An 82352-nucleotide genomic window follows, 5' to 3' on the forward strand; every position below is an offset into this window, starting at 1 on the left:
GCCTGCCTGCCCAGCCCTTGGCGGCACGGTTGGCGTAGCGCGTTGGCCCACAGCGGCCTACGGCCGCTGTGGGCAGCCAGCCGACTTCCCGAAGTCCGTCAGGCCCCCGGGAACCCCGGCGGCATCATGCCCTTCATGCCGCCGAGCTTCTTCATCATCTTCATCAGGCCGCCGCCCTTCATCTTCTTCATCATCCCCTGCATCTGGTCGAACTGGTTGAGCAGGCGGTTGACCTCCTGGATCTGCACGCCGGCACCGGCGGCGATCCGGCGCTTGCGGCTGGCCTTGGACTTGCCGTCCATCAGCAGCGCGGGCTGGCGGCGCTCCTTGGCGGTCATCGCGTTGAGGATGCCTTCCATGCGCTTCATGTCGCGCTCGGCGCGGTCCAGGTCGGCCTGACCAGCCTTGGCGGCCATCTGGGTGGGCAGCTTGTCCATCAGGTTGCCCAGGCCGCCCATCTTCTTCATCTGGCTGATCTGGGCCAGGAAGTCGTTCAGGTCGAAGCCACTGCCGGACTTGACCTTCTCGGCCAGCTTCTGGGCGGCGGCGATGTCGACACCCTTGGTCACCTCCTCGACCAGCGCGACGATGTCGCCCATGCCCAGCACGCGGCCGGCGTGGCGTTCGGCGTCGAAGACCTCCAGACCGTCGATCTTCTCGGACACGCCGGCGAACTTGATCGGCGCGCCGGTGACCTGGCGCACCGACAGCGCCGCGCCGCCGCGTGAATCGCCGTCGAGCTTGGTCAGCACCACGCCGGTCAGCGGCAGCGCCTCCTTGAAGGCGCGGGCGGTGTTGACCGCATCCTGGCCCTGCATCGCATCGACCACGAAGAGCGTCTCGACCGGGTGGATCGTCGCGTGCAGCTCGCGGATCTCGGCCATCAGCGCCTCATCGATCGCCAGCCGGCCGGCGGTGTCGACCAGCAGCACATCGAAGTAGTGGCGCTTGGCGTGGTCCAGCGCGGCCAGCGCGATGTCACGCGGCTTCTGATCGGGGGCGGACGGGAACCACTCGGCGCCCGCCTGCTTGGTCACCGTCTTGAGCTGCTCGATGGCGGCGGGGCGGTAGACGTCGGCCGAGACGGTCAGCACCTTCTTCTTGCGCCGCTCGATCAGGTGCTTGGCCAGCTTGGCGGTGGTGGTGGTCTTGCCGGCGCCTTGCAGACCGGCCATCAGGATCACCGCAGGGGGCTGGGCGGCGAGGTTGATGTCCGAGATGCCCTCGCCCATCGTCGCGGCGAGTTCCTTCTGGACGATGGACACCAGCACCTGGCCGGGGTTGAGCGAGCCCACCACCTCCTGGCCGAGGGCCTTGTCCTTGACGCGGGCGATGAAGTCGCGCACCACCGGGAGCGCGACGTCGGCCTCGAGCAGGGCCATGCGCACCTCGCGCAGCATGTCCTGCACGTTGGATTCGGTGATGCGGGCCTGGCCGCGCATGGTCTTGACCAGGTGCGACAGGCGATCGGTGAGGGTGGAAGCCATGGGCAGCAAGCGCTCCGCGAAGGTGACAGACCGTGCGTCGGGCGTGCGGGGGCGCCGGTACACTCTGCCCATGATTTTATCCGCCGCCTCCGCGACCTGGCTGGCGCTGCCCGCCGTGCTGGCCTACGTGGTCGCCAGCCTGCCCGCGGCCGAGGGCCAGCGCTGGCCGGCCCAGGCCCTGATGGCGGCCTGGCTGCTGCACGGCCTGGTGCTGCTGGCCGGGGCGGACTTCCAGGGCAGCCATGGCGGCCTGCGGCTGGGCTTTGCGCCGGTGCTGTCGTTCACGCTGTGGCTGGTGCTGCTGGTGCATGGCATCGAGAGCCGTCTGATGCCGGTGGGTCAGTTGCGTCGCCTGCTGGCCTGGGGTGGTGTGGCCGCCGTGGCGCTGGCCTGGCTGTTTCCGGGCGAGGTGCGCGCCGTGGCCCACTCGCGCTGGGCCCCGCTGCACTGGGTGCTGGGCCTGACCTCCTATGGCCTGTTCGGCGCGGCGGTGCTGCATGCACTGATGCTGGACTCGGCCGACCAGCGCCTGCGCGGCAAGGGCCCGGGGCCGGCCACGGCGCTGGGGCTGCCGCTGCTGAAGCTGGAGCGCTTGACCTTCCGCTTCGTCGAGGCGGGCTTCGTCGTGCTGACGCTGGCTCTGGTGCTGGGCCTGGCCTCGCCGAACTGGAGCTGGCGCGACCACAAGACCGTGCTGTCGCTGCTGGGCTGGGCCACCTTCGCGGCCCTGATCGCCGGGCGCCTGTGGCGCGGCTGGCGCGGCCGCCAGGCCACGCGCTGGCTGTATGCCGGCACGCTGCTGCTGCTGCTGGCCTACGTGGGCTCGCGCTTCGTGCTGGAGGTGCTGCTGCACCGCCCGGTGACATGAAGTTCCTGCTGACACTGGCGGTCCTGGTGATCGCGCTGAAATGGTGGTTGTCGCGCCAGAAGCGCTCGGCGCGGCCGGTGCCGCCCCCCGCGCCCGCCGCGCCGACGCCGGCGCCAGCGCCCACGCCGATGTGCGCCTGCGCGCATTGCGGCCTGATGCTGCCGGTGGGCGAGGCCTGGCGCGACGAGCAGGGCCGCGCCTTCTGCGGTGCCGAGCACCGCCACCTGGGCCCGCGCCCATGACCGCTTGGCCGCCCGGCCGCCCCGGGAGCGCGTGGTGAGCCATTCGCGCAGCGCGCCGGTCAACCGCGACGACTCTCGCCTGGGCGCGCTGGGCCTGGGCCCGGACCTGGCCGAGGATGGGCTGACGGGCTTCGGCCCGGGTTTCGGCGACAGCAGCCAGCTCAGCGGACTGGCCCAGGCCGGCGATCCTGGCGCGGGCGCCGACCTGCAACAGGCCGGCACGCGCCTGCGGGTGCTGCGCAGCTACACCGCGGCCCGCGTGGTGATTGGCGTGGCGCTGCTGCTCACGCAGATCGCGGTGATCGACAACGGCTCCTTGCGCTACCTGCCGCTGGTGCTGGTGCTGGCCAACCTGCTGGAGGCGGCGCTGTGCTGGCAATGGCTGCGCTCGCGCGTGCGCAGCCTGACCCATGTGGTCAACAACCGCTGGCTGTGGTGGGCCACGGTGGCCTGGGACCTGGCGGCCTTCGGCGCGATGCACTGGCTGGCGCCGGTCGGCAGTCTCAGCCACGCGGCGCTGCTGGTGCTGCCCGCGCTGATGTCGGGCATTCTCAGCAGCCGCACCACGGCGCTGGCCACGGCCGCGCTGGCCGCGCTGGGTCTGCTGGCGGCCACGGCGCTGAAGGCGCCGGTCGGGGAACTGCCGGGGCTGCTGTCGCAGGCGGGCCTGGTGGGCATCGGCCTGTTCATGATCGTCATCCTGGCGGGCGAACTGGCCACCCGGCTGGCGCGCCAGGAACGTTCGGCGCGCCACAACCTGTCGCTGGCGCTGCAGCAGGCCGAGCTGAACCGCCTGGTGATCGACGAGATGGCCGATGGCGTGCTGGTGGTCGACGGCCGCGGCGGCGTGCGCGCGGCCAACCCGGCTGCGCGGGCCCTGCTGGCCGAGGGCGACCGCTGCCCGCGCGCGCCGTTCTCGCTGCACGGCCAGCGGGGCTGGCTGCCGCTGCTGGGGGCGATCGAATCGGCCTACGAGAACGGCCAGTGGCCGGCCGGCGGCATGGACCTGACGCTGGCCTTCGACCGCGAGTCGCCGCGCTCGGTGCGGGTGCGCGCGCGTTTCACCCGCCGCGCCGGCGACGGCCATGGGGGCTCCGAGGAAGTGCTGGCGGTGCTCTTCGTCGAGGAGCTGAAGAACGTGCTGGCGCGCCAGCGCCAGGAGCGCCTGGTGGCCATGGGCCGCATCTCGGCCGGCATTGCGCACGAGATCCGCAACCCGCTGGCGGCGATCTCGCAGGCCAATGCGCTGCTGCAGGAGGACAACCTGCCGCCCGACCAGCAGCGCCTGGCGCGCATCGTCAGCGACAACGTCGAGCGCCTCAAGCGCATCGTCGATGACGTCATGGAGGTGGCGCCGTCGGCGCCGGTGCCCTCGCGCGTGATCGACCTGTGCGCCGAGGTGGCCGCCATCTGTGGCGAATGGGCGCGCACCGCCGGCGTGGTGCTGGGCAGCGACAGCCGGCTGCAGGTGCGCCTGCCGGGTGAGCCGATGGGCGGCATGTTCGATTCCGACCACCTGCGCCGCGTGCTGATCAACCTGCTGGAGAACGCGCTGCGCCACGCCAGCCGCGAGCCCGGCGCGGTGCGCCTGAGCCTGGAGCCGCTGGGCGACGCGCTGGTGCGCATCAGCGTGGCCAGCGATGGCGAGCCGATCGCGCCCGAGGTCGAGGCGCACCTGTTCGAACCCTTCCACAGCACACGCAGCCGCGGCACCGGGCTGGGCCTGTATATTTGCCGCGAACTCTGCGAGCGCCACGGCGCCAGCATCGACTACCTGCGCCGCGCCGGTGACCGCCACGCCAATGTGTTCCAGGTGGTGATGCGCAGCGCGCCGATCGATGCCGGCGGCCGCCTCTACCTATGAACGATGCCGCTGCCGGGCGGGTGCTGGTGGTCGACGACGAGCCGGACCTGCTGACCCTCTACGAACTGACGCTGCTGCGCGAAGGCCACAGCGTCGAGACCGCGTCCACCGTGGCTGAGGCCCTGGAGGCGCTGACCCAGTCGACCTTCCGCCTGGTGATCACCGACATGCGCCTGCCCGACGGCAGCGGCATGGACCTGCTGCGCTGGCTGGACAAGCAACGGCGCAACGAGAAGGCGATCGTCGTCACCGCCTTCGGCTCGGCCGAGAACGCGGTCGAGGCCCTGAAGGTGGGCGCCTTCGACTACCTCACCAAGCCGGTGGACCTGCGGCAGTTCCGCACCGTCGTGGCCTCGGCCATGGGTCGCGTCGCGCCCACCGCCGCCGGGGCGGCGCCGTCGCGCGGCGGACCGCTGCATCGCCTGGCAGGCCGCTCCAGCGGCATGCAGCAGGTGCGCGAACTGGTCGAGAAGGTGGCGCGCAGCATGGCGCCGGTGCTGGTCCACGGCGAGTCGGGCACCGGCAAGGAGCTGGTGGCCCGCGGCATCCACGAGGTCAGCGCGCGCGCCGCCGGGCCCTTTGTCGCGGTCAACTGCGGCGCCATCCCCGAGGCCCTGCTGGAGGCCGAATTCTTCGGCTACCGCAAGGGCGCCTTCACCGGCGCCACCGAAGACCGCGAAGGCTTCTTCCAGGCGGCTGCAGGCGGCACGCTGTTCCTGGACGAGATCGGTGACCTGCCGCTGGCGATGCAGAGCAAGCTGCTGCGCGTGATCCAGGAGCGCGCGGTGCGGCCGGTGGGCGCCACCGCCGAGCAACCCACCAATGTGCGCCTGGTCAGCGCCACCCACAAGGACCTGGCGCAGGAGGTGGCGCAGGGCCGCTTCCGGCAGGACCTGTTCTACCGGCTGAACGTGATCCGCATCCCGGTGCCGCCGCTGCGCGAGCGCATGGAGGACCTGGTGCTGATCTGCGACGTGCTGCTCGAGCGCATCGCCAACGAGGCCGGCGTCAGCCCGCCTCCGGTGCTGGCGCTGGCGGCGCGTGAGCGCCTGGCCAGCTACGCCTTCCCGGGCAATGTGCGCGAGCTGGAGAACCTGCTGCACCGCGCGGTGGCGCTGTCGGCCGGTGACGAGATCACGCCGCAGGACCTGGGCCTGCCCGAGCAGCTGGTGGGCCGCTCGCTGCTGGACGACGAGGCCGAGGCCAGCCTGCCCCCGGGCGCCGCCGCGGCTGCAGCCACCCATGATGAGTCGCTGCCCAGCGATCTGGCGCGTCACCTGGACGAGGTCGAGCGGCGCATCCTCGAGCGCGCGCTGCACCAGCACGGCTTCAACCGCACCGCGGCCGGCGCGCGCCTGGGCCTGTCGCTGCGGCAGATGCGCTACCGCATGGCCCGGCTGGGCATCTCCGAAGGCGCCTCGGGCGACGAGGCCGGCGAGCGGTGAGCGCCGGCCGCTGGCGGGACGGCTGGTGGGGCGGGGCGCGCCGCGTCGACTCACCCAATTTCGGACCCCGGCCGGCCGAGGTCGCCCCGAGCCTGCTGGTGCTGCATTCGATCAGCCTGCCGCCGGGCCAGTACGGCGGCGACGCGATCGAGCGCCTGTTCACCAACCGCCTGGACTGCGACGCCCACCCGTATTTCGACGCGCTGCGCGGCCTGCAGGTGTCGGCGCACTTCCTGCTGCGGCGCGACGGTGAGTTGCTGCAGTTCGTGGCCACCACCGAGCGCGCCTGGCATGCCGGCCGATCGAGCTGGCGTGGGCGCGAGAACTGCAACGACTGGTCGATCGGCATCGAGCTCGAGGGCCTCGAGGGAGAGTGTTTCGAAACGTACCAGTACACGGTTCTGGCGACCTTGATCAGGACTTTGGCGCGGCATCACCCGATTGCCGACGTGGTCGGCCATGAACATGTGGCGCCGGGCCGCAAGGCGGACCCGGGTCCGGGCTTCGACTGGGTCCGCCTGAACGCAAGCCTGGCGGGCTGCCGCGCGCAGGTTGCGCCGGAGATCCTTGGCCAGGCTTGACGCGGCCGTCGCAGACCCGCGTGGCGCAAGGCTCGGCGCCGCATTTCGCGGTGCAGGCCGCGCCGGGACTGGCTGCGTGAGCGCTGCACCGCAGACGGTGCGCGCGAGACGCCGATGCGCGGTGTGAGCACCCGGATGCGGCGATCGCAAGGGCATTTCGCGCCCGTCGTCAAGGGCGAGGAAGCACGCTATCGGTAGTGCTTGAGGTGCTCTGGGGCCCCAGATATAGTGTCTGCTTGTGCTAACCTTCGGCCTCTAGCCAAACGTCGATGAGCCACCTCGCCCTGCCTGTCCACCCTGTCGCCGCGTGCCCCGCACGTCGCCCGGGGGTCCCACAGGACAGCGCGCCGCCCCCTGCGGGCGCCCGTGGCCTTCGACGACGATGAGACGCCGGCACCGACGCCTCGGGTCACCGACCTGAGCGATTGGCGGCCTCGCCGGCGGCCTCCCAACGGCTCCTTCCAAGCGCGACCTCGCGCCCTCCACACCGACACATCCAACTGAGGGGAATCCATGCAAGCTGTCCCGTCCAGCCTGACCGACACCGGCGCCGCCGCGCGCCTGGCCACGCCTGCCGCCACCAGCAGCCAGGCCGCCGCCAGCGCCTACCAGGGCTACCAGATCATCCGCCGCAACGGCGCGGTGGTCTCGTTCGAGCCCAACAAGATCGCGATCGCGCTGATGAAGGCCTTCCTGGCGGTGCATGGCACCCAGGGCGCCGCGTCGGCCAGCGTGCGCGAGACGGTGGACGGCCTGACCGAGCTGGTGGTGCGCGGCCTGCTGCGCTCGCGCCCGGGCGGCGGCACCTTCCACATCGAGGACGTGCAGGACCAGGTCGAGCTGGGCCTGATGCGCGGTGGCCACCACGAAGTGGCGCGCGCCTATGTGCTCTACCGTGAGCGCCGCTCGCAGGAGCGCCTGAAGCAGGGGCAGGTGGCCGAGGCCGCGATCTCGCACCAGCTCAGCGTCACCGACAAGGGCCAGCGCGTGCCGCTGGACGAGGCCGCACTGCAGTCGCTGGTCGAATCCGCCTGTGCCGGCCTGGGCGCCGATGTGCGCCCCGAGCCCATCCTGGCCGAGACCCGCCGCAACCTGTATGACGGCGTGCCGATCGACGAGGTCTACAAGGCCGCCATTCTGGCCGCCCGCACGCTGATCGAGCAGGAGCCCGCCTACACCCGGGCCACCGCGCGCCTGCTGATGCACACCATCCGCCGTGAGATCCTGGGCGAGGAAGTCACCCAGGCCGAGATGGCCACCCGCTACGCCGAGTACTTCCCCAAGTTCATCAAGCGCGGCGTGCAGGCCGAACTGCTGGACGACAAGCTGCTGCAGTACGACCTGGCCAAGCTGGGTGCGGCGCTGGACGCCAGCCGCGACCTGCAGTTCGACTACCTGGGCCTGCAGACCCTGTTCGACCGCTACTTCCTGCACATCGACGAGCAGCGCATCGAGATGCCGCAGGCCTTCTTCATGCGCGTGGCCATGGGCCTGGCGCTGGGCGAGATCGACCGCGAAGCCCGCGCCATCGAGTTCTACCAGGTGCTCTCCAGCTTCGACTTCATGTCGAGCACGCCCACGCTGTTCAACGCCGGCACCCGCCGCTCGCAGCTCAGCAGCTGCTACCTGACCACCGTGGCCGATGACCTGGACGGCATCTACGAGGCGCTGAAGGAAAACGCGCTGCTGTCCAAGTTCGCCGGCGGCCTGGGCAACGACTGGACCAATGTGCGTGCGCTGGGCTCCTACATCAAGGGCACCAACGGCAAGAGCCAGGGTGTCGTGCCCTTCCTGAAGGTGGTCAACGACACCGCGGTGGCGGTCAACCAGGGCGGCAAGCGCAAGGGCGCGGTCTGCGCCTACCTGGAGACCTGGCACCTGGACCTGGAAGAGTTCCTGGAGCTGCGCAAGAACACCGGCGACGACCGCCGCCGCACCCACGACATGAACACCGCGAACTGGATTCCGGACCTGTTCATGAAGCGCGTCATCGAGGGCGGCGACTGGACCCTGTTCAGCCCCAGCACCTGCCCCGACCTGCATGACCTGGTCGGTGCCGAGTTCGAACGCGCCTACACCGCCTACGAGGCCAAGGTCGACCGCGGCGAGATCAAGCTCTTCAAGCGCATGCCGGCCAAGGACCTGTGGCGCAAGATGCTCTCGATGCTGTTCGAGACCGGCCACCCCTGGATCACCTTCAAGGACGCCTGCAACGTGCGCTCGCCGCAGCAGCACGTGGGCGTGGTGCATTCGTCCAACCTGTGCACCGAGATCACGCTGAACACCGGCGACGACGAGATCGCGGTGTGCAACCTCGGCTCGGTCAACCTGGCGCAGCACCTGAAGGACGGCCAGATCGACCACGAGAAGCTGAAGAAGACGATCAGCGTGGCGATGCGCATGCTCGACAACGTCATCGACATCAACTACTACGCGGTCAAGAAGGCGCGTGACGCCAACCTGCGCCACCGCCCGGTGGGCCTGGGCATCATGGGCTTCCAGGACGCGCTCTACCAGCTGCGCACGCCCTATGCCAGCCAGGCGGCGGTCGAGTTCGCCGACCGCTCGATGGAAGCGGTCTGCTACTACGCCTACTGGGCCTCGACCGAGCTGGCCGCCGAGCGCGGCCGCTACAGCAGCTACCGCGGCTCGCTGTGGGACCGCGGCATCCTGCCGATCGACTCGCTGGACCTGCTGGCCGAGCAGCGCGGCGGCTACGTCGATGTCGACCGCAGCATGACGATGGACTGGGACGCACTGCGCCAGCGCATCGCCGCCCACGGCATGCGCAACAGCAACTGCGTGGCGATCGCGCCCACCGCCACCATCTCCAACATCATCGGTGTCGACGCCTCGATCGAGCCGGCCTTCGGCAACCTGTCAGTCAAGTCCAACCTGTCGGGCGAGTTCACCGTGGTCAACGAGTACCTGGTGCGCGACCTGAAGAAGCTGGGCCTGTGGGACTCGGTGATGGTGATGGACCTCAAGCACTATGACGGTTCGCTGCGCCGCATCGACCGCGTGCCCGAGGAGCTGAAGTCGCTCTATGCCACCGCCTTCGAGGTCGAGGCGCAGTGGCTGGTCGAGGCTGCGTCGCGCCGCCAGAAGTGGATCGACCAGGCCCAGTCGCTGAACATCTACATCGCTGGTGCGTCGGGCAAGAAGCTCGACGACACCTACAAGCTGGCCTGGGTGCGCGGTCTGAAGACCACCTACTACCTGCGCACGATGGCGGCCACGCACGCCGAGAAGTCGACCATCAGCGCCGGTGCGCTCAACGCCGTGCCCAGCAGTGGCGGCGTGGGCGGACTCTCCGCGCTCGAGGCGGCAGCGCAGCAGGCGCAGGCCATGCTCGCGGCCGATGCATCGCCGGCCACCGACATCAAGTTCTGCGGCGTCGACGATCCGACCTGCGAGGCCTGTCAGTGACCATGCGTGCGTGCATCGACCGGGTCGATGCACGCATCGCGATGCAGCGCATCGCGTGAACAGACACCGAGCACGATGCACATCGGCAACAACGATGTCGCGACGATGTCAATAAGTGCTTGGTGTTTGAACACAACACTCCGATAATTCGCACCCATAGGAAACACGCACATGCTGGTCTGGGAAGACGACTCTCGCACCGTCCCGACACCTGTCCCTCGCACCGCGCCCGAACAAGCTCTCGGCAGCGCGCGGGCCGCGGTCTCCTCTCCTTCTGTTCAAGCCCCCGCGGTCACGGCCACTGCGGCGCTGCACGGCGAACCCTCGGCGGCCTCGTCGGTGGTCGCGCGCAGCGAGCGCCGCGTCAACGTGGCCGAGAAGCGCATCATCAACGGCCAGACCGATGTCAATCAGCTGGTGCCGTTCAAGTACAAGTGGGCCTGGGAGAAGTACCTCGCCACCTGTGCCAACCACTGGATGCCGCAAGAGGTGAACATGTCGCGTGACATCGCGACCTGGAAGGACCCCAACGGCCTGACCGAAGACGAGCGCCGCATCATCAAGCGCAACCTCGGCTTCTTCGTCACCGCCGATTCGCTGGCCGCCAACAACATCGTGCTGGGCACCTACCGCCACATCACGGCCCCCGAGGCGCGCCAGTTCCTGCTGCGCCAGGCCTTCGAAGAGGCGATCCACACCCACGCCTACCAGTACATCGTCGAGTCGCTGGGTCTGGACGAGGGCGAGATCTTCAATGCGTACCACGAGGTCGCGTCCATCCGCGAGAAGGACGAGTTCCTGATCCCGTTCATCGACGCGATCATGGACCCGAACTTCAAGACCGGCACGCTCGAAGCCGATCAGACGCTGCTGCGCTCGATCATCGTCTTCGCCTGTCTGATGGAAGGCCTGTTCTTCTACGTCGGCTTCACGCAGATCCTGGCACTGGGTCGGCAGAACAAGATGACCGGCGCGGCCGAGCAGTACCAGTACATCCTGCGCGACGAGTCGATGCACTGCAACTTCGGCATCGACCTGATCAACCAGATCAAGCTCGAGAACCCGCAGCTGTGGACGCCCGAGTTCAAGGCCGAGATCCGCGCCCTGTTCGAGAAGGCCGTCGAGCTGGAGTACCGCTACGCCGAGGACACCATGCCGCGTGGCGTGCTGGGCCTGAACGCCTCGATGTTCAAGGGCTACCTGCGCTACATCGCCAACCGGCGGGCCACGCAGATCGGCCTGGAGCCGCTCTTCCCGAACGAGGAAAACCCGTTCCCCTGGATGAGCGAAATGATCGACCTGAAGAAGGAGCGCAATTTCTTTGAGACGCGCGTCATCGAATACCAATCCGGTGGCGCGCTGAGCTGGGACTGAGTGGCATGCGGCCTTCGGTGGCCGCAGTCCCGGGCTCCAGCAGGTGATGGATCGAGATTCCCGGCGCGGGATCAGGCTGCCAAGCGAAGCAGCTGTCCGTGCCAAACCCCATTCATCGGTACGGGGGACGGTCGGTGGTTCAGCCACCTCCCCACCTCCGGTCGGTGAATCGCCGGGCTGTATCGAGCGGTCCGGTGTTCTTGCAACTTGATCAAGGAGTTTGATATGGCAACTGCGAAGAAGGCCGCCCCGAAGAAGGCTGCCGCCCCGAAGAAGGCCGCCGCCCCGAAGAAGGCCGCTGCGAAGAAGGCTGCTCCGGCGAAGAAGGCCGCTGCCCCGAAGAAGGCGGCACCGGCCAAGAAGGCCGCTCCGGCGAAGAAGGCTGCCCCGAAGAAGGCGGCACCGGCCAAGAAGGCCGCTCCGGCGAAGAAGGCCGCTCCGGCCAAGAAGGCTGCTCCGGCGAAGAAGGCCGCTCCGGCGAAGAAGGCCGCGGCCCCGAAGAAGGCTGCTGCCCCGAAGAAGGCTGCCGCGCCGAAGAAGGCCGCTGCTGCCAAGAAGGCCGCGCCGAAGAAGGCCGCTGCCAAGCCTGCGGCGAAGAAGCCGGCGGCGAAGAAGGCGGCCAAGAAGGCCGCTGCGCCTGCCCCTGCTGCTGCGCCTGCGCCTGCGCCTGCGGCGAAAACCGCGCTGAGCCCGGCGGCCGCCTGGCCGTTCCCGACGGGCAACAAGCCCTGAGTCTGACGGCCGCGGATGACCGCGGCCCGACGATCGCAGCCCGGCCCCGGCCGGGCTTTTTTCTGCCTGCTGTCCGAGTGAACGCCTGCGCGCCATGAGCCCTGATCCCTGGCCCTGTGCCCGCGCCGATGGCGCGACGCGCTGCCTGCTTGATGCCTCGGTCGTGCCCAACGCGAAGAAGACCGAGGCGGTGGGTCTGCACGATGGCGCGCTGCGCGTGCGCCTGGCCGCGCCACCGGTGGATGGCAAGGCCAATGACACGCTGGTGGCCTGGGTGGCCGCCGAGCTGGGCCTGCCGCGGCGCGCGGTGCGCCTCAAGCGCGGGCCGGCCTCGCGCAGCAAGCAGCTCGAGATCGACCTGCCGCTGACCGACGTTCAGGCGTGGCTGGTGCGCTGCCTGGGCAGCGCCTGACTCACAGGCCCAGTGCGGCGCGGTCGATCTGGTGGTTCTGGCCGCCGCGCTGGGCGATCTTCAGCGCCCCCAGCTTGTTGCCCAGCGTGACGCAGCGCACCAGGTCCCAGCCGGCCTCCAGGCCGTAGAGCAGGCCGCCGCGGAAGGCGTCGCCGCAGCCGGTGGGGTCGACCACCGCGCTGGCCGGCACGCCGCTCACGCGGGTGCATTCGCCACCCACCCACACATCGCAGCCCTCGTGACCCAGCGTCACGACCACGCCCTTCAGGTGCGAGCGCGACAGCTCGGCCAGGCTCTGGCCGGTGCGGTCGCACAGCATGCGCCCTTCGTAGTCGTTGACCGCCACCCAGCTCGCCTGGGCGATGAAGGCGCGCAGCTCGGCGCCGTCGAACATCGGCAGGCCCTGGCCCGGGTCGAAGACGAAGGGAATGCCGGCCGCGGCCAGGTCGCGCGCGCGCTTGATCATCGCCTCGCGGCCGTCGGGGCCGATGATGGCCAGGCGCAGGTCGCTGCGCGCCGGCAGCTCGATCTGGTGCGCCTGCTGCATCGCGCCGGGGTGGAAGGCGGTGATCTGGTTGTTGTCGGCGTCGGTGATGATGATCGCCTGCGCGGTGTAGGTGTCTTCCACCTGCAGCACGCAGGAGGTGTCGATGCCCAGCTGCTGGAAGCGCGCCAGGTAGTCGGCGCCGTCGTTGCCCAGGGCGGCCATCACCACCGGCTCGCCGCCCAGGGCCTTGAGGGTGTAGGCGATGTTGCCGGCGCAGCCGCCCCATTCGCGGCGCAGCGTGGGCACCAGGAAGGACACGTTCAGGATGTGCACCTGCTCGGGCAGGATCTGTTCGGCGAAGCGGCCGCCGAAGGTGGTGATGGTGTCGAAGGCAAGAGAGCCGCAGACGAGACTGGCCATGGCGGTGCGGGCTCTCAGGCCCGTGTCAGGGGTAGAACAATTCGGCGCTGAAGCCGGTCACGGGCAGGTCGCGCACGCGCAGTTCGGCGCGCACCGACCAGTGCGCGTCGGCCGCGATGCCGGCGGCCGGTGCGTCCAGCGATGCGGCCGGCAGCACGCGCCGCGCCAGCAGGCGGCCCTGATTGTCGGTGAAGCTGAGCTCCAGATCCGGCGCGCGCACCGGGTGGGCGGCCTGGTTGCGCAGTTCGGCCTCGAAGCGCAGCACGTCGGGCGCGGCGGTGCGCTGCAGGGTGCTGCTGTCGATCGCCAGCTGGTCGATCGCGCGGATGGGTTCGAGCCGGCAGCGCGCCAGCTCGCACCAGGCCTGCAGCACGGGCACGCTGGCGGGCCAGTGGGCGGCCAGGCGGTCGCGTTCATGGTGGGCCACCTGCAGCAGCAGCACGCCGCCCAGCAGGGCAGCGGTGCCGCCCAGCACCGCCCGCATCGCGGGGGTGCGCCACTGGGCTTCACGCTCGGCCTGGCGCACAAAGCCGGGCTTGCGGCGCCGCCGCCGGCCCGAGGGCGGTGGGTCGACGCGCAGGTCCTTGGGTGGCCGGGTCACCGGCTGGCGCTGGGCGGTGGCGGCGGTGACCTCGCCAAAGGTGCTGATGCCGCTGTGACCGGGCGGCAGCGTGACGCCGCGCAGCACCGGATCGAAATCCGACGGGGGCAGCGAGGGCGCCGACAGGCTGTCACCGGCGGCCGTGCCGGTGGCACCGACCCCCACGCCGGGGCCGAACATCGACCACCCGGCGTCGGCCTCCCAGGCCTCGCCGGTGGGGATCACGCTGCGCATGGGCTCAGGGGCCGGCTCAGTGCGCGGTTGCGGCGCCGGTGCGGGGGCGATCGCAGGCGGGGCTGCCACTGCGGCGGGCGGCTGAGCCACAGGCGGCCGGGGGGGCGCCTGCGGTGGCGCGGATTCCGGCGGCTCGGCGATCAAGGCCTCCAGGCCGTTGAAGACCTGCTGGCACATGCCGCAACGAACCCACCCGCCGGACACCCGCAACTGGTCCTGCACCACGCGGAAGGCCGTGCCGCACGCGGGGCAACGGGTGGCGAGACTCATGTCGGACGATGATGCCACAGCCGCCGCAGCGGCGGACTCAGGCGCGGCGGCCGGTCATCAGGATCCAGCCGTCGTCCTCGTCGCTGACCTCCAGTGCCAGCCAGGGCGCGTAGGCCGCGCGCAGCTCGTCAGCCTGCCGGGCCAGGATGCCGGCCAGCACCAGATGGGCCCCCGGCGCCAGGTGGGCGCACAGCAGCGGCGCCAGCAGCTTCAGCGGCGTGGCCAGGATGTTGGCGAGCACCAGCGGGTAGCTGCCCTGGGCGGCCTCAGGCAGGCCGGCGTTCAGGCTCACCCCGTTGGCGGTGGCATTGGCGCGGGTGGACTCCACCGCGGCCGGGTCGATGTCGACCGCGTCGATCGCCTGGGCACCGTGCAGCGCAGCACCGATCGCCAGGATGCCCGAGCCGCAGCCATAGTCCAGCACGCGCGACCAGGGCGTGGCGTGCTGGGCGATCCAGCGCAGGCACATCCGGGTGGTCGGGTGGGTGCCGGTGCCGAAGGCCAGGCCCGGGTCCAGCCGCATCACGCGGGTGGCGCCGGCGGGCACCTCGTGCCAGGTGGGCACGATCCAGAACTGCTCGGTCACCGGCACCGGGGCGAACTGTGACTGCGTCAGCCGCACCCAGTCCTGATCTTCCATGGCGGTCAGGCCCTGCGGGTGCAGGCCGGTCGTCCAGTCCTGGGCCAGCAGCAGCGTCAGCGCCTGCTGGGCGGCGGGCTCATCGGCGAACAGGGCCTTGATCACCGAGCGGTCCCAGCCCGGCCGCGGCGCCGGCATGCCGGGCTCGCCGAACAGCGCGTGCTCGGCCTCGGTGTCAGCGTCGGCGTCCTCGACCGAGACCGACAGCGCGTCAAGCCCGTCCATCAGCGCCTCGGACACCGGCTCGACCAGCGCCTGCGGTGCGGTCAGCACCAGCTCGTACAGGGCCATCGGGGGATCCTCAGCGGCGGTGGTGTTCCAGCCAGCCTTCCAGGTAATGGATGCTGGTGCCGCCGCTGCAGAAACCCTTGTCCACCATCAGCTCGCGGTGCAGCGGGATGTTGGTCTGGATGCCCTCGACCACGGTCTCGGCCAGCGCGGTGCGCATGCGCGCCAGCGCCTGCTCGCGGGTGTCGCCGTGGACGATGATCTTGCCGATCATCGAGTCGTAGTTGGGCGGCACGAAGTAGTTGGTGTAGGCGTGGCTGTCCACGCGCACGCCCGGGCCGCCCGGCGGGTGCCACATGGTGATGCGGCCCGGCGAGGGGGTGAACTTCCAGGGGTCCTCAGCGTTGACGCGGCACTCGATCGCATGGCCGCGCATCGCGATCTGGCGCTGCGAGAAGGGCAGCTTCTCGCCGGCGGCGATGCGGATCTGCATCTGCACGATGTCGATGCCGGTGACCAGTTCGGTCACCGGATGCTCCACCTGCACCCGGGTGTTCATCTCGATGAAGTAGAACTCGCCGTTCTCATAGAGGAACTCGAAGGTGCCGGCACCGCGGTAGCCGATCTTCTTGCAGGCGGCGGCGCAGCGGTCGCCGATCTTCTCGATCACGCGGCGCGGGATGCCCGGCGCCGGCGCTTCCTCGATGATCTTCTGGTGGCGCCGCTGCATCGAGCAGTCGCGCTCGCCCAGCCAGACGGCATTGCGGTGCTCGTCGGCCAGGATCTGGATCTCCACATGGCGCGGGTTCTCGAGGAACTTCTCCATGTAGACGGCCGGGTTGCCGAAGGCCGCACCGGCCTCGGCCTTGGTCATCTGCACCGCGTTGATCAGGGCCGCCTCGGTGTGGACCACGCGCATGCCGCGGCCACCGCCGCCGCCAGCGGCCTTGATGATCACCGGGTAGCCGATGGCCCGGGCCTGGCGGATGATCTCCTTCGGGTCGTCCGGCAGCGCGCCTTCGGAGCCCGGCACGCAGGGCACGCCCGACTTGATCATGGCCTGCTTGGCCGAGACCTTGTCGCCCATGATGCGGATCGACTCGGGCGTCGGGCCGATGAAGGTGAAGCCGCTCTGCTCCACCCGCTCGGCGAAGTCGGCGTTCTCGCTGAGAAAGCCGTAGCCGGGGTGGATGGCCTCGGCATCGGTCACCTCCGCGGTGGAGATGATGGCCGGCATGCTGAGGTAGCTGTGGCTGGACTGGGCCGGGCCGATGCACACCGCCTCGTCGGCCAGCTTCACGTACTTGGCGTCGCGGTCGGCCTCGGAATAGACCACCACGGCCTTGATGCCCATCTCGCGACAGGCTCGCTGGATCCGCAGGGCGATTTCGCCTCGGTTGGCAATGAGAATTTTCTTGAACATGGGTGCCTCGGCTCAATCGCCCTGGCGGGCTGCGCCCGCGGGGCAAAGTGGCTGCGCCGCCAGGCCTGCGGCCTGGTCCTCCCGGTTCGCGATCAGGATTTTCTTGAACATCGCAAGCCGCCGATCACTCGATGACGTACAGCGGCTGGCCGAACTCGACCGGCTGGCCGTTCTCGACCAGCACCTTGGTGACCGTGCCGGACTTGTCGGCCTCGATCTCGTTCATGATCTTCATGGCCTCGATGATGCACAGGGCCTCGCCCTCCTTGACCACGCTGCCGACGTCGACGAAGGGCTTGCCGCCCGGGGTGGACGAGGCGTAGAAGGTACCGACCATCGGCGACTTGACGACATGACCCGTCGGCTCGGCGGCGGGCGCGGCGGCTGCTTCGGCGGCCGGGGCGGCGGCCGCGGCGGGCGCCGGGGCGGCCATCATCGTGGGGGCGGCCTGCATGGCCATCATCGGCGCGGTCATGGCCACGCCAGCCGATTTGACGATGCGCACCTTGCCCTCGTTCTCAGTGATCTCGAGCTCGGAAATGTTCGACTCCGACACCAGGTCGATCAGGGTCTTCAGCTTGCGCAGGTCCATGGCTTCTCCTCGTCTGGACAGTGGAAGCGCCTGGATCAGGCGCCTCCGCGCCAGTCGAACGACTGGCAGGGAACTCTCCTGCGGATGTGCGGCGTTTTGCCGGCATCGTGTCGTATCTAGCGACTATCCGCAGGAACCAACGACCGGGTGCCGTCCCTTCTGGCTGGGGAGCGGCTGCCCCGCCACACCCCAAGGCGAGGCTGGCTTCATCAGGTCAGGGGCGCACTTTACGACGAAATGCGTCAAGATCGAAACCTTTTCGCGACAACTTCGCGTAGGTCAAGTCGCCTTGACATCTTTCGGCCAGGCTGGCAAGCGTCCGGGCCTGGACGCCCCCCCTCAGGCCACCCAGCCGCGCAGTTCCTCCAGCGAGGTGGCGCCCAGGCGGCGCTGGCGGATGCGGCCGTCGGCGCCGGCCAGCAGGGTGAAGGGCAGGGCGCCGCCGCCGTTGCCCAGGCGGCTGAGCCAGGGCATGGCGGCAAAGCCCGGCACCACCATCGGGAACTCGACCGGCGTGCGGACCAGAAAGTCACGCACCGCGGCGTCGCGGTCCACCGCCACGCCCAGCACGCGTCCGCCCGCATTCGACCACTCCTTGGCGAATCGGTCCAGTTCGGGCAGTTCCCGCACGCACGGAGGGCACCAGGTGGCCCAGAAGTTCAGCAGCAGCGGCTGGCCGGCGAATGCCGCCAGCGATCGGGGCTGGCCGTCCGGCCCCGGCCACTGGCCTTGCAGGAACTCGGCCAGCGCCAGGTCGGCCGGGTCCTGCCGCTGGCGCCACCACCAGCCGGCGCCGGCCACGGCAGCCAGGCCCAGGCCACCCCCGGCCAGCCAGGCGGTGCGGCGGTTCATGCCGGCTCCTCCAGGCGGGCACGCAGCGCCCGCGCATCGCCGCGCCAGGACTGGCCGCGGCTGTCGGGTTTGAGCGCGCCACGCAGCGCGTCGTGGTCGTGCACCACCAGGTGCAGCGTGATCCAGTCGTCCGGTCGCGGGCCGGGCAGGGCCAGGCCGGGACAGCGGTCGGCCAGTGACAGCACCTGGGCATCCTCGTCGCCGGCGCTGTCGTAGTCGATGCCGCGGTTGAGCAGGCTGATCTCGGGCGCCTTGGGGTCGTCGGCGTAGAGGTCGATGACGATCGGCGACAGCCGCGTGGCGGTGCCGCGCCAGACCGCGCCGCCCAGGTGCGGGCGGAACTCGGCCAGGCGCTCCAGCCAGGTCAGCGCGTGGCGGCGCAGCGCGCGCAGCTCCTGCGGCTGGGTGTCGGCGTGGAACAGCGCCAGGTGCTCGCGCACCGCGTCCTCGACCAGCTCGTTGCTGGGCAGCTCGGCCCGGCCCACGCCGTGGCGCGCCAGGTCGGCGGCGGCACGGCGCTTGGCGCCGGGGTAGTCCAGGCCCTCGTCCACCACCAGCCGGGCGGCGGCCTGGGCGATCTCGTCGGTCAATGCGCTCACGGGGTGGCAGTGTGCCTGATCAGGGCAGTTCCACAGCGCCCATGCGGGCTTGGATGGTGGCCGAGCGCCCGGCCACATAGGCCGATCCCGGGTTCTTCTCGAAGCGCTTGGGCGCCGGCAGCATCACCGCCAGCCGGGCCGCCTGGGCCGGGCCCAGCTGCGCCGCATCGACGCGGAAATAGTGCCGTGCGGCCGCCTGGGCGCCGAACACGCCCTCGCCCCACTCCACGCTGTTGAGGTAGATCGCCAGGATGCGCTGCTTGCCCAGCAGGGCTTCGAGCATGAAGGTGATCAGGAACTCCTGCGCCTTGCGTGGCGCGGTGCGCTCGCCCGACAGGAACAGGTTCTTGGCCAGCTGCTGGCTGATGGTGGAGCCGCCCACCACCTTGGCCTCGACCTTGCGCGGCGGCGTGGCCACCTTGCCGTTGGCGGCGCGTTTCTCGGCCTGCTCATTGAGCTTCTCGGCGCGCGCCTCGGACTTCTGGTTGCGCTCCCAGGCCTTCTCGATCGCGTCCCATTCCACGCCGCCGTGCTCGGCAAAGCCGGCGTCCTCGCTGGCGATCACCGCCCGGCCCAGGTGGGGCGAGACCCGGTCCGACCACTCCTGGCTCCAGGCCAGCTCATGCTTCTCGACCAGCAGCCGCCAGGCTTCCGAGCGCTGGAAGGCGGTGGACTGCGGGTCGACCACCCCCATCAGCGCGATGCGCGCCAGGAAGAACAGCTGCAGCGACAGGGCCGACAGCAGCAGCAGCGCCAGCAGGCGCCCGACCAGGCGCTTCATGCCGCGCGCGCCAGGCTGGCGCGCAGCGCGGCCAGCACCGGCGCGGTCTCGGGACGGCGGCCGCGCCACAGCGCAAAGGCCTCGGCCGCCTGCTCGACCAGCATGCCCAGGCCGTCGCGGCCCTCGGCGCCGTGGGCCCTGGCCCAGTCCAGGAAGGGACGGGCGGCGGCGCCATACATCAGGTCCACCGCCAGTGCGCCTGGCCGCAGCGTGGCGGCCGGCACCGGTGCGGCCGCACCGCCCAGGCTGGAGGCGCTGGCGTTGATCACCAGGTCGAAGGCCTCGCCCGGGGCCTCCAGGCCGCTGGCCGACAGCGCCACCCCCTGGGCCTGCGCCAGCGCCGCATGGCGCTTCACCAGTTCCTCGGCCCGCTGCGGCGTGCGATTGGCCAGCACCACCTGGGCGGGCCGGGCCTCCAGCAGCGGGCCCAGCACGCCGGCGCCGGCGCCGCCGGCACCCACCAGCAGCACGCGCTGCCCGGCCAGTGGCCGGCCGGCGCCCTGCGCGATGTCGCGCATCAGGCCGATGCCGTCGGTGTTGTCGGCCAGCCAGCCGTCGGCATCGAAGCGCAGCGTGTTGGCCGCGCCGGCCAGCGTGGCCCGCGGCGTGGCCCGGGCGGCCAGCGCCAGCGCCTCGAATTTGAAGGGCACGGTGACATTGCAGCCGCGCGCGCCCTCGGCGGCAAAGCGGCGCACGGTGTCGGCAAAGCCGTCCAGCGGCGCCAGCAGGCGCTCGTAGGTCAGCACCTCGCCGGTCTGGGCCGCAAAGGCGGCGTGGATCGTTGGCGAGCGGCTGTGCTCGACGGGGTGGCCGACCACGGCATAACGGTCAGGGGAACTCATGCAAGGGCAGGTCAGGGAGCGTTGTTGCTGAGGCTGGTCTCCAGGCCATCGCTGCGCGTGAAGCGAAAGCGCGAGGTGACCACGATCTGGTCGGCCTGGCGCCGCATCGCCTCGTTGAACGCGCCGAACGGGCCGGCCGCATGGACGATGGCCAGCGCCCGCCGGTTGAGCACCGGCGACTTGGCGGGACGGACGATCTCGGCCTCGATCACCCGGCCGGTGGCGTCGATGGTGATGTTCATCGTCAGCTCGCCGTACAGCTTCTTGCCGGCGATCTCGGGGAAGTCGCGGGTGCCACGGTCCTCGATGCGGCGGCGCAGGTTGTCGTAGTAGATCGCGTAGACCTCTTCGCGCGTGGCCGGGCTGATGTAGCGCTTCTTGGGCCGCGCGTTCTCCTCGTTGATGCGCTTCTCGATCTCGGCAAGCATGCGCAGCATCTGGCGCCGGCGCTCCTCGCGCTGCTGCTCTTCGGGCGAGGTGGCGGCTTTGCTGGGGTCGGGCGGCGGCAGCAGGGCGATCTCGCGGCGGATCTGCGCCAGCAGTTGCTGCTGGATGTCCTGCATCGCATTGACCTGGCGCCGCGCCTCTTCCAGGTCGTCGCCCGGCTGCTGGAAGGCCGAGGGCGGCAGCGGCGTGGTGGCACGGCCCTCCTCGTTGTCGCCGCCGCCGGCCAGGTTGGCCTGGGCGATCGCCTGGGCCTTCTGCGGCTTCTCGTCGGAGCGCGCGTTGACCAGGATGACTTCCAGCGGCGTGTCCTCGAACAGGCGGTTGAAGCCCTCGGGGTCGACGAAGCGCACGGTCAGCAGCGCGCCGTGCACGGCCAGCGAGCACAGCAGCGCCCATTGCAGCGCGCTCAGGCGCCGTGTCCAGCCGGGCAGGGCGATCCGCCGCATCGTGTTCAGGCGGCGGCGGGCGGCGGTTCGGCGTCGGCCAGGTCGATCGCCAGTGACAGGCTGGCGGCGGGGGCCTCGTCCTCGTCGCTGTCGTCACTCTCCGCAGCCTGGTCGGCACCGGCGGTGGCGTCCAGGCGGGTCAGCAGGCTGGCGTGCACCTCCAGCGTCAGCAGGTCCAGCCCGGTGACGCGCACCCGCACGCGGGTGCCGCGCGGCAGGGGTTCGCAGCCCAGGGCCTTGAACACCAGCGGCAGCGTCTCGGCACGCACCAGGCCGTCCTTCATCACCGCCGCGTCCAGCTCGGTGACGCCGTTCTGGGTCAGCCAGCGCATCGTCCAGAAGCGCTCGATCGCCTGCTGGAAGCCGTTGTAGGCGGCGTAGGCACCGTCAAACGCCGAGATCACCGAGAACAGCGTGGCGTCCTTGGGCTTGAAGGGCGCGGCCAGCGCCGCGGTGCGGCCGTGGCGTGCGCAGGCAATGATCTGCCACTGGTTGACCAGATCGGTGTAGCGGCGCAGCGGCGAGGTGGCCCAGGTGTACTGCGCCACGCCCATGCCGGCGTGCGGCGCCGGCTTGGTGCCCATGCGCACCTTCACGCCGGGGGCCAGGCTGGCCTGGCTGCGGTAGATGCCGGGCACGCCCAGCTCGGCCAGCCAGCCGCCCCAGGTGCTGTTGGCCAGGATCATGGCTTCCGACACCACCAGGTCCAGCGGCGCGCCGCGGCGGCGCTCGGTGATGCGCACCGTCTCGTCGCCCTGCGGTTCACGGCCCGCACCGTCGAGCTTGAAGCTGTAGTCGGGGCGGTTGAACAGCTCGGGCTTGCCGCGCACCACCTCGCGCGCCGCCTTCAGGTGGCGCGCCAGCCGGAAGCAGAAGGCCAGCTCGGGGGCGAACGGGTACTCGGCCAGCGCCTCGCCGGTCAGGCTGGCCTCGGTGATGACCTCGTCGAGCTGGTCGTGGCGCAGGTTGGCGGCAATGGGCACGCGCTCCAGGCGCGTCTCGGTGGCGGTGACGGCCAGCGTGGCCTCGTCCAGCGTCACGTACAGGCTCACCGCCGGGCAGTCGCGGCCCTCGTCCAGCGTGTAGGCCTGCACCACCGCGTCGGGCAGCATGGTGATCTTCCAGCCCGGCATGTAGACGGTGGACAGGCGTTCGCGGGCTACCTTGTCGACCGCCGAATCGGGCGTGATCGCCAGGCCCGGCGCGGCGATGTGGATGCCCAGCACCACGCTGCCGCTGCCCAGGCCGGTGACCGACAGCGCGTCGTCGATCTCGGTGGTCTGCGAGTCATCGATCGAGAAGGCCTGCACCGCGGCCAGCGGCAGCTCGTCCTTGATCTGCGGCGCCTCCAGCGGCGGGAAGCCGTGGCCCTTGGGGAACTGCTCGAACAGGAAGCGGCGCCAGTGGAACTGGTAGGGGCTGGTGATCGCGCCGGCCTCCTTCAGCAGGTCCAGCGGGGCGCGCTGGCTGCGGCGCGCGGCCTCGACCACCGCCTTGTACTCGGGCGCGTTCTTGTCGGGGCGGAACAGGATCCGGTAGAGCTGCTCGGCGATCGGCGGCGGGCAGCTGCCGGCGGCCAGCTCGGTGGCCCAGGCCTCGATCTGCGCGGCCTGCTGGGCCTTGCGCTCGATCGCCAGCAGGGCGGCCTTGACCGTTTCTTCAGGGGCCTTCTTGAACTGGCCCTTGCCGGCGCGGCGGAAGTAGTGCGGCGCCTCGAAGAGCTTGAACAGCATCGCCGCCTGCAGTTCCGGGCCGGCGCTGGCCGAGAAATAGTCGCGCGCCAGGTCGGCGAAGCCGAACTCGCCCTCGGGGGCGAACTCCCAGGCCAGGTCCAGGTCGATGCCGGCGGCCTGCGCCTGGCCGGACGCGACCAGCTCGGCCGGCTGCGGCTTGTCGAAGCGCAGCAGCACATTGGCAGACTTGACCTTGACGCGCTTGCCCGAATCCAGCTCGATCTGCATCGAGCTGTCGGCCTCGGACATCACACGGCCGGCGAGGAACTTGCCGGCATCATCGAACAGGGCATACATCACCGGCGGATTGTCGCCGATGGCGGGCTCACTCCTCGGGCTGGTTCAGGCCCCGGGCGTGGTCGATCAGGCGGTCGAACAGGTCGCCCAGCAGCCGGCGCTCCTCCAGGCTCAGGCAGCCGAAGATCTCGTGGTTGCGCCGGTTGATCAGGTCCATGACCTGGGTCCAGCGCTGGCGGCCCGCCTCGGTCAGCTTGAGGTCGACGCTGCGGGCGTCGTTCTCGCTGGGACTCTTGCTGATCAGCCCCTGGTCGACCAGCGACTGCGCCGCCCGGCTGGCCTGGCCCTTGTCCAGGTTGGCCTCGAAGGCCAGGCGGTTCACCGACAGCGCGTCGAACGACCCCACCGCGGCCAGGCAGCGCGCCTCGCCCAGGCCCAGCCCGCTCTCGGCCAGGTAGAGCTCATGGCTGGCCCGGTCGCTGAGCTTGTGCAGCATGTGCAGCCGGTAGGTCAGGAACCGGTCCAGCGTGGGCAGGTTCCCGGCGGTCCGGTTGAAGCGGCCGCTGTTCATGCGCTGCTCAGCCCGCCATCGTGTGGACCAGCCACAGCGACAGCGCCGGGAAGGCCACCAGGAAGCCGATGCGGATGAAGTCGGAGGCCAGGAAGGGCATCACCCCCTTGGCGGTCTCCAGGTAGGGCACGTCCTTGGCCATCTTCTGGATGATGAACAGGTTCATGCCCACGGGAGGGTGCACCAGGCCGATCTCCACCACCATCAGCGCCAGGATGCCGAACCACACCGACTTGTCACCCGCCGACATGCCGTAGAAGTCCAGGCCCATGATCATCGGGTAGAAGATCGGGATGGTCAGCAGGATCATCGCCAGCGAATCCATCACGCAGCCCAGCAGCACATAGACCACCAGGATCGCGATCAGCACCAGCAGCGGCGGCAGGCCGCTGTTCTTGACCCAGTCGGCCAGCTCGGTGGGCAGCTGGGTGATGGCCAGGCCGGAGTTCAGCAGGTCGGCGCCCAGCAGCACCAGGAAGATCATCGCGGTGGCGTGGGCGGTGCCGATCAGGCTGGCCTTGATGCCCGCCCAGCGCATGCCGCCCTTGACGACGGCCAGCGCGCCGCAGGCGGCGGCGCCGATCGAGGCCGCTTCGGTGGGGTTGGCCCAGCCGCCGTAGATGCCGACGATCACCACCACGAACACGCCCATCACCGGCAGCACCGCCACGGTGGCCGCCAGCCGCTCGGACCAGCTGGCCTGGTCGCCCGCCGGACCGGCCTGCGGGTTGAGTGTCACCAGGATGCGGATCACCACCATGTAGCCCAGCATCGCGATGAGGCCGGGGATCATCGCCGCAACGAAGAGCTTGCCGATCGACTCCTGCGTCAGCACCGCATAGATCACCAGGGGCACCGACGGCGGGATCATGATGCCCAGCGTGCCGGCGGCGGCCAGCGTGCCGGTGGACAGCCGGCCCGAATAGCCGTGGCGGCGCAGCTCGGGCAGTGCCACCTGGGCCATCGTGGCCGCGGTGGCCAGCGAGGAGCCGCAGATCGCCCCGAAGCCCGCGCAGGCGCCGGTGGCGGCCATCGCCAGGCCGCCGCGCCAGTGGCCCAGGAAGGCCGCGGCGAAGCGGAACAGCGCCTTGCTCAGCCCGCCATGCGTGGCGAACTGGCCCATCAGCATGAACAGCGGGATCACCGCCAGGTCGTAGTTCGAGAAGCGCGCATAGGCCAGGTGGTTCATCGTGAACAGCAGCGCATTCGGGTCGCCGGCGTTCATCGCCAGGAAACCCGCCGCACCGCCGATCAGCATGCCCACGCCCACATGCACGCGGATCGCCAGCAGGGCCAGCAGCCCCGCAAAGATCCACAGCCCAATGGCCATGCCGCTCATGCTTTCACCCCCATCGCGATATTCAGCGAGTGCATCGTGCGGTGCAGCGCCGTCAGCGCCAGCAGCACGAAGCTGGGCACGATCAGCAGCACGCACCACCAGATCGGGATCAGCAGCAGCGGCGACACCTCCATGCTCTCCTTGGCCTCTTCCACGTACAGGCCGGTGCGCCAGGTCAGCAGCACCGCGGCGCCCAGCAGCAGGCCGTGGCCCAGCGCATCCAGCGCGGCGCGGGCGCGCTCGCTCATCCAGGTGGTCAGGGCGTCGACCTTGATGTGGTGGTCATGCAGTTCGCACACCGGCAGAAACGCCGCCGAGCCGATCGCCGCGCCCATCATCAGGATCTCCATGTCGCCCTGGATCGGCGTGGCAAAGAGCTTGCGGCCGACGATGGAGACGATGGACATGACCACCAGCGCGCAGAACACCATGCCGCCGGCCATGGCCCAGCCGGTGACCACGGTGCTCAGCAGGCCCAGCACGCCGCCGGTGGGCGGTGTGTCGACGTGGGCGTCGTCGGGAACCAGTTCAGCCATCTCAGGTGCTCACTTGGGCAGGTACTTGGCGCCGATGGCGCGCGCGTCGGCGGCCAGCTGCTTGGCCGGCAGGCCCTTGGCGGCGGCCTGCTGGATCCACTCGGCCTCGACGCCGGCCGAGGCCTTTTGCATCGCCGCGTAGTCCTCGGGCTTGATGACCAGGATCTTGTTGCCCTGGGCGGTCATCTTCTTGCGCGCGGCCTCGTTGCCCTGGTCCCAGACCGAGCCAGCCAGCTCGGACAGCACCTTGCCGCTGTTCTTGTCGATCGCGGCCTTCAGGTCGGCCGGCAGCGACTCGTACTTCTGCTTGTTCATCAGGATGGCCATCGGCGTCTGGGTGAAGCCGGGCTGGTTCTGCAGGCCTTCCATGTGGTACTTCGTGACCTCGTCGACCTTGGTGGTCGGCAGGATCTCCCAGGGCGCCATCGCGCCGTCGATCACGCCCTTGCTGATCGATTCGGTGATGGCCGCCACCGGCAGGTTCACCGGCGTGGCGCCCAGCGACTGCAGGAACAGCGACGAGAAGCGCGAGGGGCTGCGCAGCTTCAGGCCCTTGAAGCCGTCCACCGTCAGCACCGGCTTGCTGGCGGTGCTGATCACCACGTTCGAGGCGCTGAAGATGGCCAGCACCTTGAAGTCCTTGAAGTCCTCCTGGCCGTTCTTCAGGTAGTACTCCCACATCGCCTTCGAGCCCGCCAGGCCCTGCGGCGGCATCGTGAAGGGCAGCTCCAGCGCCTCGGTGCGCGGGAAGCGGCCGGTGGCGAAGGACGGCGAGGTCCAGATGACGTCGGCCACGCCGTTCTTCACCTGGTCGATCAGCTGCGCCGGCGTGCCGCCCAGCTGCAGCGACGGGTAGATCTGGCACTTGAGCTTGCCGCCCGAGTCCTTCTCGATGCTGGCGCACCAGGGCTCGGCGATGAAGCGCTGGAAGTTGCCGGTGGAGGGCAGGAAGTGCGAGAACTTGATCGTCGTGACCTGGGCGCTGGCGGTGGCGGCGGCCAGGGCCAGCGGCAGCGCGGCAAGGAGGTGGGCGGGCTTCATGGGCAGACCTTTCAGGGAAGACAAGGCCCCTCGCGGCGTCCTCGTACAGGCGCGCGGCAAGGGGCCGGAGCGGGCCGTGGAAGCGGCTTACTTGCTCATGTACTTGGCGCCGATGGCGTGCACTTCGGCCGCCAGCTTCTTGCCGTCCAGGCCCTTGTCGGTGGCCTGCTTGATCCAGTCGGCCTCGACCGAGGCGGCGGCCTTCTGCATTGCGGCGTAGTCGGCGTCCTTGATCACCAGGACCTTGTTGCCCTGGGCGGTCATCTTCTTGCGGGCGTCGTCGTTGCCCTGGTCCCAGACCTTGCCGGTCAGCTCCACCAGGGCGGCGCCGCTGTGTTTGTCGATCACCGCCTTCAGCTCGGGCGACAGCGATTCGAATTTGGCCTTGTTCATCAGCACGGCCATCGGGGTCTGGGTGAAGCCGGGCTGGTTGGGCTGGCCTTCCATGTGGTACTTGGTGACCTCGTCGATCTTGGTCGCGGGCAGCACTTCCCACGGCGCCATGGCGCCGTCGATCACGCCCTTGCTGACCGATTCGGTCACCTGGGCGATCGGCATGTTCACCGGCGTGCCGCCCAGCGCGGTCAGGAACAGCGACGAAAAGCGCGAGGGGCTGCGCAGCTTCACGCCCTTGAAGCCATCCACCGTCAGGATCGGCTTGCTGGCGGTGCTCATCACCACGTTGGAGGCGCTGAAGATGGCCAGCACCTTGAAGTCCTTGAAGTCTTCCTGGCCGTGCTTCTGGTAGTACTCCCACATGGCCTTGGAGCCGGCCAGGCCGCCCGGCGGCAGCGAGAAGGGCAGCTCCAGCGCCTCGGTGCGCGGGAAGCGGCCGGTGGAGTAGCTCGGCGAGGTCCAGACCACGTCGGCCACGCCGTTCTTCACCTGGTCGGCCAGCTGAGGCGGCGTGCCGCCCAGCTGCAGCGCCGGGTAGATCTGGCACTTGAGCTTGCCGCCCGAGTCCTTCTCGATCGCCGCGCACCAGGGCTCGGCCACGTTCTTGTGGAAGTTCGAGTTGGGTGCCAGGAAGTGCGAGAACTTGATCGTCGTGACCTGGGCCTGCGCGGGCAGGGCGCCGATCAGCAGGGTGGCAGCGGCACAGGCGAGGGCGCCAAGGCGGATCTTCATCGTTGTCTCCAGACGGGTGGCCAGGGGGCGGGGCGGGTGTGCCTGAATTCATCAGCACACTTTCTGTTGCGACTGCAACCATATAGATCAACGGTTGCGCGCTCAACTATCGGAAACCCCATTGCCGGGATCGGGGGTGGGTGGCAACAATGGTTGCGCGTGCAACCAAATGCGCCCGCACCCACACCATGCACCAGCCCGACACCACCCCACGCCGCTCCATCTACTACGACTACCGCGTCCACCCGGCCTGGACGCCGCCGTCGCTGGGCAGCCCGCCGGCGCGCGTGGTGGTGGTGGGCGCCGGGCCGATCGGCATGGCGCTGGCGCTGGACCTGGCGCGCCATGGCGTGCCGGTGCTGCTGCTCGAGGCGCAGCAGCAGGTCTCCGAAGGCAGCCGGGCGATCGTCTTCACCCGGCGCTCGATGGAGATCCTGCAGCAGGTGGGCGCCGACCGCGCGATCACCGCTGCCGGCCTGCCCTGGCGCAGCGGCAACTCCTTCTTCCGCGGCCAGCGGGTCTTCCGCATGGAGGCGCCGCACGACGACAACGACCGCTTCCACCCGATGATCAACCTGCAGCAGCCCTACCTGGAGGAGGCGCTGCTCGACCAGATCGCCGCGCAGCCGCTGGTGGAGATGCGCTGGGGCCAGAAGGTCACGCGCATCCTGCGCAACGAGGACGGCATCGGGGCGCGCCTGGAGGTCGACACCCCGGGCGGCGTCTATGAGCAGGACGCCGAGTGGGTGGTGGCCTGCGATGGCGCGCGCTCCGAACTGCGCCAGATGTGCGGCCTGCGCATGGAAGGCGCTTCGTACGAAGGCCGCTTCGTCATCGCCGACATCCGTGTCGACCTGCCGCTGCCCACCGAGCGCCTGGCCTTCTTCGACCCGCCCTGGAACCCCGGCAACACCGTGCTGATGCACCGCGAGCCGCACGGCATCTGGCGCATCGACTACCAGCTGCCCGCCGACGAGACGCCCGAGCAGGCGCTGTCGCCCGAGTCGCTGAAGGCCCGCATCGACGCCCAGCTGGCGATGATCGGACACGCCGGCACCTCCTGGGAGATGGACTGGTGTTCGGTCTACTCGGCCCGCGCGATGACCCTGCCCGACTACCGCCACCACCGCCTGCTGTTCTGCGGCGACGCGGCGCACATGCTGCCGATCTTCGGCGTGCGCGGCGCCAACACCGGCTGGCAGGACGCGCACGACCTGGGCTGGAAGCTGGCCTTCGTGCTCAAGGGCCTGAGCGGCCCGGCGCTGCTGGACAGCTACAGCCACGAACGGGTGGCCGCGGCGCGCGAGATCATCGACGAGGCCAGCAAGAGCACCCGCTTCATGACGCCGCCCAGCCGGGGCTTCCGGCTGCTGCGCGACGCGGTGCTGAGCCTGTCGCTGTCCCAGCCTTTCGTGGGCCCGCTGTTCCACTGGCGCACCTCGCGGCCGCACGACTACGCCGACTCGCCGCTGAACAGCCACGACGATGACGACGCGCTGTTCCAGACAGGCCCGCGTGATGGCGCGCCCATGCCCAATGTCCGCCTGGGCCCCGACGAGCACCTGATGGACCACTTCGGCCCGGCCTTCTGGCTGCTGCACTTCCACCGCGAGGGCGGCGTTCCGCCGGCCCTGCAGGCCGAGGCGCAACGCTGGCGCGAACGTGGCGTGCCGCTGCAGATCGTGGCGGTGCGCAGCGGCGGCGGCGCCGCCGAAGGCGCCGACCGGGTGATCGACGACCGCGCGGGCCAGGTGCATGGCCGCTACGGTGTGCGCCAGTCCGGCAGCTGCTACCTGCTGCGCCCCGACCAGCATGTCTGTGCGCGCTGGCTGTCGCTGGACGCCCGCCGCCTGGAGCGCGCGCTGTGCCGCGCCACCGCCCGATGAACCCCGCCCGCGGAGAAGCACCGATGTCCGAACTCAGTACCGCCGACCTGGAGCAGGTCTACGACCGGCTGGCCGAGGCGATCGACCAGGCCGAGGGCCACAGCGAACTGATGCTGGTGAAGCTGGCGCTGCTGATGGCGCGCGAGCTGGGCCAGCGCGAGCGGGTCGAGGCGCTGATTGGCGACGCGCTGCGCGACCTCGCGCCCGCCTGATCAGGCCGGCGGCAGCGGCAGCCACAGGCTGGCGCGCGTGCCTTCGCCCGGCGCCGACTGCACCTCCAGCCGGCCGCCATGGCGCTGGGCGATGCGCTGGCAGGTCACCAGGCCCAGGCCGGAGCCCTGGAACTGCGCCTGGGTGTGGAAGCGCTGGAATGGACGGAACACGCCGCCCTCGACCCGCGCGGCGTCGAAGCCCGAGCCGTTGTCGGTCACCGTCAGTTCCGTGCCCTGGTCGGTGGATTGCCAAGCCACGGTGATGCGGGCCGGCTCGCGGCGCGCGCTGTACTTCCAGGCGTTGCCCAGCAGGTTGGCCAGCACCGAGCGCATCAGGCCGGCGTCGCACCAGGCGGGCATCTCGGGCGGCAGCTGCAGCGTCACCTGCCGCCAGGGCTCCAGTCGCTGCAGATCGTCCAGCACCTGGCTGGCCAGCGGGGCCAGGTCGTTCCACTGGCAGGCCAGCGGCACGCTGCCGGCGCGCGACAGCACCAGCAGGTCATTGACCAGCTCCGACATGTCACGTGCCGAGCGCTCGATCTGCTCCAGGAAGGCCAGGCCAGCGGGGTCCATGCCCTGGGCATGCCGGGTCCTCAGCAGCTGAGACAGCCCGGCGATGCCCGACAGCGGACTCTTCAGGTCGTGCGCCGCGGTGCGCGAAAAGGCCTCCAGCTCCAGGTTGGTGGCCTGCAACTCGGCGGTGCGCTCATCCACCAGGCGTTGCAGCTCGCTGCGCAGCGTGTCCTGGACAGCGTCGCGCTCCCGCCGGGCGGTGATGTCCTCCGCAATGCCGCCCATCAGCACCGGCTGCCCGCGGGCGTCCAGGATCATGCGCTTGCGGTCCTCGACCCAGCGCACGCTGCCGTCAGGCCGCACGATGCGGTACTCGCAGCTGACCATCTGGCCATCGGCCAGGCGCGGATCCAGCGCCCAGGCCGCGGCCAGATCGTCAGGATGCACCGATTCACGCCACAACGCCGGGCGGCGCAGGATCTCGGGCACCGACCGGCCATAGATCTGCTCGAAGGCCGGGCTCACATAGTGCAGCCGGCTCCCGTCCGGGCTGCCGATCCACAGCACCTCGCCCAGGCTCTCGTGCAACTGGCGGAACTGCCGCTGCTGCAGCGCCAGCGCGTCGCGCATGCGGCGGTACTCGTGGCGCTGGAACAGGAACAGGCCGACACCGGTCAGCGCGATGAAGGCCAGGCCCTTGAGCTGCTGCGCCGTGTCCAGCCAGTCGGGGTCGCCGGAGACGGCGTGGACGAGGGCGTCCGAGCCCATGATCCAGGCCACGCCGAACAGCACATAGGCCAGGCTCACGCGCCACGCGGCACGGGCGCTGGACAAGGCATCGTCGACCTGGTGAGGCATGCGGACGGCTACCGCTGAAAGGGCCCCGATTGCACCAGCCCGCGGCCCTTCACGCCTTGATTCGCATCAATCTGCGAACGCAACTCACTCCCAACCAGGAATGTCGGGCACCACCAGCTGCTGCACCTCGGGCAAGTCGATGCCGAACTGCCGCCGCAGCAGCGCCTGCAGCGCGGCGCGGTGGCGCAGCGTCCAGCGCTGGACCACCCGGCCCTGGCGCAGCGTGACCTCGCGGTTGAGCACCGAGACCCGGCCGCCATCGATCAGCGCACGCATCGACAGCCGGCGCCGGAACGGTGAGCTGGGGTGGGTGGCGGTGAAGTGGTTGCCCATCTCGAAATCAGGCGGGCAGCATTCCTCCAGCGCGGTGGTCCACATCGGGCGCTCGCCCGCCAGGTCCGGGGCCTGGGCCGACAGCGTCCACCAGCGACCCTCGCGGCGCAGGTGGTGGGTCACACCGCCGCCGCGGACCCGCGCGCCGTCGACCAGCGGCACCGGCACCTGGGGCGCCAGGCCGCCGAAGCCGGCATCCACGATCACCGGCCCGCTGGTCAGCGACACCACCAGGAAGTGGTGGGTGCGTCCGGCCTGCTCGCGCGGGCGCTCGACGATCACCCGTGCCAGGTGGTCACGCACCGCGAAGCCGTAGTAGCGCAGCGCCGCGCCCAGCAGCGCGCTGTGCTCGAAGCAGTAGCCGCCGCGGCGGCGGGTCACCAGCTTGTCCTGCAAGGAGGGCAGATCCAGCCGCGGCGGGCGGCCCAGCAGCACGTCCAGGTTCTCGAAGGGGATGCTGCGCATGTGGGCCAGCAGCAGCTGCGCCAGCGTGCCCAGCGAGCAGTCCTGCGGCGGCTCGACGCCCAGCCGCGCCTGGTAGGCCGGCGCGTCGAAGCTGGTCGGGCTGTCGAGCAGAGTGCTGAGGGTCTTGTCCATCGGTGACGCCATGTTGGTCCTCGCACACTAACATGGGCCATCCCTCGAACCGGAGTGCCCCCTGATGCACCTGTGGACCCACGTCCTGCCGCCACTGGCGGTGGCCCTGCTGGCGCTGCCCGCCGCGTGGCTGAGCGGCGGCTGGCTGCTGCTGCCCACCGTGGCGCTGATGGGCGCGGTGCTGGCTGCGGTGCACCACGCCGAGGTCGTGGCCCACCGCGTGGGCGAGCCGCTGGGCACGCTGGTGCTGGCGCTGGCGGTGACGGTGATCGAGGCGGCACTGATCGTGACGATGATGCTGGCCGGCGGCGGCGCCGAGGCCGAGCTGCCGCGCGACACCATCTTCTCGGCGGTGATGATCATCTGCAACGGCGTGGTGGGCCTGTGTCTGCTGGCCGGCGGCTGGCGCCACCACGAGCAGCAGTTCCGCATCGAGGGCGCCAACGCCGGCCTGGCGGCGCTGATCGCGCTGTGCACGCTGACCCTGGTGCTGCCCACCTTCACCACCAGTTCGGCCGGCGCCACCTACACCGCCTCGCAGCTGGGCTTTGCGGCGGTGGCCTCGCTGGTGCTGTGGCTGGTCTGGGTCTTCGTGCAGACGATCAGCCACCGCGACTACTTCCTGCCGCCCGGCGATGTGCGCGACGACCCCCATGCCCATGCCGAGCCGCCTGGCACGCGCGCCGCCTGGCTCAGCTTTGCGCTGCTGCTGGTGGCGCTGGTGGGCGTGGTGGGTCTGGCCAAACAGCTCTCGCCGGCCATCGAATCGGCGGTGCGCGCCGCCGGCGCCCCGCGGGCGGTGATCGGCATCGTCATCGCGATGCTGGTGCTGCTGCCTGAAACCGTGGCCGCGCTGCGCGCCGCACTGGCCAACCGCCTGCAGACCAGCATGAACCTGGCGTTCGGCTCGGCACTGGCCAGCATCGGCCTGACCATCCCGGTGGTGGCGGTGGCCTCGCTGTGGCTGGGTCTGCCGCTGACCCTGGGCCTGGGCCCGAAGGACCTGGCGCTGCTGGTGCTGACCTTCCTGGTCTCGGCGGTCACGCTGGCTTCGGGCCGCAGCCACCTGATGCTGGGCGCGGTGCACCTGGTGATCTTCGCGGCCTTCCTGTTCCTGGCGCTGGTGCCTTGAGGACGCCTCAAGCCCCGCTGCGGGCCAGCGCGTCGCGCAGTTCGCTGCGCAGCGCCCGCAGCGCCGCCAGCTCGGCCTCGGGCGCGGCGATCGCGCTCCAGGCCATCTCGCCCACGGCGCGCGCGGTGGCGGCCAGGTCCAGCGGCTTGTCGGGCTGGCCCACCACCTCCCACAGGATGTGCTCCATCGGGCCCAGCACCATCGGCCGCAGCAGGCGCAGCGGCACGTCGGCGCGGACCTCGCCGCTGGCCTGGCCGCGCGCCAGCAGGTCCATCAGCGGCGCGGTGTAGCGGCGCTGCAGCGGCAGGAAGCTCTCGCCCAGCGCCTGGCCGCGGCTGCGGCCCTCGCTCAGCACCAGCGCGCACAGGCCGGTGCCGTGGATCAGGAACAGGCGCAGGTGGGTCTCGACAAAGACCATCAGCTGCTCGCGCACGCTGCGTTCGCGCGGCAGGTTGGCCTGCATCGCGGCGATGATCTCGTCGTACCAGTCGCCCAGCACGCGCACGCACAGCTCGCGCTTGCCGCTGAAGTAGGTGAACACCGTGGCCTCGGAGATGCCCAGGCGCTGGGCGATCTCGATCGTGGTGGCCCGCTCATAGCCCTTCTCGGCGAAGACCTCGCGGCCCACGCGCAGGATGTCGCGGATGCGCTGTTCGCTCTTGGCGCTGGCGGCGGCACGGCGTGCGGGAGCGGCGGCGGTGTTCATGAAATTGAGTATGACTCAAAAATTGCTTGCGAGGCAAGTCGCCGGCTGGTAGATTTCGCCGGTTTGCTGCTGGCGGGCGGTTCGCCCACGGCGGCTCAGGGTTTGTATTGAGTAAGGCTCAAGCCAGAGCCTCCACCGCGGAGACAGCGATGTTCGAATCCACCTTCCAATTCCCCCTGGGCGAGGACATCGCCGCGCTGCGCGAGGCGGTCCGCGTGTTCGCGCAGGAGCAGATCGCGCCGCGCGCCGCGCAGGTCGACAAGGACAACCTCTTTCCGGCCGACCTGTGGCGCAAGCTGGGTGAGCTGGGCGTGCACGGCCTGACCGTGCCCGAGGAATACGGCGGCATGGCCATGGGCTATGTGGCCCACATGGTGGCCATGGAAGAGATCTCGCGCGCCAGCGCCTCGGTGGGCCTGAGCTACGGCGCCCACTCCAACCTGTGCATCAACCAGATCAAGCGCAACGGCAGCGAGGCCCAGAAGCAGAAGTACCTGCCCAAGCTGATCAGCGGCGAGCACGTCGGTGCGCTGGCGATGAGCGAGCCGGGCGCCGGCTCCGATGTGGTCAGCATGAAGCTGCGTGCCGACAAGCAGGGCGACCGCTACGTGCTCAACGGCAGCAAGATGTGGATCACCAATGGCGGCGACGCCGACACCCTGGTGGTCTACGCCAAGACCGAGCCCGCCATGGGCGCGCGCGGCATGACCGCCTTCATCATCGAGAAGGGCTTCAAGGGCTTCTCCAAGGGCGAGCACCTCGACAAGCTGGGCATGCGTGGCTCCAACACCTACCCGCTGTTCTTCGACAACTGCGAGGTGCCCGAGGAGAACGTGCTGGGCGGCGAGGGCAACGGCGCCAAGGTGCTGATGAGCGGCCTGGACTACGAGCGCGTGGTGCTGTCGGGCGGCCCGCTGGGCATCATGGCGGCGTGCCTGGACGTGGTCGTGCCCTTCATCCACGAGCGCAAGCAGTTCGGCCAGAGCATCGGCGAGTTCCAGCTGATGCAGGGCAAGCTGGCCGACATGTACTCCACCTTCCAGGCCTGCCGCGCCTATGGCTACGCGGTGGCCCAGGCCTGCGACCGCGGCGACCACAGCCGCACGCTGCGCAAGGACGCCGCCGGCGTGATCCTCTACACCGCCGAGAAGGCCACCTGGATGGCCGGCGAGGCGATCCAGGCGCTGGGCGGCGTGGGCTACACCAACGAATACCCCACCGGCCGCCTGTGGCGCGACGCCAAGCTCTACGAGATCGGCGCCGGCACCAGCGAGATCCGCCGCATGCTGATCGGCCGCGAGCTGTTCTCCGAAACCTGCTGAGGCAGCGGCACCATGGCCATCATCCAGACCAAGCTCAACGCCCGCAGCGCCGACGCGCAGGCCAATGCCGCCGCGATGCGCGCGCTGGTCGACGACCTCAACGCCAGGCTCGCCAAAATCGCCGAAGGCGGCGGAGAGGCCGCTCGCGCCAAGCACCTGGGCCGCGGCAAGCTGCTGCCGCGCGAGCGGGTGGAGATGCTGCTCGACCCCGACACGCCCTTCCTGGAGATCGCGCCACTGGCCGCGCTGGGCATGTACCCCGAGAAGGACGGCAGCGATGCGGCGCCCTGCGCCGGCATGATCGCCGGCATCGGCCGGGTGGGTGGCGTGGAATGCGTGATCGTCTGCAACGACGCCACCGTCAAGGGCGGCACCTACTACCCGCTGACCGTCAAGAAGCACCTGCGGGCGCAGGAGATCGCGCAGCAGAACCGCCTGCCCTGCGTCTACCTGGTGGATTCGGGCGGCGCCAACCTGCCCAACCAGGACGAGGTCTTCCCCGACCGCGACCACTTCGGCCGCATCTTCTACAACCAGGCCAACATGAGCGCCCAGGGCATTCCGCAGATCGCGGTGGTCATGGGCTCGTGCACGGCCGGCGGCGCCTACGTGCCGGCCATGAGCGACGAGACCATCATCGTCAAGAACCAGGGCACGATCTTCCTGGGCGGCCCGCCGCTGGTGAAGGCCGCCACCGGCGAGGTGGTCAGCGCCGAGGACCTGGGCGGCGGCGACGTGCACACGCGGCTGTCCGGCGTGGCCGACCACCTGGCCGAGAACGACCTGCACGCGCTGGCGCTGGCGCGCCAGGTGGTGGGCACGCTGAACTGGCGCAAGGAGGTGCCGGTGAAGCTGCAGCCGGCGCAGCCGCCGAAGTACCCATCTGAGGAACTGCTGGCGGTGATCCCCACCGACACCCGCAAGCCCTTCGATGTGCGCGAGATCATCGCCCGCATCGTCGACGGCTCCGACTTCGACGAGTTCAAGGCGCGCTACGGCAGCACCCTGGTCTGCGGCTTCGCCCACATCGAGGGCATGCCGGTGGGCATCGTCGCCAACAACGGCATCCTGTTCACCGAGAGCGCGCAAAAGGGCGCGCACTTCATCGAGCTGTGCTGCCAGCGCAAGGTGCCGCTGGTCTTCCTGCAGAACATCACCGGCTTCATGGTCGGCCGCAAGGTCGAGAACGAGGGCATCGCCCGCGCCGGCGCCAAGATGGTGACCGCGGTGGCCTGCGCCAACGTGCCCAAGTTCACCGTCATCATCGGCGGCAGCTTCGGCGCCGGCAACTACGGCATGTGCGGCCGCGCCTACAGCCCGCGCTTCCTGTGGATGTGGCCCAACGCGCGCATCAGCGTGATGGGCGGCGAGCAGGCGGCCAGCGTGCTGGCCACGGTGCGCCGCGACGGCATCGAGGCCAAGGGCGGCGCCTGGAGCGCCGACGATGAAGAGGCCTTCAAGGCGCCGATCCGCCAGCAGTACGAGGTCCAGGGCCATCCGTACTACGCCAGCGCCCGGCTGTGGGACGACGGCGTGATCGACCCGCAGGACACCCGCCGCGTGCTGGCGCTGGGCCTGTCGGCGTCGCTGAACGCGCCCATCCCTGACGCCAAGTTCGGCGTCTTCAGAATGTGAACGAAGCCCCCACGCTCCCTGCCGGTCGCTGCCCCCCGAGGGGGCTTTGGCAGCGGACCGGCGGAGCCGGATCCGCGCCAATCCCTTGACATTCACTGCTGAGCACGTGCCCATGAATACGCTGGAGATCCGCAGGCCGTCGCCCCACGTGGCCGAGGTCTGGCTCGACCGCCCGGACGTGCGCAACGCCTTCAACGACGGCGTGATCGCCGAGCTCACCGCGGCGTTTGCCGGCTTCACGCAGGACACCGAACTGCGCGTGGTCGTCCTGGGCGGCCGCGGGAAGGCCTTCTGCGCGGGCGCCGACCTGAACTGGATGCGCGCCATGGCCGACTACAGCTGGGAGCAGAACAAGGCCGACGCCCAGGCCCTGGCCGACATGCTGTGGACCGTCTACCGCTGCCCGGTGCCGGTGATCGGCCGCGTCCAGGGCGACTGCTATGCCGGTGGCGTGGGCCTGGCCGCGGTGTGCGATGTGCTGGTGGCCTCTGACAACGTGGGCTTCTGCCTCAGCGAGGCCAAGCTGGGCCTGCTGCCCGCCACCATCGGTCCGTATGTGATCCGGGCGCTGGGCGAGCCCGCGGCGCGCCGCTACTTCACCACCGCCGAGCGTTTCAGTGCCGCCGAGGCGCACCGCCTGGGCTTCGTGCATGAGCTGTGCACCGCCGAGCAGCTGGATGAGCGGGTGGCCGCGCTGGTCGCGGCCATCAGCGCCAACGGCCCCGCCGCCGTGAAGGCCTGCAAGCGCCTGGTGCAGGACCTGGCGGGGGCGCCCATCACGCCCGCGCTGCGCGAGGACACCGCGCGCCGCATTGCCGACATCCGCTCCAGCCCCGAGGGCAAGGAAGGTGTCTCGTCCTTCCTGCAGCGCCGCGCCCCCGCATGGACCTGAGTCCGGTCACCGCCGCGGCCTCGGCCGTCGCCTCCGGCGTCGGTCAGGCCACCGCCACCTGGGATACCAGCCACCTGGTGGCCCTGGCTGCGGCGCTGGGCTGGGCCAGCGGACTGCGCCTGTACGCCGTGGTCTTCCTGACCGGCCTGGCCGGCCGCCTGGGCTGGGTGCCGCTGCCGGAAGGGCTGCAGCTGCTGCAGCAGCCGCTGGTGCTGGGCGTGGCCGGCGTGCTGCTGGTGGTCGAGTTCCTGGCCGACAAGATTCCCTGGGTCGACTCGGCCTGGGACGCGGTGCATACGGTGATCCGCATTCCCGCCGGTGCCGCGCTGGCGGCCGGGGTGATCGGTGCCGACGCCGGGCAGTGGCAGCTCATCGCCGCGCTGCTGGGCGGCACGCTGGCCGCCACCGCCCATGTCGCCAAGGCCACCACCCGCGCCGCGGTGAACACCTCGCCCGAGCCCTTTTCCAACATCGCCCTGTCGCTGCTGGGCGACGCCGCGGTGCCGGCCATGCTGTGGCTGGCCTGGAGCCACCCCGGCGCCTTCCTGATCGTGCTGACGCTGGTGGTGCTGGTGATGGCCGTGATGACCGTGCTGCTGATGCGATTCGCCCGCCGCGCCTTCGGCCGCGTGCGCCAGATGCTGAGCCCGCCTGCTGCGCGGGCCTGAGGAGAGAGCTGTGTTCAAGAAGATCCTGATTGCCAACCGGGGAGAGATTGCTTGCCGGGTGGCGCAGACCGCGCGTCGCCTGGGCGTGCGCACCGTGGCCGTTTACTCGGACGCCGACGCCAACGCCGCCCATGTGCGCGCCTGCGACGAGGCCGTGCACATCGGCGGCAACGCCGCCAAGGACAGCTACCTGCAGTGGCAGCGCATCCTGGATGCCGCCCAGGCCACCGGCGCGCAGGCGGTGCACCCTGGCTACGGTTTCCTGAGCGAGAACGAGGACTTCGCCCGCGCCTGTGCAGCGGCCGGCCTGGTGTTCATCGGCCCGCCGCCCGAGGCGATCGCCGCGATGGGCTCCAAATCGGCCGCCAAGGCGCTGATGGAGCAGGCCGGCGTGCCGCTGGTGCCGGGCTACCACGGCCGTGACAACGACCCCGCGCTGCTGGCGCGCGAGGCCCAGCGCATCGGCTACCCGGTGCTGATCAAGGCCAGCGCCGGCGGCGGTGGCCGCGGCATGCGCCGGGTGGACCGCGCCGAGGACTTCCTCGAGTCGCTGGCCAGCTGCCAGCGCGAGGCGAAGGCCAGCTTCGGGGACGACCATGTGCTGGTCGAGCGCTACGTCACCCGCCCGCGCCACATCGAGATCCAGCTCTTCGCCGACGCCCACGGGAACTGCGTCTACCTGTTCGAGCGCGACTGCTCGGTGCAGCGCCGCCACCAGAAGGTGCTGGAAGAAGCCCCCGCGCCCGGCATGAGCGCCGCGCGCCGCGCCGAGATGGGCCAGGCCGCGGTGGCGGCGGCCCAGGCGGTGGGCTATGTCGGCGCTGGCACGGTGGAGTTCATCGCCGAGGAACTGGACGATGGTGATCTTCGCTTCTACTTCATGGAGATGAACACCCGGCTGCAGGTGGAGCACCCGGTGACCGAGGCCATCACCGGCCACGACCTGGTGGAGTGGCAGCTGCGCGTGGCCGACGGCCAGCCCCTGCCGGCGCGGCAAGACGAGCTGCGCATCCACGGCCATGCCATCGAAGCGCGCATCTGTGCCGAAAACCCCGACGCTGGCTTCCTGCCCGCCACCGGCCGCCTGGCCGTGCTGCGCTGGCCGGCCCATGCGGCCTTCCAGCGCAACGCGCAGCAGGACGGCGGAGCGCCCGCCGCGGTGCGCGTGGACGCCGGCGTGCGCGAGGGCGACGCGATCAGCCCTTTCTACGACTCGATGATCGCCAAGCTGATCGTCTGGGGCGAGGACCGCGCGCAGGCGCTGGCCCGGCTGGATGCGGCCTTGCAAGCCACCCACATCGTCGGCCCGGCCACCAACGTGGCCTTCCTGCGCCGGGTGGTGAACAGCACGGCCTTTGCCACCGCCGATCTGGACACCGCGCTGATCGAGCGCGAACGCGCCCAGGTGCTGAACCAGCCCGGGCTGGCGCTGCCGCTGGCGGCCGCCGGCGTGGCCGCGCAGGCGCTGGCCACCGAGGTGGCCGCCGAGGACGCCGACCCCTGGAGCCAGCGCAACGGCTGGCGTCTGCACGGCGGCGCGCGCCGGCGCTTCGACCTGCTGGTGGGCAAGACCGCCCACCGCGCCACGCTGGAGCGCCTGCACGACGGCGCACTGCGCCTGGGCGTGGGCGGCGAATTCTGGTCCTTCAGCGCCCAGCCGCTGGGCGAGCACCGCTACGACGTGCTGCTGGGCGGCCAGCGCCACACGCTGACCGTCTACCGCCAGGGCGAGCGCGCCACCGTGTTCGCCGACAGCGGCCACCTGGAGCTGCTGGACATCGACCCGATCGCCCATGCCGGCGACCACGCGGGCGAAGGCGGCCGCCTGACCGCGCCGATGCCAGGCAAGGTGATTGCGCTGCACGCGAAGGCGGGCGACACCGTCAAGGCCGGCCAGGCGCTGGCGGTGATGGAGGCCATGAAGATGGAACACACGCTGGCCGCGCCGCGCGACGGTGTGGTGGCCGAGCTGCTCTACGCGGTGGGCGACCAGGTCGCCGAAGGCGCCGAGTTGCTGAAGCTGGCCGAGGAGTGAGCACGATGAGCCTGCCCAGCCATGTGACGATCGTCGAGGTCGGCCCGCGCGACGGCCTGCAGAACGAGAAGCAGGCGGTCGACACGGCCGTCAAGGTCGAGCTGATCCACCGCCTGCAGGCCGCCGGCCTGAAGGAGATCGAGGCCACCAGCTTCGTCAGCCCCAAGTGGGTGCCGCAGATGGCCGACAACGCCGCGGTGATGGCCGGCATCACCCGCCAGAGCGGCGTGCGCTACAGCGTGCTGACGCCCAACCTCAAGGGCTGGGAAGCGGCGGCCGTCACGCGGCCTGACGAGATCGTCGTCTTCGGCGCCGCCTCCGAGGCCTTCAGCCAGAAGAACATCAACTGCAGCATCGCCGAGTCGATCGAGCGCTTCGCGCCGGTGGTCGATGCCGCGCGGGCGGCGGGCGTCAAGGTGCGCGGCGCCATCTCCTGCGCGGTGGGCTGCCCCTACGAGGGCGAGATCGCGCCTGAGCGGGTGGCCCTGGTGGCGCGGCTGATGGCGCAGATCGGCGTGCAGCATGTGGGCGTGGCCGACACCATCGGTGTGGGCACGCCGCTGAAGGTGCAGCGTGCGCTCGAAGCGGCACTGCAGCACTACCCGCTGCACGAGGTCAGCGGTCATTTCCACGACACCTACGGCATGGCGCTGGCCAACGTGCACGCCAGCCTGCAGCTGGGCATCCGCACCTTTGACACCAGCGTCAGCGGCCTGGGTGGCTGCCCCTATGCCAAGGGCGCCACCGGCAATGTGGCCACCGAGGACGTGGTGTACCTGCTGCATGGACTGGGCATCGACACCGGCATCGACCTGGATGCGCTGATCGACGCCGGGCAGTTCATCCGCGGCGCGCTGGGCCAGCCCAATGGCTCGCGGGTGGCCCGGGCGCTGCTGGCCAGGCGGGCGGCCTGAGGCCGCCCGGCTCGCCGCTCAGATGCCCTTGCGGCAGACCTGGTGGTACACGCCGTCGTTGCCCATCACCCAGTAGCACTTGATGCCGTGGCCCATGCTGTTGCCCTCGCGGGCGTGGACGGTGGGGGCGCTCAGCAGGCCGACGAGGGTGGCGGACACGGCCAGCAGGCCGACGATGCGTTGGAACATGGCAAGAACTCCAGGTGGGTGATCGGTCCACCGGGCTGGTGGTCCGTGCCAAAGACAATGCAGAAGATGTGCCAAATGCACATTCACTGGAGAATCAAGCACTTGCATCGATGTGTGGGCTTGCATCGGGGCATTTGCCCCACCGGGCCGGGGCGCATCCCCCACCGGCCCGCCTGAGACAATCCGCGCCATGCGCTTCCCCCGCCTGGTCCTCGCCTGTGCCGCCGTGCTGCTCACGGCCGGCGCCGCCACCGCGGCCGACGACGCCAGCTCGCCCACGCTGCGCAAGATCCGCGACACCGGTCTGATCACGCTGGGCTACCGCGATGCGTCGGTGCCGTTCTCGTACCTGGACGCCAAGCGTCGCCCGGTGGGTTACTCGCTGGACCTGTGCCACCACGTGGTGGCGGCGGTGCGCCAGCGCCTGAAGCTGCCCGACCTGGAGGTGCGCCACATGCTGGTCAGCTCGGCCACCCGCTTTCCGCTGGTGGCCAACGGCACGGTGGACATCGAATGCGGCGTCACCACCAACACCGCCGAGCGCCAGCGCAGCGTGGCCTTTTCGCTGACCACCTTCGTCGCCGCCAGCCGGCTGCTGGTGCGCGAGGACTCGTCGATCAGCAGCATCGAGGACCTGCGCGAACAGCCGGTGGCCTCGACGCTGGCCACCACCAGCATCCAGTTCCTGCACCAGCTCAACCAGTCGCGCCAGCTGGAGATGCGCATCCTGGCCGGCCTGGACGATGTCGAGGGCATGCGCATGGTGCTCAATGGCCGCGCCGTGGCCTATGCGATGGACGATGTGCTGCTCTACAGCATGAAGGCCACCCACCCCGCCGCCGCCAGCCTGCGCATTGCGCCGCTGGCCCTCACCACCGAGCCCTATGCGCTGGTGCTGCGCAAGGACGACCCGGCCTTCAAGCAACTGGTGGACGGCGTGCTGGCGCGCCTGTACCGCAGTGGCGAGATCGAGGCCATCTACCAGCGCTGGTTCGAGCAGCCGATCGAGCCGCGCGGCATCACGCTGAAGATGCCGATGAGCGAGGCCTTGCGCCGCGTCGTGCGCCATCCCACCGACACCGCCGACGCGGCGGCCTACCAATGAGCCCCGACACGCCGATCGCCGTGGTCGACTTCGAGACCACCGGCATGGGCCCCGCCCAGGGCGCGCGCGCCACCGAGATCGCGGTGGTGCTGGTGCAGGATGGCCGCATCGTCGACCGCTACCAGAGCCTGATGTACACCGGCGTCTACATCCCCTCGTTCATCGTGCAGCTGACCGGCATCACCAACGCCATGCTGCAGGACGCGCCGCCCGCCGAGCAGGTGATGCGCGAGGTGGCCGATTTCACCCGCGGCCTGCCGCTGGTGGCCCACAACGCCGCCTTCGACCGCGGCTTCTGGCAGGCCGAGATGGCGCGCGCTGACGTGCCGCCCGACCCGGCCCACGCCTTCGCCTGCACCGTGCTGCTGTCGCGCCGCCTGTACCCCGAGGCGCCCAGCCGCAAGCTGGGGGCGCTGGGCGACTGGCTGGGGCTGGAGCGCGACGGCCGCGCCCACCGCGCGATGTCCGACGCCGACCTCACCGCGCAGCTGCTGATCCGCCTGCAGCGCGACGTGGAGCGCCGCTTTGCCGCCGAGCTGGGCGAGCGCGCGGTGGACCACGCGCTGCTGGAGCGCCTGCAGCGCGCCCAGCGCCAGCAGCTGGCCCGCTGCATCGCCCAGGCATGACACCCGCCGCACTGCGCGCCAGCCGGGTGCAGTTCCTGGCGCTGGGCGGCTTCATGGGCGCCTGGGGGGCGCACGTGCCCAGCCTGAAGAGCGCGCACGCGCTGAGCGACGGTCAGCTGGGCGCGGTGCTGCTGTGCGCGGCGCTGGGCTCAGCCGCGATGCTGCCCTTTACCGCGCCGCTGGTGCACCGCCTGGGCCCGCGCCAGATGGCACGGGTCAGCGCCAGCGTCATCGCAGGGGCCATGGCGCTTCTGCTGCATGCGCCCGGCATGGTGCCGCTGGCGCTGCTGGCGGCGGCGCTGGGCGCCGGGGCCTCGCTGCTGGACGTGTCGGTCAACGCCGAGGCGGTGCTGATCGAGGAGCGCCTGGGCCGCCCCTGCCTGATCGGCCTGCACGCCATGTTCAGCGTGGGCGGCATGGCCGCCGCCGGCGCGGTGGCGCTGCTGCTGCGCGCCGCCGTGTCGCCCGGCGCGCAGTTGCTGCTGTTGCCGGCGCTGCTGTGGGCGGCGATGGCCTGGGCCTGTGGCGCCATGCTCTCGCAGCCTGGCCACGGCAGCGCCGAGCACGCGCGCTGGCAGTGGCCGCGCGGGCGCCTGCTGGCGCTGGGCCTGCTGGCCGGCGCCGGCTTCCTGGCCGAGGGCGCGATGTACGACTGGAGCGTGGTGCTGATGCGCGACGTGATGCAGGCCCCGCCCGACATCGCCGCGCTGGGCTACGCCGCCTTTGCCGGCGCCATGGCCGCGGCCCGCTTCGGCGGCGACTGGCTGCGCCAGCGCTGGCCGGCGCACCGGCTGCTGGCCGCGCATGGCCTGCTGGCCGCGGTGGCCATGGCCGCGGTGCTGACCATGCAGTCGCCGTGGCCGGCGCTGCTGGGCCTGGCGCTGGTGGGCCTGGGCCTGGCCAACATCGCGCCGCTGATCTACCGCGTGGCCAGTCAGCAGCCGGGGGTGACGCCGGCCGCCGGCATCTCGGCGGTGGTGGCGGTCAGCTTCATCGGCTTTGTCGGCGGCCCGCCGCTGATCGGTGCGCTGGCCGAGGCCTGGGGGCTGCGGCTGGCGCTGGTCGCGGTGGTGCTGGCGGCGCTGGCGCTGGTGCCGGGCGCGCGGGCCGCCCGGTGAACCAGGCAACGCTGAACAAGTCCCTCGCGGCGTGCGCATCCCTGCTTCAGGCGGTCTGCTGCGTTACACATCCTCGCCATAGCCCAGGCTATGGCTGTGGTGTGCGCCTTGCAGCCCATCCCGAATCAGGGCGCGCCCATCCGCGGCGACTTGTTCAGCGTCGCCTCAGGCCGGTCCGATCGCCGGCCGCTCGGCCAGCCGGGCGCGCCAGCGCAGCAGGTGCGGGTGGCGCTCGTCGGGCCGCTGTTTCGCCGCCCGCGCAAAGTCCACCGCCACCACCGCGGTGATGTCAGCCACGCTGAAGGATTCACCCGCCAGCCAGGGCCGGTCGGCCAGGCGCGTGTCCAGAGCGGTGAAGAACTGCTGCAGGCGCAGCACGCCGCGTTCGGCCAGTTCGGGGATCTGCGCGTAGTCCACCGGGCCCGGCAGGGCGCGGCCGCGCATCGCGGGCGAGCTGTTGCGCAGCACCTCGGCCACCGCCAGCAGGCCCTCGAACTCGGCGCGCCAGTGCCAGTGCGCCACCTCGGCCTTCTCCTCGGGCGTGCGGCCGGTCAGCGGCGGCTCGGGGAAGCGCGCCTCCAGGTAGGCCAGGATCGCGGCGTTGTCGGTCAGCACCGGTCCGCCCTCGATGCGCAGCGCAGGCACCGTGCACAGCGGGTTGACGGCGCGGAAGGCCTCGGTGAACTGCTCACCCTGGCGCAGGTCCACCGCCACCGTGGTGTGCGGCACGCCCTTCTCGGCCAGCAGGATGCGCGCCCGGCGCGGGCTGGGCGCGGTGAGGCAGTCGTACAGCGTCAGGTCACCCTGGCTCATGTGGCGCTGCCCGGGTGACGCGCGCGGTCGATGTCGGCCGCCTCGTGCCGCTCGGCCAGTTGCGCATCGGCCGCGCCCCAGGTGCGGTTGACGATGCGCCCGCGCTGCACCGCTGGCCGTTGCGCGATCTCGTCGGCCCAGCGGACCACGTGCGTGTACTCGTGCACCGACAAAAACTCGCCCGCTTCGTAGAGCTGGCCCTTGGCCAGCGCGCCGTACCACGGCCAGACCGCGATGTCGGCGATGCTGTAGTCGTCGCCGGCCAGGTAGCGGCTCTCGGCCAGGCGGCGGTCCAGCACGTCCATCTGCCGCTTGGCCTCCATCGCGAAACGGTTGATCGCGTACTCGAACTTCTCCGGCGCGTAGGCGTAGAAATGGCCAAAGCCGCCGCCCAGGTAGGGCGCACTGCCCATCTGCCAGAACAGCCAGGACAGGCACTCGGCGCGCTGCGCACCGGTGGGCAGCAGCGCGCCGAACTTCTCGGCCAGGTACAGCAGGATCGCACCCGACTCGAACACCCGCACCGGCTGCGGCCCACTGCGGTCCATCAGCGCCGGGATCTTCGAATTGGGGTTGACCTCGACGAAGCCGCTGCCGAACTGGTCGCCCTCCTGGATGCGGATCAGCCAGGCGTCGTACTCGGCGCCGGTGTGCCCCAGGGCCAGCAGTTCCTCCAGCATCACCGTCACCTTCACGCCATTGGGCGTGGCCAGCGAATACAGCTGCAGCGGGTGCCGGCCCACCGGCAGGTCTTTGTCGTGCGTGGGCCCGGCGATCGGGCGGTTGATGCTGGCAAAGCGACCGCCGTTGGCGCGGTCCCAGGTCCAGACCTTGGGAGGGGTGTAGGGCTCACTCATGCGGGCCAGTGTAGGCAGTGACGCCGCCTGGCGCCGCCCCCCCGCGGGAAGACCCTGGCGCCGGGCCGCCCCCGGGAACTGGGGGGCTGACCCGCGGCGCGGCACGCCACAGAATCGGGCACGCCCCGGTTCCTCAGGAGTCGCCGATGAGCCCCACCCCGTCTGATCTGCCCTGGTACGCCCGCCGCCGCGTGCCCCTGGCCGTGCTGGCCTTGCTGTGGAACGCGGTGGGTGCGCTGGACTTCACGATGACCCAGACGCGCAACGCCAGCTACCTGGCCGACTTCCCGCCCGAGATGATGGCCTACATCGACGGCCTGCCCGGCTGGGTGCATGTGGCCTGGGGCGTGGGCACCTGGGGTGGCCTGATTGGCGCGCTGCTGATGCTGATCGGCCGGCGCGCGGCGCTGTGGCCCTACGCCGCCTCGCTGGCCGGGTCGGCCGCGGTCTTCGTGCAGAACCACCTGCTGACCCAGCCGCCGGCCGGCATGGGCGGCACCGGGCCAATGCTGTTCTCGCTGCTGATCGTGGTGCTGGCGGGGCTGCAGTGGGTGTGGGCGCGTCGGGGGGCATTGGCAGGCTGGTTGCGTTGATGTCCGGAACGTAGGCGTCGAGGGCGGTTCGGCAACGGCTTCAGCCGGTCGGTCCAGGTGGTCGACGGGTCTGCTGGCGCCGCCCGGAGCGGTCTGTCTCGAGACGCAGCCATCGGCACCTCCGTGGACTGGGCAGAGATTCACATGCTCACCGCCCAACAGCCACTGCAGGCCTATCGAGTGGCACGGCTTGTCGGCCATTGCCCATGTCGGGCAGAGCCGGCGAAGACCGAAGGACGTTGATACCGAGGCCTTTTCACGGGACGTCTCTTCGCTGCTGACCCAGGCCAAGGTCTCCCAGCTGTCACGGAACACGGCCCTGCGTCGTCTCGCGGCACGCTCAGCGTAGACCCGGGCTCAGCCAAGCTCAGTCGACCATGGTCGGCAGGCATGCCTTGAAGCCGTCGTTCCGCGACGGTGTGTGAAAGCTTGCCGTGCGGGCGGCCCTCCGTCCGCGCGGTCGATGAACGCCGACGATCGGTCCCTGGTGTCAGCCCCCCTCCTGTCTGGCGCAGAGCACCCTGCCAAACGCCGGTTCCGCCTGGTGCGGCGCGGTTCTGCCAGCACAAGGGGCGCACGGGCTTGGCGCGTCTCGAATACGTCGGGTTGGTCTTCCATCGGCCAAGCGCCCGACCCAGGCGATGGATCGGCAAGAATGGCCAGCCATGACCCCGATTCACCATTGGCAGGCCACCCGCCGCCTGCGCCTGCTGCTCCAGACGCTGCGCGACCTGTTGGTGTCGCTGGGCCCGCTGCTGCTGCTCGGCGGAGGCCTGCTGGTGGCGGCCTATTGGTGGCTTGATCCGCAGCCGCCGCGTCAGGTGAAGCTGGCCACCGGCCCGGCCGGAAGTGCCTATGCCGGCTTCGGTGAGGGCTACGCGAAAGCGCTGGCGCGCGAGCACATCCAGGTGGATCTGATCGCCAGCGAAGGCGCACAGGACGATCTGGCCCTTTTGCGCGCGGGGACGGCCGATGTGGGCTTTGTCCGTGGCGGCATGGCCGATCCGGTGGCCGACACCGAGGCCGGCATCGTCTCGCTGGGCAGCCTGTTCTACGAGCCGATCTGGATCTTCTATCGCCGCGATCTCGACATCGCGCGCCGCCAGCCCGGCGGCGAACTGCAGCGCCTGGCCCAGCTGCGCGGCCTGCGCGTCAGTGTGGATCAGGACGGCAGCGGTGTGCCCCAGATTGTCGAGAAGCTGCTGGCGCTCAACCAGCTCAAGCCGACCGATCTGCGGCTGTCCCATCTGGCGCCCGACGCCGCCGGCCTGGCCCTGCGCCAGGGCCGCTTGGACGCCGCGGTGCTGATTTCGGCGCCGCAGGCCGGCCTGATCCGCGCGCTGCTGCGCGATCCGGCCATCGCGCTGATGGCCTTCGAGCAGAACGAGGCCTATTCGCGCCACCTGCCCTTCCTGTCCACCGTGACGCTGCCGCGCGGTGTGGTGGACCTGGGGGCCGACGTGCCGCGTCACGACGTGCCCCTGCTGGCCACCACGACCGCACTGCTGGCGCGCGAGCAGACGCACCCTGCGCTGCGCCAGCTGTTCGCGCAGGCGGCCCTGAGCCTGCACAGCGAGGCTGGCTGGTTCAATGGCACGCGCGATTTCCCCAACACCCGCACCAGCGAGCTGCCGGTCAGCGCCGAGGGCGACCGCGCGATCAACGGCACGCCGCCGGCCTGGGCGCGCTACCTGCCCTTCTGGGCCGGCAATCTGCTGGAACGCATGTGGCTGGTGGTCGGCGGCCTGCTGGTGCTGATGCTTCCGCTGTCGCGCGTCGTGCCGCCGCTCTACACCTTCCGCGTGCGCTCGCGGGTGTTCCGCTGGTATGCGCGACTGCGCGAGGTGGAAGCCAAACTGGAAGCCGGCACCGGCGAGCGCGATGCTTTGCTCGACGAGCTGGACGAACTGGACCGTGTCACCCACCGCATTGCGGTGCCGCTGTCCTATGCCGACGAGCTGTACGCGCTGCGCAACAACATCCATGCGGTGCGCAAGCGCCTGCTGGCCCAGCGATCCCGGCCAACGGAGGTGCCTGCTGACGGATCAAGTTGACGGCCGCCCGATCAGCCGGCGCCGCGTCCATGGTGGCGGCCCGCCATCAACCGCGCCGTGTGGCTGCTCCGGGCCGATAACGGCCGGCCAGAGTCGCAGGGCGACCTTCTGAGTTCAGGCTGAAGCCGCCTGGTTTCCCCGGTCACTCACGACTTCGTCTTCACCCCCGCTGGCAGGGGCTTGGCCGCCAGCGTGCGCAGCTGGCCCACCAGCGCGTTGTGCGCATCCAGGAAGGCCGCGGCGATCACCTTGCCTTCGTTGGTGTTGCTCCAGCCCAGCGCGCCGATGCCGCCGCCCTGGCCGCCGACCAGTCCCCCCAGGCCCAGGTCGGTGGTGCGGGCCGACCCGGTGGCGGCGGAGAGTTGCTCGGTGGTCTCGTTGTCGGTCAGCAGCAGCACGACCTGGGCTTCCTTGATGCGCACCTGCTCGGCGGCGCCGGCCAGCCTGTTGAGCACCGGGATCATGGCCAGGATGCCGCCGATCTGGCGGCCGGCGTCCTGCTCAGAGAAGACCAGGCTGGGCACCACGCTGTACTGGGCCATCAGGCCGCGGCCCTTCTGGACGTCGCCGTCGGCGCGCAGCACGCCGGCGTCCTTCAGTTCCTGCTCGCGCCGGGTGGCCTTCAGACCGGCGTTGCGGTCGACGATGCGAAAGCAGCCGCTTTGCTGCATCACCACGCGCACCAGCGGCAGCGGCGACTCGGGCAGGCCGCCGCGGCCGATGCCGGTGTAGCCGTTCTGGTTCTCCTCCAGCGCGACCACGGCGATCGGCGCGTCGCAGGTCTGCAAGGCGCGCGCCGCGTTCTGCGCGCCCGTGGGCCCGCCGCTGCCGGTGACGACCGAGCCACCCTGGCCCAGCTCGACGCCCTGCTTGCCGCAGCCGGCCAGCGCGATGATGACAAGGGCGGCGCCTGCGGCGCGCCCCCAGTGGGGTGATGACATGTCGGCTCCCTGGTGTGCGCGGGCGCCTGTGGCGGCACCTCTCACGAACGGTCATGAATGTAGCAGTCCGCCCGGCGGGGCCGCTGCATCGCGCCGCTTAACTGTGGCTCCGAACGGCCGAAAGAACCGGCTGACGCCGGCGGCCTTCGGCCGGTTGCGCCATGCCTGATCGCTTCACTCCATCACACATGCCCACGGGCCTTCTCGATCCCGGACAGGGTCTGAACAGCATCCGCTGGCGCTTTGCGCTGGCGGGCGGCGTGCTGGGCGCGCTGGCCGCCCTGGGCAGCGTCACGGCGCTGGGCGGCGCTGCGTTGGGCCAGCCACGGGCCTGGGCGGTCGTGGCCGGCGCGGCGGTCGGCGTCGGGGCGGCGATCTTCTGGATGGCCAGTCGACTGACAGGCCTGGTCGACGCCCTGCGGCGCAGCACCGACGCGATCGCCGACGGCGACTTCGGCGCCCCTGTCGAGGTGGACTGCGCCTGCGAGATCGGCGGCCTGGCCAACAGCTTCCGCCGCATGCGCAGCCGGCTCAACGACAACGTGCTGCGCATCAACCTGCTGGCCTACACCGACCCGATCACCCGCCTGCCCAATCGCAGCGTGGTCGACCGGCTGCTGAACTTCGCGCTGGATCCGTCGCGCAGCGAGACCTACCGCGCGGCGATCATCTTCATCGACCTGGACGGCTTCAAGCGGGTCAACGACACCCTGGGCCACGCCGGTGGCGACGCCCTGCTGGCCCAGGCCGCCGAGCGCCTGCTGCAGCAGGGCCTGGAGCGCGACCTGCACACCATCGACACCTGCCTGGACGCCTTCGGCACACCCTGCGACCGGCTGCCGCGCGATGTCGTCTTCGCCCGCTTCGCCGGTGATGAGTTCGTGGCCATCCTGCCGGGCACGACCGACCGGGCCGAACTGGCCGAGATCGGCGAGCGCATCGTGCGCTCACTGGCCGCGCCCTTCAGCGTCCAGGGCCAGGAGGTGACGGTGGGCGCCAGCCTGGGCATTGCGATCACGCCCGACGACTCCGTGGACCCGAAGGAGATCCTGGCCTTCGCCGACCTGGCGATGTACGGCTCCAAGCAGGCCGGCAAGTCGCGCTACCAGTTCTTCGACCAGCAGGCCCGCCAGGCGCTGCTGGACGCCACCCGCATCGAGGCCGAGTTGCGTATGGCGCTGGAGCAGGGGCAGCTGCGCCTGCACTTCCAGCCCAAGTTCCAGCTGCGCGATGGCCAGCTCAGCGGCGTCGAGGCGCTGGTGCGCTGGGCCCATCCCACCCGCGGCCTGTTGCCGCCCGGCGCCTTCATCGACATTGCCGAGCGCAGCGGCCTGATGGGCGAGCTCGGGCGCCAGGTGCTGACGATGGCGGTGGCGCAATGCCGGCAGTGGATGGTCCAGGGCCGGCCGCTGAACGTGGCGGTCAATGTGTCGCCGTCGCAGTTCAGCGATCCGCACTTCTGCGCCGAGGTCCTCGAGGCGATCGAGCAGGCCGGCATTCCCGCCGAGCTGCTGTCGATCGAGATCACCGAGTCGATGGCGATGACCGACTTTGCCGCCACCGCGGCCCGTCTGGCGCGCCTGCGCGCGGCCGGCGTGATGATCGCGCTGGATGACTTCGGCATCGGGTTCTCGAACCTGTCGCAGCTGTCCCGTCTGCCGCTGGACATCCTGAAGGTCGACCGCTCGCTGGTCAGCGCGCTGGGCACCGACCCGCGTGCCGACGCGATCGTGCGCGCCATCATCGGCATGGCGCATGCGCTGAGCTGCCGGGTGATCGCCGAAGGCATCGAGACCGAGCCCCAGCGCGCGCATGTGCGTGACCTGGGCTGCGACTGCGGCCAGGGCTTCCTGCTGGGTCGTCCGGTCCCGGCCGATGCCGTGGTGCTGCTGCCGGGGGCGGCGGTCGAACCTGCGCTGGCGTCCTGACGGGCGGGCGCGCGATGCCGGGCGACGGGCACAGCCGCCACAATCGGGCGATGCACATTGCCATCCTCACCTTCCAGGGCTTCAACGAGCTGGACTCGCTGATTGCGCTGGGCCTGCTCAACCGCATCCGGCGGCCCGACTGGCGCGTCAGCCTGTGCTGTCCCGAGGCCAGCGTCACTTCGATGAACGGGGTGACGGTGCAGGCGCAGTCGATGCTGGAGGAAGCGGCCGACGCCGAGGTGGTGCTGGTCGGCAGCGGCCTGCGCACCCGCGAGGTCTGCGCCGACCCAGTGCTGCTGGCCCGCCTGCGGCTGGACCCGGCGCGGCAGCTGATCGGCGCGCAGTGCTCGGGCACGCTGCTGCTGGCGCGGCTGGGCCTGCTGGGCGCGGTGCCGGCCTGCACCGACCTGACCACCAGGCCCTGGGTGCAGGAGGCGGGCGTGCAGGTGCTGGAGCAGCCTTTCTACGCCGCCGGCAACCTGGCCACCGCGGGCGGCTGCCTGGCCTCGGTCTACCTGGCGGCCTGGGTGCTGGCGCGCACCGAAGGCCTGGACGCCGCACGCCAGGCGCTGCACTACGTGGCGCCGGTGGGCGAGAAGGAGGCCAGCGTCGAGCGGGCGATGGCGGCGATCGGGCCCTACCTGCTCTGAGAGCCTCTCAGCCTCTGAACCGCTGGCCGGCCGCTCAGCCCGCCACCACCGCAATGCCCTTGAGCTGCCCGGCCTGCGCCGGTCCCTGCGGCCGCGGGTAGCGCTGCGGATCCCAGCGGTGCATCAGCTCGGCCTCGCGCGCGCGCGCCAGCGCCAGGTTGGCCAGCTTCACATGGCCGAAGCCGCGCACCTGCTGCGGCAGAGCGGCGATCTGCTGCGCCAGCGGCAGGCGATCGGCGTTCAGGCCCGCGGCCAGTTCGTCCAGTCGCTGCTCGAAGGCGCTGATCAACGCCCGTTCCAGGCGACGCTCCTCGGTGCGGCCGAACACATCCAGCACGCTGCCGCGCAGACCGCGCAAACCGGCCAGCACCCGCATCGCGCTGCGCAGCCAGGGGCCCATGACGATCTTGCGCGGCGCCACGCCACCGCGCGGCGGTCGCAGCAGCGGCGGGGCCATGTGGAAGGCCAGCCGCAGATCGCCGTCGAACTGCTCGCGCAGTGCGGCCTCGAAGCCGGGGTCGCTGTACAGGCGCGCCACCTCGTACTCGTCCTTGTAGCTCATCAGCCGGGCCAGGCTGGTGGCGGCGGTGCGGGTCAGCGGCAGCGAGGGGTCGCGGCCCAGGCCCGCCTCGGCGGCGCGCAGCCGGGCGATGCGGTCGCGGAAGCGCTCGGCCCAGGCGGGGTTCTGCCAGGCACTCAGCTGCGCTTGCAGACGGGTCAGCAGCGCGTCCAGCGAGTCGTCCAGCGGCGCGGCGGCAGGTGCAGCACGCAGCGCCGCCAGCGCCGCGGGATCGGCGGCGGCCAGGCGACCCAGGCCGAAGGCGCGCAGGTTGGCCTCCACCGCCACGCCGTTCAGGCGGATCGCCTGCGTCAGCGCGCCCAGGCTCACCGGCACCAGGCCGCGCTGCCAGGCCCAGCCCATCGCCAGGATGTTGCTGGTGACGGTGTCGCCCAGGAACTCCTCGGCCAGGCTTTGCGCGTCGAAGGTCTCGACGCGCTCGTCGCCGGCCGCGAAGCGCATCTTCTCGAGCAGCGCGTCGATCTGCAGTGACGCATCGGGCACGCGCAGCGATTCGGCCACCGGCACCGGGTGGGTGTTGGCCAGAATGCGGGTGCGGCCGTGGCGCACGGTCTGCAGCGCGTCGGCGCTGGCGCCCACCACCAGGTCGCAGGCCAGCAGGGCGTCGGCCTGCTGGGTGTCGATGCGGACCTGGTTCAGGCGCTCAGGCGTGTCGGCCAGGCGCACGAAGCTCAGCACCGAGCCGCCCTTCTGCGCAAAGCCCATGAAGTCGAGCACGCTGGCGCGGTGGCCCTGCAGGTGCGCGGCCATGGCGATGACAGCGCCCACCGTGACCACGCCGGTGCCTCCGACCCCGGTGACCAGCAGGTCCCAGGGGCCGGTCCATGTGTGGGGGGTGGGCTGCGGCAGCGCGGCCAAGCGCGCATCAAAGGCGGCGGGGTCTGAGGCGATCGCGCCGCTGCGTTTTCTCAGCGTGCCGCCAGTCACGCTGACGAAGCTGGGGCAGAAGCCCTTGGCGCAGCTGTAGTCCTTGTTGCAGGCGGTCTGGTCGATGCGGCGCTTGCGGCCCAGCGGCGTTTCGTGCGGCAGCACCGCCACGCAGTTGCTCTGCACGGTGCAGTCGCCGCAGCCTTCGCAGACCGCGTCGTAGATGAACAGGCGCTTGGGCGGGTCGGCGAGTTTGCCCTGCTTGCGGCGGCGGCGCTTCTCGGCGGCGCAGGTCTGCTCGTAGATAAGCACGGTGACGCCGGCGATCTCGCGCAGCTCGCGCTGCACCGCGTCCAGCGCCTCGCGCGGGTGGAACTGCGTGCCCGCGGGGAAGCGGTCGTGGATGGCGTCGTACTTGGCGATGTCGTCACTGACCACCACCACGCGCTTGACGCCTTCGCTTTCGACCTGACGGGCGATGGCGTCGACACTGATGATGCCGTCCACCGGCTGGCCGCCGGTCATCGCCACCGCGTCGTTGAAGAGGATCTTGTAGGTCAGCGTGGCCTTGGCGGCCACCGCCTGGCGGATCGCCAGATAGCCGGAGTGGTGGTAGGTGCCGTCGCCCAGGTTCTGGAAGACATGCGGCGTCTTGGTGAACATCGCATGCGAGACCCAGTCCACGCCCTCGCCACCCATCTGGATCAGGCCGGCGGTGCTGCGGTCCATCCAGTTGGCCATGAAGTGGCAGCCGATGCCGGCGCGGGCGGTGCTGCCTTCAGGCACCTTGGTGCTGGTGTTGTGCGGGCAGCCGGCGCAGAAGTAGGGCAGACGCTTGACGCTGTCGCCCACGTTGGACAGCAGCGCCGGCGGCGTGAAGTCATGGACGTGCGGCATCAGGTGGCGCAGGTGGTTGCGGAAGGTCTCCTGGCGCGGGAAGTGTTCGGCAAACCAGTGCGCGACGATCTCGATCAGGCGCGAGGGGCGCAACTCGCCCAGCGCCGACACCAGCGGCTTGCCCTGGCGGTCGTGCTTGCCCACGATCACCGGGCGGGCGTGGGTGGGCGCGTTGTAGAACAGCTCTTTCAGCTGCTGCTCGACGATCGCGCCCTTCTCCTCGATGACCAGGATCTCCTTCAGGCCACGCGCGAAGTGGCGCAGGCGCGTGGTTTCCAGCGGCCAGGACAGGCCCACCTTGTACAGGCGCACGCCGGCCTCGGCCAGCATCGCCGGCGTGATCTCCAGCCGGCGCAGCACCTCCATCAGGTCGTGGTGCGCCTTGCCGCAGGTGACGATGCCCACGGTGGCGTCGACGCTGGCGATGACCTCGCGGTCGATGGTGTTGACGCGCGCGAAGGCGGCCACCGCGGCCAGCTTGTCGGCCAGGCGCGACTCGATGCGCAGCGAGGGCAGGTCGGGCCAGCGGTAGTGCAGACCGTCGGGCGGCGGCTGGTGGCCGGTCAGCGCGCGCACGGTGTCGGCGTCCACCCAGGCGGCGCGGCGCGCGGCGATCAGGTCCAGGTCCACCGTGCCGGCGCTTTCCACCACCTCGGACAGCGCGGTCAGCCCCACCCAGGCGCCGCTGTAGCGCGACAGCGCCCAGCCATACAGGCCGAACTCGACGATCTCGGCCACATCGGCGGGTGCCACGATCGGCATCTGCCAGCCGATCATCGCGTGCTCGCTCTGGTGCGGCATGCTCGACGAGACGCAGCCGTGGTCGTCGCCCGCCACCACCAGCACGCCGCCCAGCGGCGATGAGCCGTAGGCGTTGCCGTGCTTGAGCGCATCGGCCGCGCGGTCCACGCCCGGGCCCTTGCCGTACCACAGCGCGAACACGCCCTCCACGGTGCGCTCCGGGTCGCTCTGCACCCGCTGCGTGCCCAGCACCTGGGTGGCGGCCAGTTCCTCGTTGATGGCGGGCACGAAGCGGATGCCCGCGTCCTCCAGCCGCCGGCCGGCCTTCCACACCGCCTGGTCGACCATGCCCAGCGGCGAGCCGCGGTAGCCGCTGATGAAGCCCGCGGTGTTCAGCCCGGCGGCCGCGTCGGCCTGGCGCTGCATGTGCAACAGCCGCACCAGGGCCTGGGTGCCGCTGAAGAAGACGGTGCCACGCTCGGCCCACAGGCCGTCGGCGAGCTGGTAGTCGGGGCGGGCGAGGGCGGGGGTGGGCATCGGGTGGTCCATGGCGTGATCCTCGGGCCTGGGCAGAGGAATGATCTTCCTGGCTGGTTCGGGGTCAACCCTGGGAAATCGCTGATCCGTTCTCCATTTCCAGCGAATGGAGAACAGATGTTCTTCATGCTGGGGTCCTGAGCGGTCTGGATTCCGAATGTGCAGCGCTTCAGGGTAATCCCGATCTGGCAGTGAATTACATTGGTACCAATGTATTTGACTCATCGGACAGGCCAGCAAAGCCTGGGGACGGAAGCACATGGACGCGATACCACTGCTGTCATCGCTGACCTGGCCCGTGGCCATCGGGCTGGGCTGGGTCGTGGGCGAACTGGCCTACCGCGCCTGGGGCGTGCCACGGGTGGCGGCCTACGGCCTGTTGGGATTCCTGCTGGGCGGCACGCAGTTGGGCTGGCTGGGTGATGTGCACCAGCGCGAACTGCTGTGGCTGGTGCATGTGGCCTTCGGCCTGACGCTGTTCGAGTTCGGCTACCGCATCAACCTGAACTGGCTGCTGCGCAACCCCGGCTTCACCGCGCAGGGCGTGATCGAGTCGCTGCTGATCTTTCTGCTGGTGTGGCTGGCCTGCGGCTGGCTGGGCATGGAGCCGCTGCTGTCCTGGATGGTGGCCGCGCTGGCGGCCAGTGGCTCGCCGGCCGGGCTGATGCGGGTGATCAACGAAGGCCGGGCCTCGGGCATCGTCACCGAACGCGCGCTGCACGGCTCGGCGCTGCAGTGCGTGATCGCGGTGCTGTTGTTCAAGCTGGCTGCCGGTGCGTGGACGCTCAGCAGCCTGGGCGACTGGGGGCAGGCGCTGTGGAACAGCGGTGCGATGCTGCTGGGCTCGGCGGCGCTGGGTCTGGGCTTCGGGGTGCTGCTGCCCTGGCTGATCGACCGCCTGGGCCCGCCGGTGCCCGACACCACGCTGCCCTATGCGATCGCCGTGATGCTGCTGGTGTCGGTGACGCTGGCCTGGACGCTGTCGCCGGTGCTGGCCACGCTGGTCTTCGGGCTGACCGCGCGCCATCGGCGGATCGGCCTGACCAGCGCACAGCGCAACTTCGGCGCGCTGGGCGACGTGATGGCGGTGCTGCTGTTCATCTTCGCCGGGGCCGCGCTGGACATCGCCCTGGTGCTGCAGGGTTGGTGGGTGGGCGTGCTGATCGTGCTGCTGCGCCTGGGCGTGAAGCTGGGCGTGGCCTGGGTGGCCGCGCGTGGGGACGGCCTGGGGCGCCACAAGGCGATGCTGGCAGGCGTGGCGTCCACACCGATCTCGGTCTTCGTGATCCTGCTGCTGGAGCAGGCGCGGGTGATGGGCCTGGACGTGCTGGGCACGATCGCCCCGCTGGCCGCGGCCACCTGGCTGCTCGAGATCGCCGGCCCCGCGCTGACCCGCTGGGCCCTCAAGCGTGCCCATGAACTGGCCCCGCCCGAGGGCCGCTGAACCGGAGCCTGCTCATGCCCCTGCCCCCCTTCGCTGCCTCGCGCGCCCTGAGCCTGGGCGTGGAGCTCGAACTGCAGCTGGTGAGCCTGAGCGACCACGACCTGGTCAGTGCCAGCCCCGACATGCTGATGCTGCTGCACGACGACCCGCCGCCCGGCCAGGTCGTCCCCGAGATCACGCAAAGCATGATCGAGGTGTCCACCGGCATCCACCACGAGCACGGCAGCCTGCTGCTGGAGCTGCAGCGCATCCGCGACCGGCTGGTGGCGGTGGGCGACCGCATCAACGTGGGCGTCTGTGGCGGTGGCACCCACCCCTTCCAGCAGTGGAGCGAGCGGCGCATCTTCGACAAGCCGCGCTTCCTGGAGGTGTCCGCGCTGTATGGCTACCTGGCCAAGCAGTTCACGGTCTTCGGCCAGCATGTGCACGTGGGCTGCGCCAGCGGCGACGATGCGCTGTACCTGCTGCACGCGCTGTCGCGCTACGTGCCGCATTTCATCGCGCTGTCGGCCTCCTCGCCCTACGTGCAGCGGCATGACACGCTGTTCCAGTCGTCGCGGCTGAATGCGGTGAATGCCTTTCCGCTCAGCGGACGCGCACCCTTCGAGCTGTCCTGGCAGGGCTTCGTGGACGGCTACTTCGCGTCGATGGAGCGCACCGGGATTGTGTCCAGCATGAAGGACTTCTACTGGGACATCCGCCCCAAGCCCGAGTACGGCACCATCGAGCTGCGGGTGTGCGACACGCCGCTGAGCGTGGACCACGCCGCCGCGCTGGCCGCCTACCTGCAGTGCCTGTGCCTGCACCTGCTGGAGCGGCGCGAACAGCTGCCTCGCGAGAGTGACTACCTGGTGTACGGCTACAACCGCTTCCAGGCCTGCCGTTTCGGTCTGGACGGCGTGCTGGTCGACCCGCGCGACGCGATGCAGCGGCCGCTGCGCAATGACATCGCCGACACGCTGGCGCGCCTGCGCACCGACGCCCATGACCTGGGCGCTATGGCGGCGCTGGACCATCTGGAGCGCGTGCTGGCCGGACCGGGCGACGCCCAGCGTCTGCGCGATCGCGCGCGCCAGGCGGGCTGCGCCGAGGCCATCGTCGATCTGGCGCTGCAGCAGTTCCGCGCCTGAGCGAGCGCCTGCGTGGCGCGCCTACACTGTGGCGTCTGAACCTGTCCGATCACCGTGGCCCGCAACGCTCCCACCCTCGACCGCTACAGCCTGCGCATCCTGGCCGAATTGCAGCGCGACTCGCGGCAGACGGTGCAGCAGCTGGCGGAGCGGGTGGGCCTGTCGTCCACGCCTTGCTGGAAGCGGGTCAAGGAGATGGAGGCGGCCGGCGTGATCCGCGGCTACACCGCGCTGGTCGACCGCGAGAAGGTGGGGCTGGACCTGGCGGTGGTGGTGGAGGTCAACCTGGGCGAGCATGCCGAGGCCGTGGTGCAGCGATTCGAGCAGGCGGTGGCCGCCTGCCCGCAGATCGTGCGCTGCCTGGCCACCACCGGCCAGAGCGACTACATCATGACCGTGCTGGTGGCCGACGTGGCCTCGTACGAGCGCTTCCTGCACGACACGCTGTTCAAGCTGCCGGGGGTGGCCCATGTGCGTTCCGCCATCGTGCTCAAGGAGGTCAAGGCCGTCGTGGCCCTGCCGGTGGGGGCTTGAGCCGCCGGGTGTGCCGCTGCGCTGCTCGGCTCACTCGATGACCAGCTGACGCAGCCAGCGTGCGCCGGGCGTCACCTCGTGGCGCTGCGCCGGCCCGAAGGGCGGCACCTCCAGCCGCGCGGGCGGCGCGCCGATGGCATTGAGATCCACCGCCTGCGGCTCGCCCACCAGCGTGTCACCCTGCTCGCGCAGTGCAAAGTACAGGCCGTTCCACAGCTTGGCGCCGAACTCGGCCGGGCTCTTGTGCAGGAACAGCAGGCTGTGCTCCAGCCAGGCCAGCTGGCCCGGCGCCACCGTGCCGGGCTGCGCGTAGGGGTAGGGCACCTGGCAGCTGATCTCGGGGCCGCCAGGCAGGCACTTGAACTCGCGCATCGACAGGAAGTGGTCGGTGAAGACCTCGTGGCGCCAGCGGATGCTGAACTGTCGGGTATCGCCCGCGGCGGGCGTGAAGGTGATGGTGCCGATCGGGGTGCGCTGGCCATCGCCAGTGACCGCCAGCAGGGTCTTGGTGCCGCTGTAATCGAACGCCTGGGCAGCGGGTGCGGCGGCGCTCAGCAGCGCGGCCAGCCAGAACGCAGCGCGGGCCATGTCAGCGCGCCGCCATGAAGTGGGCCACCAGCGCATTGGCGTGGCCGTGGCCCAGGCCGTGCTGGCCTTTCAGCAGGGCCACCAGTTCCATGTGCTTCAGCGGCCCGGCGGTACGCAGCACCCCGAACCAGTGCTCGACCGGCTGGCCGTAGGTCTTCTCGATCGACGGGAAGTACGAGGCGGGGCCTTTGACTTTGGCGGTGTCGGGCATGACGGAATCCTCCAGCGAGGGCCCAAGTATCGTGTCAACGCAGGCGATCGCGCCAGCGCAGGCCAGGCCGCTCGACCAGCAGGTACATCGCGGCGCCAGCCGCCAGCGCCGCTGCGCCATAGGCGGCAAAGGCCACCAGCCCGCGGCCCTGCAGCGCGTCGCCCCCGTACAGCTGCACCAGGTGATAGGCCGGCTTGTGCACCAGGTACAGGCTGTACGAGATGGCCGCCAAGGCCCCGGCGCCAGGCACCTGCCAGCGACCGATCAGGCTGTCGCGACCGGCACCGGCGAACACCAGCGCGGCCAGCGCCACCGACAGCAGTGGCCAGCCGACACTCACCCCGGCCAGGCTGACCCGCTCCTGCAGCACCCAGAAGGCCACCCCCAGGGTGGCCAGTCCTCCCAGCGCCGCGGCGTCGGCCCAGCGCCGTGCGCGCTGCCACCAGTGGGGCCGGCATTGCTGCACCGCGGCCAGCACCACGCCGCACAGCAGGCCGTCGAGCCGGCACCAGCTGGGGTAGTACAGGTCCTCGAGGAACCAGTTGCGCGTCATCTCCGGGTCGGTGGCCTGCCCGTGCTGGAACAGCGCCGCGCGCAACGCGATGCCGCCCAGCAGCAGCCCCAGCCCCAGCGCCAACGCGCTGCGCGCCGATCCCCAGCGCCACAGGCCCAGCGCGATCAGCGGGAAGAGGGCGTAGAAATGTTCCTCCACACACAGCGACCAGGCGTGCGAGAAGGCCTGTCTGGCGTTGTAGTCGATCGACAGATTGACGGTGAAGCTCAGGAACTTCCAGGCCGGCTCCATCCCGGGTGCCTCGCGGAAGTCCGGCCATGCCAGGTACAGCGCCAGCGTGGCCAGGTAAGCCGGCAGGATCCGCCAGGCGCGGCGGCGGTAGAAGCCCGTCAGCGACAGACGCCCATCGCGTCCCAGCGCTGCCAGCACCTGCCCGCCGATCAGGTAGCCGCTGAGCACGAAGAACAGGTCCACGCCCATCCAGCCGTGGCGCGACAGCCAGGACCAGTCGGGCCCCAGGCCGCCGACGATCCAGGAGTGGAACAGCATCACCCAGACGATGGCCGCGGCGCGCAGCAGGTCAAGTCCGGGCAGGGCGTGGGGCATGGGCGGCGATTGTGGCCTCGCCGTGGGCTGTCACCGAATCGTCAAATAGTTTCACGATAATGGAAGGATGGAAAACAAAGACGCCGTCCCGCTGCTGGCCGCGCTGGCCCAGCCCAACCGGCTGGCGGCCTTCCGCGCCCTGGTGGTGGCCGGACCCGTGGGGTTGACCCCCGGCGTGCTGGCCGAGCAACTGGGCATGCCGGCGGCCACGCTGTCCTTTCATCTGAAGGCGCTGACCCACGCCGGCCTGGTCGACGCCACCCGCGACGGCCGCCGCCTGATCTACCGCGCCGACTTCACCCGCATGAACGCGCTGCTCGCCTTCCTGACCGCCAGTTGCTGTGCGGGCCAGCCCTGCGAGCTGAGCACGGCGGCCACCCTGTCCTGCTCCTGCTGACGCCCTGCCATGCCCGACACCCCCTTCCAGGTGCTGTTCATCTGCACCGGCAACTCTGCCCGTTCCATCATGGCCGAGGCGCTGCTGGCCCACCTGGGCGGCGGCCGCTTCGTCGCCCATTCGGCGGGCAGCCATCCGACCGGCCAGGTCCACCCGCTGGCGCTGGCCACGCTGGCCGAGCTGGGCGTGCCGCTGCAGGGCCTGCGCTCCAAGTCCTGGGACGAGTTCGCCAGGCCCCAGGCCCCGGTGCTGGATTTCACCTTCACCGTCTGCGACCGCGCCGCCGGCGAGACCTGCCCGCTGTGGCCGGGCCAGCCGATGACGGCGCACTGGGGGGTCGAGGACCCCGCGGCGCCCGATGAGGATGCAGCGCGTCAGCGCCGCCGCTTCCTCGAGGTCGCGCTGGTGCTCAAACGGCGCATCGAACTGCTGCTGGCCCTGCCCATCGCTTCCCTGGCCCCCCTGTCCCTGCAACACGAGATCCGAGCCATCGGACAACACTGAGATGACCACCCACGTCCTGATCCTGTGCACCCACAACTCGGCCCGCAGCGTGCTGTCCGAGGGCATGCTCAACCACCTGGCCGCCCAGCGCGGGCTGGATGTGCGGGCCCACAGCGCCGGCAGCGCGCCCAGCGGCCGCATCAACCCCTATGCGCTGCAGGCGCTGCAGGCCGCCGGCGTGGACACCGCCGGCTACCGCAGCAAGAGCTGGGACGAGTTCACCGGCCCCGAGGCGCCGCCGCTGTCCATCGTCATCACGGTGTGCGACAGCGCCGCCGCCGAGACCTGCCCGGTCTTCTTCGGCGGCCCCGGCCAGCAGCCGCTGAAGGTGCACTGGGGCTACCCCGATCCGTCCAATGCCGCCGAGGCCGACAAGCCGCGCGCCTTCGAGCTGACGCGCCAGGCCATCGGCTACAAGATGCTGCAGCTGCTGGACCTTCCGCTGGCGACGCTGCCGCGGCCTGAGTTGCAGGCGGCCCTCGAGCGCATTGCGCGCAGCTGAGCCGGAGGCCGCAATGAGTGTCTTCGAGCGCTACCTGAGCGTCTGGGTCGCCCTGTGCATCGTGGTGGGCATCGCGCTGGGACAGGTGATGCCCGGCCCGGTGCAGGCCATCGGGGCGATGGAAGTCGCGAAGGTCAACCTGCCGGTGGGCGCGCTGATCTGGGTGATGATCATCCCGATGCTGCTGCGCATCGACTTCGGCGCGCTGCACCAGGTGCGCGCGCACTGGAAGGGCATTGGCGTCACGCTGTTCGTCAACTGGGCGGTCAAGCCCTTTTCGATGGCGCTGCTGGGCGGCCTGTTCGTGCGCCAGGTCTTCGCGCCCTGGCTGCCGGCGGATCAGCTCGACAGCTACATCGCCGGCCTGATCCTGCTGGCCGCCGCGCCCTGCACCGCGATGGTCTTCGTCTGGAGCCGGCTGACGAACGGCCATCCGCTGTTCACGCTGAGCCAGGTGGCGCTCAACGACCTGATCATGGTGTTCGCCTTCGCGCCGCTGGTGGGCCTGCTGCTGGGCCTGGCCAGCATCACCGTGCCCTGGGACACGCTGCTGGTGTCGGTGGTGCTCTACATCGTGGTGCCGGTGCTGATCGCGCAGGCGCTGCGCCGGGCGCTGCTGGCGCGCGGGCAGGCCGCGTTTGACGCCGCGCTGGCGCGCATCGGCCCGTGGTCGATCGGCGCGCTGCTGGCCACGCTGGTGCTGCTGTTCGCGTTCCAGGGCCGGGCCATCCTGGCGCAGCCGCTGGTGATCGCGATGCTGGCGGTGCCCATCCTGATCCAGGTGCTGTTCAACGCCGGCCTGGCCTATGGCCTGAACCGCTGGCTGGGCGAGGCCCACTGCGTGGCCGCGCCGTCCTGCCTGATCGGTGCCAGCAATTTCTTCGAGCTGGCGGTGGCCGCGGCGATCAGCCTGTTCGGCTTCGAGTCCGGCGCCGCGCTGGCCACCGTGGTGGGCGTGCTGATCGAGGTGCCGGTGATGCTGCTGGTGGTGCGCTGGGTCAACCGCAGCAAGGGCTGGTACGAGGCCGCCGGCGCCGCGCGCTGAACCTGCGCGGGATCAAGGCCGACGGCGCGGGCAGGCGCAAGATGAAGGTCCACCACCAGGAGACACGATGAGCACACTGGACGTTTTCGAGCCCGCGATGTGCTGCCCCAGCGGGGTCTGCGGCGTTGAGGTGGACCCGGTGCTGGCCCAGTTCGGCGCCGACCTGCAGGCGCTGGCCGAAGCCGGCGTGACGGTGCAGCGCCACAGCCTCAGCCATGCGCCGCAGGCCTTCGCGGCCCACCCCGAGGTGCTGCGCGAGCTGCAGGCCGGTGTGGAGCGGCTGCCGATCGTCGTGGTCGATGGCCGCATCGCCTCCACCGGCGTCTACCCCGGCAAGCTGCAGATGATGCGCCTGCTGGGCCTGCCCATCGCCAGCGCCGACAAGCCGCACATCAAGCTGGGCGCCTGCGGCTGCGCCCCCGGCCAGTGCTGAGCGTGGCGCCGCGGCTGCCGCAGGCCGACACCCGCTGCCTGTTCTTCACCGGCAAGGGCGGCGTCGGCAAGACCTCGCTGGCCTGTGCCACCGCCTGGCGGCTGGCCGAGACCGGCCGGCGCGTGCTGCTGGTCAGCACCGACCCGGCCTCCAACCTCGACGAGGTGCTGGAAACCCCGCTGAGCGGCGACCCCACGCCGGTGACGGCGGTGCCGGGCCTGAGCGCGCTCAACATCGACCCCGAGGCCGCGGCGGCCGCGTATCGCGAGCGCATGGTCGGCCCCTACCGCGGCGTTCTGCCCGAGGCCGCGCTGCGCAGCATGGAGGAGCAGTTCTCCGGCAGCTGCACGGTGGAGATGGCGGCCTTCGATGCCTTTGCCGCGCTGCTGGCCGGCCAGGGCGCGGCGGCGGGCTTCGACCATGTGGTGTTTGACACCGCGCCCACCGGCCACACGCTGCGCCTGCTGAGCCTGCCCTCGGCCTGGAGCGGTTTTCTGCAGGACAACCGCAGCGGCACGTCCTGCCTGGGGCCCTTGTCGGGCCTGGCGGCGCAGCGCGCGCTGTACGCCCAGGCACTGGCGGCGCTGACCGACCCCACGCTGACCACCGTGGTGCTGGTGGCCCGCCCCGACACCGCCGCGCTGCGCGAGGCCGAGCGCACCCGCCACGAACTGGCCGACCTGGGTGTGCGCTCGCTGGCGTTGGCGCTCAATGGCCTGCTGCAGGCGCCTGGCCCCGACGCGGTGGCGCAGGCCATGGCCGCGCGCCAGCAGGCCGCACTGGCGGCGATGCCCGCCGGACTGGCCGCGCTGCCGCGCAGCGAGACCGGCTTCATCTCGCGCGGCCTGGTGGGCCTGGCGGCGCTGCGGGCCTTTCTGCATCCGGTGGCACAGGTCGAATCCGTGGCGGCCGCGGAATCCGTCGAACTGCCCGGTGGCCTGGCGCCATTGCTGGCCGAGATCGAGGCCGGCGGCCATGGCCTGGTGATGACCATGGGCAAGGGCGGCGTGGGCAAGACCACGGTGGCGGCGGCGCTGGCGGTGGCACTGGCGCGGCGCGGCCACCCGGTGCTGCTGTCCACCACCGACCCCGCCGCGCACCTGGAAGGCGCGCTGGGCGCTGCGGTGCCGGGCCTGCAGGTGCAGCGCATCGACCCGGCGGCCGAGGTGGCGCGCTACCGCGCGGCGGTGATGGCGCGCGCCGGCACCGGCCTGGACGCAGCGGCGCGCGCGCTGCTCGACGAGGACCTGCGCTCGCCCTGCACCGAGGAGATTGCCGTCTTCCACGCCTTCGCCGCCACTGTGGCGCAGGCCCAGGGCCGTTTCGTCGTGCTCGACACCGCGCCCACCGGCCACACCATTTTGCTGATGGACGCCGCCGAGGCCTACCACCGAGAGGTGCTGCGCAACCAGGGCGAGCTGCCCGAGGCCGTGCGCCAGCTGCTGCCGCGGCTGCGCGACCCGGCCTACACCCGGGTGCTGATCGTCACCCTGCCCGAGGCCACGCCGGTGCACGAGGCCGAGCACCTGCAGCAGGAACTGCGGCGGGCCGGCATCGAACCCTTCGCCTGGGTCATCAACCAGAGCCTGCTGGCCAGTGGCACCGCCGACGCGGTGCTGGCCGACCGCGCGGCGCGCGAGGCGCCGTTCATCGCCCAGGTGCTGCACCGCGCGGCGCACCGCGCGGCGCTGCTGCCCTGGCAGTGCGAGGCCCCGGTGGGCGCCGACGCGCTGGCGGCCCTGGCGGCGCGCTGAGCCCTCGGCGACGCGCCGCCCGCCTCAGCAGCAGGACGACTTCGGGCCGGCGGCGGCCACCGGGATGCCGATCGGCTTGCCGCGCGCCACCGGCGCGGCCTCGGCCTTCGGTGCGCAGCAGGCCGACTCGGCCGTGGCCGCCCGGGCCTCGCTGAAGACCGGGATGTCGCCCAGCGTGTGGTAATGCTCCCAGGCGATGCCCTGCGGGTCGGTCACCCAGTGCTTGTCGCTGCGCGCGTAGCAGCAGGTGGTGGCGCCTTCGTCCAGCAGCGGCGCGTCGGCGGCCTCGGCGCGGGCGCGCAGCTCGGCCAGCTCCTCGGCGCTGTCGGCCTGGAAGCCCAGGTGGTCGATGCCGGGCGCGTGGCCGCGGGTGGAGATGGCGAAGTTGATGCGCGGGTCGTCGAGCATCCACTTGGCGTAGTCGCCCTCGACGCGCGCCGGCTGGGCGGCGAACAGGCGCGAGTAGAAGGCGATGCTGGCGTTCAGGTCCTGCACGTGCAGGTGGACATGGAAGCGCTTCATGGGGTCTCCGGGGTGGTGAGCAGGGTTGCTGGGGGGACGGCGGCACAGCAGGCATCGGCGGCGCCGGCGCAGCAGTGGGCGGTGAGGAAGGACAGCAGCGCGTCCATGCGTTCGTAGGCGGCGCGGTAGACCAGGCTGCGGCCGTCGCGGGTGGCCTGCACCAGGCCGGCCTGCGACAGCTCCTTCAGGTGGAAGGACAGGGTGTTGGGCGGGATGCCCAGGGCCTCGGCCAGCACGCCGGGGTTGAGCCCGTCAGGGCCGGCCACCACCAGTGCGCGGAAGGCCCGCAGCCGGTGTTGCTGGGCCAGCGCGGCCAGGGCGCGCAGCACGTCTTGTTCATCCATAATTCCAGAATACTGGAAATACAGAGTTGGTGCAAGCGGGGATGTCAGGCCTATTCCCTCGATCAGGCGCGATCAATAAAGGGTAAACCCTAGTCTGTCGGCGACAATCGCCAGCTTCCCGAACGATCGTTCACCTCCATCGATGTCTTCCCGCATCCTCAACCGCGCGCTGCGCGACCGCCTGATGAGCGCCGACGAGGCCGCCGCCCTGATCCACGACGGCGACCACGTCGGCATGAGCGGCTTCACCGGCGCCGGCCATCCGAAGACGGTGCCGCTGGCCCTGGCCCGGCGCATGGACGCGGCGCACGCCGCCGGCCAGCCCTTCAAGATCGGCATGTGGACCGGGGCCTCCACCGCGCCGGAGCTGGACGGCGCGCTGGCCCGCGCCAACGGCGTGGACCTGCGCCTGCCCTACCAGAGCGACCCGGCCTGCCGCGACCGCATCAACCACGGCGACATGGACTACATCGACCTGCACCTGTCGCATGTCGCGCAGTACGCCTGGTTCGGCTTCTTCGGGAAGCTCGACACCGCGGTGGTCGAGGTCTCGGGCGTGCTGGAGGACGGCCGTCTGGTGCCCTCGTCCAGCGTGGGCAACAACAAGACCTGGCTGGACCAGGCCGACAAGATCATCCTGGAGGTCAATGCCTGGCAGAACCCGGCGCTCGACGGCCTGCACGACATCTACTACGGCACCGCGCTGCCGCCGCACCGCCAGCCGATTCCGCTGACCCGCCCCGAGCAGCGCATCGGCGAGCCTTACTTCCGCATCGACCCGGCCAAGGTGGTGGCGGTGGTCGAGACCGACCACCCCGATCGCCAGACCGCCTTCAGCGCGCCCGACGAGACCTCGCTGGCCATCGCCGCCCACCTGATCGAGTTCCTGCAGCACGAGGTCAAGGCCGGCCGGCTGCCGCCCGAACTGCTGCCGATCCAGAGCGGCGTGGGCAACATCGCCAACGCGGTGCTGGCGGGGCTGAACAACGGCCCGTTCCAGGGCCTGTCCGCCTTCACCGAGGTGCTGCAGGACGGCATGCTGGAGATGCTGGAGAGCGGCACGCTCAAGAGTGCCTCGGCCACCGCCTTCTCGCTCAGCAGCGAGGCGCTGGCGCGGCTGAACGCCGACCTGGCCAGCTACCGCGGCCGCCTGCTGCTGCGCCCGCAGGAGATCAGCAACCACCCCGAGCTGATCCGCCGCCTGGGCCTGATCGCGATGAACGGCATGATCGAGGCCGACCTCTACGGCAACGTCAATTCCACCCACGTGATGGGCAGCTCGATCATGAACGGCATCGGCGGCTCGGGCGACTTCGCCCGCAACGCCTACCTGAGCGTGTTCATGACGCCCAGCACCGCCAAGGGCGGGCGCATCAGCTGCATCGTGCCGATGGTCAGCCATGTCGACCACACCGAGCACGACGTGCAGGTGATCGTCACCGAGCAGGGCCTGGCCGATCTGCGCGGCCTGAGCCCCAAGAAGCGCGCGGCGCTGATCATCGAGCGCTGCGCCCACCCGGACTACCGCCCGGCCCTGAGCGACTACTACCAGCGCGCCTGCCGCGGCGCGCCAGGCCTGCACACGCCCCACCTGCTGGGTGAGGCCTTGTCATGGCACCAGCGCTACCTGGCCGACGGCCGGATGTGACTCAGCGGCGGTACTGCACCAGCAGCGAATCGACCACCAGGCCGCCTGGCGTGCCCAGGTCCTGCACCACGAACTGCAGGATGTTCTCGCCTTCCACCAGACCCTTGGTGACGGTGAAGTCATTCAACTGCAGGTAGTTGGTGTCCGCCGGCGTGGACAGCGCGGTGCCGGTGCCGGCGGCCTTTCGGCCATTGAGGTAGATGGTGCCGATGTCGTCCACCGCCCAGCGGCCGGTGATCGTGGCCTTGGTGGCGCCCACCGGCAGCGTGAACCGGATCTCGAAGGTGTAGGGCCGCAGGCCGGCCAGGCCATCCTGCTTGGCCCAGACCCATTCGGCGGTCTCGGACTGCGCATAGCCGTAGTCCACCGAGGTGCTCATCACCACCGCGGGCTTGGGCTGCTTAATGCGCGGGCCCTTGACGATGGTCCAGTGCGGATCGTCCTGGCCACCGGGCAGCTTCACCCCCGAGGCATCGACGCCGGTGGACGGCAGGCTCAGCGTGGCCGCGCTCGCGGCCAGCGAGAGCAGCAGGGTGGCGGCCAGCGTGGCCAGTGACTTGATTCCCAGTTTCATGGAGTCTCCGATTCGCGCCGGGCGCATTGAGGAACATCAGATTGCAAATGCAACTGGATATTACCAATGCAGCAGCGGCTGGACAGGGTCTCAACCCTCGGGTGGCCGCGCCGGCGGGGTCCACCAGCGCGCCGGCGGCACCACCACCGGCTGCTCGGGCTGGGCCAGGAAGTGCGGCGACATGATCTGCACGCCATGGCGGTTGAAGGCGTCCTGGATGGCGGCGTGCAGCGCCGACAGGATGGCCACCCGCTCGAGCGGCTGGTCGATGTGGGCGAAGAGCTCGTAGACCACGTAGAAGTCGTTCAGCGCGCGCTGGTGCACGAAGGCGGCCGGCTCCGCACGCACCCCGGGCGTGGCGTGGGCGGCCTCGGTGAGCAGCGCGTGCACCTGGCGCCAGGGCGCGTCGTAGCCCACCGACACCGTGGTGCTCAGCAGCGTGCCCTGGGTGCCCGCCAGCTTGGAATAGTTGCGGATCGGCTGGCTGGTCAGCAGGCTGTGCGGCAGCGTCACCTCTTCGTTGCGCATCGTCACCAGCTTCACCGCCAGCGCCCCCACCTCGCTGACCACGCCCTCGGTGCTGCCCACCGCGACGAAGTCGCCCTTGCGCAGGCTGCGTGAATAGACCACCACCAGGCCGCTCATCAGCTGCGTCACCACGCCGCTGGAACCCAGCGTGACCATCACGCCCAGCAGCACGCTCAGGCCCTTGAAAGCCTCGGTGCCCGAACCAGGCAGGTAAGGGTAGGCAGCGGCCAGCGCCAGGCCCCAGACCAGCACCGCCGTCAGGCGGCGTGTCGCACCGACGGTCTCGGCGTGCAGCAGCGGCAGCCGCAGGCGGCCCTCCTGCACCTGGCGGAACAGCAGGCCCAGGCCCTCATGCACCGCGCGGGCCAGCACCATCACCAGCGCCACCGTCAGCAGGCCGGGAATCGCGCCCAGCATGCCGGCCACCGCCCAGCCCCCCAATTGCTGCACGAAGGCGGCGACCTGCTGGCTCCAGGGCTGCGTCCAGGGGAAGGCGGCCAGCGCGGCCATCGTGCCCACCCACAGGCCGCCGGCGGCCACCAGCCAGCAGGCGGCGGCGCCCAGGCGCCAGCCGATCAGGCGAAGGTAGGCGCTGCGGCCGCCGTCGCGGCGCAAGCGCGCGGCGTCGCCGCGGTCGTGGCAGAAGCCGTACAGCCGCGCCAGGCCCCAGCCGCCCAGACCCCACATCAGCAGCACGCCCGCCACCACGGCGCCACCGCGCCACCACAGGGCCGGGTCGGCCTGGGCGCGGCGGGCCTGCACGGCGTCGATCAGGCGGTGGCGCGCGCGCTCGGCGGCGGTGGACAGGCCCAGGTGTTCCTCAGGGTCGAGGTCACTGGCCTGCAGCGTGAACACCGGCTGCTCGCCCACGCTCAGCAGGTAGGCTGGCGTTTCGGCCTGTGGCACGGGCCGGGCCAGCACCTCGCCGGCCAGGGCGGCGGCGTCCAGCGCCTGGAAGCGTCGCTGGGCCCGGCTGACCCGCTCGGCCGGCTCCAGGCCGCCTTGCGGTGCCCGCAACTCGGCCACCGGGCGGTTGAACAGCCGCAGTTCCTGCGGCTCGGCGGCCGCGGCCGGACCCACACCGCCCGCCAGCCAGGTCAGCAGCACCAGGCAGGTCCGCAGCGTCAGGCAGCGGCCGATCACAGCCACATCTCCACCTCGCCCAGGCCGTCGAAATGCGCCAGCACGTGCTGGCCACGGGACACCGGCACGCCACCGCACCAGGCGCCGGTGGTGACCACGGTGCCGGCGGGCACGGTGGCGCCATCACGTGTCAGGTGCTGCAGCCAGCCCGGCAGCAGCCAGGTCGGCGTGCCCAGCGGGTGGCTGCCCTGGAAGCGGACGGGTGCGGCATCGCCACAGCGCAGCCAACCGGCCTGCGCCGACCAGTCGATCGCGCGCCAGGGCTGCCAGGGGCCCAGCACCAGCGCGCCATGCACCTGGAAGTCGGCCAGCTTCAGCAGCGGTGGCGTGTGGGCCAGGTCGCGCCAGCGGCTGTCGACCACCTCGATCGCCACCGCCAGAGCATCGACCAGCGCGGGCGCCTCGTCGGGATGCAGGCGCTGTGCCGTGGCGGCATCCACCGGCTGGCCCAGGCGCAGCGCGATCTCCGCCTCGACCAGCGGCGGCTGCAGCAGCCAGGTCTGGGCGCGCAGATCGGCGCCCGGCGCGTGCACGCCCGAGGGCAGCAGCGGCGCGTGCACCAGCGGCACATCGCACGCCGCGCTGCCGCTCTTCCAGTACCCCGGCAGGGCGTCGGGGGCCCACTCACCCAGCGCCACGCCCTGGGCCTGCTGCAGCGCCTGCGCGGTGTCGGCGTCGGGCACGGCCAGCGACCAGTGCGGCGCGGGGTCCAGCGCGCGATGCTGTCGCCGGGCGGCCAGCAGGGCGTCGCGCAGGGCAGCCTGGGTGGGGTGCATGGGCTGCGATGCTACCCGGCCCCGCCCTCACACGAGCGGGCGACAATCCGACGGCCCATGCGATTGCAACCACCTCCCCGCCTGCTGGCCCGTCTGCACCGCGAAGCGTCCGACTGGCGCCGATGGTGGACCCGCGGCGTGGTGCTGCTGGCTGCCGTGGCCTCGGGCCTGGCGGTGGTGGCCTTCACCTGGCTGACCGAAGAGGCCTTGGCGGCCTTTGCCCACGTGTCGCGCTGGGCCTGGTGGCTGCCCCTGCTGTGGACGCCCGTGCTGACGGCGGCCATCGTCTGGGTCACCCGCCGCTGGTTTGCCGGGGCCGCCGGTTCGGGCATTCCGCAGGTGATGGCCGCACTGCGACCGGAGGTTGACGAGGCACGCCGCGGACTGTTCGTCGACCTGCGCCTGGCGCTGGCCAAGATCGTGCTCACCGCGGCGGGCCTGCTGGGCGGGCTGTCGGTGGGGCGCGAGGGCCCCTCGGTCCAGGTCGGTGCCGGGGTGATGGCCGCATTCGCCCGCTGGCTGCCCGAGCGCAGCGGGGTCACGCCGCGCGCGCTGCTGGTGGCGGGCGGGGCCGGCGGCATCGCGGCCGCGTTCAATGCGCCGCTGGCTGGCGTGATGTTCGCGATCGAGGAACTGGCGCGCTCGCCCGAACACCGCAGCAGCGGCCTGCTGGTGTCGGCCATCGTGCTGTCGGGCCTGATGGCGGTGTCGGTGTTCGGCAACCTGACCTATTTCGGCGTCATCCATCCCGGCGCCTTTGGCTGGGCGATGCTGTGGCCGGCCCTGGCGGTGGCGGTGGCCGCGGGCCTGGCCGGCGGCCTGTTCGCGCGCCTGTTGCTGGCCTCGCTGGCCGGCCAGAGCCAGGGGCCGCTGAACCGTTGGCGGGCGCGTCAGCCGGTGCTCTTCGCCGGGGCCTGCGGCCTGGGCGTGGCGGTCATCGGCCTGGCCAGCGACGGCCTCAGCTGGGGCAGTGGCTATGCGTCGACCAAGGCCTTGCTGGAAGGCGCGGTGGCCGTGCCGCTGGTCTACGTGCTCCTGAAATTCGTGGCCACCTGGTGGACCGCCTGGTCCGGCGTGCCGGCGGGCATCTTTGCCCCCTCACTGGCGATTGGTGCGGCGCTAGGCAGCAATGTCGCGGTGCTCAGCGGCCACGCGGGTGAGCCCGGCCTGATCGCACTGGGCATGGCCGGCTTCCTGGCCGCGGCCACCCAGGCGCCGCTGACCGCCTTCATCATCGTCATGGAGATGGTGGATGGCCACCAGATGGTGCTCAGCCTGATGGCCTGCGCGCTGGTGGCCAGCGGCGTCTCTCGCCTGGTCACCCGGCCTTTGTACGCCGGCCTCGCCGAGGCGCAGCGGGCGCGCCTGCCGGGCTGACCAGCTCGGCCAGCGGAATGGCGCCCGCATTGCGGGCCGGCTCCAGCCGCGCCAGCAGCAGGCCCAGGTCGTGGTCCAGGCGCGCCAGGGTCTGTGCCTCCAGACCGGACAGGGCCTCGGGCAGCACGCCGCTGAAGGGGCCGGGCGCTCGCGCCAGCACAGCCCCGCCCGCCGGCAGCAGGCGCAAGCGCACCGCGCGGCCGTCCTCGGGGTCGCGGTCAGTCGCCATCAGTTGCTGGGCGATCAATCCCTTGACCAGATTGCTGGCCGTCGTCTGGTGGATGTCCATGGCCCGCGCCAGCCCGCTGATCCCGATGCCGGGCTGGGCCTGCACCACGCTCAGCGCCCACAGCTGGGCACCACCGATCCCGGCCTGGCGCTCCACCTGCTGGAAATGGCGCTTCACGGCGTTGAACACTGCGCGAAACCGCCGCAGCACGCGCGCCGCGGCCTGCGAATCGACGGGAACAGGAGCAGGACGGCCGGCCATCCGGTGATGATAGGTCCCGCTCAGGACGTGGGGCCCGACCGGTGTCGCCTGCGGCGCTCACGGCCAGCGGGCCCCAGGACCCGGTGGGTCGACCGGCCGCCGAATGGATGTGGCACCCAGGTCAGACCCGGCACCGTGCGGCTGCTAGCCAGCGGGCGGCTCCCGGCGCCTGGCTTCGCGTTCGACGAAGCGGTCGAACGCGGCCAGCAGCGGCGCGCCGTCGAAGGACGCGCCATCGAGCTGCGCCAGCGCCTGCACCGTGGCCTCCAGCGTCGAGACCTGGTCGGGCCGGCGCGCCGCGCGGATCGCCCGGTAGCGCGTGGGCGGCGGCGCCGCCAGCGCCAGCCGGGGCAGTGCCGCCAGCGCGGGGTGTTCCAGCAGCAGGCGCAGGCTCTTGCGCCAGGTGGCGTCGATGACCACCAAGCGGGTGTGCTCGTCGGCGCTGCGCGCCGGCCCCGCGGGCGCCGGCGCGGCGGACACGTCCGGGTAGAGCACCCGGGTGACGCGGCCGGGCCGGTGAAGCAGCGCGGCGAGCTGCGCGTCGGTGAAGCGCTCGCCCACCACCACCTCGCACTGCGCCAGCGACAGCCGCAGCAGCGCCACGCTGTTCTTGGCCTGGCGCTGCTCCTGCGGATGCTGCAGCACCAGCACCTCGCTGCGGTGCGCGGTGGGGCAGGCCAGCGCGCACAGGCAGGTGCTGCCGGGGCGGTGGCAGCGCGGGCAGACCGTGCGGCGGGCAAGGGCGGGCGGGCTCACGCGGAGATAATCGCACGCCCGGGCCGCCCGTCGCGTCCTCCGGCCGCCGGCCGGCGGCGTTGTGCACCGATGTCCCCGAAAGACCCTCTTCCCGCATGCGCCTGACCCCCCTGATCGCCCTGCTGATGCTGGCCACGCTGGCTGGCTGCGCCACGCGCGAGACCAAGAAGGTCTCGGTCTACCAGCGCGAGGGCTTCGAGACCACCGAGACCTATTCGCGCCTCTTCGACGCCCCGGTGGCCGTCACCTGCGAGGCCGCGCGACGCGCGCTGCTCAGCCAGGGCTACCTGATCGGCAGCCAGCGTGCCGACAGCGTGGCTGGCAGCAAGAGCTTCCAGCCCGACGGCGAGGTGCACATGCAGATCACCTTCAACATCGCCTGCCTGCCCGAGGGCCGCAGCGGCCGCATCGCCACCGCCTTCGTCAGCGCGATCCAGGACCGCTATGCGCTGAAGAAGAGCTCCAACTCCGCCAGCCTGGGCGTGGGCGCGCTGGGCAGCCTGTCGATCCCGGTGGCCTCCACCGACGACTCGCTGGTCAAGGTGGCCAGCGAGACCATCCCCGCGGGCCCCTTCTACGACCGCTTCTTCGCGCTGATGCAGCGCTACCTCGAGGACGCCTCGGAGGACGCCGCCGCGGCGCCGCTGATCGAGCCGCCGCCGATGGCCGCGCCCGCCCGGCCGGCGTCGGCCCCGACGGCGGCCCCAACGGCAACTCCTGCGGCGGCCGCCTCCACCCCCGCGTCCGCCGCCTCTTGAAATCCGGCCACGCTGCCGCCACCTGCAGCAGCATCATGGCCGACACCTCTTCTTCCCAGGTTCTGCGGCTGCCGATCGAATGGCAGCCGCTGGTGGTCACCGCCGCGCTGCTGCAGCGCTTCGAGGCGGGCGGGCAGCCGATGGCGCCCCAGCAGTACCGTGCGCTGGCCCAGCAGGCGCGCACCCTGCTGGACGCGGCCGCCCCCGGCCCGGCGCTGGACACCTTGCTGCACGCCTTCCCGGTGCTGAGTGACCTCTACGAGAACAGCCACTACGAGCACGCAGGCCTGTGCCGGCACCCGCTGGACGCCGCGCTGGCGGCCGAGCAGGCGGCGCGCCAGGCGCTGCAGCGCGCGGCCTCCTGATCAGCGGAAGCGCTCCGGGTCGATCCCGTGGCGGTGCAGCTTGTCGTAGAGCGTCTTCTTGGGCGTGCCCAGCTGCTGCATCACGTCCTGCATCCGGCCCTGGCAGCGGCGCAGCGCCTGCTCGATCAGCGCCTTCTCGACGCGCTCCATCTGCTGCGCCAGCGGCACCACCGGCGTGCGCTCGTCGGCGCCAGGCAGGGGTGAGGCCTCGCCCTCCAGCACGAAGCGGTCGGCCGCATTGCGCACCTCGCGCACATTGCCGGGCCAGTCGTGCGCCATCAGCTCGCGCAGGCGCTCGGCGCTGGGCTCGGGCGGCGGCATGCCGTAGCGCTCGGCCGCGGCGCGCACGAAGTGGGTGAACAGCAGCGGGATGTCCTCGCGCCGCTCGCGCAGCGGCGGCAGGCGCAGCACCGCCACGTTCAGCCGGTAGTACAGGTCGGCGCGAAAGCGTCCCTGTTCGGACAGCGTCAGCAGGTCGTACTTGGTGGCGGCCACCACCCGCAGGTTGACCGGCAGCTCCTCGTTCGAGCCCAGCCGCGCCAGCCGGCGCTCCTGCAGGATGCGCAGCAGCTTGATCTGCATCGGCATCGGCATCGACTCGATCTCGTCGAGCAGCAGCGTGCCGCCGTTGGCGTGCTCGATGCGGCCGATGCGGCGCTTGGCGGCCGAGGTGAAGGCGCCGGCCTCGTGGCCGAAGAGCTCGCTGTCGAGCAGGGTGTCGGGCAGGCCGCCGCAGTTGATGGCCACGAAGTGGCGGTCGCGGCGCGGGCTGTGGTCGTGCAGGCAGCGCGCCACCACCTCCTTGCCGGTGCCGGTCTCGCCGTGGATCATCACGTCGGCCGAGGTGGCGGCCAGGCGCAGGATCATGCGCTTGACCTCCTGCATCGCCGCCGACTGGCCCAGCAGCACGGATTCAATGCCGCTGCGCTCGGCCAGCTGCTCGCGCAGCTCATCGAGCGCCACGCGCATCATGCGGCGCTCCAGCGCGCGGGTGGCGGTTTCCACGAAGCGCTCGGGCGAGAAGGGCTTCTCGATGAAGTCGTAGGCGCCCGCGCGCATCGCCCGCACCGCCATCGACACATCGCCATGCGCGGTCACCACCACCACCGGCATCTCGGGGTCGATGGTCTTGATGCGCTCGAGCAGCGTCAGGCCGTCCATGCCGGGCAGGCGCACGTCGGTGATGACGATGGCCGGCAGGCCGGCGGACAGCTGTGGCAGCAGCTGCTCGGCGGTGCCGAAGGCCTGCACCTCCAGGCCCGAGAGCTCCAGCGTCTGCACCAGGCTGGCACGCACCGGCGGGTCGTCCTCGACGAAGAGGACCTTGAAGCCTTCAAACATGACTGTCTTCCGTTCCCGGCAGGTCGAACTCGAACACCATGCCGCCTGCCGCACCGCGGTGCGCACGCAGCGACCCGCCCATCTCGCCGACGATTTTCGACGAGATCACCAGACCCAGGCCCAGGCCCTCGCCAGCTGGCTTGGTGGTGTGGAAGGGCTCGAAGAGGCGAGCCATGGCCGCCTCGTCCACGCCGGGGCCGTTGTCGATCACCTGCACCAGCACGCGCTCACCCAGGGGGCCCAGCGGCCGGCCCAGCACCGTCATGCGCGCCTGCGGCCGGCCGGCCAGCGCGTCCAGCGCGTTGCCGCACAGGTTCAGCAGCACCTGCTCCAGCCGGGTGGCGTCGGCGCGCAGCTGCAGGTCCTCGGGCACGTCCAGGTCCACCGTCACCGGCTCGTGGTGCAGGCGGTGCTCCAGCATCAGCAGCACGTTGCGCGCGGCGCGCTCCAGCGGCACCGGCTGGGCATGCAGGCTGTCCTTGCGGGCGAAGGACTTGAGCTGGTTGACGATGCGGCCCATGCGCTCGGCCATCTCGTCGATGCTGCGCAGGTTGTCGGCCACCGCCTGCTGGCGCCCGCCCTCGAGCAGCCGCAGCGCATTGCGTGACAGCGCGCGCAGCGCGGTCAGCGGCTGGTTGATCTCGTGCGAGATGCCGGCCGACATCTGGCCCAGCACCGCCATCTTGCCGGCCTGCATCAGCTCGTCCTCGGCCAGCTCGCGCTGGGCGATCTGGCGCTTGAGCTCGTCGTTGGCGCTCAGCAGTTCGGCGGTGCGCTCGTCCACCTGCTGCTCGAGCTGGTCGTGGGCCGACTGCAGCGCATTGCGCGCCTGCAGCAGCTGGCGCATCGCGCGGCGGCGCTGCAGCAGGTAGAGCACCAGCCCGCCCAGCAGCGCGCCCACCGCGGCGCCGGCCCAGGCGGCCTGGCGCGCCTGGCGCCAGACGTCCGACGGGTCGGACAGCGCCAGCAGGCGGGCGGCCAGCGGCACGATCGGGCGTTCCTGCGCCACGAAGGGCGTCTCGCGCTGCGGGACGGCCGGGTCGGGCGCGCGCACCAGCGTGGCCCCGGCGTCCAGCAGGCGTTGCACCGGCAGGCGCAGCGAGGCCAGCGCGGCCCCGGGGTAGCGCGCCGGGTCGGCCACCTCGGCGTCGTCCATCCGGCGGTACTTCCAGGCCGGCACCGACGACAGCACCGCCACCTGGCGCTCGTCGACCACCAGCAGCCGCTCGCTCTGCGAGCGCAGGCCCAGGTCGATCCAGGTGGCTTCCAGCGGCGCCAGGTTCAGCACCACCAGCACCCGGCCCAGGGCCTCGCCGCCGGGCGCCACCGGCAGCAGGTAGACGAAGTCGGTGGAGCCATCCAGCGGGTTGGCCACGAAGTAGTCGCTGGCCTCGTCCTGCAGTGCCCGCAGCGCGGTGGCCGGCAGCGGCGCGCTGGCGCCGTGGCTGCTGGCCAGCGGGCGGCCGGCAGCGTCGGCCACCACCACCAGGCTGGCGCCCGAGCGCACGCCGATGCGCGCCAGCGTGCTGGCGGCGCGCCGCCGCAGGTCCTCGTCCTGCGGCGCGGCCAGCAGCGCGCGCACGTCGGCGTCGCCCGCCACCAGCCCGGGCACGAAGGCGCAGCGGCGCAGCTCGGCGTCCAGCGTGGCCGCGTACAACTCCAGCCGCTCGTTGCTGACCGCCACCAGCTGCGCCAGGCCGGCGCGCTCGTTCAGGTTGAAGGCCAGCAGGCTGCCCAGGCCCATCGGCGCGGCCAGCAGCAGGGCCCACACCAGGGGGCGCAGCCAGCGGGTGGCGGAAGGCGGGGGCAGGTCACTGAGGCCGGGCATCGCCCGCTAGTGTGCCTTGCCGCCGCCATGCCGCTGAGTGCGGACCTTCGCACTGGAGCCTGGGGGACGAGTGCGGATTTCCGCCCTCGACCCGCACCCCGGGGGGGCGTGGCCGCACCGGCACAGGGCTGGCGGGGTCGTGTCCGGTCCGATTCACCTCCAAACCCTCGGGGCTTTCCCTGAACCATCGCGGTGCGCGGCGCGACTGGCACGGGCCGTGCAATGAATCACGCCATCGCAAACCGGCGCCGTGGCGCTTCAAGGGGTCCGATGGACATCTTCGTTCAACAAATCATCAACGGTCTGGTGCTGGGCAGCATGTATGCGCTGGTCGCGCTGGGCTACACGATGGTGTACGGGATCATCTCGCTGATCAACTTCGCCCATGGCGAGATCCTGATGGTCGGGGCCATGGTGTCCTGGACCGTGGTCACGCTGCTGGCCGACTCGGGACTGCCGGGCTGGGCGCTGCTGCTCATTTCGCTGCCCTGTGCGGTGGTGGTGGCCTCGGCACTGAACTTCATCATCGAGAAGGTCGCCTACCGGCCGCTGCGCAGTGCGCCGCGGCTGGCACCGCTGATCACCGCGATGGGCATGAGTCTGCTGCTGCAGACGCTGGCGATGATCGTCTGGAAGCCCAATCCCAAGCCCTTCCCGCCGCTGCTGCCCACCGAGGTCTTCTTCCTGTGGGCGGATGGTCCGGTGATCACGATCACCCAGATCCTGATCCTGGTGACCACGGTGGTGGTGCTGGCCGCGCTGCTGTGGCTGGTCAACAAGACCAAGCTGGGCCGCGCGATGCGTGCCACTGCCGAGAACCCCAAGGTGGCGAGCCTGATGGGCGTGAAGCCCGACTTCGTGATCTCGGCCACCTTCGTGATCGGCGCCACGCTGGCCGCGCTGGCCGGCATCATGTGGGCGCTGAACTACGGCACGGTGCAGCACTCGATGGGCTTCCTGCCCGGCCTGAAGGCCTTCACCGCGGCGGTGTTCGGCGGCATCGGCAACCTGACCGGCGCGATGGTCGGCGGCGTGATGCTGGGCCTGATCGAAGCCATCGGCGCCGGCTACCTGGGCGACCTGACCGGTGGCGTGTTCGGCAGCCAGTACGTCGAGATCTTCGCCTTCCTGGTGCTGATCCTGGTGCTGACGCTGCGGCCGTCCGGCCTGATGGGCGAACGCGTGGCTGACCGCGCCTGACCGAGGGAGACAACATGTTTGAAGACATGAGCAAACAGACCAAGCTGGTGCTGTTCCTGGTGGCCGGCGCCCTGCTGGTGGTGCTGCCGGTGTTCGTGGCCCCTCTCGGCCAGGGCTGGGTGCGCATCATGGCGCTGGCCCTGCTGTACGTGCTGCTGGCCCTGGGCCTGAACATCGTGGTGGGCTATGCCGGCCTGCTCGACCTGGGCTACGTGGCCTTCTACGCGGTGGGTGCCTACCTGTACGCGCTGATGGCCAGCCCGCACCTGGGCGAGAACTTCGAGTGGTTCCGCAACACCTTCCCCAACGGCCTGCACACGCCGATCTGGCTGGTGATCCCGCTGGCGGCGCTGCTGGCCGGCCTGGCCGGCGTGATCCTGGGTGCGCCCACGCTGAAGCTGCGCGGTGACTACCTGGCGATCGTGACCCTGGGCTTCGGCGAAATCATCCGGGTGTTCATGAACAACCTGGAGTACCCGATCAACATCACCAACGGCCCGCGCGGCCTGAGCCAGATCGACCCGATCCAGATCGGGCCGGTCGACTTCGGCAAGCCGCTGGAACTGTTCGGCCACACGCTGCCTTCGGTCACGCTGTACTACTGGCTGTTCCTGGCGCTGGTGGTGGGCTCGGTGCTGGTGTGCCTGCGCCTGGCGGATTCGCGCATCGGCCGCGCCTGGATGGCCATCCGCGAGGACGAGATCGCCGCCAAGGCCATGGGCCTGAACACCCGCAACCTGAAGCTGCTGGCCTTCGGCATGGGCGCCACCTTCGGCGGCGTGTCGGGGGCGATGTTCGCGTCGTTCCAGGGCTTCGTCTCGCCCGAGTCGTTCACGCTGATGGAGTCGGTGATGATCGTCGCGATGATCGTGCTGGGCGGCCTGGGCCACATTCCCGGCGTGATCCTGGGTGCGCTGCTGCTGGCCGCGCTGCCCGAGGTGCTGCGCTACGTGGCCGGCCCGCTACAGCAGATGACCGACGGCCGCCTGGACGCCGCCATCCTGCGCCAGCTGCTGGTGGCGCTGGCGATGATCACCATCATGCTGGCGCGTCCGCGCGGTCTGTGGCCCAGCCCCGAGCACGGCAAGGCCGCGCCGCAGGTCACCAAGTAAGGAGCACCCACCCATGACGACGGTACTCAAGGTCCAGGGGGCCTCCAAGCGATTCGGCGGCCTGCAGGCGCTGTCCGACGTGAACATGCAGATCAACGCCGGCCAGGTGTACGGCCTGATCGGCCCGAACGGCGCCGGCAAGACCACCTTCTTCAATGTCATCACCGGCCTGTACACGCCCGATGGCGGCACCTTCGAGCTGGGCGGCGCGCCCTACAGCCCCACTGCGGTCCACGAGGTGGCCAAGCAGGGCATCGCGCGCACCTTCCAGAACATCCGGCTGTTCGCCGAGATGACCGCGATCGAGAACGTGATGGTCGGCCGCCATGTGCGCACCGGCTCGGGCCTGCTCGGTGCGGTGTTCCGCACCCCCGGCTTCAAGGCCGAGGAAGCCGCCATTCGCGACCGTGCCCAGCAGCTGCTGGACTACGTGGGCATCGGCCGCTATGCCGAGTACAAGGCGCGCACCCTCAGCTACGGCGACCAGCGCCGCCTGGAGATCGCCCGCGCCCTGGCCACCGACCCCAAGCTGATCGCGCTGGACGAGCCCGCCGCCGGCATGAACGCCACCGAGAAGGTGGTGCTGCGCGAGCTGATCGACCGCATCCGCAAGGACGGCCGCACCATCCTGCTGATCGAGCATGACGTGAAGCTGGTGATGGGCCTGTGCGACCGCGTGACCGTGCTGGACTACGGCAAGCAGATCGCCGAAGGCACGCCGGCCGAGGTGCAGAAGAACGAGAAGGTGATCGAGGCCTACCTCGGCGCCGGTCAGCATTGAGCAGGAGCAACACGAACATGGCAGCACAAACCCTGCTCAAGGTCCGCGGTCTCAAGGTCGCCTATGGCGGCATCCAGGCCGTCAAGGGCATCGACTTCGAAGTGCACGAGGGCGAGCTGGTCAGCCTGATCGGCGCCAACGGCGCCGGCAAGACCACCACGCTCAAGGCCGTGACCGGCCTGCAGCCGCTGGCTGCTGGCGACATCGAATACCTGGGCAAGCCGATCAAGGGCCAGGGCGCCTGGGACCTGGCGCGCCAGGGCCTGGTGATGATCCCCGAGGGCCGCGGCACCTTCACCCGCATGACCATCGTCGAGAACCTGCAGATGGGCGCGTACAACCGCGACGACGACGAGATCGATGCCGACATCGAGAAGGTCTTCGGCATCTTCCCGCGCCTGAAGGAGCGCGCCGAGCAGCTGGCCGGCACGATGAGTGGCGGTGAACAGCAGATGCTGGCCATGGGCCGCGCGCTGATGGCCCGCCCCAAGGTGCTGCTGCTCGACGAGCCCAGCATGGGCCTGTCGCCGATCATGGTGGACAAGATCTTCGAGGTGGTCGAGACCATCCACAAGCAGGGTGTGACCATGCTGCTGGTGGAGCAGAACGCCAGCCGCGCGCTGAGCCTGGCCGACCGCGGCTATGTGATGGATTCGGGCCTGGTCACGATGAGTGGCGAGGCCAAGGCCCTGCTGCACGACCCGCGCGTGCGCGAGGCCTATCTGGGCGAGTAAGCATTTGGCTTGAGCGGGTTTCCCGCTGCCAGTCCTGGGGTGAGCCGCCCGCGCACCCCGGTCCGGCGGTCCGCTGCGGTGTGGGGCGTGCCCTGCACCGCAGCGAGCCAGCCGGCGCAGGGCAGGTGGCTTCCTATGCAGGAGTAGACAGCTGATGAAGTCGCAATGGAAGCTGAGCGCTGGTGCGCTGCTGATGGTTTCGGTGGGCGTGGCCTTCGCCCAGGACATGGTCGTCAAGATCGGCCACGTCGGCCCGACCAGCGGCGCCATCGCCCACCTGGGCAAGGACAACGAGAACGGCGCGCGCATGGCGATCGACGAGCTCAATGCCAA

At 70.8% G+C, this 82352-nt stretch carries 79 protein-coding genes and 2 pseudogenes; 43 read left to right on the forward strand and 38 right to left on the reverse strand.

Going from position 1 to position 82352, the window contains the following annotated elements; translation table 11 throughout:
- Window positions 1-98 precede the first annotated feature (98 nt).
- Window positions 99-1487, reverse strand: a complete 1389-nt coding sequence (gene ffh / locus KAK03_RS22210) for a signal recognition particle protein (RefSeq protein ID WP_210856864.1) — start codon at window positions 1485-1487, stop codon at window positions 99-101.
- Window positions 1488-1557: 70 nt separating this feature from the next.
- Here ffh and KAK03_RS22215 point away from each other — a divergent pair, with 70 nt between their 5' ends.
- From KAK03_RS22215 to KAK03_RS22255, 9 genes are all read left to right on the forward strand, one after another.
- Window positions 1558-2355: a cytochrome C assembly family protein gene (locus tag KAK03_RS22215; protein ID WP_210856865.1), complete on the forward strand. Its 798-nt coding sequence runs from the start codon at window positions 1558-1560 to the stop codon at window positions 2353-2355.
- On the forward strand, window positions 2352-2597 hold the full coding sequence (locus KAK03_RS22220; protein ID WP_210856866.1) for a PP0621 family protein: 246 nt from the start codon (window positions 2352-2354) through the stop codon (window positions 2595-2597). Before KAK03_RS22215 ends, KAK03_RS22220 begins: the two co-directional genes overlap by 4 nt.
- Before the next feature lie 34 nt (window positions 2598-2631).
- Window positions 2632-4461, forward strand: a complete 1830-nt coding sequence (locus KAK03_RS25465) for a sensor histidine kinase (protein WP_210856867.1) — start codon at window positions 2632-2634, stop codon at window positions 4459-4461.
- A complete protein-coding gene (locus KAK03_RS22230; protein ID WP_210856868.1) occupies window positions 4458-5906 on the forward strand; it encodes a sigma-54-dependent transcriptional regulator in 1449 nt (482 codons plus the stop codon). Before KAK03_RS25465 ends, KAK03_RS22230 begins: the two co-directional genes overlap by 4 nt.
- Complete coding sequence (ampD, locus tag KAK03_RS22235) at window positions 5903-6487, forward strand: 1,6-anhydro-N-acetylmuramyl-L-alanine amidase AmpD (protein WP_210856869.1); 585 nt, start codon at window positions 5903-5905, stop codon at window positions 6485-6487. The genes KAK03_RS22230 and ampD overlap by 4 nt, the downstream gene beginning before the upstream one ends.
- A gap of 513 nt (window positions 6488-7000) precedes the next feature.
- Complete coding sequence (locus KAK03_RS22240; protein WP_210856870.1) at window positions 7001-9916, forward strand: ribonucleoside-diphosphate reductase subunit alpha; 2916 nt, start codon at window positions 7001-7003, stop codon at window positions 9914-9916.
- A gap of 171 nt (window positions 9917-10087) precedes the next feature.
- Window positions 10088-11290: a ribonucleotide-diphosphate reductase subunit beta gene (locus tag KAK03_RS22245; protein WP_210856871.1), complete on the forward strand. Its 1203-nt coding sequence runs from the start codon at window positions 10088-10090 to the stop codon at window positions 11288-11290.
- Window positions 11291-11515: 225 nt separating this feature from the next.
- Window positions 11516-12022 (forward strand): histone, encoded by a 507-nt coding sequence (locus tag KAK03_RS22250; RefSeq protein WP_210856872.1) that lies wholly within the window; start codon window positions 11516-11518, stop codon window positions 12020-12022.
- Between the two features lie 94 nt (window positions 12023-12116).
- Window positions 12117-12434, forward strand: coding sequence for a DUF167 domain-containing protein (locus KAK03_RS22255; protein WP_210856873.1), 318 nt, complete (start codon window positions 12117-12119; stop codon window positions 12432-12434).
- Between the two features lies 1 nt (window position 12435).
- Here the strand turns inward: KAK03_RS22255 and KAK03_RS22260 are convergent, their stop codons facing one another.
- The 17 genes and pseudogenes from KAK03_RS22260 to KAK03_RS22335 all read right to left on the reverse strand — a co-directional run bounded on the left by KAK03_RS22260 (window position 12436) and on the right by KAK03_RS22335 (window position 27881).
- Window positions 12436-13341, reverse strand: a complete 906-nt coding sequence (locus KAK03_RS22260) for a carbohydrate kinase family protein (RefSeq protein WP_210856874.1) — start codon at window positions 13339-13341, stop codon at window positions 12436-12438.
- Window positions 13342-13366: 25 nt separating this feature from the next.
- The gene (locus tag KAK03_RS22265) at window positions 13367-14176 is read right to left on the reverse strand and encodes a DUF3426 domain-containing protein (RefSeq protein ID WP_247661352.1); all 810 of its coding nucleotides are present in this window, start codon (window positions 14174-14176) and stop codon (window positions 13367-13369) included.
- Between the two features lie 204 nt (window positions 14177-14380).
- Window positions 14381-14446, reverse strand: a pseudogene (locus tag KAK03_RS25540) (zinc-ribbon domain-containing protein); the annotation flags it as partial.
- Between the two features lie 37 nt (window positions 14447-14483).
- Window positions 14484-15371 (reverse strand): 50S ribosomal protein L11 methyltransferase, encoded by an 888-nt coding sequence (prmA, locus tag KAK03_RS22270; RefSeq protein ID WP_210856940.1) that lies wholly within the window; start codon window positions 15369-15371, stop codon window positions 14484-14486.
- Window positions 15372-15387: 16 nt separating this feature from the next.
- The gene (gene accC / locus KAK03_RS22275) at window positions 15388-16737 is read right to left on the reverse strand and encodes an acetyl-CoA carboxylase biotin carboxylase subunit (RefSeq protein ID WP_210856876.1); all 1350 of its coding nucleotides are present in this window, start codon (window positions 16735-16737) and stop codon (window positions 15388-15390) included.
- A gap of 124 nt (window positions 16738-16861) precedes the next feature.
- Window positions 16862-17329: an acetyl-CoA carboxylase biotin carboxyl carrier protein gene (gene accB / locus KAK03_RS22280; protein WP_210856877.1), complete on the reverse strand. Its 468-nt coding sequence runs from the start codon at window positions 17327-17329 to the stop codon at window positions 16862-16864.
- Between the two features lie 339 nt (window positions 17330-17668).
- Entirely contained in the window at window positions 17669-18181 is a 513-nt protein-coding gene (locus KAK03_RS22285) for a TlpA family protein disulfide reductase (RefSeq protein ID WP_210856878.1), read from the reverse strand.
- Complete coding sequence (locus KAK03_RS22290; protein WP_210856879.1) at window positions 18178-18780, reverse strand: hypothetical protein; 603 nt, start codon at window positions 18778-18780, stop codon at window positions 18178-18180. Before KAK03_RS22290 ends, KAK03_RS22285 begins: the two co-directional genes overlap by 4 nt.
- A gap of 19 nt (window positions 18781-18799) precedes the next feature.
- Window positions 18800-19561 (reverse strand): transglycosylase domain-containing protein, encoded by a 762-nt coding sequence (locus tag KAK03_RS22295; RefSeq protein ID WP_210856880.1) that lies wholly within the window; start codon window positions 19559-19561, stop codon window positions 18800-18802.
- Window positions 19558-20403, reverse strand: coding sequence for a shikimate dehydrogenase (aroE, locus tag KAK03_RS22300; RefSeq protein WP_210856881.1), 846 nt, complete (start codon window positions 20401-20403; stop codon window positions 19558-19560). Before aroE ends, KAK03_RS22295 begins: the two co-directional genes overlap by 4 nt.
- Before the next feature lie 11 nt (window positions 20404-20414).
- Entirely contained in the window at window positions 20415-21296 is an 882-nt protein-coding gene (locus KAK03_RS22305; protein WP_210856882.1) for an energy transducer TonB, read from the reverse strand.
- Between the two features lie 5 nt (window positions 21297-21301).
- Window positions 21302-23326 (reverse strand): ribonuclease catalytic domain-containing protein, encoded by a 2025-nt coding sequence (locus KAK03_RS22310; protein ID WP_210856883.1) that lies wholly within the window; start codon window positions 23324-23326, stop codon window positions 21302-21304.
- 28 nt (window positions 23327-23354) lie between these two features.
- Entirely contained in the window at window positions 23355-23837 is a 483-nt protein-coding gene (locus KAK03_RS22315) for a MarR family winged helix-turn-helix transcriptional regulator (protein WP_210856884.1), read from the reverse strand.
- A gap of 7 nt (window positions 23838-23844) precedes the next feature.
- Window positions 23845-25176 (reverse strand): TRAP transporter large permease, encoded by a 1332-nt coding sequence (locus KAK03_RS22320; RefSeq protein WP_210856885.1) that lies wholly within the window; start codon window positions 25174-25176, stop codon window positions 23845-23847.
- Window positions 25173-25712 carry a TRAP transporter small permease gene (locus tag KAK03_RS22325; RefSeq protein WP_210856886.1) on the reverse strand — a complete coding sequence of 180 codons (540 nt, stop codon included), beginning with the start codon at window positions 25710-25712 and terminating at the stop codon, window positions 25173-25175. The genes KAK03_RS22320 and KAK03_RS22325 overlap by 4 nt, the downstream gene beginning before the upstream one ends.
- Window positions 25713-25721: 9 nt before the next feature.
- Window positions 25722-26753 carry a TRAP transporter substrate-binding protein gene (locus KAK03_RS22330; protein WP_210856887.1) on the reverse strand — a complete coding sequence of 344 codons (1032 nt, stop codon included), beginning with the start codon at window positions 26751-26753 and terminating at the stop codon, window positions 25722-25724.
- An 87-nt stretch (window positions 26754-26840) separates the two neighbouring features.
- A complete protein-coding gene (locus KAK03_RS22335) occupies window positions 26841-27881 on the reverse strand; it encodes a TRAP transporter substrate-binding protein (RefSeq protein ID WP_210856888.1) in 1041 nt (346 codons plus the stop codon).
- A 188-nt stretch (window positions 27882-28069) separates the two neighbouring features.
- Here KAK03_RS22335 and KAK03_RS22340 point away from each other — a divergent pair, with 188 nt between their 5' ends.
- Together KAK03_RS22340 and KAK03_RS22345 are read left to right on the forward strand one after the other, a co-directional pair.
- A complete protein-coding gene (locus tag KAK03_RS22340; RefSeq protein WP_210856889.1) occupies window positions 28070-29767 on the forward strand; it encodes an FAD-dependent oxidoreductase in 1698 nt (565 codons plus the stop codon).
- A 23-nt stretch (window positions 29768-29790) separates the two neighbouring features.
- Window positions 29791-29979, forward strand: a complete 189-nt coding sequence (locus KAK03_RS22345) for a DUF2783 domain-containing protein (protein WP_210856890.1) — start codon at window positions 29791-29793, stop codon at window positions 29977-29979.
- On the opposite strand, the gene KAK03_RS22350 is transcribed toward KAK03_RS22345, so the two are convergent.
- Both KAK03_RS22350 and KAK03_RS22355 read right to left on the reverse strand, forming a co-directional pair.
- Entirely contained in the window at window positions 29980-31350 is a 1371-nt protein-coding gene (locus KAK03_RS22350) for a sensor histidine kinase (RefSeq protein WP_210856891.1), read from the reverse strand.
- Window positions 31351-31434: 84 nt separating this feature from the next.
- Window positions 31435-32280, reverse strand: a complete 846-nt coding sequence (locus KAK03_RS22355) for an arylamine N-acetyltransferase family protein (RefSeq protein WP_210856892.1) — start codon at window positions 32278-32280, stop codon at window positions 31435-31437.
- 64 nt (window positions 32281-32344) lie between these two features.
- Between KAK03_RS22355 and KAK03_RS22360 the strand changes: the two genes are divergently transcribed.
- Complete coding sequence (locus KAK03_RS22360; protein WP_210856893.1) at window positions 32345-33412, forward strand: calcium:cation antiporter; 1068 nt, start codon at window positions 32345-32347, stop codon at window positions 33410-33412.
- A 7-nt stretch (window positions 33413-33419) separates the two neighbouring features.
- On the opposite strand, the gene KAK03_RS22365 is transcribed toward KAK03_RS22360, so the two are convergent.
- Window positions 33420-34118 (reverse strand): TetR/AcrR family transcriptional regulator, encoded by a 699-nt coding sequence (locus tag KAK03_RS22365; protein WP_210856894.1) that lies wholly within the window; start codon window positions 34116-34118, stop codon window positions 33420-33422.
- A gap of 149 nt (window positions 34119-34267) precedes the next feature.
- On the opposite strand from KAK03_RS22365, the gene KAK03_RS22370 reads away from it, so the two are divergent.
- The 6 genes from KAK03_RS22370 (at window position 34268) to KAK03_RS22395 (ending at window position 41584) form a co-directional block, all read left to right on the forward strand.
- Window positions 34268-35440 (forward strand): isovaleryl-CoA dehydrogenase, encoded by a 1173-nt coding sequence (locus KAK03_RS22370; protein ID WP_210856895.1) that lies wholly within the window; start codon window positions 34268-34270, stop codon window positions 35438-35440.
- A gap of 12 nt (window positions 35441-35452) precedes the next feature.
- Window positions 35453-37075, forward strand: a complete 1623-nt coding sequence (locus tag KAK03_RS22375; protein ID WP_210856896.1) for a carboxyl transferase domain-containing protein — start codon at window positions 35453-35455, stop codon at window positions 37073-37075.
- Between the two features lie 112 nt (window positions 37076-37187).
- Complete coding sequence (locus KAK03_RS22380; protein WP_210856897.1) at window positions 37188-37967, forward strand: enoyl-CoA hydratase/isomerase family protein; 780 nt, start codon at window positions 37188-37190, stop codon at window positions 37965-37967.
- Entirely contained in the window at window positions 37958-38635 is a 678-nt protein-coding gene (locus KAK03_RS22385; RefSeq protein WP_210856898.1) for a DUF4126 domain-containing protein, read from the forward strand. The genes KAK03_RS22380 and KAK03_RS22385 overlap by 10 nt, the downstream gene beginning before the upstream one ends.
- Before the next feature lie 10 nt (window positions 38636-38645).
- Window positions 38646-40670, forward strand: a complete 2025-nt coding sequence (locus KAK03_RS22390; RefSeq protein ID WP_210856899.1) for an acetyl/propionyl/methylcrotonyl-CoA carboxylase subunit alpha — start codon at window positions 38646-38648, stop codon at window positions 40668-40670.
- 5 nt (window positions 40671-40675) lie between these two features.
- Complete coding sequence (locus KAK03_RS22395; protein ID WP_210856900.1) at window positions 40676-41584, forward strand: hydroxymethylglutaryl-CoA lyase; 909 nt, start codon at window positions 40676-40678, stop codon at window positions 41582-41584.
- Between the two features lie 18 nt (window positions 41585-41602).
- On the opposite strand, the gene KAK03_RS22400 is transcribed toward KAK03_RS22395, so the two are convergent.
- On the reverse strand, window positions 41603-41773 hold the full coding sequence (locus tag KAK03_RS22400; protein WP_210856901.1) for a hypothetical protein: 171 nt from the start codon (window positions 41771-41773) through the stop codon (window positions 41603-41605).
- Between the two features lie 190 nt (window positions 41774-41963).
- On the opposite strand from KAK03_RS22400, the gene KAK03_RS22405 reads away from it, so the two are divergent.
- The 3 genes from KAK03_RS22405 to KAK03_RS22415 are packed head-to-tail and all read left to right on the forward strand — an operon-like array spanning window position 41964 to window position 44622.
- Entirely contained in the window at window positions 41964-42878 is a 915-nt protein-coding gene (locus tag KAK03_RS22405; protein WP_210856902.1) for an amino acid ABC transporter substrate-binding protein, read from the forward strand.
- On the forward strand, window positions 42875-43504 hold the full coding sequence (locus KAK03_RS22410) for a 3'-5' exonuclease (protein ID WP_210856903.1): 630 nt from the start codon (window positions 42875-42877) through the stop codon (window positions 43502-43504). The genes KAK03_RS22405 and KAK03_RS22410 overlap by 4 nt, the downstream gene beginning before the upstream one ends.
- On the forward strand, window positions 43501-44622 hold the full coding sequence (locus KAK03_RS22415; RefSeq protein WP_210856904.1) for an MFS transporter: 1122 nt from the start codon (window positions 43501-43503) through the stop codon (window positions 44620-44622). Before KAK03_RS22410 ends, KAK03_RS22415 begins: the two co-directional genes overlap by 4 nt.
- 165 nt (window positions 44623-44787) lie before the next feature.
- Here the strand turns inward: KAK03_RS22415 and KAK03_RS22420 are convergent, their stop codons facing one another.
- Together KAK03_RS22420 and yghU are read right to left on the reverse strand one after the other, a co-directional pair.
- Window positions 44788-45435 (reverse strand): glutathione S-transferase family protein, encoded by a 648-nt coding sequence (locus tag KAK03_RS22420; RefSeq protein ID WP_210856905.1) that lies wholly within the window; start codon window positions 45433-45435, stop codon window positions 44788-44790.
- Window positions 45432-46292 (reverse strand): glutathione-dependent disulfide-bond oxidoreductase, encoded by an 861-nt coding sequence (gene yghU / locus KAK03_RS22425; RefSeq protein ID WP_210856906.1) that lies wholly within the window; start codon window positions 46290-46292, stop codon window positions 45432-45434. The genes KAK03_RS22420 and yghU overlap by 4 nt, the downstream gene beginning before the upstream one ends.
- A 146-nt stretch (window positions 46293-46438) precedes the next feature.
- Here yghU and KAK03_RS22430 point away from each other — a divergent pair, with 146 nt between their 5' ends.
- The gene (locus tag KAK03_RS22430) at window positions 46439-46885 is read left to right on the forward strand and encodes a hypothetical protein (protein WP_210856907.1); all 447 of its coding nucleotides are present in this window, start codon (window positions 46439-46441) and stop codon (window positions 46883-46885) included.
- Between the two features lie 665 nt (window positions 46886-47550).
- Complete coding sequence (locus tag KAK03_RS22435) at window positions 47551-48939, forward strand: TAXI family TRAP transporter solute-binding subunit (RefSeq protein ID WP_210856908.1); 1389 nt, start codon at window positions 47551-47553, stop codon at window positions 48937-48939.
- A 146-nt stretch (window positions 48940-49085) separates the two neighbouring features.
- Here KAK03_RS22435 and KAK03_RS22440 read toward each other — a convergent pair whose 3' ends face one another.
- Entirely contained in the window at window positions 49086-49880 is a 795-nt protein-coding gene (locus tag KAK03_RS22440) for a CsgG/HfaB family protein (RefSeq protein WP_210856909.1), read from the reverse strand.
- Between the two features lie 188 nt (window positions 49881-50068).
- Here KAK03_RS22440 and KAK03_RS22445 point away from each other — a divergent pair, with 188 nt between their 5' ends.
- Complete coding sequence (locus KAK03_RS22445) at window positions 50069-51808, forward strand: putative bifunctional diguanylate cyclase/phosphodiesterase (protein WP_210856910.1); 1740 nt, start codon at window positions 50069-50071, stop codon at window positions 51806-51808.
- 50 nt (window positions 51809-51858) lie between these two features.
- Entirely contained in the window at window positions 51859-52458 is a 600-nt protein-coding gene (locus tag KAK03_RS22450; RefSeq protein WP_210856911.1) for a DJ-1/PfpI family protein, read from the forward strand.
- A 34-nt stretch (window positions 52459-52492) separates the two neighbouring features.
- Here KAK03_RS22450 and KAK03_RS22455 read toward each other — a convergent pair whose 3' ends face one another.
- Window positions 52493-56092: an indolepyruvate ferredoxin oxidoreductase family protein gene (locus KAK03_RS22455; protein WP_210856912.1), complete on the reverse strand. Its 3600-nt coding sequence runs from the start codon at window positions 56090-56092 to the stop codon at window positions 52493-52495.
- A gap of 247 nt (window positions 56093-56339) precedes the next feature.
- On the opposite strand from KAK03_RS22455, the gene KAK03_RS22460 reads away from it, so the two are divergent.
- Genes KAK03_RS22460 through KAK03_RS22470 form a run of 3 tightly spaced genes read left to right on the forward strand, consistent with a single transcriptional unit; the run spans window position 56340 to window position 59188 of the window.
- Window positions 56340-57524: a cation:proton antiporter gene (locus KAK03_RS22460; protein ID WP_210856913.1), complete on the forward strand. Its 1185-nt coding sequence runs from the start codon at window positions 56340-56342 to the stop codon at window positions 57522-57524.
- 14 nt (window positions 57525-57538) lie between these two features.
- Window positions 57539-58654, forward strand: coding sequence for a YbdK family carboxylate-amine ligase (locus KAK03_RS22465; protein WP_210856914.1), 1116 nt, complete (start codon window positions 57539-57541; stop codon window positions 58652-58654).
- A 54-nt stretch (window positions 58655-58708) separates the two neighbouring features.
- Window positions 58709-59188, forward strand: a complete 480-nt coding sequence (locus KAK03_RS22470; RefSeq protein WP_210856915.1) for an Lrp/AsnC family transcriptional regulator — start codon at window positions 58709-58711, stop codon at window positions 59186-59188.
- A gap of 30 nt (window positions 59189-59218) precedes the next feature.
- On the opposite strand, the gene KAK03_RS22475 is transcribed toward KAK03_RS22470, so the two are convergent.
- From KAK03_RS22475 to KAK03_RS22485, 3 genes are read right to left on the reverse strand one after another with little or no spacing between them, the layout of a single operon-like run.
- The gene (locus KAK03_RS22475) at window positions 59219-59776 is read right to left on the reverse strand and encodes a hypothetical protein (protein ID WP_210856916.1); all 558 of its coding nucleotides are present in this window, start codon (window positions 59774-59776) and stop codon (window positions 59219-59221) included.
- Between the two features lies 1 nt (window position 59777).
- Complete coding sequence (locus KAK03_RS22480) at window positions 59778-59987, reverse strand: DUF4287 domain-containing protein (RefSeq protein ID WP_210856917.1); 210 nt, start codon at window positions 59985-59987, stop codon at window positions 59778-59780.
- A gap of 34 nt (window positions 59988-60021) precedes the next feature.
- Complete coding sequence (locus tag KAK03_RS22485; protein ID WP_210856918.1) at window positions 60022-61107, reverse strand: acyltransferase family protein; 1086 nt, start codon at window positions 61105-61107, stop codon at window positions 60022-60024.
- Window positions 61108-61174: 67 nt separating this feature from the next.
- On the opposite strand from KAK03_RS22485, the gene KAK03_RS22490 reads away from it, so the two are divergent.
- The 6 genes from KAK03_RS22490 to arsA all read left to right on the forward strand — a co-directional run bounded on the left by KAK03_RS22490 (window position 61175) and on the right by arsA (window position 65742).
- Window positions 61175-61504, forward strand: coding sequence for an ArsR/SmtB family transcription factor (locus KAK03_RS22490; RefSeq protein ID WP_210856919.1), 330 nt, complete (start codon window positions 61175-61177; stop codon window positions 61502-61504).
- Window positions 61505-61513: 9 nt separating this feature from the next.
- Entirely contained in the window at window positions 61514-62008 is a 495-nt protein-coding gene (locus KAK03_RS22495; RefSeq protein ID WP_210856920.1) for an arsenate reductase ArsC, read from the forward strand.
- 1 nt (window position 62009) lies between these two features.
- On the forward strand, window positions 62010-62510 hold the full coding sequence (locus KAK03_RS22500; protein WP_210856921.1) for an arsenate reductase ArsC: 501 nt from the start codon (window positions 62010-62012) through the stop codon (window positions 62508-62510).
- A 13-nt stretch (window positions 62511-62523) separates the two neighbouring features.
- Complete coding sequence (arsB, locus tag KAK03_RS22505) at window positions 62524-63555, forward strand: ACR3 family arsenite efflux transporter (protein ID WP_210856922.1); 1032 nt, start codon at window positions 62524-62526, stop codon at window positions 63553-63555.
- Window positions 63556-63622: 67 nt separating this feature from the next.
- Window positions 63623-63988 carry an arsenite efflux transporter metallochaperone ArsD gene (gene arsD / locus KAK03_RS22510; protein ID WP_210856923.1) on the forward strand — a complete coding sequence of 122 codons (366 nt, stop codon included), beginning with the start codon at window positions 63623-63625 and terminating at the stop codon, window positions 63986-63988.
- Between the two features lie 2 nt (window positions 63989-63990).
- Window positions 63991-65742, forward strand: coding sequence for an arsenical pump-driving ATPase (gene arsA / locus KAK03_RS22515; RefSeq protein ID WP_310738706.1), 1752 nt, complete (start codon window positions 63991-63993; stop codon window positions 65740-65742).
- 24 nt (window positions 65743-65766) lie between these two features.
- Here arsA and KAK03_RS22520 read toward each other — a convergent pair whose 3' ends face one another.
- Both KAK03_RS22520 and KAK03_RS22525 read right to left on the reverse strand, forming a co-directional pair.
- Entirely contained in the window at window positions 65767-66264 is a 498-nt protein-coding gene (locus tag KAK03_RS22520; RefSeq protein WP_210856924.1) for an ArsI/CadI family heavy metal resistance metalloenzyme, read from the reverse strand.
- Window positions 66261-66608: an ArsR/SmtB family transcription factor gene (locus KAK03_RS22525; protein WP_210856925.1), complete on the reverse strand. Its 348-nt coding sequence runs from the start codon at window positions 66606-66608 to the stop codon at window positions 66261-66263. The genes KAK03_RS22520 and KAK03_RS22525 overlap by 4 nt, the downstream gene beginning before the upstream one ends.
- Window positions 66609-66750: 142 nt before the next feature.
- On the opposite strand from KAK03_RS22525, the gene scpC reads away from it, so the two are divergent.
- Window positions 66751-68256, forward strand: a complete 1506-nt coding sequence (gene scpC / locus KAK03_RS22530) for a succinyl-CoA:acetate CoA-transferase ScpC (RefSeq protein WP_210856926.1) — start codon at window positions 66751-66753, stop codon at window positions 68254-68256.
- A gap of 1 nt (window position 68257) precedes the next feature.
- Here scpC and KAK03_RS22535 read toward each other — a convergent pair whose 3' ends face one another.
- The 3 genes from KAK03_RS22535 to KAK03_RS22545 all read right to left on the reverse strand — a co-directional run bounded on the left by KAK03_RS22535 (window position 68258) and on the right by KAK03_RS22545 (window position 71277).
- Window positions 68258-68830 carry a hypothetical protein gene (locus tag KAK03_RS22535; RefSeq protein WP_210856927.1) on the reverse strand — a complete coding sequence of 191 codons (573 nt, stop codon included), beginning with the start codon at window positions 68828-68830 and terminating at the stop codon, window positions 68258-68260.
- Window positions 68831-68920: 90 nt separating this feature from the next.
- A complete protein-coding gene (locus KAK03_RS25470) occupies window positions 68921-70501 on the reverse strand; it encodes a mechanosensitive ion channel family protein (protein WP_210856928.1) in 1581 nt (526 codons plus the stop codon).
- On the reverse strand, window positions 70498-71277 hold the full coding sequence (locus KAK03_RS22545) for a fumarylacetoacetate hydrolase family protein (RefSeq protein ID WP_210856929.1): 780 nt from the start codon (window positions 71275-71277) through the stop codon (window positions 70498-70500). Before KAK03_RS22545 ends, KAK03_RS25470 begins: the two co-directional genes overlap by 4 nt.
- A 57-nt stretch (window positions 71278-71334) precedes the next feature.
- Here KAK03_RS22545 and KAK03_RS22550 point away from each other — a divergent pair, with 57 nt between their 5' ends.
- Complete coding sequence (locus tag KAK03_RS22550; protein ID WP_210856930.1) at window positions 71335-72654, forward strand: chloride channel protein; 1320 nt, start codon at window positions 71335-71337, stop codon at window positions 72652-72654.
- Here the strand turns inward: KAK03_RS22550 and KAK03_RS22555 are convergent.
- Both KAK03_RS22555 and KAK03_RS22560 read right to left on the reverse strand, forming a co-directional pair.
- Window positions 72596-73144, reverse strand: a complete 549-nt coding sequence (locus tag KAK03_RS22555; protein ID WP_210856931.1) for a MarR family winged helix-turn-helix transcriptional regulator — start codon at window positions 73142-73144, stop codon at window positions 72596-72598. The two genes, KAK03_RS22550 and KAK03_RS22555, sit on opposite strands and share 59 nt — an antisense overlap.
- 144 nt (window positions 73145-73288) lie before the next feature.
- On the reverse strand, window positions 73289-73900 hold the full coding sequence (locus KAK03_RS22560) for a DTW domain-containing protein (protein WP_210856932.1): 612 nt from the start codon (window positions 73898-73900) through the stop codon (window positions 73289-73291).
- Between the two features lie 95 nt (window positions 73901-73995).
- On the opposite strand from KAK03_RS22560, the gene KAK03_RS22565 reads away from it, so the two are divergent.
- The gene (locus tag KAK03_RS22565; RefSeq protein ID WP_210856933.1) at window positions 73996-74658 is read left to right on the forward strand and encodes a DUF2242 domain-containing protein; all 663 of its coding nucleotides are present in this window, start codon (window positions 73996-73998) and stop codon (window positions 74656-74658) included.
- A gap of 35 nt (window positions 74659-74693) precedes the next feature.
- A complete protein-coding gene (locus KAK03_RS22570) occupies window positions 74694-75023 on the forward strand; it encodes a hypothetical protein (protein ID WP_247661350.1) in 330 nt (109 codons plus the stop codon).
- Here the strand turns inward: KAK03_RS22570 and KAK03_RS22575 are convergent, their stop codons facing one another.
- On the reverse strand, window positions 75024-76364 hold the full coding sequence (locus tag KAK03_RS22575) for a sigma-54-dependent transcriptional regulator (protein WP_210856934.1): 1341 nt from the start codon (window positions 76362-76364) through the stop codon (window positions 75024-75026). It lies immediately after the preceding gene.
- Window positions 76357-78192 (reverse strand): ATP-binding protein, encoded by a 1836-nt coding sequence (locus KAK03_RS22580; protein WP_210856935.1) that lies wholly within the window; start codon window positions 78190-78192, stop codon window positions 76357-76359. The genes KAK03_RS22575 and KAK03_RS22580 overlap by 8 nt, the downstream gene beginning before the upstream one ends.
- 270 nt (window positions 78193-78462) lie before the next feature.
- Between KAK03_RS22580 and KAK03_RS22585 the strand changes: the two genes are divergently transcribed.
- From KAK03_RS22585 to KAK03_RS25170, 5 genes and pseudogenes are all read left to right on the forward strand, one after another.
- Window positions 78463-79392 carry a branched-chain amino acid ABC transporter permease gene (locus tag KAK03_RS22585; protein WP_210856936.1) on the forward strand — a complete coding sequence of 310 codons (930 nt, stop codon included), beginning with the start codon at window positions 78463-78465 and terminating at the stop codon, window positions 79390-79392.
- Window positions 79393-79418: 26 nt separating this feature from the next.
- Window positions 79419-80504: a branched-chain amino acid ABC transporter permease gene (locus KAK03_RS22590; protein WP_210856937.1), complete on the forward strand. Its 1086-nt coding sequence runs from the start codon at window positions 79419-79421 to the stop codon at window positions 80502-80504.
- Between the two features lie 13 nt (window positions 80505-80517).
- Entirely contained in the window at window positions 80518-81285 is a 768-nt protein-coding gene (locus KAK03_RS22595; protein WP_210856938.1) for an ABC transporter ATP-binding protein, read from the forward strand.
- A gap of 17 nt (window positions 81286-81302) precedes the next feature.
- Window positions 81303-82019 (forward strand): ABC transporter ATP-binding protein, encoded by a 717-nt coding sequence (locus KAK03_RS22600; RefSeq protein ID WP_210856939.1) that lies wholly within the window; start codon window positions 81303-81305, stop codon window positions 82017-82019.
- 154 nt (window positions 82020-82173) lie between these two features.
- A pseudogene (locus KAK03_RS25170) lies at window positions 82174-82352 on the forward strand (branched-chain amino acid ABC transporter substrate-binding protein); the annotation flags it as partial.

Origin of the sequence: Ideonella alba, from assembly GCF_018069845.1 — a bacterium.
Classification (GTDB): Bacteria; Pseudomonadota; Gammaproteobacteria; order Burkholderiales; family Burkholderiaceae_C; genus Ideonella; species Ideonella alba.

Coding starts and splice junctions, on each gene's coding strand:
- ffh (WP_210856864.1), bottom strand. CDS start 1,487: ATGGCTTCCACCCTCACCGATCGCCTGTCGCACCTGGTCAAGACCATG.
- KAK03_RS22215 (WP_210856865.1), top strand. CDS start 1,558: ATGATTTTATCCGCCGCCTCCGCGACCTGGCTGGCGCTGCCCGCCGTG.
- KAK03_RS22220 (WP_210856866.1), top strand. CDS start 2,352: ATGAAGTTCCTGCTGACACTGGCGGTCCTGGTGATCGCGCTGAAATGG.
- KAK03_RS22230 (WP_210856868.1), top strand. CDS start 4,458: ATGAACGATGCCGCTGCCGGGCGGGTGCTGGTGGTCGACGACGAGCCG.
- KAK03_RS22240 (WP_210856870.1), top strand. CDS start 7,001: ATGCAAGCTGTCCCGTCCAGCCTGACCGACACCGGCGCCGCCGCGCGC.
- KAK03_RS22245 (WP_210856871.1), top strand. CDS start 10,088: ATGCTGGTCTGGGAAGACGACTCTCGCACCGTCCCGACACCTGTCCCT.
- KAK03_RS22250 (WP_210856872.1), top strand. CDS start 11,516: ATGGCAACTGCGAAGAAGGCCGCCCCGAAGAAGGCTGCCGCCCCGAAG.
- KAK03_RS22255 (WP_210856873.1), top strand. CDS start 12,117: ATGAGCCCTGATCCCTGGCCCTGTGCCCGCGCCGATGGCGCGACGCGC.
- KAK03_RS22260 (WP_210856874.1), bottom strand. CDS start 13,341: ATGGCCAGTCTCGTCTGCGGCTCTCTTGCCTTCGACACCATCACCACC.
- KAK03_RS22265 (WP_247661352.1), bottom strand. CDS start 14,176: ATGCGCAGCGTGATCCCCACCGGCGAGGCCTGGGAGGCCGACGCCGGG.
- accC (WP_210856876.1), bottom strand. CDS start 16,737: ATGTTCAAGAAAATTCTCATTGCCAACCGAGGCGAAATCGCCCTGCGG.
- accB (WP_210856877.1), bottom strand. CDS start 17,329: ATGGACCTGCGCAAGCTGAAGACCCTGATCGACCTGGTGTCGGAGTCG.
- KAK03_RS22285 (WP_210856878.1), bottom strand. CDS start 18,181: ATGAACCGCCGCACCGCCTGGCTGGCCGGGGGTGGCCTGGGCCTGGCT.
- KAK03_RS22295 (WP_210856880.1), bottom strand. CDS start 19,561: ATGAAGCGCCTGGTCGGGCGCCTGCTGGCGCTGCTGCTGCTGTCGGCC.
- aroE (WP_210856881.1), bottom strand. CDS start 20,403: ATGAGTTCCCCTGACCGTTATGCCGTGGTCGGCCACCCCGTCGAGCAC.
- KAK03_RS22305 (WP_210856882.1), bottom strand. CDS start 21,296: ATGCGGCGGATCGCCCTGCCCGGCTGGACACGGCGCCTGAGCGCGCTG.
- KAK03_RS22310 (WP_210856883.1), bottom strand. CDS start 23,326: ATGTATGCCCTGTTCGATGATGCCGGCAAGTTCCTCGCCGGCCGTGTG.
- KAK03_RS22315 (WP_210856884.1), bottom strand. CDS start 23,837: ATGAACAGCGGCCGCTTCAACCGGACCGCCGGGAACCTGCCCACGCTG.
- KAK03_RS22320 (WP_210856885.1), bottom strand. CDS start 25,176: ATGAGCGGCATGGCCATTGGGCTGTGGATCTTTGCGGGGCTGCTGGCC.
- KAK03_RS22325 (WP_210856886.1), bottom strand. CDS start 25,712: ATGGCTGAACTGGTTCCCGACGACGCCCACGTCGACACACCGCCCACC.
- KAK03_RS22330 (WP_210856887.1), bottom strand. CDS start 26,753: ATGAAGCCCGCCCACCTCCTTGCCGCGCTGCCGCTGGCCCTGGCCGCC.
- KAK03_RS22335 (WP_210856888.1), bottom strand. CDS start 27,881: ATGAAGATCCGCCTTGGCGCCCTCGCCTGTGCCGCTGCCACCCTGCTG.
- KAK03_RS22340 (WP_210856889.1), top strand. CDS start 28,070: ATGCACCAGCCCGACACCACCCCACGCCGCTCCATCTACTACGACTAC.
- KAK03_RS22345 (WP_210856890.1), top strand. CDS start 29,791: ATGTCCGAACTCAGTACCGCCGACCTGGAGCAGGTCTACGACCGGCTG.
- KAK03_RS22350 (WP_210856891.1), bottom strand. CDS start 31,350: ATGCCTCACCAGGTCGACGATGCCTTGTCCAGCGCCCGTGCCGCGTGG.
- KAK03_RS22355 (WP_210856892.1), bottom strand. CDS start 32,280: ATGGACAAGACCCTCAGCACTCTGCTCGACAGCCCGACCAGCTTCGAC.
- KAK03_RS22360 (WP_210856893.1), top strand. CDS start 32,345: ATGCACCTGTGGACCCACGTCCTGCCGCCACTGGCGGTGGCCCTGCTG.
- KAK03_RS22365 (WP_210856894.1), bottom strand. CDS start 34,118: ATGAACACCGCCGCCGCTCCCGCACGCCGTGCCGCCGCCAGCGCCAAG.
- KAK03_RS22370 (WP_210856895.1), top strand. CDS start 34,268: ATGTTCGAATCCACCTTCCAATTCCCCCTGGGCGAGGACATCGCCGCG.
- KAK03_RS22375 (WP_210856896.1), top strand. CDS start 35,453: ATGGCCATCATCCAGACCAAGCTCAACGCCCGCAGCGCCGACGCGCAG.
- KAK03_RS22380 (WP_210856897.1), top strand. CDS start 37,188: ATGAATACGCTGGAGATCCGCAGGCCGTCGCCCCACGTGGCCGAGGTC.
- KAK03_RS22385 (WP_210856898.1), top strand. CDS start 37,958: ATGGACCTGAGTCCGGTCACCGCCGCGGCCTCGGCCGTCGCCTCCGGC.
- KAK03_RS22395 (WP_210856900.1), top strand. CDS start 40,676: ATGAGCCTGCCCAGCCATGTGACGATCGTCGAGGTCGGCCCGCGCGAC.
- KAK03_RS22400 (WP_210856901.1), bottom strand. CDS start 41,773: ATGTTCCAACGCATCGTCGGCCTGCTGGCCGTGTCCGCCACCCTCGTC.
- KAK03_RS22405 (WP_210856902.1), top strand. CDS start 41,964: ATGCGCTTCCCCCGCCTGGTCCTCGCCTGTGCCGCCGTGCTGCTCACG.
- KAK03_RS22410 (WP_210856903.1), top strand. CDS start 42,875: ATGAGCCCCGACACGCCGATCGCCGTGGTCGACTTCGAGACCACCGGC.
- KAK03_RS22415 (WP_210856904.1), top strand. CDS start 43,501: ATGACACCCGCCGCACTGCGCGCCAGCCGGGTGCAGTTCCTGGCGCTG.
- KAK03_RS22420 (WP_210856905.1), bottom strand. CDS start 45,435: ATGAGCCAGGGTGACCTGACGCTGTACGACTGCCTCACCGCGCCCAGC.
- yghU (WP_210856906.1), bottom strand. CDS start 46,292: ATGAGTGAGCCCTACACCCCTCCCAAGGTCTGGACCTGGGACCGCGCC.
- KAK03_RS22430 (WP_210856907.1), top strand. CDS start 46,439: ATGAGCCCCACCCCGTCTGATCTGCCCTGGTACGCCCGCCGCCGCGTG.
- KAK03_RS22435 (WP_210856908.1), top strand. CDS start 47,551: ATGACCCCGATTCACCATTGGCAGGCCACCCGCCGCCTGCGCCTGCTG.
- KAK03_RS22440 (WP_210856909.1), bottom strand. CDS start 49,880: ATGTCATCACCCCACTGGGGGCGCGCCGCAGGCGCCGCCCTTGTCATC.
- KAK03_RS22445 (WP_210856910.1), top strand. CDS start 50,069: ATGCCCACGGGCCTTCTCGATCCCGGACAGGGTCTGAACAGCATCCGC.
- KAK03_RS22450 (WP_210856911.1), top strand. CDS start 51,859: ATGCACATTGCCATCCTCACCTTCCAGGGCTTCAACGAGCTGGACTCG.
- KAK03_RS22455 (WP_210856912.1), bottom strand. CDS start 56,092: ATGGACCACCCGATGCCCACCCCCGCCCTCGCCCGCCCCGACTACCAG.
- KAK03_RS22460 (WP_210856913.1), top strand. CDS start 56,340: ATGGACGCGATACCACTGCTGTCATCGCTGACCTGGCCCGTGGCCATC.
- KAK03_RS22465 (WP_210856914.1), top strand. CDS start 57,539: ATGCCCCTGCCCCCCTTCGCTGCCTCGCGCGCCCTGAGCCTGGGCGTG.
- KAK03_RS22475 (WP_210856916.1), bottom strand. CDS start 59,776: ATGGCCCGCGCTGCGTTCTGGCTGGCCGCGCTGCTGAGCGCCGCCGCA.
- KAK03_RS22480 (WP_210856917.1), bottom strand. CDS start 59,987: ATGCCCGACACCGCCAAAGTCAAAGGCCCCGCCTCGTACTTCCCGTCG.
- KAK03_RS22485 (WP_210856918.1), bottom strand. CDS start 61,107: ATGCCCCACGCCCTGCCCGGACTTGACCTGCTGCGCGCCGCGGCCATC.
- KAK03_RS22490 (WP_210856919.1), top strand. CDS start 61,175: ATGGAAAACAAAGACGCCGTCCCGCTGCTGGCCGCGCTGGCCCAGCCC.
- KAK03_RS22495 (WP_210856920.1), top strand. CDS start 61,514: ATGCCCGACACCCCCTTCCAGGTGCTGTTCATCTGCACCGGCAACTCT.
- KAK03_RS22500 (WP_210856921.1), top strand. CDS start 62,010: ATGACCACCCACGTCCTGATCCTGTGCACCCACAACTCGGCCCGCAGC.
- arsB (WP_210856922.1), top strand. CDS start 62,524: ATGAGTGTCTTCGAGCGCTACCTGAGCGTCTGGGTCGCCCTGTGCATC.
- arsD (WP_210856923.1), top strand. CDS start 63,623: ATGAGCACACTGGACGTTTTCGAGCCCGCGATGTGCTGCCCCAGCGGG.
- KAK03_RS22520 (WP_210856924.1), bottom strand. CDS start 66,264: ATGAAGCGCTTCCATGTCCACCTGCACGTGCAGGACCTGAACGCCAGC.
- KAK03_RS22525 (WP_210856925.1), bottom strand. CDS start 66,608: ATGGATGAACAAGACGTGCTGCGCGCCCTGGCCGCGCTGGCCCAGCAA.
- scpC (WP_210856926.1), top strand. CDS start 66,751: ATGTCTTCCCGCATCCTCAACCGCGCGCTGCGCGACCGCCTGATGAGC.
- KAK03_RS22535 (WP_210856927.1), bottom strand. CDS start 68,830: ATGAAACTGGGAATCAAGTCACTGGCCACGCTGGCCGCCACCCTGCTG.
- KAK03_RS22545 (WP_210856929.1), bottom strand. CDS start 71,277: ATGCACCCCACCCAGGCTGCCCTGCGCGACGCCCTGCTGGCCGCCCGG.
- KAK03_RS22550 (WP_210856930.1), top strand. CDS start 71,335: ATGCGATTGCAACCACCTCCCCGCCTGCTGGCCCGTCTGCACCGCGAA.
- KAK03_RS22555 (WP_210856931.1), bottom strand. CDS start 73,144: ATGGCCGGCCGTCCTGCTCCTGTTCCCGTCGATTCGCAGGCCGCGGCG.
- KAK03_RS22565 (WP_210856933.1), top strand. CDS start 73,996: ATGCGCCTGACCCCCCTGATCGCCCTGCTGATGCTGGCCACGCTGGCT.
- KAK03_RS22570 (WP_247661350.1), top strand. CDS start 74,694: ATGGCCGACACCTCTTCTTCCCAGGTTCTGCGGCTGCCGATCGAATGG.
- KAK03_RS22575 (WP_210856934.1), bottom strand. CDS start 76,364: ATGTTTGAAGGCTTCAAGGTCCTCTTCGTCGAGGACGACCCGCCGGTG.
- KAK03_RS22580 (WP_210856935.1), bottom strand. CDS start 78,192: ATGCCCGGCCTCAGTGACCTGCCCCCGCCTTCCGCCACCCGCTGGCTG.
- KAK03_RS22585 (WP_210856936.1), top strand. CDS start 78,463: ATGGACATCTTCGTTCAACAAATCATCAACGGTCTGGTGCTGGGCAGC.
- KAK03_RS22590 (WP_210856937.1), top strand. CDS start 79,419: ATGAGCAAACAGACCAAGCTGGTGCTGTTCCTGGTGGCCGGCGCCCTG.
- KAK03_RS22595 (WP_210856938.1), top strand. CDS start 80,518: ATGACGACGGTACTCAAGGTCCAGGGGGCCTCCAAGCGATTCGGCGGC.
- KAK03_RS22600 (WP_210856939.1), top strand. CDS start 81,303: ATGGCAGCACAAACCCTGCTCAAGGTCCGCGGTCTCAAGGTCGCCTAT.